Source organism: Mesorhizobium sp. PUT5 (genome assembly GCF_052216645.1).
Lineage (GTDB): Bacteria > Pseudomonadota > Alphaproteobacteria > Rhizobiales > Rhizobiaceae > Mesorhizobium.
The window spans coordinates 1,460,366-1,573,185 of sequence record NZ_JBQOSO010000003.1 but is presented as its reverse complement, the minus strand read 5'-3'; the positions used below and the strand labels follow the sequence as shown (position 1 = coordinate 1,573,185).

The following is a 112,820-nucleotide window of genomic DNA, read 5'->3' as shown; positions in this document are numbered from 1 at the left end:
TGTCCATCATCATGAACGGGTAGAGCGTGACCGAAAGGCCGCGCGCCTTGATCTCGGCGATGGCGTCGAGCACGCTGCGGTCGGAGGGGGTGCCTCCATAGGCCGCGCCGCCATCGTGAAAGGAGACCACCGGGGCCTCGGCGCGGGGCAGCCCGGAAACCACCCAGTCGCTGGAAAAGCCGGTCTCGCCGGCATCGGTCACTGCCGGCCGCACGCGGCAGGAACCGGCGCGCAGATCGTCGCCGAACCATGTCGAGATCAGCGCCACATGCTCCAGCTTCGGGCAGATGGCCTGCAATTCGTCCAGCGAGGCGGCGATGTCGGTGCCGGCGAACAGCACGTTGCGGTTGACGGCCTCCTCCTCGCCGGGGCGCCGCATGCGCGTGATGAGCGCAGGCGAAAGCCCGTATTCGATCGCGCCGGGCAGCAGGGAGACCGCCCGCACCTGCCGGCTCAGGCGGCCGATCGGGCGGATTACCTCGAATTGCAGTTGCGGGATGCGGTTGCCGTAGTCGGAAAGGTCGAAGCGGTCGAGCACGACATAGGCGACGCCGCGATAGGCGGGCGCGTTGCCGGCGCCCTGCTTGGCCTCGATCAGCGGGTCGGGCGGCTGGTCCTCGCTGCCCTGGTAGATGCGCAGCTCGACACCTTCCCGGTCGATCTCGCGTCCGTCGGCCCAGATGCGGCGGATGCCGGCTATCTCGCCCTCGCACAGCGCGAAGGCGACGTTGGCAAAGTAGCTGTATTGCGTGACGCGCGGCCCCAGCTTGCCCTGGCGCCGCGTCTCGCTGCTCTCCTCGAAGCGGGTGGCCCAGATCAGGATTCCGCCCATACGCGCAGTGCCGTAGATGCGCGGCAGCGACACGCCTTCTTCGGCGGTGAACGGCCGCGCACCGGTAAGCCGCGGCCCTTCGATGCGCCTGGTGGCGTTGATGAGCGCGGTGTCGACCGCATAGCCGGCAAGCGCCCCGGCGGCAGTGCCGATCGCGCTACCCACGGGGCCGAGCATGCCGCCCAGATAGGCGCCGGCCGCCTGTAGCAGAATTGTCGCCATGAACCGCTCCGGCTCTATCGGTGAATGTCGGGGAAGGTGAAGCGCGCCGCGATGCGGGCACGCCATTGCGGCACCAGCGCCGAGGCGACCACGGCGCCCGCGCCCTCATAGGCATGCACGAAGCGGCCGTCCGTCACCACGATGCCGAGATGCTTGGCCGGCAGGCCGGGCCTCCAGCGGAACAGCAAAAGGTCGCCCGGATCGACGGGATGAGGTCGTCCACGCGGCGTGAAATGGCGGCGCGCGCCCTCCAGCAGCCGCTCCCTGCCCCCGGTCTCGGCCCAGTCCGGCGCATAAGCGCCGGGCTTCTCCAGTTCGACGCCGTAGAGAGCCCGCCACACCCCGCGAACCAGGCCGAGGCAGTCGCAGCCGACGCCCTTGCGTGCGGCCTGGTGGCGGTAGGGCGTGCCGATCCACGATAGTGCCTCGGCCACGACGGCGGCCGCCGTGCCGGCACCCATTTCAGGGGACGACCGGACCGCCATCGAACTGGCCGCCGTCGACGGCATAGGAATAGGCCGTGTCATTGCCCGGCAAATGGGGGAAGCCGCGAAAATTCAGCGCGTTGGCGAATTTCTTCCTGCAGGTGGCGAAGCTCTTGTCGCAGCCTGCCGCAACGGAAAAGGCATCGCCCTGCGCGATGACCGGCCCGACGGAAGGCAGCAGCGTCAAGAGCACCGTGCCGTCCTCGATGCGGTGCGCCACGATGCGCTCGCTGCGCCCCTGCCGGGCGCTGCCGGTCCACAGCAGCGTGCCGTGCGCGAACCAGCCGCCGGCGAAATCGCCCAGACCGGAAACCGCGATCGTGTCCGCACTGCCGGCCAGCGCCACCACGCCCTCGCCGGCAAAGCCGGACGCGCCGAGATCCACGCCGCAGCGTACATCGCCCAGCTCCGCGTCGCAGGCGCGGGTCACGTAGCGGCCGTTGGGCTGGTCGAGCGCATGGACGAGGCTTTCCAGCTCGGCGACGAAATGTTCGCCGCCGCGCGTCAGCTTGCCGATGGTGGAGGTGCGGATGAGGGCAAAGACGGCGGGATCGCGCCAGTTGACCAGGAACGCCTCCACCCTGGCGCCGTCGTATAGGCCGGCAGCGATGTCCTCGGCACGGATACGCTCGGAGCAAAGCGCGCCCTCCACATCGACCGTGTCGACGGCGAGCCCGAGCGAATCCCGCGCCTCGCTGGCGGCCAGCCCGGTGCCGGGCTCATAATCCACGCCCGCGACGGTCAGCCTCCGGTCATGATCGGTGAAGCCGCTCACCTGGCCGTCGCGGCGGGTCAGCCGCCAGCATTGGCAGACCGTGGTGACGTCGCGCGCCAGATGCGCGGCAAGAGCCTGCGGAAATGCGCTCACAGCAGCACCTCGACCAGCGGGATGCTGGGGATCTGCCCGGCCTTGAAACTGGTGATGCTGATCTCGATGCGCTCGGTGTCGAAGCGCACCGGCACGTCGAACTCGTAGCCGGCGGTGATGGGAATTCCCACGCCCGGGGCGCTGGCCAGCACGATCTCGGCTTTCTCTTCGTCGAAGCTGAAGCCGGCGTCCACCCCGCCCACGGCAACGCGCAGGCTTTCCGGTCGCGGTCGGGCGATAGGCCGGCTGTAGGCGTCCGCACCCTCGCCATAGACCTTCACCAGCGCAAAGCGCATTGTCGTGCCGTCGCCCGTCCCCAGCCTCTGGTCCTGCGGCGAAGGTGTGGCCTGCGGCCGGCACGACTTCATGTCGAACGGGTCGCGGAAGCGGAAGGCGTGCAGCGAGCCGCGCCGCGCCTCGAAGAACGCCACCACGTCGTGCAGGTCCTCCAGCGAGCGGATTCCGGTGCCGGCGTCGTAGCGCCGCCGCGACTGCGCGAGGCGCGCGTTGCGCTTCTCGCGGCCAGAGGTCAGCGCGACGATCTCGTTGCGGCGCTCCGGCCCGCCGGTGGCGCCGAAGGAGACGGCCGGCGGGAACAGGACGTCGTGAAAACTGGCAAGCTCGCTCAACGCCGCCTCCTTCAAAGGGTCCTGCTGCCGCGCGAGACGGCGCGCGCCAGCATGCCGGTGATCTGCGCCTCCGACTTGCGGAAGGAGGCGGCGTCCTGCGCGGTGACGTTGAAGACGACATTGACGGATGCGCCCCCGCCGCCGGCGGCCACACCCAGGCTGCCGTCAGCGCCGCGCCGCAGCGGCAGGATGGCCTCCGGGCCCGCCTCGCCCATCAGCCCGACGCCGCCCGCGACCGGGAAATAGGTTGGCGCCGACACCACGCCGCCGGAAGCGAACGGCACGACACCGCCCTTGGCGAAGGGCAGCAGGCCGCCCAGCAGGCCGGAAAACAGCGACCCCGCCAGCGACTGCAGCGGCTTCAGGCCTTGCTCCAGCGCTATGCCGGCAAGGTTGAGCCCGATGCGGCGCAGAACGTCGTCGAACTCGCGGCCGCTGACGGCAGCCCCCTTCAGCGCCCCGGCGATCTGGCTGCCGAAGCTCTCGGAAAGCTTTTCCAGATTGGCGAGCGCGGTCTCGAAGGGCGCGGTGTCGGCGCGGATGGAAACGGTGACGTCCTCGGCCAAGTCGGTTCTCCTCGGGATTGAAAACTATGCGGCCGCGTCCGGAAACGCCCGCATCAGCGCGGCCAGGTCGCGCCGGCCGGGCGGCGCGGCGCGGGCCGGGACAAGCACGCTTGCCGCGCGCTCGAATTCCCGCGGCGTCATGGCCCAGAACGCGCCCGGCTGAAGCCGCAGCAGGCCGAGCCCGATCGCCATGACCTCGTCCCAGGGGAAGGCCGGCCTCGAACCCGCCGCGGCATTCAAGGGTTTGGGTCGGCGGCCTCCCCAGCCTTGCCGAAGGTCACGGTCAGCAGTTCCGACACGATCGCGGCGAAGCCGGCCACACCGTCCTCGCACTGCATGGCGCCGACCGCCTCATCCGTCACCGCCTCGCCGCCGCCGCGCAGGCCGGCGCCGACCACGCGGATCAGGTCGAGCGCGGACAGGCGCCCGCCCGAGAAGCGGGCGACCAGCGCGCCGAGATCGTCGGCCTCGTAGGCGCTCTCCAGCTCGGCCAGCGCGCCTAGCGTCAGGCACAGCCGATGCGGCCTGCCGTCGAGGGTTGCCACGATCTCGCCGCGGCGGCGGTTGGCGTTCATGGCGCCACCGCAAAGGAGATGGCGCCGGCCGATTCCAGCGCCATCTCGAAGGCCACCTCGCCGTCATGCGCGCCGGTATATTCCAGCGAGGTGATCTGGAACGGGCCGGAAACGATGCCGAAATCCGGCACCGCGAGCTGCCAGCCCACGATCTCGCCGGCAAAGAAGCGGGCGCGGATCGCGGCGTCAGAGGCGGCGTCCTTGAAGATGCCGGAGCCGCTGATGGCGGCGCGCTGCACGCCGGAGCCGGCCAGCAGCTCGCGCCAGCGCCCGGCCGAATCGGCATCGGTGACGTCTACCGTCTCGCTGTTGAAGGCGATGCGCTTGGAACGCAGCCCGGCCACGGTGACGAAGGCGCCGGAGCCGTCGGAATCGATCTTGAGAAGAAGGTCCTTGCCCTTCTGTGCGACCATGTCGGGGTCTCCTGATTGTCGGATATTGCGCGGACGGCCGTCAGGCGTCCTCCATCACCGCCCGGTACCGCAGCAGGCCGTGATAAACGGACAGGTCCTCGTCGAAGCGGGCCTCGGCGAACTCGAAGGTGAGGTTGACGAGGTGGCGGTCGTCCAGCGCGAGCGCTCCGGCGTCCAGCCGCCAGCGCACGATCTCCATGACGGCGAGCGCTTCGGCCTTGCCCTTGGCCTTGGACCAGACATGCAGCGTGAAGAGCTGCTCGGTGCCGCTCTCGGTGCTCGTGCTCCAGTCGTAGACGCTGGTGCGGCCGAAGGTGATGTAGGGAAAGGCGACATTGGCGGGCGCGTGGTCGAGCACCTTGGCTCCGCCCAGTGCGGCAACCAGCGCGGCGTCGCCGTTCAGGGCCTCGAACAGGGCCTTCTGAAGATCAGCGGCGGCTGCGGTCATCGTCTGCCTCCCCGGACTGCGCCTGCATATGCCTGCGCTGCGACAGCCTCTCGGCGCGCGCCGGATCGCGGGCGCCGGCAGCGTAGCCGCCTTCCATGCTCTCGGCCAGATCGTGCGCCCGCCAGCGCAGGGCACGCATCAGCCCGTCGAGCGTCATCGCCATGGCAAGCTTCATAGGCCAACCTCCCGCACCCGGCACACGAAATAACGGCCGCTCTCGTCCGGGTCGTGGACGGTGAGGATGTCGAACACGCGACCGGCCTTGGCAAAGCGCATTCCGCTTGCCAGCCCGGCGCGGCGGCGCAGCGTGATGCGGTGGGTCATCGCCTCCAGCGTCTGGCCGGCGCCGAAGCGGCTTTCGGCCGCCACCGGCTCGATGCGGGCGAAGACGGTGGCGACCTCCGCCCACTGCTCGACAAAACCGCCGAGGCCGTCCGGCTGCATGGTGCAGGCCTGCAACGAAAGCTCGCTGCGCAGCGCGCCGGAGTCGACGAACATCACCATCATAGCCTCCGGGCGCGATAGCCGGCAATCAGCCGGTCGTAGCCACCGGGAAAGGAAACCGGCTGATCGCCCGGCCCGAAGCCGGCGCGGAACTCGTACCAGTGCGCGACCAGGAGCAGGATCGCGCGGCGCAGCAGGTCCGGCACGTCCGTGCTCGCCTCGCCGAAGCCGGCGGTGAAATCGATCTCGACGCCGTTCATGATGCGCCCCGGCTTCGGCATCTCGCTGAAATGGACGCGCGCCGGCCGGGACAACAGGTCGGCCTCGTAGCTTGCGGGCGCAAGCAGGGATGCCTCGCCCTCGCTGCCGAAGACGGTGACGGAAAGCACCTCGCGCACCGGGTGGACGGCGAGCGCCGCCCGCCCGGAACGCGGCCAGCGGTCGAGGGCCAGCCGCCAGTGCTGTTCCAGCAGCGCCAGGCCGGTGCTGCGTTCCACCTCCTGCCAGGCGGCGCGGATCAGGCCTGAAAGCAGCTCGTCGTCGCCCTGGTGATCGAGGCGCAGATGAGCCCGGGCTTCGGCCAGCGTGACCGGCTCGGCGGAGGGTTCGGCGGTTCGGAAAAGCGTCATGCGTCCACCTCGTCTGGAAAGAAAAAGCGGCTCCGGCGGGAGGGGCCGGAGCCGCAGCGGGCACGGTGTGCGGCGGCGCGAGGTTGGACGCCGCCGCAGCGATCAGGCCGTGCCGAACTTGACCAGCTTGATGGCGTCGAAGTCCTGGACGCCGCCGCCGACGCGCTTGGTGGTGTAGAACAGCACGTAGGGTTTGGCCGAATACGGGTCGCGCAGCACCCGCACGCCGGTCCGGTCCACCACCAGATAGCCGCGGCCGAAATCGCCGAAGGCGATCGGTGTGGCGTCGGCGGCCGCATTGGGCATGTCCTCGGCCTCGACCACGGGGAAGCCCATGAAAAGGGCGCGCTGGCCGGGAGCGGCCGGCGGCTGCCACATATAGTTGCCGTCGGCGTCCTTCAGCTTGCGGATCGTCGCCTGCGTCTTGCGGTTCATCACCCAGTTGGCGTTCTGGCGGTAGCCGGCCTTGAGCGAATAGATCGTGTCGATCAGCAGGTCGGACGGGTCGTCCTCCGGCAATTCGCCCGCCGCGCCAGTGAGCTTGTAGCCGATCTTGCCCCATTGCCAGGCGCTTTCGGCGACCTGCGGATAGTCGAGGAAGCCCCTGGGCTTGTTGGTGCCGTCGCCGGAGACGAAGGCCGTTCCCTCCTGCTCGGCGAAGGCCACCTCCACCTCGCCGGAGATCCACTGGTCGAGGTCGACCACCGCGTCGTCCAGCAGCGTCGCGGTTGCGGCCGGCATGGCGTAGAGTTCCATGGTCGGGAACTGCAGTTCGGCCAGCGTGGCCGTGCTGGTCTGGGGGCGCGCCGCAGTCTCGGCCACCCAGCCCACCGCCGGCCCGGTCACCGAAAACGGCTTCTTCAGAACGGCGGACGAGACCTGCCGCACCGAAGCGATGGAGCGGATCGGCGAAAGCGCGGCAAGCCGGCGGCCGATTTCCGTCTCGGTCTCGGTCGGCACCAGATAGCCGCCGTCCTGGCCGGAGCCATAGGACGACATGGCCTTGGTGTCCAGCGCGCGCAGCAGCCTGTCGTCGCCGCTGCGCAGATAGGCGTGGAAGGCGTTCTTGTGCTCGGACGGCGCAGGCCGCTCCTCACGGCCGAGCGCCGGGCGCATGCCCTTCAGCGTCAGCCTGTCGAGCGCCCGCTTGTGCTCGTCCAGCGCCTGGGAGATGCGCTCGACCTTTTCCGTGGTGACGACATCGGCGCCGAGGCGGGTCTCGAGCTGCTCCAGCCGCTCGTCATTGCTTTCGCGGAACGCCGAAAAGGCGGACATGAACTCGCCGAAGGCGTCCTTCAGGTCGAGAGGGTCGCCGGCTGCCGATTTGGTCTCGACCGGCATGTGGGGGGATGCTGCGTTCATATGGCATTTCCTTTCCTGTTGATGATGCGCGTGGCGGCGCGGATCGAGGCCGCAAGGCCGGGATCGAGCGTCAGAAGGCGGCGCGTCCGCCGGCCCTTGACGGCTTCGACGCGCGCCCCGGGCAGCATGGGGAAGGTGACGACCGAGATTTCCCACAGGTCGGCCTCCAGGATGCGGCGCACGCCGCCTGCCGCGTCGCGCGTTGCCCGCACGGCGCGGAAGCCGATGGAAAGCCCATCGAGTGCGCCGGCCCGCATAAGGCTCAGCACCTCACGGGCGCGGGCCACCTCCCGTGTCAGCCGCCCGCGCACGAACAGGCCGCGCGCGTCCTCGCGGATTTCGGTCCAGGCGCCGATCGGCTGGTTCGGGTCATGCTGGTAGAGCATGCGGATGCCGGCCGCGCCGCGCGCCCGCAGCGAGGCGGAGAAGGCGCCGCGCTCGACCACGTCCTTGCCGAGATCGACCTTGCCGAACAGGCTGGCGTAGCCGCAGAACGAGCCGTCCGGCTCCACAGCGCTCACGGCCAGGTCGAGGCGCTTTCTTTCGCACAGCCGCGCCAATGTCTCAGCGTCCATCGGCATTCTCCTGATCTTTTTTGCGGAACATGCCCACGATGCGGTTCTGCTCGAAGGCGCGCATGACGAAGCCCAGCGCCCACCAGGCGCACAGGCTGGCGGCGGCCGAGCCCATCAGCATCATCTCGATCGGCCCGATGATGGCCTCGACGCCCAGTTCGGAGGCGATCTTCAGCCCCGCCGTGCCGCCGAAGACGAGGCCGCAGACCACCCCGACCGCGAAGCGCGACGCCGCCTCGCGGCGGCCGTGCGGCAGGATGTAGGCCAGCGAGATCGCCGAGCCGCCGACGGCGCCGGCGAGCTTCGCCAGCCACAGCCAGTTGGTGTCGTTCATGGGTTCGTCCGGTTTTCGATGGTAAGAAACAAGCGAAGGCAAACGGCCGGCCCGCACGCAGGCGCGGCTGGCGAATGCCTCGCTATATCGAGATGCCGGGCAGCCGGCCTTTCCACATGCAGCCTGCGCGGCAACGGTCGCGCAGCTTGCGTCCATCATCCTCTACAGGGGCGCCCTCGGCCAGGAAACTTTCCGCCTCGATCCTGGCGCGGCCTCAGGCGATCATTTGCCGGGCGCGCCTGAATAGCATGCGCACCTCCTCGCCATCGCCGAACCATACGTCGGCGGGCGAGCTGTTCCATAACTTCACGAGATCGTCGGCGCTGTAACGCGAACTCGTGATGTCGTCGAGAACGAGCGCCAGTTCCTTTTTCTCTTCCTCGTTCAACCCGCGAATGCCGAGCGCCGCCACTTCGTCCAGCGTGGTATAGATTTCGTAAAAGCGAACGAAGTATTGGCCACAGATCTCTTGAGCAAAGGATGCATGTCGCGTCACCTCGATCACATTTCAGCATCCCATGGTCGTCCCCGGAAAAACTCTTCGGATCTTGCCCCACAATCGCTCAGCAATATGGCTCCAAGATCGTCACAAATCTCCAAATACTCGCTAGAGCGGATTTCGACCGTTATGAATCGAGAGTGGATTCCCTCGGAGCGTAATTTCTGATTCAGGATCCGTGCTGGTGATGGAGGCCGGCATGGATGGGCCAACCTCTTTCGATGGATTTGCGTTCGCGGCTTCTGGCGGCGGTTGATGATGGTATGAGCTGCCGTGCGGCAGCCGCTCGCTTTGGCGTTGCACCATCGACGGCGATCCGCTGGCAGGCGCAGCGCCGGGAAACTGGCGACTTTTCTCCCAAACCACAGGGCGGCGATATGCGGTCACGCCGGATCGAGGAGCGTGGGGCGGACATCCTGGCGATTTGGGAAGCGCGCAGGGACACCTCGCTTGAGGAACTGCGCCTGGCGCTGATCGAGATCGGCTTGCACGTCTCGATCGCCGGGCTCCACCGCTTCTTCGCGCGCCGTGGCATGACGCGCAAAAAAAGACTGGCCATGCCGTCGAGCAAGACCGTCCCGATATCCTGAAGCAGCGCCGGGCCTGGTTCGACGGCCAGATCGATCTGGAACCGGAGCGTCTTGTGTTCATCGACGAAACATGGACCACCACCAACATGACCCGCAGCCATGGACGCTGCCCAAAAGGCGAGCGGCTGCGGATGGGCTTCCCGCATGGCCACCGCAAGACCACCACGCTCGTGGCCGGGCTGCGCATGAGTGGCATGGTCGCACCGATGGTGCTGGATCGGCCGATCAACGGCGACTGGTTTGAAGCCTATGTCACTCAGGTTCTCGTGCCGGAACTGCGCCCCGGTGACGTTGTCGTCATGGATAATCTGTCGAGCCACAAGCGGGCCTCGGTGCGCGAACACATCCAGGCAGCGGGCGCGACACTGCGCTTCCTTCCGCCCTACAGCCCGGACTTCAACCCCATTGAGAAAGCCTTCTCCCGCCTCAAGGCCATGCTGCGCAAGGCGGGAGAGCGAACCGTCGGCGGCCTCTGGAGCCTGATCGGCAAGCTCGTCGATATCTTCCAGCCTAACGAATGCGCCAACTACTTCACTTCATGTGGTTATGAGCCAGACTGATCGAAAACCGCTCTAGTCAGCGCGGCAATCCGAGCCAACGCCAAAACAAAGCCGTAAGTGACTGGACGACAAAAACCAAAAGTGCAACAGGTAAAAACCATGACAGGAACAACGGTATCGCAGCCAATAAAATCACGGCGTGACTGTCGTAGTCATAGAACTCTCCTTGCGGATTGTGCTGAACCGCAATGTACAGATTCACGCCCCCCACGATTGAGCCTAGGAGAATTCCGTCAACCAATGGAGGTAACATGAACGACAACGCGCGGGACCATTGCTTAGACATTTATCGTCGTTCCCACAGCCTGAATCGAAATACTGTTTCAACCCGAGCCCCATAATCGTTCACCAGTATGGCTCCAAGATCGTTATAAAGTGCCTATCCCTCTTTACGAGAACCGGCGCCATCTTTCCGGTGCGCTTATTCATGGCCATTTCCATCCTTGTCCGCCGCGCTTGTTGTCCTTTACATGCGGGGAGACATCGCTTTCTTCAGGATCGCCGCAATCGGTCGCGCAGAAGTGTCAGAAAGCGGGGAATTCCAGGCTCGGAAACGAACCAATCCGAACCCGCCTTAATCCACAGGTCGGCCAAATCCTTGTCGGTCAAATCAGAAGACAAGAGTGAGTCGATGAAATCACTCGTTGCCGTCGCGTCTTCGGCGCTTTCGCCCTCAACCAGATATTCGATCAGTTCGCTTTCCTCCGCCATCGACACAAAGAGCGGTACGTCCTGATGCATCATCCGCGCCATTTCGCGAAGCCGAGGCAGGATTTCCATATTCTTGTCCTTAGTCATTTCTTGGGTACGCCGTAACGATCCTGAAGCCTCGGGCGCTGTCAGGATCGTGGACGATGACAACGCCTACACCATAAGTATCGAGCAAATAAGGCTGCTCATATTCTCCGCCTCGAAAAGCCTCAACTCCGGTCTTCGAGGAGAATGTTGCGGTAACAAGCGTCTTTTTCATAATAAGTCCGCTTGCCACAGCGTCAACGGTAGATCTGTCTTGCGATAGAGTTGCATTCACGAGCTTATTCGCGGCTTGGATTGAAGGAAAAGATCCGTCGCGATATCGATCTACCGTGCTAAAAATACTAATATACCTCTCTCCACGAACTCTCGCCAATAGAGCTTCTGGACTCCTTCCTACATGATCGTGAATGGTGTGGCCGCCAGCCGCTTCTTCCCCCAAGAGATCGACCCTATATCCTGGTCGAAGTTCATTCCGGTCATCGGACCCGACCGGCTGATATTGCAACCAGCCGCCCTGTGCGCCACCTCCGCCCGTCCATTGCCCACCATCGGGATTACCGGCCGGCACGCGCGGCTGGTCGGGGCGGAAGCCGTCCTTGGTTCAGAGGCCGCCGGGCGCATAGCCCACCGCCTCGCGTTTCTCGTCCTCGGTCAGGAAGCCGGCCGCCTCGAGCCGCGCCCACAGCGCGTCGCGCTCGCCAGAAAGCGCGTCGATGCGGTCGGCGTCGTACCAGAGCCTGAGGCCCTCGCCGAAGGCCGCGGCCAGCCAGGCCGACAGCTCCTTGGCGATGCGCGCCACCAGCGGCAGCACGGTGAGCCGGTAGAAGGCGCGGTTGGCCTCCTGGTAGTTGGCATAGGTGTTGTCGCCCGGAATGCCGAGCAGCATGGGCGGCACGCCGAAGGCCAGCGCGATGTCGCGGCTGGCCGAGTGCTTGGCCTCGATGAAGTCCATGTCCTTCGGCGACAGCGCCATGGCCTTCCAGTCCAGCCCGCCTTCCAGCAGCAGCGGCCGGCCGGCGCGGGTGGCGCCGGAATAGTCGTCCTCCAGTTCGCTCTTCAGCCGCTCGAACTGCTCGTCGGTGAGGTTGCCGCCCTCCTTCGGCGCATAGACCAGCGCGCCGGAGGGCCGCGCCGAATTGTCGAGCAGCGCCTTGTTCCAGCGGCCGGCGGCATTGTGGGTGTCGAGCGCCATCAGCGCCGCCTCCAGCGGCGGAAAGCCGTAATGGTCGTCAAGCGGATGGAACAGCGTCAGGTGCGCGGCGCCGCCGCCCTCGGCGCTGCCGAGCGGCACGCTGCGCCGGGCGCTGCCCTCGCGGTGCTGCAAGGCACACGGCCAGCCGGCGGCGTCCGTCTCCACAGCGACCCGGTCGGGTCGCAGCAGGTGCAGTTCGCGCGATCCGGCACCGGCGTCGATCAGTTCGACATAGGCGTTGCCGGCCAGAAGCAGATGGCCGTAGAGCGCCTCGAAGAAGGTGGCGCCGGCCTGGCGCGGGTTGGGCCGTTCGAGCAGGTCGAGAAGCAGGTGCGCCTCGATCTCGGCCGCGCCCTCATAGAGCAGCCAGGGAATGGCCGAGGCGGTCTCGGCGATCAGCCGCACCGAGCGGTGCACGATCGGGTTGCGCATGAAGCCCTCGCGCGCGAGCGTGGCGTAGTCGCGGCGCGTCCAGTTCGCCTCGCCCTGCGCGTGGAAGGCGATGAAGCCGGAAGGGGCGGTCTTGCGCTCCGGCGGGCGCGCGCCGGCCTTCCCGCCAAAGCGGGGCCATGTCCAAGCCATGTGGGATGTCCTATCGAATGTCGCGGATACGCGGGTTGGCCGCCCTGTCGGGCATCAGTTCGGCGATCGCCCACACCAGCGCGTCGAGCCGGTCAGGCGAGTGCCCGCCGGAGAGGCCGTCGGGGCCGAAATCGCACATCTCGTCCTCCAATTCGGGAAAGCGGCCGGCATGGCGCACCCTGCCCTGCTGGTAGAGGGCCGCGACCGGCTCGGCGCGCAGCCATTTTCCGCGGCGCGCGCGGACGGGCTTCACCGGCACGGACGCATCGACGGTGCGGATCACGGCGCCCGCCATCTCGCCGCCCTGGTTGACCTCCACCACGAGGCAATCCGCCTCCAGGCCGTGGAACAGCGCAACGGCCCGCTCGGCCCATGCCTGCGGCTTGGCAGAGCGCAGCGTGGCATCCGCCAGCACCACCGCCCGCCCCTCCTCGTCGAGACCGGCGGCGACGATGCCGCAGGCGTCCGACGTGCCGTTCGAACTGGCCGGCGGGTCAACCGCCACGACGATGCGGCGCAGCGGCCCGGCTGCGGCGTCCACCGCGCCCTCGATCATCTGCCGCGACCACAGCGCGTCCTCGCGGTCCTCGATCAGTTCGCCGTCGAGTTCCTGCCGGCCAAGCGTGGTGGCGCCATAGCGGCGCTGCACGGCATCCAGGAAGCCGGCCGCCAGATTGGCCCGGTTCTCCTCGGTGCGCATGCGCGTCATCAGCACGGACGGGTCGGCCAACAGGCGCTTCATCAACCGTGTCGGGCGCGGCGTCGTCGTGACGATCTGGCGCGGGCTTTCGCCCAGCCGCAGGCCGAATTGCAGCATGTCGAAACAAGCCTCGGCGTGGCGCCATTTGGCGGCCTCGTCGCACCAGGCCGCCTCGAACTGGTGGCCGCGCAGGCTTTCGGGGTCCTCGGAGGAGAACATGTAGGCCACCGCCCCGTTCTGCCACACCAGCCGGCGGCGGCTGGCCTCGAAGCGCGGCCGGTCGCGGCGCGTGATCGTGGCGATGCCGGATGGCCCCTCGATCATCACGTCGCGCACGTCGGCCAGGGTCTCGCCGACCAAGGCGAAGCGACCGTATCTGCGACGGGTAAAGGGAGACAGCCCGTGCACCAGCGCATTGACCCATTCCGCGCCGAGCCGGGTCTTGCCGGCGCCGCGGCCGCCGGTCACCAGCCAGATGGCCGGCTGCAGCGGCAGCAGCGGATACTGCGCCAGCCGCGCCTCATGCACCCACTCGCCCTTGGTCAGGCCCGCCCCCCGGAAGCCCAGATTCTGCCGCAGCCATTTGAGCTGCGAGTTCACGGGCCAGTTCGACGATCCGGGCATCGAGACGTTCGAGCATGGCGGCCAAGTCTTCATCCTGTCTGGTCTGGCTTTCTCTGGCCGCTTCTTGCGGCCGCATGATTTCGTCGATTTTCTCGAGACCGCGGATCATCGCGATCAGACCGTCGATCTCCGCCCTGCTGATCTGGCCTCCTTCCTCGCCCACCGCCAGCGCCTCCACCCGTTCCAGCAACGCCAATGCCAACGTGCGAACGCGGCCGGCCACGTCGCCGCGCGGTTCTGCCCGCAGCACCCATCCTTCTTTCCTGGCTTGGTCCCGCAAGGTCGAAAGCGAACGCCCGCTGACATCCGCCAGAAGGTCGAGCGTTGCCGGCACGCCTTCGGCAAGCGCGCGCAAGGCGTGCTGCCGCGCACCGTTTCTGGCAGCGGACATCGGAACCTTCCCCGGCTGATGAAATGAGAAACCCGCCATGACGGCGGGAGGACACTGCGAAGCCACGCGCCGCAGCGGCGGCATGACTGTCTCCGGCGAGGCGCCGGTCACACTTTCTTGACGATAGCCGGACACTATCAAAGCACCGTCACGCTGTCAAGAAAATATTCCTATGCGCCCTCGATTTCTTATCCAGGGACTCCCGTAGCGGGATTTTCCTTGAGAGGTGCCGCAAAATGACACACAAGGGTCATTCCGCGCCCAAAGCAGCGGGATGGCGTTCACGTCGGGCCTCGCGCCGCAGTCGGACAGTTTCGCATGGTCAAGCCATCCGAGCCACGCAAGAAGAGAGGTCCGATCGCCGCGTGGTTCCTGGCGCTCGACGCCTGGATCGATTCGTCCCTCTACGAACTGGGGTTCAGGGCCGGCCGGTTCTGGGAAGCCGCCACGATCTTCTCGCGCAAGTTCCGGGTCAAGGGCTGGCGCCGCGGCATCTTCGAGGTGCTGAGCGAAGGCTTCACCATGGGCGCGGCCGGCTCCGTGGTGATGCTGGCGCTGGCGCTGCCGGCCTTCCAGGACACGGCCGGCGACTGGCGCGCGCAGGACGATTTCGCCGTTACCTTCCTCGACCGCTACGGCAACGAGATCGGCCAGCGCGGCATCATCCAGCGCGATTCGGTGCCTGTCGACCAGATGCCGGACCATGTCATCAAGGCCGTTCTGGCCACCGAGGACCGCCGCTTCTTCGATCATTACGGCATAGACGTGTTCGGCCTGGCGCGGGCGCTGACCCAGAACGTGCGGGCCAACACCGTCGTGCAGGGCGGTTCCAGCATCACCCAGCAGCTCGCCAAGAACCTGTTCCTCAACAATGAGCGCACGCTGGAGCGCAAGATCAAGGAGGCCTTCCTGTCCCTGTGGCTGGAGGCCAATCTGTCCAAGAAGGAGATTCTCCAGCTCTACCTCGACCGCTCCTACATGGGAGGCGGCACCTTCGGCATCGAGGCGGCGGCCGATTTCTATTTCGGCAAGAGCGTCAAGGACCTCGACCTGGCTGAGGCGGCCATGCTGGCGGGCCTGTTCAAGGCACCCACCAAATACGCCCCGCATATCAACCTGCCGGCCGCCCGCGCCCGCGCCAATGTCGTGCTGAACAACCTGGTCGACAGCGGCTTCATGACCGAAGGACAGGTGCTGGAGGCAAGGCTCCACCCGGCCGACGTGGTCGACCGCGGCGAGCGCAAGAGCCCGGACTATTTCCTCGACTGGGCCTTCGACGAGGTCAAGCGCATCGCGCCGCCCGGCACCCATTCGCTGGTGGCGCACACCACCTTCGACGCCAACATCCAGAAGGCGGCCGAGGAATCGCTCGAATTCCACCTTCGCCAGTTCGGCAAGGAATACAATGTCAGCGAAGGCGCGCTGGTGGTGATCGAAACCAATGGCTCGGTGCGCGCCATCGTCGGCGGGCGCGACTATGGCGCCAGCCAGTTCAACCGCGCCACCAAGGCGCTGCGCCAGACCGGATCGTCCTTCAAGCCATATGTCTACGCCACCGCCATGGAGCACGGCTTCACGCCCGACTCCGTGGTTTCGGGCGGCGCGATCAACTGGGGCGGCTGGGCGCCGAAGAACTACAGCGGGGGCTTCGGCGGCAAGATCACGCTGCTCAACGCCTTCGTGAGGTCGATCAACACCGTGCCGGTGCGGCTGGCCAAGGACTATCTGTCGATCCCGCCGATCAAGGCCATGGCCGAGGCGATGGGCGTGGAATCGCCGCTGGAATCCCACAAGACCATGGTGCTGGGCACCTCCGGCATGACGGTGATGGACCAGGCGACCGGCTACAGCGTGTTCGCCCAGGACGGCTTCGTGGGCAGCCGCCACGGCATCACCCAGTTGGTCACCCATACCGGGAAGGTGGTATACGACTGGGCCAAGGACGCACCCCCGCCGCACCGGGTGCTTTCGGAGCAGGCGCTGCGTTCCATGAATGCCATGCTGACCCAGGTGCCGGTGATCGGCACGGCGCGCCGCGCCGCGCTGCCCGGCATCGTCTCCGGCGGCAAGACCGGCACCACGCAATCCTATCGGGACGCCTGGTATGTCGGCTTCACCGGCAACTACACGGCGGCTGTCTGGCTGGGAAACGACGATTTCAGCCCCACCCGCAACATGACCGGCGGCTCGCTGCCGGCCATGGTGTGGCAGCGGCTGATGGCCTATGCCCACCAGAACATCGACCTGAAGCCCATTCCGGGCATCGACCGTCCTTTCGTGGACGACCAGGTGGCGGCCAAGGCGCGGGAAGCGGAGAAGAAGAAAGCCGAGGACGAGGCCGCCAAGGCTGCGGCCGAACGGCCGCCGGTGCTCTCGGCCCGCACCACGCAGGTGCTGCGCGATCTGACGAAGCTGTTGCAGGATGCGCCGGCTCTGGAGCCGCCGCCCGAACCGCAGACGCTGTCGGCCCTTTGAGGCGCGCGCTTGCCATGCTTGCAACGCCGGCCTGCCCCGCGATATGTGCGCGGGGACAGTTCCGTCGGCGGTGGCCATGCTGAGAAACGCATTCTTCACGCTCGTCGCGCTCGCCATCGCCATCGGCGCGGGCGGCGGCAGCGTCTGGTATGCGCTCGACGCACAGAGCGGCATCGGCGCGATCCGTATCGGCCAATGGACGGCCTTCCCCGACATCGGCACGCCGGATGCGGACCCCTACTCCCAGGCGCGCGTGGCGCGCGAGGGCGTGCTGGCGCTGGGGCGCGCCGAAGGCCTCGCCTTCGTGGCCGAGCGCGATTCCGATGGCGAACCGCTGCGGCGCGAATGCGCCTACACTATCGAGGGACAATTCCCCACGGCCCGGTTCTGGACGCTTTATGCCGCCGACCAGTCGCTCGACGCGATCGAGACCGGCAGGCCGCGCCCTGCCGCGCTGCATTCCTACGAGATTCTGCGCCGGCCCGACAATTCCGCCCAGATCTCGACCGGCCGCCACCCGGCGGCCGGCAACTGGCTGCTCGTTCCCGGCACCGGCACGCTCTATTTCGTGCTCACCTTCTACGACACGCCGATCGCCAGCAGCACCGGCCTGTCCGACGTCAGGCTGCCGCGGATCGCGAGGGGAAGCTGCGATGCGTAGGCTGCTGCACGCCGTGCTGCTTGGGCTGGTCGGTGCTGGCATCGTGCACATAGCTGTGCTGCTGATGGTGCCGGAATTTTCCGAGCGCGACGCCTGGTCCCGGCTGGCCATGGCCTCCGACCTCTATCGGGTCACGCCGCTCGTTCCCGAGCCGGGCGGGGCACCGGTGGTCAAGTCGGTGGATCCGCTGTTCCAGGCCGTGGCCTGCCGCTTCGACCTCGAGGACGGCCCCGTGCAGATCACGGCGGCCGCCAACGTCCCGTTCTGGTCGGTCTCGGTCTACGACCGCAACGGCCATAATTTCTATTCCTTCAACGACCGCAGCGCCGCCAATGGGGCGCTGGACGCGATCGTGCTGACCCCTGCCCAGATGATCGAGGTGCGCAAGGAGCTTCCGGAAGGCCTGGAGGGCTCGGTCTTCGTCGAGGCGGACATCGGCGAAGGCATCGTCGTCATCCGCGGCTTCGTGCCGGACCAGAGCTGGAAACCGGCGGTCGAGCGCTTCCTGCGCCAAAGCGCCTGCAAGCTGCGGCAATTCTGACGCCAATGCTCAGTGGCGCGGTGCCGGTCGCGGAAAGGTCGGCTTCGGACTGCCGGGCGTGTCGCCGTCGTCGCAGCCCGCCGCGTCCTTCGGCGGTTCGTAGCGGATGCCGGGAAAGATGATGATCCGGCCGCCGCACCCGGCGCGCGCGGTGGTCGAACGCCTGCCGCGGTTCGCGGCGTGAAAGACAGGACCCTGCCCATTTTCGCGTACTCCTCTCGGTTGCCCGGAGCACAACGCAACGCCTCCATGAAAGATAAGGCCACCAGAGGGTTAACGGAGCGCTAACGGATCAGCGCTAATTTGATCCATACCGTATCGCGCCGGTCCGACAAGGGCCGGCCCCGAAACGGCCCATGTGCAAGGTGTAAGGCGTATCCTGTCGTGTCTTCCTCGGATTTTCGGCACATCGCGATCGGGACCGAAACCGGCAAGAACGACCGGCTGTTCCGCGCCGCCGTCTCGGCCTTCTGTTCGCTGCCGCGCCCCTCGCGCCGCGAGATCGCCCAACTGGAAGACCTTGCGCTGCCGCTCTTCGACAGCGTCTCCGTCGAATCGCTGCGCTTCGTTGCCGCCGCCCTTTCCGAATGCGAGCACGCGCCTGCCGCCCTGGTACGGCGGCTGTGCGAGCAGCCGGTCGAAATCGCGGCTCCCCTGCTGATACGCTCCCGGGCCCTCACCGACGTGGACCTGATCGCGCTGATCGGGCGGCACGGCCTGCCGCATGCGCGCGCGATCGCGCGGCGAAGGGAACTGAACCAGGCGATCGCGAATCTGATCCGGATTCTGGACAAGCCGGCGCTGGTGCATGTGACCGAGAAGGCCGGGGACATCGTCGTGCCCCTGCCGGAAGTGCGGCCGGCGCCCGGTGCGGCCGCCGAAAAGACGCGGGAGGAGCTGCGGGCCATGATGCGCATGCGGCAGAAGCCCGAGGCGGCGACGGTCGAGCCGCCCGGCGCCTCCGGCACCTATACCAGGCTGCGCGAAACCGCGCTTGCCGGCAACACGGCCCTGTTCCATACGGCGTTGGCCGACGCGCTCGGCATCGATTTCACCACGGCCCGGACCATTGCCACCAGCCCCGACTATGCGCAGTTGCTGACAGCGCTGCGCGCGCTGGACCTCAACGAGGACGAGGCTTTTCTGATCGTCGTGGCGGCCCTGCCCGCACGCTTCCCGCATCCGCAGGCGATCCGCGTCTTCCTCGACCGCTACCGGCAGACGGCGCGCGAGGAGGCACGCAGGCAGGTGCGTCAATGGAAGGAAGACGGCGCAGCGGCGAACGTCAGGGTGTCCTGAGCGCCAGAAGCTCCGCCACCGGCACGGAGCCAGCCTCGATCTCCACCACCCATATGTCAGGGTCGAAGCGCCTTTCCTTCTCCAGCCGGGCATCGACCGCCACGCCATCGGCATCGGCCATGATCGGACTGAAGAAGCGCTCGTCGGGGCGGGCCTCGCCATAGCTCGTCTGTGGCGCCGGCCCGTAGAGCGAGATCCCGCCCATGCGGTCCCGCGCCAGCACGAACACGGCGCCGGCCTCCGTTGCCCCGCGCTGGACGACGGCGGCGAAGCCCGACGACGCGAACACGCGGCGCAGCAAGGCCGAGACCCACAGATCGGTGGTAACGCGCATGACAGACTCCGTTGAACCGGGCTCCGAATAGCGCCGATCGGGCCAGAGCGCGAGAAGGATCAGTTGGTGAGGCCGATCTCGCGCATCTTGGCGTAGACGGCCGCGTCCGGCTCGCCCGTCTCGGGCAGTCCGAACAGGGATTGGAACTCGCGGATCGCGGCGCGCGTGCGCGCGCCCATGACCCCGTCCAGCGTGATATCCTCGTTGCCGAACGCCTTCAGGCCGGCCTGGATCCTGACGATGCGCGCGTCCGTGGACGGGGATGCCGTGGCGGATGCTGCCGCACCCGTGCCGTTGGGGCGCGGCGCCGGCCGCGGCGGCACCGAGGCGGTCATGGGCGAAGCGCCCAATTGCTCCAGCAGCGCGTCGTCGATGGTCCCGCTGGGGTCAAGCCCGACCTTGCGCTGGTAGGCGGCGATGGCGCTTTGCGTGTTCGGGCCCGTAAGGCCGTCCACCGCGTCGGAATAGAAGCCGAGATCCTTCAATATGCCCTGCACCTGCTCCACCACAGGGTCGCGCGCGGCAGCGGGCTTCGCCGCCGCTGCGGGCGCCGGCACGGATGCTGCAGGGGAGGCAGGCGCAGGCGCCGGCTTCGGCCGCACGATGTTGATCGTGGTTTCAGGCTCCGCGGTGCCGGCCGGGAAGTGCGCCACGCTGCGCGTTGCGAAGAAGGCGCCGGTGTGCGGAAAGGGCTGGTACCACAACGCATTGGCCGAAACGTAGAACAGCGTGACCAGGAAAGCGGTCGAGCCGCCAACCAGCACGGGATTTTCGGCGATCAGCCCGCCCAGCGCCATCGCACCGTTGCGAAACGCGCTGGGGCGCTTGCGGGCCGCTGCTTTAGGCCGTCTTGCGGAACGGGCCATGGCCGGGCTCCTTCTTTACCTCCGCAACGCCTGCCTGCGCCGGAGCGGACTGCACCGGCTGCATCGGCAGGACCACGGGTTTGTCATGCAGCTTCTTCGGTCCTCCCACCGGCAGGCTGATCGTCACCTTCGTGCCCTGCCCGGGCGCGCTCTCCATCGTCATCGTGCCTTCGTGCAGCCCCACCAGCCCCTTGACCAGCGAAAGCCCGAGGCCTGCGCCCTGGAAGCGGCGCGTATAGTCGTTCTGGATTTGCATGAAAGGCTTGCCGAGCTTGTCCAGATCCTCCTCGGCGATGCCGATACCGGTATCGCTGACCCAGAAATGCAGCCGCGAGCCGACCTTTTGGGCGCCAATCGCCACCTTGCCGCCGTCGGGCGTGAACTTGATGGCGTTGGAGGCCAGATTGATGAGGATCTGCTGCACGGCGCGGCGGTCGGCGTTGATCTCGCCGCAATCGGGCGCCACATGAGCGGCAAGTTCCACCCTTTTCGCCTCGGCCTGGCCGGCCATCATGGCACGGCACATCTCCACGGCGTCGACGAAGCGGAACGGCTCCGGCTCGGCCGAATAGGTGCCCGCCTCCATGCGCGACACGTCCAGGATGGACGTGACCACCTCCAGCAGATGCTGGCCCGAATCACGCACCAGGCCGACATATTCCTTCTGGCGCGGATTGCCGAAGGGACCGCACATCTCGTTTAGCAGCATGTCGGAAAAGCCGATGATGGCGTTGAGCGGCGTGCGCAGCTCATGGCTGACGGCGGCAAGGAAGCGGCCCTTGGCGACCTCAGCGCTGGCCGCGGCCTCCCGGGCGGCAACCAGGGCCTCGCGCATGTCCACCATCTCGTCGTTCTCGCGCAGAACCGCGACGAACCCACCGGCCTCCGCCTCGACGCCCGCCGCCAGGAATTCCAGCGAGAACGGCCGATAATTGTCGCCGGCGGCGTGGGCCTGCGTGCGGGGCAGCCGGACACGCAGTTCCAGACTGCGCGACGCCGCGCCCTCGCGCATGTCGGCCAGCGCGGTCAGATAGGCCAGCCGGTCGGCCAGATGCACGCGGTCGAAAAGGCCGCTGCCGGCCAGCAGCTCGGGCGCGAGATTGAGGATCGGCCGCGCCTTGCCGCTGGTTTCCACCACCTCGCCATTGCGGGCCATGCGGAAGACGACCGCTTCGATGACATCTTCCAGCCGCGCCTCTACCGGCGCCTCGCTCTCGCCCGCGGCCCGGCGGAACCCGCCGAGGCGCGGCACGAGGGTGACGGCCCAGGCTGCCGGGACCAGCCAATGCCAGGCGGCCGCAGCCGCGCCAGGCCAGGCGGGGAACAGGAACTGGCAAAGCACGGCCACGCCCGAGGCCGCAAGGCCCCGCAGCGCCCAGCGGCGCGAGCCGCCGATCCAATAGGCTTCGAGCGGCAGGGCCAGCGCCAGCACCGCGACGGGAGAGGCAAGGCCACCCGCGGCGGAAAGCAGGCCCGCCAGCCCGATGCCGCTCGCAGCCAGAGCGAGCGGGCCGCCGACCGCCAGCCGGCCGGTCGAGCTTGCCAGCAGGGCCACGAACCAGAACAGGCCGAATGTGCAGAAAATGGTGGCCAGCATCATGTCGGCGCCCAGGCGCGCCGCGGCAAGCGAGACGGCGCCTCCGACCAGAAGGAAGGGCGCGGCTAGCATGGCGCCGATGAAACGCCGCTGCCGGCGGCGCCCCGCTGCTTCCATGACGCCGGGATGGACGAGGCGTTCGCAGCCAGCGGCCATCGCGTCGGGCAGATCAACGTATCCGGTCGCACTCAAATTCAACGCAACGCACTCGCACAGGCCTGCTTCGCAGATCGCTTTTGTTGGCTTCGAAACTCGCATCGAGCCTTTAAGGAAAGAATAAAGGCGCCCCACTGAACCGCCTTTCCACGGCCAATTCCGGTACCCTGGAAGGGCGGAACCGTGGCAATTGCCGCCATAGTAAACGGCCCGTTAGCCGCAGGCGCAGGCCGTCTTAGGCCCCCATTCGCGCAGCAGGCCTGGGCTGCCACATAAATATGCAATGAAAACAGATGTTTAGATGGTTAAAAATGCATCAGGAAATCCATCGGCATTTGAATCGAATGCGACATGAACGAAGCCTCGCCGTTTCGTCTAAAATTTGAGGAAAATCAGCCCGAATCGCGAAAGCCGTCCTTCGTGCGGGCAAGGCAAGGTGACGGCCATCGAAAAGGCGGCCGCATGAAGCCGTCACTCCCGACGAGAGGACAGACAAATGGGTTTCCTCATCAAAACCGCCTTCTGGTTCTCGCTGGTGCTTTTGGCGCTGCCGTTCGGCCCGAACGAGCCCGGCCAGGAGAGTGTCGGCCCCCTGCAGGCTCTGGTGGCGGCGCGCGAGGCTGCGGGCGACCTGGCGGGCATGTGCGCGCGCAAGCCGGACGTGTGCGAGACCGGCCGCACGGCCATGCACACCATTGCCGTGCGCGCCCGCGAGACCGCCCGGATCGCCGCCGAGATGCTGGACAGCGGCGACGGGGCCGCGCTGCCCGACGCCACCACCACCGGAAGCGTTTCCACGAAGGACTGAAGACGAACATTCTGCCGCAACGGCGGCACCACCGCAGACGATTCGTCCTCTCGGCGCCTGCGGTGTTTTCTTTTTCCGTGACGGAACGGCTGGACGCGACTATATCCGCGGCATGAGCGAGACGATCCAGACCATACGCGACGATTTCTCCCTGCTCGACGAGTGGGAGGACCGCTATCGCTACCTGATCGAACTCGGCGAGGCGCTGCCGCCCTTCCCCGACGCCGAGCGCACGCCGGCCAACAAGGTGCCGGGCTGCGTCAGCCAGGTATGGCTCACCACCGCGACCGGAACGGGGCTCGACCCCATCCTCACCTTCCAGGGCGATTCCGACGCGCATATCGTGCGCGGGCTGGTGGCCGTCGTTCTGGCCCTCTTCTCGGGCCGCCCCGCCAGCGAGATCATGCGCACGGACGCCGAGGCGACGCTGAAGACGCTCGGACTCGACGAGCACCTTTCGCCGCAGCGCGCCAATGGCCTGCGCTTCATGGTCAAGCGTATCCTTCGCGACGCGGAAGCCGCGGCAGCAAGGCAAACGGCCTGAACAACGGAAGCGGTCAGGAAATGCTCGGGCGGTAGTCGTCTGCGCCCCAATGCAGCGGCCGTTTTCGCTGGCCTGCGTCCGCTTGCGGGAAATAGTGCCGTGCCAGCACGCCCAAAGCCGTCTTCAGCACGATCTTGGCCGAGCGCACCGGCCAGCCGCGCTCCGTCTCGACGCGCTCCAGTCCCTTGAGGAAGCAGCAGACGTCGATCAGCACGCCCGAAAGCTCGGGACCGACGGCCTCGATGGCCTTGTCCACGCGCCGGCGCGCGCCGAGCGCGGCGTCGGTCAGTTCGGCCATGCCGCCGCCGTCGGCGCGCCGGCCTGAGGCCACGCTGGCGATCCAGTTGGCGCCGAGGCGCGGCATGATCTGGCCGCGCGTGTAGTCGGCGCGCAACCTTTCACCCGCCTCATATTCCCGCATGGCAAGGAACGGCTTGCCGTCCCTGCCCTTGCGCCGCACCAACTGCGCCAGCGGCGATTCCGCCAGGTTGGCCAACGCGGCCGAAGGGCCAGCCTCGCCCGGAACCGTCACCAGGTCGATGTCGCGTATGGCTTCGCCCGTGGCATGGGCCGGCGCGAGCCGCCGGGCGAGCGCGGCTCCGGCAGCGGAAAGGGCGACGCTGTGCGAGGCCCTGACCACGACCCCCTGCCGCGCCAGCAATTCCATGGTGCGCTCTTCGACCGCGATCGTTCCGCGCTCCTGCGCTTCGAGCAGAAGCCTGCCGGGGGCAGCCGCCGGCCGCAGCGAAGCCGGCCCGGCAGACAGGAAGCGCAGCAGACGCCGCCCCGTATCGGGAAGAACCGTTTCCTTCCGCATCTTCAAAGCCCCGGCCTGGCGCGGAAAGCGGCATCCGCCACGCGCTCCACGACCGCAACGACGCGGTCGAATTCCGGATCGTCGCGCATGTCCTCGATTACCTTGCAGGCATGTACGACCGTCGTACGATCGCGCCCGAATCCCCGGCCAACCTCGCCCTGGGTCAGACGCAGGACGACATGGGCCACATACATGGCGATCTGCCGCACGCGCGACACCGGCTCGACGGTGCGGCCGGCCTTGCGCAGTTCCTTGCTGGAAACCGCAAACAGCGCCGCCACGATGTCGATCAGGCATTCGCACAGTTCCAGGGCGATCTCGTCGCGGCGCTTGGGCGTCGGCCGGAAGCGATCGGGCGGATGCACGGCGCGGCCGGCGACATCTTCCGGCTGGTCAAGGCGGGCTGTGTTCGAATGCACGGAACGTCCTCCACGATAGGAATATGTTCCTGATTATATACTTGACGTACCAAGGAATGAAATCCTATGATTCGGGAGCGTGACAGGCCGGAAACTATTGAGGTTCTTCGTCGGGAGACGGCGGCATGGTGGCAAGAAAATCTAGGAGACCGAATCCCTCCAGATTGGCCGCTGATGTCGTACCTAGCTGAAAAATATCTTTCGGAGGTGTTGGGAGTGGAGCCGGGTGAAACTCTGGAAGACGCATAATTTCGGACGCGATCTCCAAGAGCGCTGATGCTGCTTGCAGCGACCTCATGGCGACTTGATGGACCGACGAGATTAGTTCACTGCCGCTCTTGTCTTTGATGTGACCGCGTCCATGAAATAGGCTTGCGGTTTTCGGGTCATCAGTTGCAGCGAATACGACGTGGAGGATGTCATTGCGCTTTCCGGCCAGCCCATTCACATCCCCGAGCGCGGCCATTGCGCGTTTGGCCAGTTTCGGGTTGATGGGCTTTAGCTTTTGCTCGATCAACGCTTGCGTCATGTCGCGCTGAGAACGATCTGAACTAACCGCAAAGAACGCCGCCTTTGCTGCGTCGTGGTCTAGCCCCGTAAGGGTCTGAAAGATGTAGTATACTGATTGGGACACATTGTTCCACGCGATGGTAGCCCGCCCTATAGTGGCTGGAACCACGTCTTTCATGACCATGCCGGCCAGTTCGTCATATGAAAGTTCTTCCATGCCAGAAACCTCAAGTGAAAAAGACCAGGAAAAGGGCGACGAGGTTCTACGCCGCCTGTTGAAGACCCCGCCACACCCCAAGGCGAAGCCTCAAACAAAGGAACGGCGGGCCGAAGCCCGCCGTTCCCCGTCAGAACAGCCACCTCGCAAGAAGGGCCAGTAGTGAGACCACGAGCCCGGCCTTGGGAGCCGAAAGCTCCAACTGCAGTCTTATCGAAAGCCTAAACATTGGCTTTTGCCTTTGTGTCAGGCCTACGGCGCCGTAGGCTGTGAAACCTACGAAGTATTTTGTTCGCGCCCTTGCTGGCGCTATCCCTTCTGCTGATCAGGCATTGGGGAATTCGGCAGTGATCGAAAGACGTCCTGTCAATCTCTGCTGCCTTAGCCTGTCAATGACCGTGGAATCGGGACCCTGTATTTTCGTGCAAAAGGGACCCCGGTTTTGGGGTTGATGAAGGGCACGGCGGTTAGCGCCCGATCAGGCGAAGCTGGTCGGGGTTGCACAGCCTGATCGGGTGCGGTTCGTTGGTTTTTGGCTTTAGCTTTGAGAGCGGCTCTTGAAGCGCCAGGATTCGTTTCCGGTCTCGACGATCTCGCAGTGATGCGTCAGGCGATCGAGCAGCGCAGTGGTCATCTTGGCGTCGCCGAAGACGGTGGGCCATTCGCCGAACGCCAGATTGGTGGTGATGATGACGCTGGTGCGCTCGTAGAGTTTCGAGACGAGATGGAAGAGCAACTGCCCGCCGGCCTGGGCGAAGGGCAGATAGCCCAGTTCATCGAGCACGACGAAGTCGAGCCGGGTCAGGTGATCGGCAATGCGCCCCTGGCGGCCGGCACGGGTCTCGGTCTCCAGCCTGTTGACCAGGTCGACGACATTGAAGAAGCGGCCGCGCGCGCCGTTGCGGATAAGCGCCCGGGCAATGGCGATGGCTAGATGGGATTTGCCCGTGCCGGTGCCGCCGACCAGGACGACGTTACGCTGATCGGCGACAAAGGCTCCGCCGGCAAGATCGCGGATCAGGCTCTCGTTGACGGGCGTGCCGGTGAAGTCGAAGTCATCGACGTCCTTGGCCAATGGCAGCTTGGCGACGGTGAGCTGGTATTTGATGGAGCGGGCCTGCTTCTCCGATATCTCGGCCTGCAGCAGATCGCCGACGATCTTCGGAGGTTCGTGCTGCCGCTTGATGGCGACGCCCATGATCTCGTCATAGGCTGATCGCATCCCGTAGAGCTTCAGCGTGCCCATCAGTTCCAGAACCTCGGTGCGTTCCATGATTATCTGCTCTCCTTAGACGGTCATAGCGGGCGCAGTCGGCGATCGGCTCGTGAGCCAGCTTCAGCGCCTGGGGAATGGAAAGGATCGTGCCCGGCGCCGGGTCGCGGCGGCGGGCCAGGATGTTGAGGATCACCGCCGCCGACGAGACGCCGTGATCGAGCGCCTCCTGACAGGCCGCCTCGACCGCGTTCAATCCGTCGCTCAGCACACAGGTGAGGATCGACACCATCTGCCGGTCGCCGTCATCGGCGGCCTTGAGCTTGCGGCGCACCTTCTCCATGGCCGACGGCAGAACCCAATTCTTGAACGGTGCGCCGTTGCGCAGTCCACCGGGCTTGCGGGCCAGCACCGGGACGTAATGCCAAGGGTCGTAGATCACCTCGTTGCGGCCGAAGCAGCGGGCATGTTCGCCCACGACCACGCCGTCCTGGCGGATGACGATCCGATCGGCATAGGCATGGATCTCGACCGGCCGGCCGACGGCGCTCGACAGCACCGAGTATTTGTTGTTGTCGAAGCGCACCGTGCAGGTCTTCGACACCGAGGCGGGAATGCAGTGGAAGCCGTCGAAGCGCCCGGCATAGGGGATGAAGCTGCCGCGCTCCTCCTCGAACACCTCCCAGATCGTGCGGCCGTCCTGTTCGGGGTGCCGGTGCGCCTTGGCGTAGGAGACGCATTTGTCGGCCAGCCAGCCGTCCAGGTCCTCCAGCGTCTTGAAGCGCAGCCGCGGCGTGAAGAAGCGCTCGCGCACCAGCCCGACCTGGTTCTCGACCTGGCCCTTCTCCCAACCCGACGCCGGCGTGCAAGCTTCCGGTTCGACAAGGTAATGTCCGCACATCTGCGCGAAGCGGCGGTTGTAGCGGCGATCCTTGCCGATGAAGATCGCGTCCACCGCCGTCTTCATGTTGTCGTAGATGCCGCGCGTGCAGGTTCCGCGGAAGAAGGCGAAGGCCCGATCATGGGCGTCGAACACCATCTCCTGCGTCTCGCGCGGATACGCCCGAACAAAGAACATGCGGCTATGACAGAGCCGCATGTGCGCCACCTTCACCGTAACCGTCACGCCGTCCAGCAGGACGACCTCGTGACTCCAGTCGAACTGATAGGCTTCGCCGGGCGCAAAGCTCAGCGGGATATAGGCCTCGGCCGCGGCGCTGCCGCGTTGCTCTTCCCAATCCTGCGCATGCCGCCACACTGAGCTGTAGCTGCCGTCATAGCCGAGGCCGCGAAGCTCCTCGAAGATCCGGATCAGCGTCAGCCGTTCCCGCTGCGGCTTCGCTGCATTCGCCGACAGGAGCCCGTCCAGCTTCTCGCGCCAGGCCCCCATGCGAGGATAGGACTGATGCTTGCGCTCGTACCGGAACTCCGTCTCGTCCGAGCGCAGCACCTTGCGGACCACTTTCCGCGAGATCTTCAGCTCCCGGCAGATCGCCTTGATCGACTTCCCCTGCACCAGCGACAGCCGGCGTATCTTTGCAATCGTCTCCACAACCAACATCCAAAACACAAATGCCTCCGATCAAACCGGAGGCACTTTGATGACCCCACGTTAAGGGGTCCCGTTTGGACGAAAATTACCCCTCAAACAGGGTCCTCATTCCACGAAAAATCACACCTTAGCCGCCCGTGGCGTCGGGCGACACAGACCCCGCCAAGGGTCTAGCTGGCGTGAGTACCTTGGTCGTTGGTCCGGTCGCACCGGTGCCAATGACTGGCTCGCGTCAGCCAGTTTCAGAATAGCGATTTGCTACCCAGAGTCGAATCGCTGTTTCCTGCGCTTGAGGAGAAATTTGCGCGCCTTTTGCTTAGGCGATACCGGCTTCACCAATCCGCCGATAGGTGAGGCGCTTGTCACGAGCCATACGAAGCAGGTCTTCGGCGCGTTCTGCATCACTGATCTTTAGCGCGGTACGGCGATTGTAACGGAAATCGAATTCGGCAAGGTAGCGGTGAAGATGGGCTTCGCCGCAATGCTGGTAAACGCCGATCATGCCGCGCTTGAACACCGAGAACACGTTTTCAATCGTGTTGGTGTGGACGATACCGCGCGCGTATTCCTTGCGGGAATGATTGACAGTTTCGTGCTTGGCATATTCCTCGCCAGTCGTGGTGTAGAGGCGGCTTTCGTCGGTGTAGAGCGTTGACGAGCGGTCAGCGTTGCGAACCAGAATGTCGCGCACAACGTCTTTGGTGGCGTGCTGGACGTGGAAGGAGCGAACCTTGCCGCCGCGCTCGACCAGCGAAACAACGGTGCGCTTCTGTGCGCCGCCGCTCTTGCCTTTCTTGGTGAAGGGGCGACCCTTGCGCTGCGGTGAGACATAGGGAGTGTCGCGCTTGCCGATGTAGGTTTCGTCGGCTTCCACGGTCTTGCCTTCGCCGCCAAGAGGACCAGCAGACTTAACGTCTTCCTTCATGGCTTCGCGGATGCGATGCGCCATGAACCAGGCGGTCTTGTAGGTAACGCCCAACATGCGGTGAAGCTGGTGCGCGCTGATGCCCTTCTTGGAGGCGGCCATCAGGTGCGAAGCCATCACCCACTTGTTTAGTGGAATTTTGGAACGCTCGAACACGGTGCCAACAGTCACGGAAAAGGGCTGGCGGCATTCGTTGCACTTATAGACGCCGGGGCGAGTGGATTTGCCCTCAAGCTTGGTGATGCGACCAGGGTTCGCATTGCCGCAATGTGGGCAGATCGGACCATGCGGCCAATGGATGGCCTCCAGATGGGCGCGGGCCTTGTCGGCATCGTGGTAAATCGCGTTGGTGAGATCGAGCATTTCCGTAACTCCTTGACTCCCTTATCGCATTTAGCGTCTGGTACGTCAAGTATATAATAAGGAATATGTTCCTTATATTCACAGCTCGACGGCATGTGAACAAACAATGAACATATCGGCAAGGCGAGTGCAGACAACCTATTGAAATACTTGCCTTCTATATTTTCCTCAAAAAGATCCTCCGTCGCTTACTCCCCATCCTCTCACGAGCCTCGATAGTGGCGTCGAGAACCCGCATGGGAGGCAGCATGAGACAGTTCGAAGCGGAGGCGCGCATCTTCGCCACCCAAAGGCAGGAGGCGGTGGAACAGGCGGGGCAACTCGCCGCGGCAAAACTCATCTGCGGGATCGACCTGCCGGTTGCCCTGGCGGCCCCGCCTGCCCAGAAGAACCAGTTCGCCGGCCGTCTGCGGCGGGCGATCGAGCGGGAGCGGCTGAAGGGCATGAGCCGGCACTGGAGCTACGACCTCAACCGCCACATCGCGCTCAAGCAGGTACTGGACAGGCTGCTCGGCACCGAGGCGGCCCCGCTGCCCTGCACGCGCCCGAGGCGCCCTCGACCGACCGATGCAAACAAAAACGGCGCCCGAAAGCGCCGCTGATTTCCAAAGGTCCGGAAGGCGTGGTCACCGGGTCTTGCGCTTGCGCCCCAAACCCATCTTCTTGGCAAGCTGCGAGCGGGCGGCCGCATAGCTTGGCGCCACCATCGGGTAGTTCGCGTCGAGGCCCCACTTTTCGCGATACTGGTCCGGCGTCATGTTGTAGTGCGTCATGAGGTGGCGCTTGAGCGACTTGAACTTCTTGCCGTCTTCCAGGCAGACGATGTAGTCGTCGTGCACCGAGCGCTTGGGATTGACGGCCGGCTTCTGCTTGTCGACCTGAGGCTGTTCCGTGGTGCCCCCCACCCTGCCGAGTGCCGAATGGACATCGGCTATCAGGTTCGGCAGTTCTCCTACGGGAACCGGATTGTTGCTGACATAGGCGGCAACCACATCGGCGGTAAGTTCGATCAGCATATCGCTGTTTCTGGACGGCGTTTCGGCAAGTTCCATGGTTTTCGGGCCTCAGTGATGTTTTTTGATTTTCATGCCCATTCTCGGCAGCCTGGACACGGCGCGACATTTCTGCGGGAAGGAGAACCCGCGATTCGCATCACGCGGCTTTAATGAACCCCACCACCAATCAAGTCAATTCACTTCTTCGGTCTAATCATTTCAGATCGAGAAATATTGATAACTCAACTCTCTTAATTGCGTTCTCATCAAGTTCCTCATCGCTAACGGCAAGCGACAGTCAAGAATCCCGCCCGTTACGAGGGACTATACCTATCCGAAACCGCCTTTCGCGTCGCAAACTACCTGCCGGCGGGATGTGTATTGTTGCCGTGCCCGAGCCGGCCATTGCAACGGGCCGGCGCCTTTGGCTCTTGAAACGAAGACGGCTGCGTGTTCTCACAGCCCCTCCGCACCACTTCAGGGACGACCGATGACCAGACCTGCGCCCATGCCTTTTCTCGCCCCGCCGCCCACGGAAAAGCGGCCCGTGTCCGATACGCATCACGGCATCACCCGCACGGACGACTATGCCTGGCTGAGGGCCGGCAACTGGCAGGAGGTGTTTCGCGACCCGTCGCTGCTCGATCCGGAAATCCGCGCCCATCTGGACGCCGAAAACGCCTATCAGGCGGCGCTGATGGCCGACACCGCAGACCTGCGCAAGGCGCTGTTTGCCGAGATGAAGGGCCGCATCAAGGAAGACGATTCCTCCGTGCCCATGAAAGACGGCGACTATGCCTACGGCTCGTCCTTCCGGCTGGGTGGCGAGCAGCCGCGCTATTTCCGCACCCCGCGCGACGGCGGCGAGGAGGTGATCCTGCTCGACGGCGATTCCGAAGCTGCCGGCAAGGCCTATTTCCGGCTCGGCGGCATCGACCATTCGCCGGACCACAAGCGTCTTTTATGGGCCTATGACGACAAGGGTTCCGAGTTCTACACGCTGCGCGTGCGCGACCTCGACAACGGGGCCGACCAGACCGAACAGGTTCCCGACACCGGCGGCTCGGGCACCTGGACCGCCGGCTCGGACGGCTTTTTCTATACCAGGCTCGACCCCAACCACCGCCCCTCGAAGCTGTTCTTCCATAAGCTCGGAACGGACCCGGCGCAGGACAGGCTCGTCTATGAGGAGACCGACCCCGGCTTCTTCATGGGCGTCGGCGGCACACGCTCCAATGAATGGATCATGATCGGCATCAACGATCACGAAACCTCGGAATATCGCATCCTGCCGGCGGACGATCCTTTGGCCGAACCCAAGCTGGTGGCGGCGCGCGAAGCCGGCCTGCAATACGACCTGGAGGAAGGCGGCGACATCTTCTTCGTGCTGACCAATGCCGACGGCGCCAAGGACTTCAAGATCATGACCGCCCCGGCCGCGGACCCGATGCGCGCCAACTGGAAGGAGTTGGTGCCGCACGAACCCGGGCGGCTCATCCTGTCGATCCTCGCCTTCAAGGATTTCCTCGTGCGCCTGGAGCGCAAGGACGGCCTGCCGCGCATCGTCGTGCGCGAGCGGGCGAGCGGCGAGGAGCATCTGATCTCCTTCCCTGAGGAGGCCTTCTCGCTCGGCCTTTCGGGTGCCTACGAGTACGACACCGAGGTGATGCGCTTCACCTATTCCTCCATGACCACGCCGGCGCAGGTCTTCGACTACGACATGCGCACGCGCCAGCGCACTCTGCTCAAGACGCAGGAGGTGCCGTCTGGCCACGACGCCGGCCGCTACGTCACCCGCCGGCTGATGGCGCCGTCGCATGACGGCGAACTGGTGCCGATCTCGCTGCTCTGCCGCGCCGACACGCCGCTGGACGGCTCGGCGCCCTGCCTGCTCTACGGCTACGGCTCCTACGGCATCACCATTCCCGCCGCCTTCAACACCAATTGCCTGTCGCTTGTCGATCGCGGCTTCGTCTATGCGATCGCCCATGTGCGCGGCGGCAAGGACAAGGGCTATGCCTGGTACGAAGACGGCAAGCGGGCGAAGAAGGAAAATACCTTCAAGGACTTTGTCGCCGCCGCCCGGCACCTGGTCGCGGAGGGCTACACCGCGCATGACCGCATCGTTGCCCAGGGCGGCTCGGCCGGCGGCATGCTGATGGGCGCGATCGCCAACATGGCGCCGGAAGCCTTCGGCGCCATCGTCGCGGAGGTGCCCTTCGTGGACGTGCTCACAACCATGCTGGACGCCACGCTGCCGCTCACCCCGCCGGAATGGCCTGAATGGGGCAACCCGATCGCGTCGGCGGACGACTATCGCACCATTGCCGCCTATTCGCCCTATGACAACGTCGCGGCACTCGACTATCCGCCCATCCTCGCCGTGGCCGGCCTGACGGATCCGCGCGTGACCTATTGGGAGCCGGCCAAATGGGTGGCGCGGCTGCGCGAGTTGAAGGCGGGAGACAATCCCGTGCTGTTCCGCATCAACATGGATGCCGGCCATGCCGGCGCCTCGGGACGTTTCTCGCGGCTGGAGGAAGTGGCCTACACCTACGCGTTTGCGCTGAAGATGACCGGCAAGACCGGAGCCTGACGACTGCCGCTGCCGGCCGGGCCACGGCTATTTCGTGGCCGGCTTGCGCGGCGGATAGCCGTTGGGGTGCCCGGGCACGGCCTTCAGATAGGCCGCGATCGCCGCGCGGTCGTCCGCCGTCAGTTCGGCCATGTTCTTCTGCACGTTGACCATGGCCCCGCCCACCGTGTCGAATTCGGGAGTGAAGCCGGTTTCCAGGTAGTTGGCGATGTCGTCGGCCGACCAGTCGCCGATGCCGCCCGGCCCCGGGGTGATGTTGGGCACGACGCCGCCGCCCTCGGCCGCCACGGCCCCGGCCAGCCATTGATCCTTCTTCGCACCGCCGGCGAAATCGCGCGGCGTGTGGCACTCGCCGCAATGGCCCGGCCCTTCCGCCAGATATCGGCCGGCCAGCACCAGGTCGGGTGCGCCGGTGGGAAAATCGACCACCGGCTGCGGATCGAGATAGAGCCGCTTCCACAGGCCGATGCCCCGGCGCACGCTGAAGGGGAACCCAAGCTGGTGGTCCGCAGCCTTGCCGGCCACCGCCGGCAGCGTCTTGAGGAAGGCGTACAGGTCGCCGACGTCCGACGGCTTCATGCGCGCATAGGAAGTGTAGGGAAAGGCCGGATAGAAATGCTCGCCGGACGGCGAGACCCCGGCCATCATTGCATCGGCCAGGTCCTCCACCGACCAGGTCCCGATGCCGTCCTTCTCGTCCTGCGAGATGTTGGGAGCAACGAAGGTGCCGAAGGCCGTCTTCAGTTCGACCCCGCCGCCGAGCCGGAAGCGGTCGTCGCCCTCGGCCTTGGGCGTGGCGTGGCAGGAGGCGCAACCGCCAGCGAAGAATATGCGCTTGCCGCGCGCAGCGTCGCCCGGCCCGAGCGCAGCCAGGGTGGCGGCATCCAGCCGCACCGGTGCCGACAGCACCCACCCGGCGGCGCCCGCCACCGCCAGCACCGCCACGGCGATGGCAACCTTTCGGCCCGGGCGCATACCGGCCCGTCAGCCCTTCTTCAGGCGGAAGGACTGGTGGCAGGCGCCGCAACTGGCGCCGATCGCGCCCACCTGCGCCTTCAGCGCATCGACGTCGGCCGGAGCGGCGGAGGACGCCGCCTTTGTGGCCTCCAGATATTTGTCCTCGGCGGCCTTGAAGCCGTCCATGTCCTCCCAGATCTTCGGCGAGGCCTCGGTGTCGCCCTTGTCGGTGCCCGCCGGAAAGAGCACTGCCACGTCCGTCTTCTCGGCATTGGCCTCGAGCGCCTTCAAGGCTGCTATCACGGCCGCGCCATCGAAGGGCTCCTGCCCCTTCACCACCTTGGAAAGCGCACCGACCAGTTTGCCGCGCTCCTTCATCAGCGCCTGACGGTCGGTGACCACATCCGCCTGGGCGACCGATGCGCCAAGCGCGAGCAGCGAGATGGCGAGTACGAGCTTTCTCATTCAACAGGCTCCATGGTTGTGGGGGGAATCGCTCCAGATATGAACGACCAAACGTAACGGGAACAATCAACGGGGAGTAAAAAGTCCACCGCTTCCGGTCACGCTTGCGTGAAGCGGCCGTGATTGCAAGGGGCACCGCAAGGGAAGCGCAGCGCCGCAAAGAAAAAACCCCGGCGGAACCGGGGTTTTCGTCAGGAACGTGCGCAGGCGGTCAGGCCGTGGCCTTTTCGTACATTTCCAGCACGTAGTCCCAGTTGATGAGGTTGTCGATGAAGGCTTCGAGATATTTCGGACGCGCGTTGCGGTAGTCGATGTAGTAGGAATGCTCCCACACGTCGACGCCGAGGATCGGGCTGCCGCCGTGGACCAGCGGGTTCTCGCCATTCGGCGTCTTGGAAATTTCCAGCTTGCCGTTCTTGACCGAAAGCCAGGCCCAGCCCGAGCCGAACTGCGTGGCGCCGGCGTTGGCGAAATCGGCCTTGAACTTGTCGTAGCCGCCGAGATCGCTGTCGATGGCCTTCTGCAGCTTTGCCGGAAGCTTGTTGCCGCCGCCGCCCTTCTTCATCCACTTCCAGAAATGGATGTGGTTGTAGTGCTGGGCCGCGTTGTTGAACAGGCCGGCATTCTTGCCGAACGACTGCTTGACCACTTCCTCGACCGAAAGGTTTTCCATGCCGGCCTCCGCGGCCAGCTTGTTGCCATTGTCGACATAGGCCTTGTGGTGCTTGTCGTGATGGTATTCGAGCGTCTCCTTCGACATGTAGGGCTGGAGCGCCTCGTAGTCATACGGCAATGCGGGCAATTCAAAAGCCATGGATCGTACTCCCTCATGGAAATCCGGTATCGTTACCGGTCTAAGATAGGTCGGTCGCGCCTCCGGACAACAACTCCGGGGGCGACGCGCGGGTTCCTTCTAGCCGCTCATCCGGCGGAAGTCGAATGCGCCCACTGCCAATAAAGCTCGCGCGCCTTGCGGGCGACGGGACCGGGCTGAAGCTCGCGGTCCTCGATGCGCGTGACGGGCACCACCTTGGAATGGTTGCCGGTGGAGAAGATCTCGTCGGCCTCCAGGAAATCGCGCGCCGACAGCGTCTTTTCGATGGTACGGAAGCCGTAGTCGCCCAGCAGCGCCATGGTCCTGGCCCGGGTGATGCCGGACAGGAAGGTGCCGTTGGCGGCGGGCGTGAAGACATGCCCGTCCTTGACCAGGAAGATGTTGGACGAGCCGGTTTCGGCCACGTTGCCGAGCATGTCGAGCACCAGCGCATTGTCGAAGCCGCGCGACTTGGCCTCCAGGATGGCACGGCCGTTGTTGGGATAGAGGCAGCCGGCCTTGGCGTTGGTCGGCATGGTCTCGATGGTGGGGCGGCGGAAGGGCGAGACGGTGATGGAAAAGCCTTCCGGCGCGATCATCGGCGATTCGTAGAGGCACAGGCAGAAGCGCGTGGAGGCCGGGTCGGCCGGCACGCCCATGTAGCCGCCATGCTCGGCCCAGTACATCGGCCGGATATAGACCGCCGTGTTGCCGTCGAACTTCTTCAGGCCCTCCCAGGTCAGGCCAACGATGTCCTGCGGCGCCATGGTGGGCGCAAGTCCGAGTGCAAGCGCGGACGCATTCACCCGCGCGCAATGGAGATCGAGATCGGGCGCCACGCCCTCGAACCAGCGTGCGCCGTCGAACACGGTCGATGCCAGCCACATGGCATGGCTGCGCGGCCCGATGACGGCCACGTTGCCCTCGTGCCAACCGCCATCCACATAGGTCCAGGTTGCCGATTGCGCGGCCGCCGCCAGTGTCATCGTTCGGGTCCATCCTGCTTTTTGTCGGTGCAACTGCGTTTATTGGACGACGCTTGGGCGCCCCGCGTCAATCACTACGTGGTGGAATTATTGGTCCAGCGCCCCATTGCCGCACAATCGCCGCTTGCACGCCGGCCGCTCCCGCTCCAAAACTTGCGGCATGCAACATGCAGCCTATGTATTCGACGCCTACGGCACGCTCTTCGACGTGCATGCGGCGGTGCGCCGCCATGCCGGAGCCATCGGCCCGGACGGGCCGCTTCTTTCGGAAATCTGGCGGGCCAAGCAGCTCGAATATTCCTGGGTCAGGTCGCTGATGGGCGCCTATGCCGATTTCTGGCAGCTGACCGAGCAGGCGCTCGACTTTGCGCTGGCCAAGGTACCGTCCGCCGATCCCGCGCTGCGCACGGCCCTGCTCGAAGCCTATTGGCGGCTGGACTGCTACCCGGAAGTGCCTTCGGTGCTGAAGGCGCTGAAAGCCTCCGGCGCGCGGCTCGCCATCCTTTCCAACGGCTCGCCTGCCATGCTCGAGCAGGCGGTCAAGTCGGCCGCCCTCGACCAGATACTCGACGACGTGTTTTCGGTGGATGCCGTGCGGCGCTTCAAGACCGACCCGTCGGTCTACGAGATCGTCACCACATCGTGGCGGCTCTATCCGGAGGCGGTTTCATTCCAGTCGTCCAACAGGTGGGACGTGGCGGGCGCCGCCAAGGCGGGATTCCGCACCGTCTGGATCAACCGGACGAACCAGCCGGACGAATATCGCGACCTGCCGCCGGACCTGATCCTGCCTTCGCTCGAAGGATTGCCGACCAGCGGCTGAGAGCGCCCAATCAGGCGTTGCATAACAGCAACAGTGGCGAATGCGTCACGGCCGCGCCTTGCTTTGTCCACTTTAAGAACAGAATCGGCAACGCCTATCGCGCTCGATCGTTATAGCGGGGCAGTTCCTGTCCCCGCCCCTTGCGTTTTGCCAGTTCGAGAAAACCACCAATGACAAAAAACCCGTCCTCCCCCGTGCTCCTATCACGCCGCGGCTTCCTGAACGTCGCAGCGCTCGGCGTCGCCTCCGCCGCCGTCTCGGCCTGCACCACGGTCAGCAGCCAGCCGCCGATCGACTACGGCCCGCCGCCGGCGCCGGAGCCGGAGATGATGGACTACGACACCATCTACGGGCCGCTCTCCGACGGGGGCTACGAGATCCCCGCCGTGCCGTGGCGCAAGATACCGAGTCAGTTCCTGCGCCAGTATGTGGCCGACCCCACCGGCGAGAAGCCGGGCACGGTCGTGGTCGATACCAGCGGCCATTTCCTCTATGTCGTGCAGCCGGGCGGCCAAGCGCTGCGCTACGGCGTCGGCCTCGGCCGAGCCGGCTTCGAATGGGCGGGCGACGCCGTGGTGCAATACAAGCGCAAATGGCCGAAATGGACGCCGCCGGACAGCATGATCGGCCGCCAGCCCGAGCTCGAGAAATACAGCGTCCGCAACGGCGGCATGTCGCCCGGCGTGGCCAATCCCCTCGGCGCGCGGGCGCTCTACCTGTTCCAGAACGGCGAGGATACGCTCTACCGGCTGCACGGCTCGCCGGAATGGAGTTCCATCGGTAAGTCGGTCTCGTCGGGCTGCGTGCGGCTGATGAACCAGGACGTCATCGACCTGTTCGAGCGCGTCCCGAACCGCAGCCCGGTTGTCGTGACCGCAAATGTCGGCGCGCCGATGGTGGCCATGGGCTACCACAAGGCAATCCCCATCGATGCCGGCGTGCCCGACAGCCAGGTGCTGGGAAAATCCTGGTTCTGAGCTAGGGTCAGGACCTGCCTTCCGGGAAGGGGCGGCTCAACGCCCCTTCGAAAAGCTGCCGAGGATGCCGCGTACGATGGCGCGGCCGAGCGAGGAGCCGACCGAGCGCACCACGGACTTGACCGCCGCCTCTGTCACCGACTGGCGGTTGGAGGGGCGCGGCGCGCGCCCGCCACCGGACTTGCCGCCGCCGAAATCCGGCAGGGTCCAGCCCGAGCCGCCAGCCTGCTCGCCGGCCGGCGCCTGTGTCTCGGCCGCCTTCTTCTGCAACAGCTCGAAGGCGGATTCGCGGTCGATCGGCTGGTCGTACTGGCCGGCCACGGGGCTTTCGAGGATGATCTTGCGGCGTTCTTCCGCCGTGATCGGCCCGATGCGCGAGAATGGCGGGCGCATCAGCGTGCGTTGCACCATCGACGGAATGCCCTTTTCCTCCAGCGTCGACACCAGCGCCTCGCCGGTGCCGAGCTGGGTGATCGTCCTGGCGCAATCGAAATCGGGATTGGGCCGGAAGGTCTCGGCCGCGGTCTTCACCGCCTTCTGCTCGCGCGGGGTGTAGGCGCGCAGCGCATGCTGCACGCGGTTGCCGAGTTGGGCCAGCACCTTCTCCGGCACGTCGAGCGGGCTCTGCGTGACGAAATAGACGCCAACGCCCTTGGAGCGGATCAGCCGCACCACCTGCTCCACCCGGTCCACCAGCGCCCTAGGCGCATCGTCGAACAGAAGATGCGCCTCGTCGAAGAAGAACACCAGCCGCGGCTTGTCGGGGTCGCCGACTTCGGGAAGCTGCTCGAACAGTTCCGACATCAGCCACAGCAGGAAAGTGGCATAGAGCCGCGGGCTGGCCATAAGCCTGTCGGCGGCCAGCACGTTGATGGCGCCGCGCCCGTCGCGGGACGTGCGCATCAGGTCCATGATTCGCAGCGCCGGCTCGCCGAAGAAATGCGCGCCGCCCTGCTGCTCCAGGATCAGCAGCGAGCGCTGGATGGCGCCCACCGACTGTTTCGTCACATTGCCGTAGCGCGCCGCGATCTCGGCCGCGCGCTCGGCGATGTTGGCCAGCAGCGCCTGCAGGTCCTTCATGTCGAGCAGCAGCAGCCCTTCCTCGTCGGCGATGCGGAAGGCGATGTTCATCACCCCTTCCTGCGCTTCGGTCAGGTTCATCAGCCGCGACAGAAGCAGCGGCCCCATCTCCGACACGGTGGCGCGGATCGGGTGGCCCTGCTCGCCGAACAGGTCCCAGAAGATCACCGGGAAATCCTCGAATTCGTAGGGCTCCAGCTTCACCTCGGCGGCGCGCTTGAGCAGAAAGTCCTGCGCCGTGCCCTTCATCGCTATGCCGGAGAGGTCGCCCTTGACGTCGGCGCAGAACACCGGAACGCCGGCGTCGGAAAAGCCCTCGGCCATGATCTGGAGCGAAACGGTCTTGCCCGTGCCCGTAGCGCCGGTGACGAGGCCGTGGCGGTTGCCGTATTTCAAAAGCAGCTGCTCGGCGTGCTGGTAACTGTCGTCCGGCTTGCGGCTGGCGCCCAGGAAGATGCTCGCGTCGTCGGCCATGTTCGTCGGATCTCCACTTTCGTGTCCTGCAACCGGGGTCGGTCGCACATATGCTATTGCAGACGTAGTAATGCAGGCGCAGGCTCAAGGCTGCAAGTTGGGGCGGCGATGCTTCTGCCGCTCTGACCCTTGTGTTGCATTGCGGCAGTGCCAAAGGGGCTCTACAGTTCCTCCAGGCCGGGATGGCCGGCAGGACATGCTTGCGACGAGGCCGGAAGCTTGAGCGAAGCCGTGGAAACCAGCAAATCGACCGAAGCCGGCGACCGGGCCCAGTGGCTGGCGCTTGCCGAAAGGGCGCTGGCAGGCGCTGCGTTCGAGGAGCGACTGGTCTCCCGCACCGACGACGGCATCCGCATCGAGCCGCTCTACCCGCGTGCGACCGGCCGCGAGCACAGCCTGCGCCTCAACCCGCAGCAGCCATGGATCGTCAGCCAGCGCGTGGACGACCCCGACGTGGAGCGCGCCGCCGCCCAGATCGCGGAAGATCTGGCCCAGGGCGCCACCGGCCTGTCCCTCGTGTTCCAAGGGGCGCCGAACGCCTTCGGCTACGGGCTGCCGACGGACGCCGACACATTGGAAAGCCTGCTGAAGCAGGTGCCGCTCAACCAGGTGCATCTGCGCATCGACGTGCATCCCTGGAGCCGGCCCATGGCCGACTGGCTGGTGGGCCTGCTGGGCAGCCGCCGCGTCGATCCAGCCCGGCTCAGCCTCTCCTTCGGCATCGACCCGGCCGCCATCTTCGCCGGCACCGGGCGGCTGCGCATTTCGATCGAGGCGCTGCAGGCCTCCATGCCGCAGTCGCTGGCGCATTTCTTCGCCATGGGCATTCCCGGCACGCTGCTGGAAGCGGACGGCCGCGTCTACCACAATGCGGGCGCCACCGAGGCGCAGGAACTGGGCATCATGCTGGCCTCGGCCGTCGCCTATCTGCGCATGTTCGAGGACGCGCGCCAGCCGCTGGTCTATGCCGCGCCGCATATCGGCTTCGCGCTCGCCGTGGACCAGGACCAGTTCGTCTCAATGGCCAAGGTCAGGGCGCTGCGCCGGCTGTGGGCGCGCATCGGCGAAGCCTGCGCCATCCCGCCCGCGCCAGCCTATGTGCATGCCGAAACCTCCTACCGCATGATGACGGCGAAGGACCCCGAGACCAACATATTGCGCACCACCATCGCCTGCTTTTCGGCGGCGGTGGGCGGCGCCGATTCCATCGCCATCCTGCCGCACACCATCGCGCACGGCCTGCCGGCGGGCTTTGCCCGGCGCGTGGCCCGCAACACGCAGCTCGTCATGGCGCGCGAAAGCCATCTCGACCATGTCGCCGACCCCGCCTTCGGCTCCGGCGGCATCGAGGCGCTGACCGACGCGCTGTGCGAGGCGGCCTGGCAGGAATTCACGCAGATCGAGACCGAGGGGGGCGTGCTGGCCAGCCTGCGGGACGGCCACATCCAGCGCCGCGTGATCGCGGCGCGGGACGCGCGCCTCCATGCCTACCGGGACGGCGCGCGCGCCATCGTCGGCACCACGCTGCATCCAGCCCGACGGGAAGAACCGGTCGAGACGCTCGCCGCCGAGCGGCGGCCCGACCCCAGCGAGGGCGTGGTCTTCTGCGAGGCGCTGCCGGCCTTGCGCATCGATGAGGCGATCGGAGAGGCACCATGATCCCCGACTTCAGCCGCATGGCCTGGGCCGCCCCCCATATCGCCCCCGCCACGGCCGAAGGGCTGTGGCAGACGCCGGAAGGCATCCCGGTCAAGCGGCTCTATGGCGGGCAGGACCTCGAGGGGCTTGCCGCGCTCGACACATGGCCCGGCCTGCCGCCCTTCGTGCGCGGCCCCTACCCCACCATGTATATCCAGCAGCCGTGGACGATCCGCCAATATGCCGGCTTCTCCACGGCAGAGGAATCCAACGCGTTCTATCGCCGCAACCTCGCCGCCGGCCAGAAGGGGCTTTCCATCGCCTTCGACCTGGCCACCCACCGCGGCTACGACAGCGATCATCCGCGCGTGGCCGGCGATGTCGGCATGGCGGGCGTGGCCATCGATTCCATCCTCGACATGCGCCAGCTCTTCGACGGCATCCCGCTCGGCGAGATGACCGTGTCGATGACCATGAACGGCGCGGTGCTGCCGGTGTTGGCACTCTACATCGTGGCGGCCGAGGAACAGGGCGTGGCGCAGAAGGACCTCGCCGGCACCATACAGAACGACATCCTCAAGGAATTCATGGTTCGCAACACCTACATCTATCCGCCGAAACCCTCGATGCGGATCGTGGCGGACATCTTCTCCTACACTTCGCGGCATATGCCGAAGTTCAACTCCATCTCCATCTCCGGCTACCACATGCAGGAGGCCGGGGCGACGGCGGACCTGGAGCTCGCCTACACGATTGCCGACGGCATCGAATATGCGCGCGCCGGCGTGGCGGCCGGGCTCGACATCGACAAGTTCGCGCCGCGGCTCTCCTTCTTCTGGGCCATCGGCATGAACTTCTTCATGGAGGTGGCCAAGCTGCGCGCCGCGCGGCTGATCTGGTCGCAGCTCATGCAGAAGAATTTTTCGCCGAAGGACCAGCGCTCGCTGTCGCTGCGCACGCATTGCCAGACCTCGGGCTGGTCGCTAACGGCGCAGGACCCGTACAACAACATCATACGCACCATGGTGGAAGCGATGGCCGCCACGCAAGGGCACACGCAGTCGCTGCACACCAATTCCTTCGACGAAGCGCTGGCGCTGCCCACCGACCATTCGGCGCGCATCGCCCGCAACACCCAGATCGTGCTGCAGAGAGAAAGCGGCACTACCCGCATCATCGACCCGTGGGGCGGCTCGGCCTATGTCGAGCGGCTCACCCACGATCTCGCCGCGCGCGCCATGGATCATATCGAGGAGGTGGAGAGGCTGGGCGGCATGGCGGCAGCGGTGGAAAAGGGCATCCCCAAGCTGCGCATCGAGGAGGCGGCCGCCCGCACGCAGGCGCGCATCGATGCCGGCGAGCAGGTGCTGGTGGGGGTCAACGCCTTCCGCCCGGACAAGGACATCGAGGTCGACGTGCTCAAGATCGACAATGCCGAGGTGCGCGCCCGGCAACTGTCCAAGCTCCAGCAATTGAAGGGCACCCGCGACGTGAGCGCGGTGGAAGGCGCGCTCGATGCGCTGACCGAGGCAGCGCGCGGCGACCTCAACCTGCTGGAATTCGCCATCCGCGCAGCGCGGGCCAAGGCGACGGTGGGCGAGATTTCGCTGGCGCTGGAAAAGGCGTTCGGCCGTCACGTCGCCTCGGTGCGCACCATTTCGGGCGTCTACCGCAAGGAGTTGGGCGAAAACAAGGGCGTCGACCGGCTGGAGCAGAAGCTCGCCGCCTTCGAGAAGAAGACCGGCACCCGGCCCCGCATCCTGGTGGCCAAGATGGGCCAGGACGGCCACGACCGCGGCCAGAAGGTCATCGCCACCGCCTTCGCGGATCTCGGCTTCGACGTGACCGTGGGCGCCATGTTCCAGACGCCGGAGGAGATCGCGAAGCTGGCCGCCGACAACGACGTACATGTCGTCGGCGCCTCCTCGCTGGCCGCCGGCCACCTGACGCTGATCCCCGAATTGCGCGACGCGCTGAAGAAGCTCGGCCGCGACGACATATTGATCGTGGCGGGCGGCGTCATCCCGCCGCAGGATTTCGAGGCGGTGCTGGCTGCGGGCGCGGCCGAGATCTTCCCGCCCGGCACGGTCATCCCCGAAGCGGCGGAACGGCTGCTGGACCGGCTGATGGCGTAAGGTTCCGTGTATCTGATAAAAGACCTTGTCGAACGCGAAATTGCATCATGCGAAAGCTTGGCTAGGGTCAGGGCCTGTTAATTTGGCTGGAATGGTCGGAGCGGATTTGTGCGGATGCGCGAAGGGCGACGCGTCTCCGTACATGACCGACGAGTTTCGAGAACAGATCGAAGTCGCGAAGAAACATCTCGCACCTTACACGACAGTGGAGGATGCAAAGCACAAGAGACAGTAGGTCTCAGCCGGCGGGCCGGATGGCTACCGCTCTATCCGTGCCCCGTAATCTCCCATTCCTTGCCGTTGACCGTCACCACGTCGCCGACCGAGCGGCCGAACAGCGCACGCGCCATGGGCGAGACGTGGCTGATCGAGCCCTTCCCCGGATCGGCCTCGTCCTCGCCGGCGATAAGCCAGGACGCCCTGGCTCCGTCCTCGGCCTCCAGCTCCACCGTCATGCCGAAGCGGACCACCTCGCTGTCCGGTTCCGGCACGGAAAGCTCCGCGCTCTCGCGGCGCGCGGTCCAGTAGCGCAGGTCGCGCGATATCATGGCGATGCGCTCCCGGTCGCCGTCGCCATCCGTCCCCGCCTTGGCCAGCGCCTCGCGCAAGGCTGCCAGTTCGGCGTCGATCATCGCCAGCCCCGTCTGCGTGACCAGGTTGCGGTGAGGGCTTATCGGCCGCTCGGCGATGCCGGCAACGGCGTTTTCGCTATCTTCTTCGCGGGTAAAGGCTCTGCTCATGGTTCAAGCTTAGGCTCCCTGCGGCAGCATCTCAAGCCGGGCCGCGCACGCGCTGCGTCCGGTATGCTTCCTGCTTGATCCTGCCAGGAAAAAAGGAGCCCGTGCCAATGCTGAACAGACGCAGGCTTGTCGCCGGAGCAGCCGCCTTCGCGGCCGCCGGTTTCCTGCACCAAGGGGCCGCCAGCGCCGCCAAGCGCGGCGGGATCGACGCCACCGGGCTCGGCCTGCGGCCGGACGCGGCCGACGACCAGGGCAAGGCCTTCGGCAGGATGCTGCGCGAGGCGGCCGCGCGCGACCAGCCCGTCTTCCTGCCGCCCGGGACCTATGTCGTCTCCGGCCTGACGCTGCCGCCGCGCGTGCGGCTTTCGGGCGTGCCGGGCGCCACCCGCATCGTCCTTGGCGGCGGCCATCTGATGCTGGCGCGAAACGCCGAGCATATCGAGCTTTCGGGCCTGACCTTCGACGGCGCGATGCGGCCGATCGAGGGCGAGGCGCAGGGCCTGCTGGACCTGCGCGGCGTCGCGCATCTGGCGGTCGACGAATGCCGCATCCTCGCCTGCGCGGGCAACGGGCTGGTGGTCGAGCGCACGGCGGGCCGTGTCGAGCGCTGCCTTTTCTCGGGCGCAACCGACGTCGGCCTATGGTCGGTCGATGCGGCGGGGCTGACGATTTCCGGCAACACCGTTTCCGACTGCGGCAATGGCGGCATCCTGGTGCACCGCCGGCAGGCGGGGGAGGACGGCACCATCGTCACCGGCAACCGCATCGCAGGCATAGCCGCGCGCGCCGGCGGCACCGGCCAGCATGGCAACGGCATCAATGCCTTCCGCGCCGGCAACGTCGTCATTTCCGGCAATGTGGTCGCCGACTGCGCCTTCTCGGCCATCCGCGCCAACGGTTGCGACAACGTGCAGATCGGCGGCAACACCTGCCTGCGCTCCGGCGAGACCGCGCTTTACTGCGAATTCGCCTTCGAGGGTGCCGCGATCGCCAACAACATCGTCGACGGCGCCGCCAACGGCATCGCCATCGTCAACTTCAACGAGGGCGGGCGCATGGCCACCTGTTCCGGCAATGTCGTCCGCAACCTTTCGGCCGCCGGCCCCTATCCGCCGGAAGGGCCGGGCTTCGGCACCGGCATCTGCGCGGAGGCCGACACCGCGGTCACCGGCAATGTGGTGGAGAACGCGCCGCTCTACGGCATCCAACTCGGCTGGGGCCCCTATCTGCGCAACGTGATCGTCACCGCCAACATCGTCCGCAAGGCCGGGACGGGCATCGCCGTCTCGGTGGTGGAGGGCGCAGGCGCGACGATCATTGCCGACAACGTCATCGACGGCACGCTGAAGGGCGCGATCCTGGGCCAGCGCTGGGCCGAGCCGGTCACTGCCGACCTCGCCCTGACCGGCAATGCCGGCTACGCCCACCTGACCATCGAGCGCAACCGCGCAAGCTGACGGTCAGGCCAGCGGGGGCGAAGGTCGCAGTGCGCCAACTTTTGCGCCGACGCGGTTGCCGATGGGCGGATTGGCCAGCCCAGCCAGCCGCGCCGCCACCGCCTCGTCCTTGGAAAGCAGCTTCGCCAGCACCGAGGCGACCATGACCTCGGCGCCGCGGCCGGCACCGTCGTCGCATTTCAGCGCGATGCCGAACCCAAGCTCGGGAAGGGCTGCGCAATAGACGCCCTCGGCGCCGGTCTTGGCGAAGATACGGCCCGGCGCGGCCTGCATCAGCGCCACATCGGCCTTGCCGGTGCCGGAAACCAGAAACGGCTCGGCCATGCAGGCGGCAAGCAGCCTTTTCGCCGCTTTCGCGCGCTCCGGGCCGAGGCCCACGCCCGTCGCCATCCTGGCGAAGCCTCGCGCCAGGCTTTTCAGCGGCACGGCATAGGTGGGAATGGAGCAGCCGTCGATGCCGCGGTTTTCCTCGCCATGCGCCGCGCCGGTCACGGAAGCGAGCGCCTCTCGCACGCGCTCCTGCGCGGCATGGGCGGGCCTGACGTAGCCGGCATGGGCTTCGCCGGCATGGCCGCAGGTGCACAGGAAGCCGGAATGCTTGCCAGAGCAATTGTTGTGGAGCTGGTTCGGGCTTCCGCCGCCGCGCGCCAGCGCGATCGTCGCGTCATGGTTGGAAGGCCAGTGCGTGCCGCATTCCAGTGCGGCCTCGTCGAGCCCGGCCTTGGCCAGCATGGCGCGCGCCAGTTCCACATGCGCCGGCTCGCCCGAATGCGAGGCGCAGGCCAGCGCCAGCTCACGTTCGCCGAAGCCGTAGGCATCAGCCGCGCAGGTCTCAACCAGCGGCAACGCCTGGATAGCCTTCACCGCCGAGCGCGGGAAGACCGGACGGTCGGTGTCGCCGATCTCCCAGACCGGATTGCCGTCGGCGTCACAGACAGCCACCGCACCCCGATGCGCGCTTTCCACCGAGGCACCTCGCAGCACCTCCACGAGAACCGGATTGGCCATGTGCCCGTGCCCCTCTACCGCGTCCCGTCTACCTTATCCGATCGAGGATCGACACGTAATTGGCGACCGCGGCACCGCCCATGTTGAAGATGCCGCCGAGCTTGGCGCCGGGCACCTGGATGCCGCCGGCCTCGCCAACGAGCTGCATGGCGGTGAGTACATGCATGGAAACGCCGGTGGCGCCAATGGGATGGCCCTTGGACTTCAGCCCGCCGGAGGGGTTGACCGGCAGCTTGCCGTCCTTGGCGGTGTAGCCTTCCAGCGCGAGCTTTGCGCCCTGCCCGGGCCTTGCCAGGCCCATGGCCTCGTATTCGATCAGCTCGGCGATGGTGAAGCAGTCATGCGTCTCGACGAAGGACAGGTCGTCCAGCGTCACGCCCGCCTTCTTCAGCGCCCGCGCCCAGGCCTGCTCGCAACCCTCGAACAGAAGAATGTCGCGTTTCGACATCGGCAGGAAGTCCTGCACATGCTCGTTGGCGCGGAAAGCAACCGCGCGACGCATGGACAGCGCCGTGTCGGCATCGGTGAGCACCAGCGCGGCGGCGCCGTCGGAAACCAGCGAGCAGTCCGTGCGCTTCAGCGGCCCGGCGACGAAGGGGTTCTTCTCGCTCTCTTGGCGGCAGAAATCGAAGCCGAAATCCTTGCGCATCTGGGCGTAGGGGTTGTCGACGCCGTTCTTGTGGTTCTTGGCCGCGATCATCGCCAGCGCGTCCGACTGGTCGCCATGGCGCTGGAAATAGGCCTGCGCGATCTTGCCGAACACGCCGGCGAAGCCGGCCGGCGTGTCGCCGTCCTCCGGCAGGTAGGACGCCTTCAAGAGGTTCTTGCCGATCTCGGGGCCTGGCGTGGTCGTCATCTGCTCGGCACCCACCACCAGAACGACACGCGAGCCGGCGCCCACGGCGCGGATGCCCTGCCGCACGGCAGCGGAACCGGTCGCGCAGGCGTTCTCCACCCGCGTCGCCGGCTTGAAGCGCAGGCGGTCGTCGGTCTGCAGCACCAGGCTGGCAGTGAAGTCCTGCGGCGAGAAGCCGGCATTGAAATGGCCGAGCACGATCTCGTCCACGTCGTCCGGGCCGATGCCGGCATGCTCCAGCGCTTCCGCCGCCACCTTGGTGATCATGCCTTCCAGCGTCTCGCCTTCCAGCTTGCCGAAGCGCGAATGCGCCCAGCCGACGATGCATGCGGTCATAGATTTTCCTCCAGGTGAATTGGCCCGCCGCGCGGGCGTCATCCCCAAGATGGACATCCGAGCCGGCGCAGTAAAGGGAAGTTTTTGCATTGCAGCATAACTGGCGCCGGTTTTTTATTGATTGACGGGTCAATAAAAAATAATCTCAGCCGCGAAGGAGCCGGAAAAATGCCGAAAGTCGGAATGGAACCGCTGCGCCGCAAGGCACTCATCGACGCCACGATCTCGGCAATCGGCGAGCGCGGCTCGCTCGACGTCACCATGTCGGAGATCGCCGGCCGCGCCGGCGTGTCGTCGGCGCTGGCGCATCACTATTTCGGCGCCAAGGACGATCTGCTGCAGGCCACCATGCGCCACCTGCTCTCCGAATTGGGCGCGGACGCGCGCGCCGCTCTGCGCGCAGCGGCTACGCCGCATCAACGCGTGCTCGCGCTGATTGCCGTGAACTTTTCCGACAAGCAGTTCCAGGCGGAGACCATCGCCGCATGGCTGGCCTTTTATGTCGAGGCGCAGAAGTCGCCGGCAATGCGCCGGCTGCTGCGCATCTATGCACGCCGCCTGCATTCGAACCTGATGAGCGGCCTTGTCCGCCTGATGCCTCGCAGGCAGGCCGACCAGGTCGCCGATGGCATCGCGGCCCTGATCGACGGCTTCTACATCCGCCGGGCACTGAAGGACGGCGCGCCGAACGCGGCAAGCGCCGTCGCCGTGATCGAGGACTATCTCGAAATCAAGCTTGTCCAGCAGAAAGCCGACAGATGAGCCTTCGCCCCAACATTCTCATCATCATGGTCGACCAGTTGAACGGCAAGCTGTTCCCCGACGGCCCGGCCGAATTCCTGCATGCGCCGAACCTGAAGGCGCTGGCCGCCCGCTCAGCGCGCTTTTCCAGCAACTACACCGCCTCGCCACTTTGCGCGCCCGGCCGCGCCTCCTTCATGAGCGGGCAGTTGCCGTCGCGCACCGGCGTCTACGACAACGCCGCCGAGTTCGCCTCCTCGATCCCCACCTTCGCACACCATCTGCGCGCGGCCGGCTATCACACCGCCCTTTCGGGCAAGATGCATTTCGTCGGCCCCGACCAGTTGCACGGCTTCGAGGAGCGGCTGACCACCGACATCTACCCGGCGGATTTCGGCTGGACGCCCGACTACCGCAAGCCGGGCGAGCGCATCGACTGGTGGTACCACAATCTCGGCTCGGTCACCGGCGCGGGCGTGGCCGAGATCACCAACCAGATGGAATACGACGACGAGGTCGCCTTCCTCGCCGCCCAGAAGCTCTACGATTTTTCGCGGGCCTCGGACGATCCCGGCCGCCGCCCCTGGTGCCTGACCGTCTCCTTCACCCATCCGCACGATCCTTACGTGGCGCGCCGTCAATATTGGGACCTCTACGAGGACTGTGCCGAACTGGAGCCCGAGGTCGGCTTCATCCAAGGGGACAAACAGGACCCGCACTCGCAGCGGCTCTATCTGGCCAGCGACTATGACAGCTTCGACATCCGGCCCGAGCAGGTGCTTCGCTCACGCCGCGGCTATTTCGCCAACGTCTCCTATCTCGACGACAAGGTCGGCGAATTGCTTTCGGTGCTCGAACGCACCCGCATGCTCGATGACACGCTCGTCCTGTTCTGCTCCGACCACGGCGACATGCTGGGCGAGCGCGGGTTGTGGTTCAAGATGAGCTTCTTCGAGGGCTCGGCGCGCGTGCCGCTGATGATGGCGGGCAAAGGCATCGCGCCCGGCCTGATTGCGGCGCCGACCTCCAACCTCGACATCTGCCCGACGCTCTGCGACCTGGCCGGCATCGACATCGCCGCCATCATGCCGTGGACCGACGGCCAGTCGCTGAAGCCCCTGATGGACGGCAAGCCGCGCGGCGAGCCGGTGCTGATGGAATATGCGGCGGAAGGTTCCTATGCGCCGCTGGTGGCGATCCGCGACGGCAGACACAAGTTCGTGCATTGCGAGATCGATCCGCCGCAACTGTTTGATCTGGAATCCGATCCGCTGGAGCTGACCAACCTCGCCGCCGACCCCGCCCATGAAGCGCTGGTCGCGGACTTCATGGAAAAGGTGCGGGCGCGCTGGGACATGGCCGCCTTCGACGCCGCCGTGCGCCAGAGCCAGGCCCGGCGCTGGGTGGTCTACCCGGCGCTGCGCAACGGCGCCTACTTTCCCTGGGACTTCCAGCCGCTCCGGCAGGCTTCCGAGCGCTACATGCGCAACCACATGGACCTCAATGTGCTGGAAGAGCAGAAGCGCTTTCCGAGGGGGGAATAGGCATGGCGGAAGCCGATTTCGTCATCATCGGGTCCGGCTCGGCGGGTGCGGCCATGGCCTACCGGCTGTCGGAAGACGGCAAGCACTCGGTCATCGTCATCGAATATGGCGGCACCGACATCGGCCCGCTGATCCAGATGCCATCGGCGCTGTCCATCCCGCTCAACATGGCGCGCTACGACTGGGGCTTTTCCAGCGAGCCAGAGCCGCATCTGGGCGGGCGCGTGCTGGCTACGCCGCGCGGCAAAGTGCTGGGCGGCTCGTCCTCGATCAACGGCATGGTCTATGTGCGCGGCCACGCGCATGATTTCGACCACTGGGCCGAGGAAGGCGCTGCCGGCTGGAGCTATGCCGACGTGCTGCCCTACTTCAAGCGCATGGAGCATTCGCATGGCGGCGAGGACGGCTGGCGCGGCACCAAGGGGCCGCTGCATGTGCAGCGCGGCAGGCGCGCCAATCCGCTCTACGCCGCCTTCATCGAGGCCGGGCTGCAGGCCGGCTTCGAGACGACCGACGATTATAACGGCTCCAAGCAGGAAGGTTTCGGGCCGATGGAGCAGACCATCCATCTCGGCCGCCGCTGGTCGACCGCAAACGCCTATCTGCGCCCCGCGCTGAAGCGGCAAAACGTGCGCCTGGTCAACGGCTTCGCGCGGAAAATCGTCATCGAGAATCAACGCGCCACCGGCGTCGAGATCGAGGCGCGCGGCAAGATCGAGGTGGTGAAGGCGCGGCGCGAGGTGATCGTGGCCGCCTCCTCGATCAATTCGCCCAAGCTGCTGATGCTGTCGGGCATCGGTGCCGCGCAGCATCTGAGGGACAACGGGATCGCCGTGGTCGCGGACCGGCCCGGCGTCGGCGCCAATTTGCAGGACCATCTGGAACTCTACATCCAGCAGGAATCCACCCAGCCGATCACGCTGAATTCCGTGCTCAACCCCTTCTCCAAGGCGCTGATCGGCGCGCAATGGCTGTTCTTCAAGAGCGGACTGGGCGCCACCAATCATTTCGAGGCCGCCGCCTTCGTGCGGTCGGCGGCCGGCATTGACTATCCCGATATCCAGTACCACTTCATCCCCGCAGCCGTGCGCTATGACGGCAAGGCGGCAGCGAAGTCGCACGGCTTCCAGGCCCATGTCGGCCCGATGCGCTCGAAGTCGCGCGGCGCGGTCACGCTGCGCTCGCCCGACCCGAACGAAAAGCCGCTCATCCGCTTCAACTACATGTCTCACCCGGACGATTGGGCCGAGTTCCGCCACTGCATCCGCCTCACCCGCGAGATATTCGGCCAGGCCGCCTTCGATCCCTATCGCGGCGAGGAGATTTCGCCCGGCCGCCATGTGCAGACCGATGCTGAGTTGGACGCCTTCATCCGCGACCACGCCGAAAGCGCGCTGCATCCGTGCGGCACCTGCCGCATGGGCCGCAAGGACGACCGGACTGTGGTGGTGGACCCGGAATGCCGCGTCATCGGCGTGGAAGGATTGCGGGTGGCCGATTCCTCGATCTTCCCGCGCATCACCAACGGCAATCTGAACGCGCCCTCGATCATGACCGGCGAGAAGGCGTCCGATCACATTCTCGGCCGCGCACCGCTCGCGCCTTCCAACCAGGAGCCATGGATCAACCCGCGCTGGCAGGCGAGCGACCGGTGAAGTCGGAGTGCGGTATGCTACAATGCGCTGCCACACAATGCGCTGCCCCACAATGCGCTGCCAATGTGAAAGGAACCCGATGAAAGCCCAGCCCAAGGCATCGCACTATATCAACGGCCGCTTCGTGGAGGACGAGCAGGGCGCGCCGCTGCCCGTCATCTATCCGGCGACCGGCGAAACCATCGCCATGCTGCATTCGGCAACGCCCAACGTCGTGGAACTGGCGGTCGAGGCCGCGCGCGCGGCGCAGGGTGCCTGGGCACGGCTGAAGCCGGTGGAGCGCGGGCGCATCCTGCGCCGGGCCGCCGACCTGCTGCGCGCCCGCAACGCCGAACTGGCGCGGCTGGAGACGCTCGACACCGGCAAGGCACTGCAGGAAACGCTGGTGGCCGACGCACCCTCGGCTGCCGATTGCCTCGAATATTTCGCCGGCGCCATCGCCGCCTACAATGGCGACTTCATCGATCTCGGCGGCCCCTTCGCCTATACGCGGCGCGAGGCGCTGGGCGTGTGCGTCGGCATCGGCGCCTGGAACTATCCGATCCAGATCGCCGGCTGGAAGTCGGCGCCGGCGCTGGCCATGGGCAACTCCATGGTGTTCAAGCCCTCGGAAAACACCCCGCTTTCCGCGCTCGCCCTGGCCGAGATCTACACCGAGGCCGGCCTTCCGGACGGGCTGTTCAACGTCGTGCAGGGCTATGGCGACGTCGGTGCCGCGCTGGTCGAGCACGACGTCGTGGCCAAGGTTTCCGTCACCGGCTCGGTGCCGACCGGCCGCAGGGTTCTGTCCCTTGCCGGCTCGAAGATGAAGCACGCCACCATGGAGCTCGGCGGCAAGTCGCCGCTCATCGTCTTCGACGACGCCGACCTGGAAAACGCCGTCGGCGGCGCGATGCTCGGCAATTTCTACTCCACCGGCCAGGTGTGCTCCAACGGCACCCGCGTCTTCGTGCAGAAGGGCCTGCACGAGCGCTTTGTCGAGCGCCTGGTGGAGCGCACCAAGAAAATCCGGGTCGGCGATCCGCTCGATCCCGACACCCAGATGGGACCGCTGATCAGCAAGACCCAGCACGACAGGGTTGTCGACTATATCCGAATCGGCAGCGAGGAAGGGGCAACGCTTGCCTGCGGCGGCAACGTGCCCGCGTTGCAGGGCTTCGACGGCGGCTGCTTCGTCGAGCCCACCGTCTTCACCGGCGTGACCGACGACATGCGCATCGCGCGCGAGGAAATCTTCGGGCCGGTGATGAGCGTGCTGTCCTTCGATAGCGAGGACGAAGTGATCGAGCGCGCCAACGCCACCGAATTCGGGCTGGCGGCGGGCGTCTTCACCCGCGATCTGCCGCGCGCCCACCGGGTGATTTCCGAGTTGCAGGCCGGCACCTGCTGGATCAACGCCTACAATCTCACCCCGGTGGAGATGCCCTTCGGGGGCGTCAAGCAGTCGGGAATCGGGCGAGAGAACGCGCTTGCCGCGCTTTCCCACTATTCGCAGCTCAAGGCCGTCTATGTCGAGACGGGAGACGTCGACAGCCCCTATTGACGCAAAGCGGCAACCGACCGCCGCGTGCGGCGCTGCGGCATCGAGGCCATGGAGAAATTCCGGTTTCGCAGTGCCATTCCCGCTTGCAGGAACGAGGCGCGGCGGCTATAAGCCCGCCGTCTGGTCGCGGAGTGTAGCGCAGTCTGGTAGCGCACATCGTTCGGGACGATGGGGTCGCAGGTTCAAATCCTGCCACTCCGACCAGAAGACCCAACTTCCAGACAGACGCGCTTCAATAAGCCGGCACGGTTGTGCCTGCCTTGGCGTCGGTTGCCGCCGCGAGCCGCGCCTGCGCGCGCGCCCTCAGGCCGGCGGCGAACCCTGATGGATCGCGTTCCTTACCTCGGCGCGGAATTGCGGCGTGTCCTTTCCGCCATGCACCGCGACGGCGTGCTGCACCGCGGCGTTTATCAGTTCCTCCTCATTGTCGGCCGATATGGCGACGGTGCATTTCATCTCGCTCGGGAATTCCCGGCAGTCGATATATTTGCGTGCCATCTTCTTCCTCCCGCTGGTCAACGAAGTTGAAGGCCTCGATCGGCACCTGGCGAAACCGGCCAGGACAAAGCATTTGTCGGCGTGCGGCAGGCGTAACGGTCAAAATCCGCAACCGAAACTTTGGCGAACCGGGCCGCATCCCCGCCCCTGTTGGCACCGCCTCAATCCATGCCGATCAGCGCGGAAGCCTACGCCCAAGCGCCCGGCGCGACAAATGGCAAAAAGCGCATCCTCGCTGCCAAGCCATGCATATGCCGCTTGGCCCAAAAGCCACACCATGCACGCACATACACCTTTTGGTTGCATATTCCCTTGAGGATTTCTGCAGCAGTCCGGGCCAGACTGATGGCATGAAGAATGTCTTTGGATCAAGCCGAGAAGGGCAATCTTTCACTGCGGACGACGACGCCGCCACGGCGGTGGAATTTGCCATGTTGGTGCCGATCTTCATCCTTCTCATACTCGGAATGGTTGCATACGGCATCTATTTCGGCGCCAGCCACTCCGTCCAGCAGATTGCCGCCGACGCAGCACGCACCGCCATTGCCGGGGAGACGACGGCCGAACGCCGCACGTTGGTGGAGGCTTTCGTCGCCGCCAATGCCGGAACCTATCCGTTCGTGGATCCGAACAAGCTGACCGCGGATGCCCGCGACAGCGTCGCCGACCCCAACCAGTTCGACGTTTCGGTGCGCTACGACGCGCGCAATCTGCCGATCTGGAACCTGCTGGCCGGACTGCCGATGCCGGACGTCACCATTTCCCGAACGTCCACGATCCGCATGGGAGGTCTATGATGCAGCATCCCGTTCGTGCCGGCGATGGCTTGATGCGACGGCTTGCCGGCGACCGCCGGGGAAATTTCGCGGTCATGACGGCGCTGACCGCGCCTGTGGCGCTGCTTTTGACGGCCTTTGCCGTGGACGAGGGATCGCTGTTCACCGAACGGCGCGAGGCGCAGGCGCTGGCCGACCTGGCCGCGATCGCCGCAGCCGCCAATATCGGCAAGGCCGAGGCCGCGGCGCTGGCGACGCTGAAGGCCAACGGCATGGCCGCCCCGACGCTGCAGGGCTCCGGCGACCCCCTCGACGTGACCGGCGGCAAGGTGTCGGTGAAGGTCGTGCGCGGCCGCTATGTCACCGGCCCCGGCACCAGCGCCGGGCAACGGTTTTCCGCCACCGCCGACCCGCCATTCAACGCGGTCGAAGTGTCGATGCACAAGACCGGGACGCTGTTCTTCGGCGGCGCCTTCATGGACCCGCCCGTCATCGGCGTGAAGGCGGTGGCCGCCGCCACGCCGCAGGCCGCCTTCTCCATCGGCTCGCGGCTTGCCGATGTCGACACCAAGGAGAGCCCTCTTCTGAACAGCCTTCTCGGCGGCCTGCTGGGCACGAGCATCTCGCTGCAGGCGATGGACTACAAGGCGCTGCTCAACACCGATATCGAGGTCCTGTCTTTCCTCGACGTGCTGGCAACCCGCCTCAACCTCACCGCAGCCTCCTATTCCGACGTGCTCGCCACGCAGGCGACCGTCGGTCAGATCGCCGGCGCGATGGCTCATGTGCCGGGCCTGGATTCGACGAGCCGGCTGGCGCTCGAGACTCTGGCCGCGAACGCGTCGGCCACCGCCGCGCTCCCGCTGACCAAACTCATCGACCTCGGCAATGTCGGGAAACTGGCGCTCGGGCAAAAGCCGCCGGGCCTGGTCGTGGCGGCCGGCGCGCTCGACATGCTGATGGCGGCGGCCGTGGTGGCCAACGGGTCGCGGCAGATCGATCTTGGGGCCGGCATCGCCCTTCCCCCGCTGGCGAACATGCAGTTGAAGGTTGCCGTGGGCGAGCCGCCGCAGTCGTCCCCCTGGTTCAGGGTCGGCCAACAAGGCGCCCTCGTGCGCACCGCGCAGACCCGCATCAAGCTGACGGCGGACGTCGCGATCGGCAATTCCAACCCCGTGGCCGGACTGAACTTGGCGTCCGTCTCGCTGCCGATCAACGTCGAACTGGCCTATGGCGAGGCCGAGATCACCGACATTTCCTGCCCGACCGGGCGCCCCGAAAGCCGCAAGGTGACGATCGCGGCGCGGCCGGGACTCGCGTCCCTGAAGCTTGCACGCAACGACAGCGCGAACTTCGGCGACTTCACCAGGCCGCAATCGTTCGGCGATGCGCAGATCGCCAAGGCGGCGGTGGAACTGAAGCTGCTCGGCATCACCGTGCTCAAGCTTCCGCTGGTCGAGGTGTCCGGACGTTCGGAAGTGGACATCGGCAATACGGCGAAGCAGACGCTGGTCTTCAACGATGCCGATATTGCGGCCAAGAAGATCAAGACCGTGACGACCAGCGACTACACCCAGTCGCTGACCACTTCGCTGCTCGACAGGCTCGACCTGCATGTCAGCGCCGTCGGCTTGCCGCTGAGCTTCCTCGACGATGTGCTCAATCTGGTCAAGCCTCCCGTCATCGCCGTGCTGCGCACCGCAACGGCGCCGGTGGACAAGCTGCTCTACAACCTGCTCAAGACATTGGGGATCGGGCTCGGGCAGGCAGACGTGCGTGTCACCGGCGCCACCTGCGGCCGCTCCGTGCTGGTGCAGTAGAGGCTAGCCGAGCCGCGCGACAACGTGGCCGAGCGGGCCGAACGACAGTCGTTCTGCGCCGGAAACTGCGTGACTTGCGAAGAGCGCGGATTGAAGCGGCCGCACTCCCGAGGGCAGTGCCCATTCCACCGCCTCCCCGGAAAAATTGAACAGGCACAGCAGCCTTTGCCCGTCCGCCTCGCGCAGGAAGGCGAGAACGTCGCCTTGCGCTTCAAGGAAGCGGATCGATCCGGACACCAGAGCGGGATACGCCCTGCGCAGCATAAGCATGTCCCGGTAGCGCGCCAGCACCGAGTCCGGGGCGGCATTCTGCACGTCCACGGCGCGGGCGCGATGCTCGGCCGGGATCGGCAGCCACGGCTTTCCGGTCGAGAAACCGGCATTTTGCGCCTGCGCCTCCCACACCATCGGCGTGCGGCAGCCGTCGCGGCCCTTGAAGCCTGGCCAGAACCGGATGCCGTAGGGATCGCGCAGATCCTCGAAGGCAAGCTCTGCCTCGGTCAGGCCCAGTTCCTCGCCCTGGTAAAGGCAGATCGAACCGCGCAGGCAGCACATCAGCGCGATCGCGAACCCCGCCACGGCGTCGGTGTCGCCGCCGGGCGGCGTCCATCGGCTGACATGGCGCACCACGTCGTGATTGGAGAAGGCCCAGCATACCCAGCCGTCCGGCGCCGCCTGCTCGAACGCCTCCACGCAGCGCCGCACATGGGCGGCCGAAAATTGCGGACCCAGCAGGTCGAACGTGTAGCACATGTGGAGCTTGTCGCCGCCGGAGGTGTAGGCGGCCAGCGTTTCGAGCGAGCGCGTCTCGTCGCCCACCTCGCCGACGGCGGCGCGGCCTTCATATTCGTCCAGCAGCGCGCGGAACCGGCGCAGGAAAGCGAGGTTCTCCGGCCGCGTCTTGTCGAACAGGTGCTCCTGATAGAGGTAGGGATTTGTTTCGACATTGGTGCCGGCGACGCTCTCGGGCAGCGGCGGGTTGGAGCGCAGCCAGCGATCGTGGACGTAATAGTTCACCGTGTCGAGGCGGAAGCCGTCCACGCCGCGCTCCAGCCAGAATCGCACCGTGTCCAGCAAGGCGTCCTGAACGGCCGGGTTGTGGAAATTGAGGTCGGGCTGGGAGCCGAGGAAATTGTGCAGGTAGTATTGCCGGCGGGTCGAATCCCATTCCCAGGCGGGGCCGCCGAAAACGGAAAGCCAGTTGTTCGGCGCGGTGCCGTCCGGCCTGGCATCTGCCCAGACATACCAGCCGGCCTTTTCGTTGTCGCGGCTCGACCGGCTTTCCACGAACCAGGGGTGCCGGTCGGAGGAGTGCGACAGCACCTGGTCGATGATGACTTTCAGCCCGAGGCGATGGGCTTCCGCCACCAGCGCGTCGAAATCCGCAAGGGTTCCGAACATCGGGTCGACGGCGCAATAGTCCGACACGTCGTAGCCCATGTCGGCCATGGGCGAGGCGAAGAAGGGCGACAGCCATACCGCATCGACACCGAGCGAGGCGACATGGGCGAGGCGCCTGGTCGCGCCCGCGAGGTCGCCGATGCCGTCGCCGTCCGTATCCTGGAACGAGCGCGGATAGATCTGATAGATGACGCAGCCCCGCCACCAATTGCCGTCACCCGCTATCGCCATCGCTTTCCTCGATCATGAATGTCACGCTGCGGCCCGGCAGCGCCTGCGCAATATCCGGTGCGGGCTCCAGCGCCGGCATCCAGCGCCAGCCTGGCCTGGCCGGCAAGGAAAAGCGGCAGGCGCGGCGGTCGCCGTTGATCAGCACGGCGAGCCGGCCGCCTTCCGCCGTGCCCTGCCCCAGCAGCATCGTCAGCCGTCGCCGCGCCGGATCGTGCCAGGCTGCCTCGTCCATGGCCGCGCCGGTCTCCGTCAGCCAGGCCACGTCGGGCGCCTCGGCCGGACCTCCGGTGAGGAAATCCGTTTCGGCGAAGGCCGGAACCGAACGACGCAGCGCCGAAAGGGTGGCGACGAAATCCTCCAGCGTCCGGTCACGTCCGTCCCAGTCCAGCCAGGTGACGGCATTGTCCTGCGCATAGGCGTTGTTGTTTCCGCCCTGCGTGCGGCCGAACTCGTCGCCGGCCGTCAGCATGATCGCGCCGCGCGAGGCGAACAGGGTGGCCAGCAGGGCGCGCGCATCGTTCCTGCGCCGTTCGCCGATCTGCGGGTCGGCGCTGACGCCCTCTGCGCCGTTGTTCCACGACAGATTGTCGTCGTGGCCGTCGCGGTTTTCCTCGCCATTGGCCTCGTTGTGCTTGCGCCCATAGGCGACGAGATCGGCCAGCGTCATGCCGTCATGGGCGGCGATGAAATTCACGGTGCGCGTGGTGTTGCGGCCGTCACGGCCGAAAATGTCCGACGAACCTGCCAACCGCGTCGCCAGCGCGCCGACGGTGCCGGCGTCGCCGCGCCAGAAGCGGCGGCTGTCGTCGCGGAAACGGTCGTTCCATTCGAGGAAGGGCGGCGGGAAGCCGCCCAGCCGGTAGCCGCCGGGGCCGATGTCCCACGGCTCGGCGATCAGCACGAGGTCGCAAAGCAGGGGATCGGCCTGCATATCCCGCAACAGCGCGGCCTCGGGCGTGAACGCACCGCCTTCGCGCCCCAGCACCGTGGCAAGGTCGAAGCGGAAGCCGTCCACCCCGGCATGGCGCACGAAATGGCGCAGGGCGTCTAGGATCATCCGGCGCACCACGGGATGATCGCAGGCCAGCGTGTTGCCGGTGCCGGTGTCGTTGACCAGTCTTCCCGCCTCGTCGTGGCGATAATAGGCGCGCGCATCCAGGCCGCGCAGCGACAGCGTCGGGCCGAATTCGTCGCTCTCGCCGGTGTGATTGAATACGACGTCGAGGATGACGCCGATGCCGGCCGCGTGCAGCGCCTCCACCGCATGGCGCAGATCGGCGATGCCGCCGGGCGCAAGGCGCGGGTCCGGCGCCATGAAGGTGACCGGGTTGTAGCCCCACGCATTGGAAAGGCCGAGCGCCGGCAGATGCCGCTCGTCGATCCAGGCCGCCACCGGCATCAGCTCCACCGCCGAGACGCCGAGCTTCTTCAGATGCGCGACGATGGCCGGATGGGCCAGCGCACGCAGCGTGCCGCGCTCCGCCGGCGGCACGTCGGGGTGGCGCATGGTGAAGGCGCGCACGGAAAGCTCGTAGATCAGCCCGCCCGGAGAAAACAGCGGCTGCCGCGGGGCGACCGGCTCCGGCAGTGAAACAGCCAGCGATTTCGGCACCAGCGAAGCGGTGTCGCCGCCCTCGCCGCGTCGGGCGGCAAGGCGCGGGTCGCAGACGTAAGGCCGGTCGAGTGCGAGCGCATAGGGGTCGACCAGCAGCTTTTGCGGATCGAACCAAAGGCCGCGTTCGGGCGCGTACCGGCCATCGGCGCGGAAGCCGTATTTTGTCCCCGCACCGATGCCCGGCACGAAGAGTGCGTGCCCGCCCTCGCCTTCCCGCGCCAGTTCGAGCCGCTCCGTCTCGCGCTCGCCGTCGAACAGACACACCCACACACGCTCTGCCGCCCCGGACCAGGCGGCGAAGCGGACGCCTTCCGCGGTGACGACGGCGCCGAGCGGAGCGGCCCATCTCCCCCGCAAGGGGGAGATATCCCTCACGTGATCACGCTCGGCTTGTCGCGGCCGGTGTGCTTGCGGATGCCGGCGATGTCGTCGGCCGCCGCGATCAGGTCGGCCAGCGCTTCCTGCGTCTCGATGTCGTGCTTTGCCGGGTCCGCCTCATAGCGCTCGATATAAAGGCGCAGCGTCGCCCCCACCGTGCCGGTTCCCGACAGCCGCAACACCAGGCGCGAGCCGCCCTTGAACAGGATGCGGATGCCCTGATGCTCGCTCACCGAGCCGTCGACCGGGTCGTGATAGGAGAAGTCGTCGGCCTTTTCCACGGTCAGGCCGCGCACCGTCGTTGCGGGCAGCGAGGCGAGCTTGCCGCGCAATTCGTCGATCAGCGCATTGGCGCGCGAGGCCTCGACTTCCTCATAGTCGTGGCGCGAATAGTAGTTGCGCCCATAGGTGGCCCAGTGCTTCTCCACGATCTCCTTCACGCTCTCGCCGCGCGCGGCCAGGATGGAGAGCCACAGAAGCACGGCCCAAAGCCCGTCCTTCTCGCGGATGTGATTGGAGCCGGTGCCCGAGCTTTCCTCGCCGCAGATCGTGGCCATGCCGGCGTCGAGCAGGTTGCCGAAGAATTTCCACCCGGTCGGCGTCTCGTAGATGCCGATACCGAGCTTTTCCGCCACGCGGTCCGCCGCGCCGCTGGTCGGCATGGAGCGGGCGATGCCGGCAAGGCCCTTTTTGTAGGCGGGCGCCACCGTGGCGTTGGCGCAAAGCAGCGCCAGCGAATCAGAGGGCGTGACGAAGATGCCCTTGCCGATGATGAGATTGCGGTCGCCGTCGCCGTCGGAGGCGGCGCCGAAGTCGGGCGCAGCGGGGCTCATCATCTCGTCATAAAGATGCTTGGCATGGACCAGATTGGGGTCGGGGTGATGGCCGCCGAAATCCGGCAGCGGCCGGAAGTTGCGGCAGGTGCCGTCGGCTGCGCCCAGCCGGCGCTCGAATATCTCCTTGGCGTAGGGACCGGTGACGGCATGCATGGAATCGAAGCGCATGCGGAAACCCGATTCAAAAAGCCTCCGCAAGGCGTTGAAATCGAAAAGGCTTTCCATCAGCTCGGCATAATCCTTCACCGGATCGATGACCTCGATGGTCATGCCGCCGGCCTCGACGGTGCCGGGCTTGTCGATGTCGATCCCGCCGATATCGGCGATCCTGTACTGGCTGATGGTCTTCGACTTGGCGAAGATCGCGTTGGTGATCTTTTCCGGCGCCGGCCCGCCGTTCTCGACATTGTACTTGATGCCGAAATCCTCCTTCGGGCCGCCGGGATTGTGGCTGGCCGAAAGGATGATGCCGCCGAAGGCCTTGTATTTGCGGATCACGTTGGAGGCGGCGGGCGTGGACAGGATGCCGCCCTGCCCGACCATGACCTTGCCGAAGCCGTTGGCGGCGGCGATCGCCAGCACCTTCTGGATCACCTCGCGGTTGTAGAAGCGGCCGTCGCCGCCCAGCACCAGCGTCTTGCCGGCAAAACCGTCAAGCGCGTCGAAGATCGACTGGACGAAATTCTCCACATAGTTGGGCTGCTGGAACTCCGGCACCTTCTTGCGCAGGCCGGAGGTGCCGGGCTTCTGGTCGTCAAAGGGCTTGGTGGGGACTGTTCTGATCATGGCTGGGACACTCTTCTCGACAGGAGCCGGCGGTAGAGTTCAACGTATTTCGCCGCACTTCGATCCCAGGACAGGTCGGCTTTCATGCCCTGACTCTGGATCGAAGACCAGATCTTCGGCTCGGCATGCGCTTCCACCACGCGGCGCACGGCATGCAGCAGGGCATCGCCGCTGTCCGGCGCGAACTGGAAGCCGGTGGCCACGCCCGCCGCGACGGCGGCCTCGTTGGCGTCGATGATCGTGTCGGCCAGCCCGCCGGTGCGCGCGACCATGGGCACGCAGCCATAGCGCAGCCCGTAAAGCTGGGTGAGCCCGCAGGGCTCGAAGCGCGAGGGAATGACGATCGCGTCGCAGCCGCCCTGCATCAGGTGCGACAGCGCCTCGTCATAGCCGATCACGGCGCCCACACGGCCGCGATGGCGCGCGGCCGCCGCCAGCAGCGCACCTTCCAGTCCGGCATCGCCCGAACCCAGCACGGCCAGCCGCGCGCCGGCCGCCACGACCTGGTCGACGATGGAAACGAGGGTGTCTATGCCCTTCTGCCAGGTCAGCCGGCTGACCACGCACAGAAGCGGGCCGGCATCGCGTTCGAGGTCGAAGCGTCCTTCCACGGCGGCGCGGTTTTTGGCGCGCGCCTTGAGCGTCTTCGCGGAATAGGTGGCGGCCAGATGCCTGTCCGACGCCGGGTTCCACAGTTCCACATCGATGCCGTTGACGATGCCGTAGAGGTCGGCGGCGCGCAGGTTGATGAGCCCGTCCAGCCCCATGCCGAAAGCGGGCGTGCGGATTTCCTGCGCATAGGTGGGGCTGACGGTGGTGATTGCCCAGGCCGCCTGCAGGCCGGCTTTCAGGAAGCCGACGCCGCCATAATACTCGACGCCGTCCAGCGCCATCGCCGCCGCGGGCAGGCCAAGGTCGCCGAAGATGGAGGCCGCGAACCGCCCCTGGAAGGCGAGGTTGTGGACGGTGATGAGCGAGGGCACCGCGGCCGCCCTGCCGTAGCGCATATAGGCCAGCGTCATCGCCGCCTGCCAGTCGTGCGCATGCACGGCGTCGGGGGCGTAGCCGGCGACCGCGCCGGCGGCGATATCGGCGCCCGCCCGGCTCAACGCCGCGAAGCGTCGCCAGTTGTCGGGCCAGTCATGGCCGGCGGCATCGCCATAGGGTCCGCCGACGCGATCGAACAGATGCGGCGCCTCGAGCACCAGAAGATCGAGCCCCCCGGCCACGACGGCATGGACGGCCGCCTTGCCGCCAAACAGGTCCTTGTAGGCAAGCACCGCCTTCTTCCTGCCCAGGCCCTGCATGACCACCGGATAGCCGGGGAGCAGCGAGCGCACCGCCACACCCTTGGCCTTGAGCGCGAGCGGCAGCGCGCCCGCCACGTCGGCCAGGCCGCCGGTCTTGACGAGCGGGAATATCTCGGGCGTGACGGAGAGGACGTTCATTGCCGCGAGCGGAACCACCACCTCTCAGCTCCCCAGCCGGTCGATCATCGGCTGGGTGATGAGGCAGATGCCTTTTTCCGAAACGCGAAACCGCCTGGCGTCCAGTTCCGGGTCCTCGCCGACCACGAGGCCCTCGGGAATGTGCACGCCATGGTCGAGCACCGCCCGCTTCAGCCGCGCGTTGCGGCCGATATGGCAGTCCGGCAGCATCACCACCTCTTCCAGCCGGGAGTAGGAATTGACGCGCGCGCCGGTGAAGATCAGGCTGTGGCGCAGCGAGGCGCCCGAGATGATGCAGTCGCCGGCGATGAGCGAGGAGATCGCCTCGCCGCGGCGGTCTTCCTCGTCATGGACGAACTTGGCCGGCGGCGTCAGTTCGGAATAGGTCCAGATCGGCCAGTCGCGGTCGTAGAGATCGAGTTCGGGCGTGACGTCGGTGAGGTCGATATTGGCCTCCCAATAGGCGTCGATGGTGCCGACATCGCGCCAGTAGGGCAGGGTTTCCTGGGTCGAACGCACGCAGGACTTGGCGAAGCGGTGGGCCACCGCCTTGCCGCCCTTGACGATCTGCGGGATGATGTCCTTGCCGAAGTCGCGGCTGGAATTGGGGTCGGCCGCGTCCTGGCGCAGCAAGTCCATCAGGAACTTCGTGCGGAAGACATAGATGCCCATGGAGGCCAGCGCGAAATCCGGCTTGTCGGGAATGCCGGGCGGGTCGGCCGGCTTTTCGATGAAGGACAGGATGGTGTCCGCCTTGTCGACATGCATGACGCCGAAGCCGGTCGCCTCCATGCGCGGCACCTCCAGGCAACCGACGGTGACGTCCGCCCCGGCGTCGACGTGCTGGCGCAGCATCAGCTCGTAGTCCATCTTGTAGATGTGGTCGCCGGCCAGGATGATCATGTATTCGGGATTGTAGCTCTCGATAATGTCGATGTTCTGGTAGACGGCGTCGGCCGTGCCTTCATACCATTGCGTTTCGGACACACGCTGGCTGGCCGGCAGGATGTCGAAGCTCTCGTTGCGCTCGGGCCGCAGGAAATTCCAGCCGCGCTGGAGATGGCGGATCAGCGAATGCGCCTTGTACTGGGTGGCGACGCCGAGCCGCCGGATGCCGGAGTTCAGCGCGTTGGAGAGCGCGAAGTCGATGATGCGTGTCTTGCCGCCGAAATAGACGGCCGGCTTGGCGCGGCGGTCGGTCAGCTCCTTCAGGCGGCTGCCCCGCCCGCCCGCCAGCACATAGGCCATCGCTTCGCGGGCCAGCGGTTGGGGTCTCGTCGTTTGCACCATTTCAGCCTCCCTGATCCTGAAACGTCGCTCATTCAGGAACGAATTCAAGCATGATCGTGGCCAGCGGCGGAAGCAGCATCGTGGCGGCGATGTCGCCGCCCTGCCCGCGCGCCTCGACGAAGCCGCCATTGCCCTTGTCCGAGCCGCCATAGTCGGCGGCGTCGGTGTTCATGATCTCGCGCCAGCGGCCGGCCTGCGGCAGCGGAACGCGGTAGTCCTCGCGCGGCACCGGCGTGAAATTGGAGACGATCGCGATTGCGCTGGCGCCCGGCGCCCGGCGCAGCCATGCGAAGACGGAGTTCTGCTTGTCATCCACGATCAGCCAGGAAAAGCCTTCCGGCTCGCAGTCGCGCGCATGCAGCGCCGGGTGCGAGCGGTAAAGGAGGTTCAGGTCGCGCACCACCTGCCGCATGCCGCGGTGCGGGGCATGGTCGAGCAGGTTCCAGTCCAGCGAGCGCGCCTCGCTCCACTCGCGCCGCTGCGCGAACTCCTGCCCCATGAAAAGCAGCTTCTTGCCGGGATAGCCCCACATGAAGGCGTAGTAGGCACGCAGGGTCGCGAATTTCTGCCAGTCGTCGCCCGCCATCTTGGAGACCAGCGAGCCCTTGCCGTGCACCACCTCGTCATGGGAGAGCGGCAGGACGAAATTCTCGCTGAAGGCATACATCAGCCCGAAGGTCAGCTCGTCGTGGTGGAACCTGCGGTGAACCGGCTCGCGCGCCAGATAGGCCAGCGTGTCGTGCATGAAGCCCATGTTCCACTTGAAGCCGAAGCCGAGGCCGCCTTCATGGACGGGCTGCGAGACTTTTGGCCAGGATGTCGATTCCTCGGCGATGGTCACGACGCCGGGCTGGTGGCCGTACAGCTCCTTGTTCATCCGCTGCAGGAAGGCCACGGCCTCCAGGTTCTCGCGCCCGCCCTTCTCGTTGGGAAGCCATTCGCCGGCCTTGCGCGAATAGTCGAGGTAGAGCATGGAGGCCACCGCATCCACGCGCAGCCCGTCGACATGGTATTTCTCGGCCCAGTAAAGCGCGTTGTTGACGAGGAAGGACACCACCTCGCGCCGGCCGAAATTATAGATCAGCGTGTTCCAGTCAGGGTGGAAGCCCTTGCGCGGGTCGGCATGCTCATAGAGCGCCGTGCCGTCGAAACGCGCCAGCCCGTGCGCGTCCATCGGAAAATGCGCCGGCACCCAGTCGAGGATGACGCCGATGCCGGCCCTGTGGGCGCCGTCGACGAAGCGGGCAAGGCCCTCGGGCTCGCCGAAGCGCGCGGTGGGCGCGTAGAGGCCTGTCGTCTGATAGCCCCAGGACGGGTCGTAGGGGTGCTCGGAAATCGGCAGGAACTCGATATGGGTGAAGCCCATGTCGACCACATAGGGGATCAACCGGTCGGCCAGTTCGTCCCACGACAGGAAGGAGCCGTCGTCGCGGCGCTGCCACGAGCCGGCATGAACCTCGTAGATGGAGACCGGCTGGCGGCGCGGATCGGCGTTGCGCCAGAAGTCGCGATGGGCGGCGTCGCCCCATTGGTGCCGCAAGGGCGCGTCGGTGACGGAAGCGGTGGCCGGCCGCAGCTCCGAGCGGAAGGCAAAGGGATCGGCCTTGAGCGGCAGGCGGGTGCCCTGCGCGCCGATGATCTCGTATTTGTAGGGGCGGCCGGCACCGATGCCGGGCAGGAAGATTTCCCACACGCCGGTGTCCTGCCGCAAGCGCATGGGGTGCCGGCGGCCGTCCCAGCCGTTGAAGTCGCCCACCACCGACACGCGCCTGGCGTTCGGCGCCCAGACGGCGAAATGCGCGCCCGCCGCGCCTTCATGCTCGATGAGATGCGCGCCCAGCCTGTCGAAGAGCCGCAGATGCGACCCCTCTGCAATATAATAGTCGTCCATCGGGCCGAGCACCGGGCCGAAGGAGTAGGGATCGGCGACCCACCAGTCGCCACCGGCGTTCCTGGCATGGTAGCGCAGCGGCTGGCGCTTGCGGATGGAAAGCGGCCCCTCGAAGAAACCGGCATCGTCGCGCCGGGAAAGCTCGCCCGCCTCCTTGCCGGCCAGCGTCCAGGCGGTGACGGTCTCGGCGTTGGGGATGAAGCAGCGGGCGACCAGGCTGGCGCCGGCCTGCTGCACGCCCAGCACCGCGAAGGGATCGCCATGCGTGCCGGCCACGATCGCCGCCACGTCGCCGGCCGCGGCCTGCCCGGCCGGGCGGCTTTTCGCGGCGGTCACGCGTGGCCCTTTGGTCAAGCAGCGTTCCTCCCTCGACAACTGGTCGTTGCCGACCCCATGCAATCACATCAAACCGGCACGTGCCAGATGTCTTTCGCGTATTCGCGGATCGTGCGGTCAGAGGAAAACCAGCCGACGCGCGCGACATTGCGGATCGCCCTAGCCTGCCAGTCGGCGCCGTCGCGCCAGACGGCGTCCACGCCGCGCTGTGTGGCGGCATAGGCATCGAAATCGGCAGCCACCATGAACCAGTCGTGCTGGTAGAGCCCGTCCATGAGCTCGCGATAGCGCCCCGGATCGTCGGGCGAGAACACACCGGACGAGATGGCCGAAACAGCCTGCGACAGCTCGCGCGAGCCTGCGATGACCGCACGCGGATCGTAGCCGCCGGCGCGGCGCTCGGCCACCTCCTCGGCGGTCAGCCCGAAGATGAAGATGTTGTCCTGGCCGACACGCTCGCTGATCTCGACATTGGCGCCGTCCAGCGTGCCGATGGTCAGCGCCCCGTTCAGCGCGAACTTCATATTGCCGGTGCCCGACGCCTCCATGCCGGCGGTGGAGATCTGCTCGGACAAGTCCGCCGCGGGGATGAGAATCTCGGCGGCGCTGACATTGTAGTTGGGCACGAACACCACCTTGAGGAGGCCGCGCACGGCAGGATCGCGGTTCACCACCTTCGCCACGTCATTGGCCAGCTTTATGATGAGCTTGGCGTTGTGGTAGCTGGGGGCCGCCTTGCCGCCGAAGAACTTCACCCGCGGCGCCCAGTCGCGCTCGGGATGCGAACGGATCTGGTCGTAGAGCGCCACCGCGTCGAGAATGTTGAGAAGCTGGCGCTTGTATTCGTGGATGCGCTTGATCTGGATGTCGAACAGGGCCGACGGATCGACCTTGATGCCCAGCCGCTCTGCCACCAGATCAGCCAGCCGCGCCTTGTTCTGCCGCTTCACCGCCGCGAACTTCTCGCGGAAGGCGGCGTCGCCTGCCAGCGGATCGAGATCGCGGATCGCCTCGATGTCGTCGAGGAAGCGGTCGCCGATCGCCTCGCGCGCCAGCGCGGTGAGCCCCGGATTGCACTGGAACAACCAGCGCCGCGGCGTGATGCCGTTGGTCTTGTTGTTGATGCGGTCCGGATAGAGCGCATGCAAGTCGGCGAACACCGTTTCCTTCATCAGTTCCGTGTGCAGGGCCGACACGCCGTTGACGGAGTGTGACCCCACGAAGGCGAGGTTGCCCATGCGCAGGCGCCGCTCGCCGTTCTCCTCGATCAGCGAGATGCGGGCGATCTGCTCGTCGGAGAATTTTCCGGTCCGGCGCGCTTCCTTGAGCACGGCCGCGTTGATGGCGTAGGCAAGCTGCATGTGGCGCGGCAGAAGCCTCTCGAACAACGGCACGGGCCAGCTTTCCAGCGCCTCCGGCAGCAGGGTGTGGTTGGTGTAGGCAAAGGTGCGGCGGGTGATGTCCCAGGCCTGGTCGAAGCCCATGCCGTGCACGTCGATCAAAAGCCGCATGAGTTCGGGAACGGCGATTGCGGGGTGAGTGTCGTTGAGGTGAATCGCGGCCTTGTCCGGGAGCGAGGCGAGGTCGCCATAGGCGCTCAGATGCCGCTGCAATATGTCCTGCAGGGAGGCGGAGGAGAAGAAATATTCCTGCCGCAGCCGGAGTTCCTGCCCGGCCTGGTTGGAATCGGCCGGGTAGAGCACCCGCGACAGCGCATCTGCCTTGTTGCTCTCGGCCAGCGCGCCGATATGGTCGCCGGCGTTGAACCTGTCGAGCAGTATGGGGTCCACCGGCATGCCGGACCATAGCCTGAGCGTGTTGACCCGCTCCGCCCGCCAGCCGACGACCGGCGTGTCGTAGGCCACTGCCAGCACCCGCTCGCCGGGCTTCCAGACGTGGCGGTCCGGTGCCTCGTCCTCGCCGGGCAGCGATTCCACCGCGCCGCCGAAGCCGACCTCGAAGGAGCGCTCGCGGCGCTCGAATTCCCACGGATTGCCGTGGTCGAGCCAGGTTTCGGGCAGTTCCACCTGCCAGCCGTCATGGATTTCCTGCCGGAACATGCCGTTGGCGTAGCGGATGCCGTAGCCGTGGGCGGGAATGTCGACGGTGGCCATCGATTCCATGAAGCAGGCCGCCAGCCGCCCCAGCCCGCCATTGCCGAGTGCGGCGTCCGGCTCCAGCTTGGCGATCAGGTCGAGATCGACACCGAGCGAGGCGAGCGCGGCCCGCATCGTCTCCATGACGCCCATATTGGAGAAGGCGTCGCGCATCAGCCGGCCGATCAGGAACTCCAGCGACAGGTAGTAGACGCGCTTCTCGTGCTCCTCGTAGGCTTCCTTGGTCGCCTTGATCCAATGGTCGATGACGCGGTCGCGCACCACCTTGATGGAGGCCGTCAGCCAGTCATAGGGCGTGGCGACGGTGGCATCCTTGCCCACCCTGTATCTCAGGGCCTGCAGGATTTCCGCCGCGAGCACCTTTGGGTCGGGATTTTCCGGAAGCGGCTGAAGGGGTCGGATTTCCACGCGCGTATCTCTGAATCTGGCTGGGGGCCCGGCAGGCTGTCGAATCGGCTTCCATCTGGCCGTGCCCTACCATTTCGGCCCATCATGGGCGGGCGGCAAGGGCCGTTCGACCGAACGGGCCGCCCTGCGGCCTGCGATAGCGCAAAAATCCGGCGCTTTCATGCCGCGAGAGGAGCGGCCGGCGGCTTCTTGGCCCCGGTCATGAAGGCCACCGCATCCGACATGGTGTATTGCTTGGGGTCGATGACGGCGATGCGCCGGCCGAGCCGGTGGATGTGGACGCGGTCGGCCACCTCGAACACATGCGGCATGTTGTGCGAGATCAGCACGATGGGCAGGCCGCGCCGCTTGACGTCCAGCATCAGTTCCAGCACGCGGCGGCTTTCCTTGACGCCGAGGGCGGCGGTCGGTTCGTCCATGATGACGACGCGGCTGCCGAAGGCGGCGGCACGCGCCACCGCCACCCCCTGGCGCTGGCCGCCCGAAAGCGTCTCGACCGACTGGTTTATGTTCTGGATGGTCATCAGGCCCAGCTCGGAAAGCTTTTCGCGGGCGAGCCTGGCCATGCGCGCCCTGTCGAGCCGGCGCAGGAAGCGCCCCGCGAAGCCGGGCTTGCGCAATTCCCGGCCCAGAAACATGTTGTCGGCGATGGAGAGAGCCGGCGACAGCGCCAGGTTCTGGTAGACGGTCTCGATGCCGGCCAGACGCGCTTCCATGGGCGAGCGGAAATGCACCTGCCTGCCGTCCAGGAATATCTGGCCGCTGTCGGGCATCACCGCCCCGCACAGCGCCTTGATCAGCGTGGACTTGCCGGCGCCGTTGTCGCCGATCACCGCCAGGATCTCGTTGGGCATCAGGTCGAAATCGGCGTTGTCGAGCGCCACCACCCGGCCGTAGCGCTTGTTGAGGCCCCTTGCCTCCAGAACGGGCGTCGAGATGCTCATGCCGAAATCTTCCTGATCCACTGGTCAATGGTGACGGCCAGGATGATGAGAATGCCGACCGTGAATTCCTGCCACAGCGACTCGAATCCCGCCAGCGCCAGCCCGTTGCGGAACACGCCCACGATGAGCGCGCCGAACAGCGTGCCGAGCAGCGAGCCGCGCCCGCCGAACAGCGAGGTGCCGCCGATCACCACGGCGGTGATGGCGTCCAGGTTGGCGGTCTGGTTGCCGAGCGGGCTGGCGGCGCCGATGCGGCCGATCAGCACCCAGCTCGCGATCGCGCAGATGAGGCCGGCCAGCGTGTAGACGGCGATCAGCGTGCGGGCGGTGTTGATGCCGGCCAGCCGCGCGGCTTCCGGGTCGTCGCCGGTGGCGTAGACGTGGCGCCCGAAGGCGGTGCGGTTCAGCACGTACCATACGATGACGGCGATCAGGATCATGGCGATGGCGCCATAGGTCAGCACCGCGCCGCCGCCGAGCCGGATCGTGTGGCCCAGCCATTGCAGCAGCGGCGCAGTCGCCTCGATGTCCTGGGCGCGGATGGTTTCGGAATGGGAGACGTAGATGACCATGGAGCCATACACGCTCCAGGTGCCCAGCGTAACGATGAAGGGAGGCAGCTTGATGAGAGCCACCAGCACGCCGTTGATGAGGCCGCAGAGCAGGCCGGTGGCGAGGCCGGCCACGAAGGCGATCTCAGGCGGCCAGCCCCACACCACCGCCAGCCGGCCCATGACGATGGAGGACAGCACCATGATGGCGCCGACGGAAAGATCGATGCCGGCGGTCAGGATCACCAGCGTCTGGGCGATGCCGAGCACGGCGATGATGGTGACCTGCTGGAGCACCAGCGACAGGTTGAACAGCGCAAAGAAACGCCCGCCGACGATGACCGAGAAGATGGCGACGCCGACGATCAGCACGATGAAGGGGATGGCCGTCGGGTATTCGTGCAGGAAATGCTGCACCTGCCTCAGCCGCGAGTGGCGGTCCTCCTCGAAACTGGCCACGGCCTGCTCGTGGCCGGCAAGGCCGCGCTCCGCCGTCGCTGATCCGGTCGCGTCGTCGCTCATCGAACGCCCCTCCCAAGGAACCCGTTGCGCGGGAAGGACGTTGCCTGCGCCCTTCCCGCCTACTCTAGACCCGCGCGGCGAGCCGGAAAAGGATCACCCCCAGCAGAGCTTCAGCCCCTCCTCGCTGGTGATGGACGGCACGCCTTCGACAGGCTTGTCGGTCACCAGCGTGGCGCCGGTGTCGGTGAATTCCTGTCCTTCCGTGGGCTTCGGCTTCTCGCCGGTCTTGACGTATTTCTCGATCGCCTCCATGGCCATCGCCGCCATCTTCAGCGGATATTGCTGCGAGGTCGCGCCGATGATGCCGGCCTGGACGTTCTTCACGCCCGGGCAGCCGCCGTCGATGGACACGATCAGCACCGAGCCGTCGTCCTTGCCGGCCGCCTTCAGCGCCTGATAGCCGCCCGCCGCCGCCGGCTCGTTGATCGTATACATGACGTTCACGTCCGGGCACTTCTGCAGCAGCGTCTCCATCGCGGTACGGCCGCCGTCCTCGGCGCCGCCGGTCATCTCATGGCCGCAGATGCGCGGATCGTCCTCGTCGCCGTAGCGGTTGGGGTCCTTCACGTCGATGCCGAAGCCCTGCATGAAGCCCTGGTCGCGCAGATAGTCCACCGTGGGCTGGTTGGTGGCGAGGTCGAGGAAGGCGATCTTGGCGTCCTTGGCCTTGTCGCCCAGCGTGCCCTTGGCCCATTCGCCGATCAGCATGCCGGCCTTGCGGTTATCGGTGGCGAAGGTGGCGTCCACCGCGTCCATGGGCTCGGTCGGGGTGTCCAGATCGATGACCAGCAACCCGGCGTCGCGCGCCTTCTTGATGGTGGGCACGATCGCCGCCGAATCGCTCGGCACGATGGCGAAGCCCTTCGCGCCGGCCGAGATCAGGTTCTCGATGGCCGCAACCTGGCTGTCGTTGTCGCCGTCGAACTTGCCGGCGAAGGTGCGCAGTTCGAGGCCGAGTTCCTTGGCCTTGGCCTGAGCGCCCTCGCGCATCTTGACGAAGAACGGATTGCCCTCGGTCTTGGTGATGAGGCCGACGATGTCGGCGGCATGCGATGCCCCGGCCGACATGCCCCAGACCGCCAGGCCCACGGCCATCGCCTTCACAAATTTCAGCTTGCCCATGCTTCTCCTCCCTGTGGACGAACCCAGGACGCCTGCTGACGGGCGCCCTCCTTCGGGCGTGCCGACCCTTCCTCCGAAGGCCGCCGCCGTCTATGCAGGAGACATGAAGGCCGGGCGGCTGTCAATAATTAAATCACTCTTATTTATTATTGACAGCTTTCCGGACACCGAGCATTTTCGGCCCCGGTCGGGGCGCCCCGGTATGGGCGAGGGAGAACTGGTGGAAGACATCGTTTCGAGACAGGTTTCGTCCGAGGCCGCGGCCGGCCGCATCCGCCGCGGCACCAACCAGAGCGGCATGCGCGACCACAACGAGCGGCTCGTGCTTTCGCTCGTGCGCCAGCACGGCAGCCTTGCCAAGTCCGACATTGCGCGCATGACCGGGCTTTCGGCGCAGACCGTGTCGGTCATCATGCGCGCGCTGGAGGAGGACGGGCTGCTCGTGCGCCGCGCGCCGCAGCGCGGGCGCATCGGCCAGCCGTCCATCCCGATGGCGCTCGCGCCCGGCGGCGCCTTCTTCATCGGCCTCAAGATCGGGCGGCGCAGCGCCGAGCTCGTGCTGATCGACTTTCTCGGCAATGTGCGCGCCATGCTGCAGCATTCCTATCGCTATCCGGCGCCGCGCGAGGCCATCGCCTTCGTGGCCGAAGGCATCGCAACGCTGCGGTCCGAGCTGACGCCGGCCGAGGACAAGCGCATCGCAGGGCTGGGCATTGCCGTGCCCTTTGAGCTGTGGAGCTGGGCGGACGCCGCCGGTGCCCCCCGCGCGGTGATGGAGGAATGGCGCGACTGCGACATCCGCGCCGAGATCCAGCCGCTGTGCGATTTCCCCGTCTATCTGCAGAACGACGCGACCTCCGCCTGCGGCGCCGAACTGGTGTTCGGAAAGACGGGAGACCTGAGCGACTTCGTCTATTTCTACATCGGCGCCTTCGCCGGCGGCGGCATCGTGCTGAACGGCCGGCTGCATGGCGGCCCGAGCGGCAATGCCGGGGCGCTGGGCTCGATGCCGGTGCCCGGGGAGAACGGCCGGCCCACCCAGCTTATCGACGTGGCTTCCATCGCGGTGCTGGAAAAGATGCTGGCGGCCCGCGGCGCCGAAACCGCGCATCTGTGGTCTTCGCCGCAGGATTGGGGCGATCTCGGCCCCGAACTGGACATGTGGCTCGGACGGGCGGCCGACGCGCTCGCCTACGCCATCGTGTCCGCCTGCGCGGTCATCGATTTCGAGGCGGCGGTGATCGACGGCTGGATGCCGGCTTCCGTGCGGCGACGGCTGGTGGAGCGCGTCATCGACGCGATCGGCGGGATCGACGTCGAGGGGCTGCGCCTGCCCGCCGTGCGCGAGGGCACGGTCGGCATCCATGCGCGCGCGCTGGGCGCGGCCAGCCTGCCGCTTTCGGAGCGTTTCCTGATGGGTGCGGCGCATGTGCCCGGCAACGCCTGACGAAATGCCCGCACATTCGGCCGACACGGCAAGAAGGCGCCTCGGCGCCGCTCATCCAGGGGAAAGCAAGAGATCATGATCCTGTGCTGCGGCGACGCGCTGATCGACATGCTGCCGCGACAGACCGCGGCGGGCGAGGCCGCCTATGCGCCCTATGCGGGCGGCGCCCTGTTCAACACGGCGATCGCGCTCGGAAGGCTCGGGGCCCCGGCCGGTTTCTTCTGCGGCCTCTCGTCCGACATGTTCGGCGCCCAGCTTCGCGAGACGCTGGCGGCCAGCAAGGTCGGCTGCACCTACGCGCCCGTTTCGGCGCGGCCCACCACGCTGGCCTTCGTACGCCTGAAGGACGGGCAGGCCAGTTATCAGTTCTACGATGAGAACACTGCCGCACGCATGCTGACGGTGGACGATCTTCCGCAGCTCGGCGCTGAGGTGGAGGCGATGCTGTTCGGCGCCATAAGCCTGATCTCGGAGCCGGCCGGCAGCGCTTACGAGGAATTCATGCGGCGCGAGCGGCACCGCCGCGTCATGATGCTCGACCCCAACATCCGGCCGAATTTTATCCCCGACCGCGACAAGCACCTGACGCGCATCCGCGCCATGATGGCGATGGCCGACATCGTCAAGCTCTCGGACGAGGACCTCGACTGGTTCGGCGAGGCCGGCGCGCAGGAGGACGTGGTGCGCGGCTGGCTGGAGCGCGGCCCGAAGCTGATGATCGTCACCCATGGCGCGAAGGGCGCGGTGGCCTACACCAGGGCGCACCGGGTCGAGGTGGCGCCGGAGAAGGTGAAGGTGGTCGACACGGTCGGCGCCGGCGACACCTTCAACGGCGGCGTGCTCGCCTCGCTGCACGAGCAGGGACTGCTGGTCAAGGAAGCCATCGCCGATCTTTCCGAAGCTGCGATGCGTCAGGCGCTGACGCTCGGCACCAAGGCGGCCGCCGTCACCGTGGCGCGCGCCGGCGCCAATCCGCCCTGGCGGCACGAGATCGGCTGAGACGGACGAACGCCTATTCCCCGTAGGGCACCCAGATGTTCTTGACCTGGGTAGCGCGCGCCAAAAACTCCCTGCCCTCGCCCTGCGCGGCCGAGAACCAGTCGCGCTGCACCGTCTCGGCCCAGACCTGCTTGAGATTGCCGGCCGAGGCTTTTTCGATGGCGCCGGCGGCGGCACCGTCGCCGAACCACCAGATGCCGTCCACCTCCTCATGTTTTGCCAGCTCCACCGCAAGTTCGGCACGCTCGCCGGTGACGATGTTGACGACGCCGGCGGGAACGTCCGACGTTTCCAGCACCTGGTAGAAATCGGTCGCGGCCAGCGCCTGGCTGGCGGATGGCACCACCACCACGCGGTTGCCCATGGCGACGGCGGGCGCGAAGGCGGAGACGAAACCGAGCAGGCCGGGCGCCTCGGGGCAGGCGATGGCGAGGATGCCGACCGGCTCGTTCATGGCCAGCGCCACGCCGCGCAGCGGCGGCCTGTGCACCGCGCCCTCGAACTTGTCGGCCCAGGCGCCGTAGGAGAACAGGCGCGACACGCTTGCCGCAACCTCCCTGGCCGTGTCGGCCTTGCGCCTGCCGGTCATGGCGGCCAGCCGCTCGGCGAACTCGGCCGCCCGCGCCTCCAGGTTCTCCGCGATGTAATAGAGGATCTGCGCGCGGCCGTGCTCGCTGGCCGTGCTCCACGAGGCCGCCTTGCGGGCGGCTTCCACGGCGTTGCGGATATCCTTGCGGTTGCCCTCGCCCACCTCGCCGACCAGCGCGCCCGAGGGCGAGGCGACCGGGCGGGAATAGCCGCCATCCGGGCGTGCCTGCTTGCCCCCGATGTAGAGCTTGGCCGTGCGGTCGATGAAGCCGGCGGACAGCACCTCGCCGTTCGGCTGCGGCGCGGGCAGTTCGACCACCGGCTTGGCCCGGCCCAGCCATTTCGGCCTGCAATAGGCGGCCAGTCCCTCTCGCCCGCCCTCCCGGCCGAAGCCGGATTCCTTGTAGCCGCCGAAGCCGACGCCGGCATCGAACATGTTGGTGCCGTTCACCCACACCACGCCGCATTTCAGCTTCGGCGCGATGTCGAGCGCCAGCGACAGCGTCTCGCTCCAGATCGTGGCGGCAAGCCCGTATTCGGTGTTGTTGGCCAGTTCCACCGCCTCGGCCGGCGTGCGGAAGGTGGTGGAAACCAGCACCGGGCCGAAGATCTCCTCGCGCGAGACGGTGGCGGCCGGATGCACGCCGGTCAGCAGCGTCGGCGGATAGAAGCAGCCTTTTGCCGGCACCGCCGCCCGGGGCTGATGCAGGACGGCGCCTTCCCTCACCCCGGTCTCGACCAGCGCCCTGATGCGTTCGAGCTGCACCGGATGGACGATGGCGCCGATGTCGATGGCCTTGTCCAGCGGATCGCCGACGCGCAGGGTCTCCATGCGCGCGGTGAGCTTGGCGACAAAACGGTCGTGGGCGCTTTCCTGCACCAGGAGCCGCGAGCCGGCGCAGCACACCTGGCCCTGGTTGAACCAGATGGCGTCGACCACGCCCTCCACGGCCGCGTCGAGGTCGGCGTCGTCGAAGACGATGAAGGGCGACTTGCCGCCCAGTTCCAGCGTCAGGCTCTTGCCCGAGCCGGCGGTCGCCTCGCGGATTTTCCGCCCCACCTCGGTGGAGCCGGTGAAGGCGATCTTGGCGATGCCGGGATGATCGACGATCTCCTCGCCAGTCGCGCCGTCGCCGGTGACGATGTTGACCACGCCCTCCGGCAGGCCGGCCTTCTGGCACATCTCGGCAAACAGCAGCGCGGTCAGCGAGGTGTATTCGGCGGGCTTCAGCACCACCGTATTGCCGAGCGCGATGGCCGGCGCGATCTTCCACGCCAGCATCAGCAGCGGAAAGTTCCACGGGATGATCTGGCCGCAGACGCCGAGCGGTTCCTTGTCCGCCAGTTCCCCTTCCATCAGCTGCGCCCAGCCGGCATGGTGGTAGAAATGGCGGGCGACCAGCGGAATGTCGATGTCGCGGCTCTCGCGCACCGGCTTGCCGTTGTCGAGCGATTCCAGCACGGCAAACAGCCGGCTGTGGCACTGGACGAGGCGGGCGAGCGCATAGAGGTAGCGGGCGCGTTGGTGGCCCGGAAGCGCTGCCCAGGCCGGCTGTGCCCTGGTGGCAGCCTTCACCGCGGCATCGACGTCGGCGGCATTGGCCTGCGCGATGCGCGCCAGCACCTCGCCCGTGGCCGGGGCGGTGGTGTCGAAGCTTGCGCCGGACTTCGCCTTCCGCCACTGGCCGCCGATGAACAGCTTCGTCTCGCCGCCGAGCCCCTTGATCCAGGCGCGCGCTTCCTTGTCGCTTTCCGGGGCGGGGCCGTATTCCATCGTGTCAAGAATCTCTGCGATCGACATCTTTGTCCCTTCCCTCGCCCGGCTCAGGCCATGGCGTGGTGGCTGAAAGCCGCATAGCGGCCGGTCACGTAGTGCTCGAGCTGCCGTTCGATGTCGGCCAGCAGCGAGGAGGCGCCGAAGCGGAACAGGTTCGGCTGCAGCCAGTCGTTGCCCAGTTCCTCCTTGACCAGCGCCAGATAGGCCAGTGCGTCCTTGGCGGTGGAGATGCCGCCGGCCGGCTTGTAGCCGACCACATGGCCGGTCATGGCGCGATAGTCGCGGATGGCGCGCAGCATCACCAGCGTCACCGGCAGCGTGGCGTTGATGCTCTCCTTGCCGGTCGAGGTCTTGATGAAATCGGAGCCGGCCATCATCGCCACCCAGGAGGCACGCGCCACGTTGCGCAGCGTCTGCAGGTCGCCGGTGGCAAGGATGGTCTTCATATGCGCCGGCCCGCAAGCCTCCTTGCAGGCCCTGACCTCGTCGTAGAGCGCCTGCCAGTCGCCGGTCAGCGCGTGCTCGCGGGTGATGACGATGTCGATCTCCCGCGCGCCGTCGGCCACCGAGGCCTCGATCTCCCGCAGCCGCGTTTCAAACGGCGACAGGCCGGCCGGAAAGCCGGTGGAGACGGCCGCGACCGGAATGCCCGATCCCTTCAGCGCATCCACCGCCGTGGCGACGAAGCGGTGATAGACGCAGACCGCGCCGGTGGTGACGGTGCGGTCGGCAAGGCCGAGCGCTTGCTGCAGATCGTCCCGCAGCGGATGGCGCGCCTTGGCGCACAGCCGCCGCACGCGGCCTTGCGTGTCGTCGCCGTTCAGCGTGGTCAGGTCGATGCACTGGATGGCCCGCACCAGCCACGCCGCCTGCCACTGCTTCTTCACCGTCCGCCGCCCGGCCAGCGAAGCCGTGCGCCGCTCCGCCGCCGACAGGTTCACCCGCACCGCCTCGACCGGATCGAGCGAGAACGGCACCCCGGGATTATGCGGATGCGGCCGGTTGGCGGCGATGACCGGGGTCCATTCGGACCGCGCCTGGCTGGCGTTCATGACAAAGCTCCGGCTGGAAGGTTCGGCGGCCCGAGCATGACCACGAAGACCGCGCCATGTCCACCATGCGCTGAACGCCCTGATGCGACATCGGCCCGATCACAATATGTTTCGGCGCGTAGCCTGCGCAGCCCCGAGCCCCGATTTCCGATAGCCGAGGCCCGTTTGCGGCACAGTGCGGTAACGTGGCCCCACAGCCCGCGCCGATCGCGGCTTTTCCGCCTCCCGCATCTCTGCTACCAGCGGCAGCAAATATGGCCAAACAGTCTGGAAAGAACATGCAGTTCATCGATCTCGGCGCCCAGCGCGCGCGCATCCGCGACCGTCTGAAGGCAGCCATCGACGGCGTCGTCGAGGACGGCCGCTACATCCTCGGACCGCAGGTGGCCGAATTCGAGAAGAAGCTCGCCGCCTATGTCGGCACCAAGCATGTGGTGGCCTGCGCCAACGGCACCGATGCCCTGCTTCTGCCGCTCTATGCCTCCGGCGTCGGACCGGGCGATGCCGTGTTCGTGCCGAGCTTCACCTTCGCGGCCACGGCCGAGGTCGTGGCTCTGGCCAAGGCCGAGCCGGTCTTCGTGGACGTCGACGCCGAGACCTACAACATCGACATCGAAAGCCTCGAAGCCGCGATCGCCATGGTCAAGAAGGAAGGCCGCCTGAAGCCGAAGGCGATCATCCCGGTCGACCTGTTCGGGCTCACGGCCGACTACGGCGCCATCATGGAGATCGCCGACCGCGAAAACCTGCTGGTCATCGAGGACGCGGCGCAGTCCATCGGCGGCTCGGCGGACGGCACCATGTGCGGCGCCTTCGGCCATGTCGCGGGCACCAGCTTCTACCCGGCCAAGCCGCTCGGCTGCTACGGCGACGGCGGCGCCATGTTCACCAACGACGACGCGCTGGCCGAGAAGCTGCGCTCCTTCGCCTTCCACGGCAAGGGCGAGACCCAGTACGACAACGTCCATGTCGGCATCAATTCGCGCCTCGACACGCTGCAGGCGGCGATCCTGATCGAGAAGCTCGCCATCCTCGAAGACGAAATGGAGGCACGCCACAGGGTGGCGCAGCGCTATGCCGAGGGCCTGGGCGATGTCGTGAAAGCCGCGCGCAATCCCGGCCAGGGCCGTTCGGCCTGGGCGCAATATGCCATCGAGACGCCGAAGCGCGACGGGCTGAAGGCGCACCTGCAGGAAAAGGGCATCCCCTCGGTCATCTACTATGTCAAGCCGCTGCACCTCCAGGTCGCCTATCGCGACTTCCCGCGCACGCCGGCCGGGCTGACGGTTTCCGAAACCCTGCCCGAACGCATCCTGTGCCTGCCGATGCACCCCTATCTTTCGGAGGCCGACCAGGACCGCATCATCGAGACGATCCGCAACTATATCGGCTCCAATTCGGCCGCTGCAGCGGAGTAGCGCCTGCGCCTTTCAACGTCATCCCGGCCAGGCACGCGGCTCGCCGGGGATGACATGATCAAGTTGCGCCCCGCGCGATGAAATACGGATTGGCGAAGTCGGAATCGTGCGGCTGGTCGCGCTTGCCGTAGGCAAGCGGCGCGCCGTCCAGCGTGACGGTCGTGCCGCCGGCGGCGCGCAGCACGGCATCGCCGGCGGCCGTGTCCCATTCCATGGTGCGGCCGAAGCGCGGGTAGACGTCCGCCGCCGCCGCCGCCAGCAGGCAGAACTTCAGCGACGAGCCGACCGACACGATCTCGGTCTTGCCGAGGCCGGCGATGTAGGCGTCGGTCTCGGGCGTGTTGTGCGAGCGGCTGGCCACCACCGCCAGCGGCGGCTTGCCGGCCCGCACCGCGATCGGCCTGCGGCGGCCGGCATGGAAGCTGGAATCCACCTCGACCAGCCCCGCCCCCCCCGGCCGGCCTGCAAAGAGACGGCCCGTGCAGGGCGCGAAGACGACGCCCACTTCCGGCACGCCGGCGCGCACCAGCGCGATGTTGACGGTGAAGTCGGTGCGGCGGTTGACGAACTCCTTCGTCCCGTCCAGCGGGTCGACCAGGAAGAACGCCTCTCCCAACCCGGCGGGCACGATGCCGGCCGACACCTCCTCCTCGGCGACGCAGGGGATCGAGGGATACGCCGCGCGCAGGCCGGCCAGGATGATCCGTTCGGCACCGCGGTCGGCTTCCGTCACCGGCGAGGCGTCGGCCTTGTGCTCCACCGCGCCGCCCGCGCGGTAGACGCGCATGATCTCGCGGCCCGCCTCCAGCGCCAGCCGCTCGAACAGGTCCAGCATGGTTTGAGCCTCAGATGCCGCCGCCATCGTCGTAATTGTCCTCGGCAAGGTCGCGCTCGGCGAGCCACAGGTCCAGGATCTCCACCATCTCCTCCGGCGAACGGCCGAGCGTCTGGAGATGGATTTCCGGGTTTTCCGGCGGCTCGTAGGGCGAATCGACGCCGGTGAAGTTCTTTATCTCGCCCTTCAGCGCGCGCGCATAGAGGCCCTTGGGGTCGCGCCGGGCGCACTCCCCGAAGGGCGTGTCGACGAACACCTCCACGAACTCGCCGGCGGCCATCAGTTCGCGCGCCATGCGCCGCTCGGCAGCAAAGGGCGAGATGAAGGAAACGATGACGATGAGCCCCGCATCCGCCATCAGCCTGGCCACCTCGGCCACACGGCGGATGTTCTCCACACGGTCGGCGTCGGTGAAGCCGAGGTCGCGGTTCAGGCCGTGGCGCACATTGTCGCCGTCGAGCAGATAGGTGTGCCGGCCGGTGGCGTGCAGCTTCCTTTCCAGCAGGTTGGCAATGGTGGACTTGCCCGAGCCCGACAGGCCGGTGAACCAGAACACGGCCGGCCGCTGGTGCTTCATGGCGGCGCGGGCCCGCTTGTCCACGTCCAGCGACTGCCAGTGGATGTTCTCGGCGCGCCGCAAGCCGTGCAGGATCATGCCCGCGCCCACCGTGGCGTTGGTGAAACGGTCGATGAGGATGAAGGCGCCGGTGGCGCGGTTCTCGGCGAACGGGTCGAAAACGATCGGCGCGCGCGTGGAGATGTTGACGACGCCGACCTCGTTCAGCGCCAGCGATTTCGCCGCCTCATGCGCGAAATCGTTGACGTTGACGCGGTATTTCAGCTCGGTGACGGTGGCGCTGGCCTGGTCGGTTGCGGTGCGCAAAATGTAGGAGCGGCCGGGCAGCAGCGCCTGCTCGTCGAACCAGACGAGATTGGCGGCGAACTGGTCGGCCACCTGCGGGCGGGCCTGCGGTGCTGCCAGCATGTTGCCGCGCGAGACTTCCACCTCCGCGTCCAGCACCAGCGTCACCGCCTGGCCGGCGACGGCCTCCCTCAGATCGCCGTCATGGGTGACGATGCGCCTCACCCGCGCCACCTTGCCCGACTTGGCCACCGCCACTTCGTCGCCCTCGGCCACCGTGCCGGAGGCGATGGTGCCGGAAAAGCCGCGGAAGTCGAGATTGGGCCGGCTCACATATTGGACGGGAAAGCGGAACGGCAGGGCGACGGTCTCCTCGTCCACCTCGACCGTTTCGAGGTGGTCCACCAGCGTCGGCCCTGCATACCAGCCGATGCGCTCAGACCGCCGGCTGACATTGTCTCCATAGCGCGCCGAAAGCGGGACGGGCACGATCGATTTGAAGCCCAGCCCGTCGGCGAATGCGCCATATTCCGCCGCGATGTCGTCGAACACGGTCTGCTCGAAGCCGACCAGGTCGATCTTGTTCACCGCCAGCACGATGTGGCGGATGCCGAGCAGCGATGCGATGATGGTGTGGCGCCGCGTCTGGCGCAATATGCCCTGGCGGGCGTCGACCAGAACGATGGCGAGGTCGGCCGTGGAGGCGCCGGTGGCCATGTTGCGGGTGTACTGCTCGTGGCCGGGCGTGTCTGCCACGATGAACTTGCGCCTGGGTGTGGCGAAGAAGCGGTAGGCGACGTCGATGGTGATGCCCTGCTCGCGCTCGGCCTCCAGCCCGTCCACCAGCAAGGCGAAGTCGATGTCGTCGCCGGTGGTGCCGTGCTTGCGGGAATCGCGCTCGAGCGCGGCGAGCTGGTCCTCGAATATCTGGCGCGTATCGGCCAGCAGCCGGCCGATCAGCGTCGACTTGCCGTCGTCCACCGAGCCGCAGGTGAGGAAGCGCAGCAGCGACTTCTTCTCCTGCGCGGCCAGATAGGCGCGCACACTGTCGGCGGCGGCCAGGCTTTCGGCGGCGGCACCCCTCTCCACGGCGGTATCCATGCTCAAAAATACCCCTCGCGCTTCTTCTTTTCCATGGAGCCGGCCTCGTCGCGATCGATGAGGCGGCCCTGGCGCTCGGAGGTGCGCGCCGTCAGCATCTCGCCGACGATGGCTTCCAGCGTGTCGGCGCCGGACTCGATGGCGCCGGTAAGCGGATAGCAGCCCAGCGTGCGGAAGCGCACCAGCCGGTTCTCCACCACCTCGCCGGGGCGAAGCCGCATGCGCCCGTCGTCCTTCAGGATCAGCATGCCGTCGCGCTCGACCACCGGGCGCTGCCTGGCGAAATAGAGCGGCACGATGGGGATGTTTTCCTGCAGGATGTACTGCCAGATATCCAGCTCGGTCCAGTTGGACAGCGGAAACACCCGGATCGACTCGCCGGCGGAGATGCGGGTGTTGTAGATGTTCCACATTTCCGGCCGCTGGTTCTTCGGGTCCCAGGCGTGGCTGGCGTTGCGGAAGGAGAAGATGCGTTCCTTGGCACGCGACTTCTCCTCGTCGCGCCGCGCCCCGCCGAAGGCTGCGTCAAAGCCGTATTTGTCGAGCGCCTGGCGCAGCGCCACCGTCTTCATGACGTGGGTGTGGGTGTTCGAGCCGTGGTCGAAGGGATTTATCCCGTCCCGAACCCCCTCCTCGTTGACGTGGACCAGAAGCTCGAAGCCCAGTTCCTTCGCCATCCTGTCGCGGAAGGCGATCATCTCGCGGAACTTCCAGGTGGTATCGACATGGAGGAAGGGAAAGGGCGGGCGGGCCGGATAGAAGGCTTTCATCGCCAGGTGCATAAGGACGGAAGAGTCCTTGCCCACCGAATAGAGCATGACCGGCTTCGAGAAATTCGCCGCCACCTCCCGGAAGATATGGATGGACTCGGCCTCGAGCCTTTGCAGATGTGTGAGCCCGAGCGTCATCGACCTAATGCTTTCTTCCTCGCCTTGCCTGAACCGCCGGCGCACCGGAGCCCGCACTCTTGTAATTGCTGCGCCCAGGGCAGCCAACGCAGACTTCGCTCAATTGCGCTTCCGCACCGGAATGGTTTTTCCCCTTCTACGCCAAAGGCCGCAAAAAATCGCCACCCTCCTCGCCGCCGGCCCGAAGCCGGCAAAATGCGGCGTCAGCACTCCGCAGGCCGGCCGATGCCGTAGAGCTTCAAGCCGTGCCGCGCCACGATCGCGGGATCGTACATATTGCGCCCGTCGAAGATGACCGGCTCCTTCAGCGCAGCCCTGATCGCGGCGAAATCCGGCACGCGGAACCCCTTCCATTCGGTGGCCACGATCAGCGCGTCGGCGCCGTCGAGCGTGGCGTCCCGTGAGGGGCACAAGACGAGGTCCGGCCTTTCGCCATAGATGCGCCGGCATTCGCGGAACGCCTCCGGATCGTGTGCCCGCACCCTGGCGCCGGCCTGCCACAGCCCCTCCATGATGACGCGCGAAGGCGCTTCGCGCATGTCGTCGGTCTCCGGCTTGAAGGCCAGCCCCCATAGCGCGAAGGTGCGGCCTGCGATGTCGCCGCCGAAATGGCGCTCGATCTTGTCGAGCATGACGCGCTTCTGGCGCTCGTTGCGCGCCTCCACCGACTTCAGCACTGCGGCGTCGAAGCCCACCTCGTCGGCGGTGCGGATCAGCGCGCGGATGTCTTTGGGAAAGCAGGAGCCGCCATAGCCGATGCCGGGATAGATGAACTGGTAGCCGATGCGCGGGTCGGAGCCGATGCCGTGGCGCACACGCTCGATGTCGGCGCCCAGCATCTCGGCCAGGCCGGCGATCTCGTTCATGAAGCTGATGCGGGTGGCCAGCATGCAGTTGGCGGCATATTTGGTCAGTTCGGCGCTGCGCACGTCCATCACGATGATCTTCTCGCGATTGCGGTTGAACGGCGCGTAAAGCTCGCGCAGCGTGCGCTCCGTGTCGGGCTCCGACACCCCGATGATGATGCGGTCGGGCTTCTTGCAGTCCTCGACCGCCGAGCCTTCCTTCAGGAATTCCGGGTTGGAGGCCACGTCGAAGGTCAGGTCCTGCCTCCCCCTCTCCTTCAGGCGGTCGGCGATGCGATGCCGCACCCTGTCGCCCGTGCCGACCGGCACGGTGGACTTGATGACGACGACCTTGCGAGAGTCCATATGGGCGGCGATCGTGTCGGCCACGGCAAGCACGTGCTTGAGGTCCGCCGAGCCGTCCTCGCCGGAAGGGGTGCCCACGGCGATCATCTGGATCTCGCGGCCCGAGACGCCTTCCTGCGCGCTGGTGGTGAAATGCAGGCGCCCGGCCGCGCTGTTTTCCTGCACCAGCCGGTCCAGTCCCGGCTCGAACAGCGTGATCTCGCCGCGCTTCAGCCGCTCGATCCTGGCCGCGTCGATGTCCACGCACACCACGTCGTAGCCGGTCTCGGCCAGCACCGCGGCCTGCACCAGGCCGACATATCCCGTCCCAAATACCGTGATGCGCATCGGCTTTCCCGTTCAGACGTTGCGTGGAGGCCAGATAAAACCAGATTCAGTCGACGCGAACACTTCCGCCAAAGAAGGTAGCCCGCAATATCCGCAGATCGAGCATGGCGGACCGGTTCCTGAGATAGACCCAATCCGTGTGCGCGCAAAGCGCGGGGTCGGACATGTCGATGCCGCGCGCCTGCGCCAGGCCGGTGATGCCGGGCCGCAGGGCAAGCACGCCCTGGTGTTGACGATGCTCGATCAGTTCCGTCTGCGTGGGCAGGCAGGGGCGCGGGCCGACCAGGCTCATCTCGCCCTTCAGCACGTTCCACAATTGCGGGAATTCGTCGAGCTTGGAGCGGCGCAGCAGGCGGCCGACCGGCGTGACGGCTGCCGGCGGGGCCTCATGCGTCGGCAGCGAAGGCGTGCCGGCGGCCATGGTGCGCAGCTTGTGGCACCTGAAGGGCACGGCGTCGCGTCCCACCCGCAATTGCGAGAAGATCGCCGGCCCCGGCGAGGTCAGCCGGACGGCGAGCATGGCCACGAGCATCACCGGAGAGATCAGCACCAGCATGGGCAAGGCCACCGCAATGTCGAACGCGCGTTTCAGTCCTTGGCCCGCCGCCGGCGCCTGGAGGCCGACGCTGCTCACCATTGCCGCCTCCGCGCCATGCCGCGACCCGCGCTCATTCCTTCGCTCCCTTGCCCCGGTAGAGCGCGGCATAGGCGCTGCCGAGCGCCTCGGCCGAAAACAGGTCTTCATAGCGCTGCCGGGCAGCCGCGCCGAAGCGACGCGCCAGGCCCTCGTCTTGCAGCAGCCGGTTCATGGCGCCGGCCAGCGCGGCCGGATCGTCCGGAGGCACCACCAGCCCTGTCTCGTCGTCGGCGTTGACGAAGGAGGTGCCCGTGCCGATCTCGCAGCAGATCATCGGCCGGCCGTAGATCGCCGCCTCCACCAGCGCCATGCCGAACGCTTCCGAGCGCTGGTGCGACGGCAGCACGAAGGCGCGGCAGCCGGCCAGCAGGCGGAATTTCTCCGCCTCGCTCACCCGCCCGGCAAATTCGACGTTGTCGCAGCCCATTTCGCGCGCCATCCGCTTCAGCGCCGGCCCCTCCGGCCCCTCGCCGGCGACGACGATCCTGGCCTTCACCTGTCTTGCGGCCTCGATCAGCGTCGGCAGCCCCTTGTAATAGCGCAGCACCCCCACGAACAGGAAGTAGGGCGCGGCCTCCGGCGCCGGGGCTGGCTGCGGGTGCCGCAGGGCCAGGTCCTCGATGCCGAGCGGGATGGCGCGCACCCGCTCCTTCACGCGCGCATCCGAAAGGACGCGGCTGGTGGCGGCATAGGTGGGCGAGGTGGCCACGACCGCCTCCATCCTGTCCATCATGCGCCACATCAGCGGCGCGTAGAGCCCCGCGATCGCGGACTGGCGCACGATGTCGGAATGGTAGGTCATGACCGCGCGCGCCTTGGGCCGCACGGTCAGGTGGAGCAGGTCGGCGAAGGGCCAGGGGAAGTGATAGTTGATGACGTCGTGCTCGGCGCAGAGCCTGCCGAACAGGCGCCAGGCGTCCGGGCCTCCGAGATCGCAGGAGGCGGGAGCCGCGAAGGACCGGCTGCGCCAGGTGACGAAGCCGTCGCTTTCCAGCCGCTGCGGCTCGGGCTGCGGCGACAGGCAAAAGACGCTGCTTTCGATGCCGAAGGGCCGCGTGGCGCGGCAAATCTGGCGGATCGCCTCCTGCAATCCGCCTTCGGGATCGGGAAAATAGGTCCGGTAGACGTGAAGCACACGCATGTGGGTCAGGCGGCCGGCGTAGCGTGTGCCGGCTCAGGCATTCTTGACGGCGACGGAAGGGGCGCCCTTTTCGGCGCCGTCGTTCTCTCGGCCATAGACGTCCTCGACGCGCACGATGTCGTCCTCGCCCAGATAGCTCCCCGTCTGCACCTCGATGATCGCAACCGGCTCGGAATACGGATTGTGCAGGCGATGCACGGCGCCGAGGGGAATGAACGTGCTTTCGTTGCGCGAGAGGGTAAAGACTTCCTCCCCGCGCGTCACCTCGGCCCGGCCCTCCACCACGATCCAATGTTCGGCGCGGTGGTGATGGTACTGCAGGGAAAGCTTGCCGCCCGGCTTCACCACGATGCGCTTCATCTGGTAGCCCGGACCCTGCGAAAGCACCTCGTAGTTGCCCCACGGCCGCTCCACCTTGACCGGCGTGTCGGCTTCCGCGCGCTCCTTCTGTTTCAGCAGCGCCACCACGTCGCGCACCCCGTCGAGCCGGTCGTTGGCGGCGATCAGAACCGTATCCTTGGCGTCGATGACGGTGACGTTCTCCAGCCCCACCGTCACCGCCAGGCGATGCTCGCTCACGATCATGGTGTTGCGGCTGTCGAAGGCGATGGCGTCGCCGACGGTCCTGTTGCCCTGCCCATCCGGCTCGTAGAGGCTGCCGACCGCGTCCCAGGAGCCGAGGTCGCTCCACTCGCCGGCGAAGGGAACCACCACGCAGTGCCGATAGGCCTCCATGACCGCATAGTCGATGGACTGCGCCCGGGTGCCCTCATAGGCCTCGCGGTCGAGACGCAGGAAATCCTGGTCCTGCCTGGCGCCGGCAACGGCCGCCCGCGCGCCGGCGAGAATGTCGGGTGCATGCTGTTCGAACGCGGCGACCAGGGTGCCTGCGCGCGCCACGAAGACGCCGGCGTTCCACAGGAAGCCCTTTTCCACGAAGCCCTGCGCCCGCCCGGCATCCGGCTTCTCGTGGAAGGATGTGACGGCACGGGCGCCGCCTTCGCCCACCGATGCGCCGGGCTCGATATAGCCGTAGCCCGTGTGCGGACCGGTCGGACGGATGCCCAGCAGCGCTATGGCGTCCGAGGTGGCGGCGAGCGAGGCCGCCTGCGAAAGCGTCGCGGCGAAGGCGGCGGCATCCTTGATGAAATGATCGGAAGGCTGGACGACGAGCACGGCGCCGGCATCCTCGGCGGCGACCACGAGCGCGGCGGCGGCGATGGCCGCGGCTGTGTTGCGCGCCACCGGCTCCAGCAGAAGCTGCCCCGGGCAGCCGGCCTCCTCCAGCGCCGCGCGCGCGAAGAAGCGGTGATCCTCGCCGGCCACCAGCAGGGGCCGTTCCGAGCCCGGGATCAGCGCCGAGCGCTCGATCGCCTGGACCAGCAGGCTCCGGTCCGCGCCGAGCGCGAGGAACTGCTTGGGATGATCGCGCCGGCTGAGCGGCCACAGCCGCGTTCCGGAACCGCCGCACAGGATGACCGGCCTGATCTTTGTTCCGCTCATGTTTCCTCTTCGCTCGATGCACGCCCGCCAGCCGGCCCTCTTCTTACCGATTTCAAATTTGCAGGCAAGGCTCGGCAGTCAAGGCCGACCGGACAAGGCTGGACAGGCAGGACCGGCAGCGGAACACCGCCCGGGCGGAATCGGAAGTCGGGGTGCCAATCGGTCGCACAAGGGATGGCGGCAGTTTTGTCACTGCGCCACAAAATCGCCATCTCGCCATCGAGAACGGGGTTCCCTTGCGGGGGGCGCGATGGTATTCACAGCGCTATTGCAGCCTGGCAAGAAACGTTCGCCGTGAACGTGGCGCGCTATTTCGCAGAGCAGTTTTCGTTAGGTTGCTCTCACAACCGAAAGTATCCAGATGCAAGTTGAAAACCCGTTCGTTACAGCGCTCAGGACCTATCGATCGATCATCGCATCGACCATAGTCTTCAGCAGTGCGATCAACCTTCTGGTTTTCGTCTCTCCACTCTACATGTTGCAAGTCTATGACCGGGTGCTGCACAGCCGCTCGGAGATGACGCTTGTGATGGTCACGCTGATCGCGCTGGCGATGCTGGCCGTGTACGGCATCCTCGAATGGCTGCGCTCACGGGTGCTGGTGCGTTCGGGCCTGCGCTTCGACGACATGATCGCCAAGGGCCTGTTCAACCGCGTGGTCACCAACACGCTGCAGCAGCCCCAGGCCCGTTCCGAGTTCGCCCTGTCGGACATCGACAGGCTGCGCGAATTCTTCACCGGCTCCGGCCTGATCGCGCTGTGCGACGTGCCGTGGATGCCGATCATGCTGGTCGTGTGCTTCCTGTTCCACCCGCTGATCGGCTGGGTGACGCTGATCGGCGCCGTCATCATCTTCGCGCTGGCCATCGCCAACGAACTGATGACCAAGAAGGCGCTGCTGGAGGCCAACGGCCATTCCCAGTCGGCGCAGCACTTCGCCAACTCGACGCTCCAGAACGTGGAGGTGATCCGCGCGCTGGGCATGGAAACCAGCCTGCGCGCGCGCTGGCACGGCATGCATCGCAGCATGCTGGAAAAGCAGGCGCTCGCCAGCGACAAGGCCGGCGCGCTGCTGTCGACCTCGAAATTCGTGCGCATGTCGCTGCAGACCGTGGTGCTCGGCGCCGGCGCCTATCTGGCGCTCAAGGGCGAGATCTCGCCCGGCGCCATGATCGCCTGCTCCATCATCGCCGGCCGCGCCCTGCAGCCTGTCGACCAGGTGGTCGGGCAGTGGAAGCAGTTCGTGGGCGCCCGCCAGGCCTACAATCGCCTGAGCAAGCTGTTCCGCGAGACGCCCGAGGAGATCGAGCGCACGGAACTGCCCGCGCCCAAGGGCGTGCTGACGGCCGAACAGGTGACGGTGCTGCCCCCGGGTTCGCGCACGCCGGTGCTGCAGGGCGTGTCCTTCACCGTCCAGCCGGGCGAAGCGGTGGCTGTGGTCGGCCCGAGCGGGGCCGGCAAGTCGAGCCTGGTCCGCGCGCTGGTCGGCGTCTGGCAGCCCTTCTCCGGCGCCATCCGCCTGGACGGCTCGGAACTGCAGCACTGGAACAAGGACGATCTGGGCGTCCATATCGGCTACCTGCCGCAATCCATCGAACTGTTCTCCGGCACGATCGCCGAGAATATCTCGCGCTTCCGCGAAGGCGCCACGTCCGAGGACATCATCAAGGCCGCCACGCGCGCGCATGTCCACCAGTTGATCCAGAGCCTGCCCGACGGCTATGACACCCAGATCGGCGCCGGCGGCCGTTCGCTTTCGGGCGGCCAGCGCCAGCGCATCGGCCTGGCCCGCGCGCTGTTCGGCGATCCGTCGCTCATCATTCTCGACGAGCCCAACGCCAATCTCGACAGCGAGGGCGAGGAGGCGCTGTTCCGCGCCATCGACGAGCTGAAGCGCGAGGGCAAGTCGATCATGTTCGTCAGCCACAAGATGAGCCTCGTAGCCCTGTCGGACAAGGCTCTGCTTCTGACCGAGGGACGCATGCGCTCCTTCGGCCCGACGCGGGACCTGCTGCAGCCGAAGGCCGCTCCCGGCGCGATGGCGGCCAGCGCCCGTCCCGCAGGCCAGGGGGGCCTTGTCGCACCGGTAGCCGCCGCGCCGGCCCGCCAGGCGGTCTGAGCGCAGGCCGCCGAGCCGGCCACGCTCGATGAAACACCCGTCCCGAACCGGCCGGCCCCCACGGGCCCGCTCCGAACTGGATAGACCATGAACAAGAAAAACAACGACGCCGAGCAGAAGAAATTTTCGCCGGCGCCCTACATCACCGCCGGCTACATCACCTTGCTGCTCACCTTCGGCGTGTTCGGCACGTGGGCCGCGACGGCACCGCTGGCAAGCGCCGTGGTGGCGTCCGGCACCGTATCGGTGGAATCGAACCGCAAGACCGTCCAGCACCTGGAAGGCGGCATCGTCTCGGAGATCGTGGCCAAGGAAGGCGAGATCGTCAAGCCGGGCGACATCGTTCTCAAGCTCGACCCGACCCAGGCACAAGGCGCCTATTCTGTACTGCGCAACCGGCTCTCGGTGCTGCGGGTGACCGAGGCGCGGCTCAACGCCGAAAGCGCCAGCGCCTCGGCGATCGAGCTGCCGCAGGACCTGCAAGACGCCGACGACGCGACGGTAAAGCAGTCCATCAAGCTGCAGCAGACCATTTTCGACGACCGCAAGCGCACCCGCGACGGGCAGATCGCCATCCTCAACGACCGCATCAGCCAGCTCGGCGAGGCGGTGGACGGGCTGGATCAGCAGCGCGTGGCGATCGACAACCAGGTTTCTTCGCTGGACGAGGAGATCGAGCGGCTGACCAAGGGCAAGGCCAGTGGCGTGGTGGCCACCAACCAGCTCGCCTCGGTCACCCGCGCCCGGCTCGACATGCAAGGCAACCACGGCCAGATCGCCTCCGAGATAGCCAAGCTGCGCCAGACCATTTCGGAAACCAAGCTGCAGATCGTGCAGGTGAACCAGGAATATGTCGAGCGCGCCGGCAACGAGTTGCGAGACATCCGCGACCAGCTCAACGAAACCGGCGAGCGCACCGATGTGGCCCGCGACGTGCTGCAGCGCACCGTGGTGCGCGCGCCCGTCTACGGCATGCTGCAGAACATCCGCGTGCACACGATCGGCGGCGTCATCCGCGCGGCCGAGCCGGTGCTGGACATCATTCCCCTTGACGACGACCTCATCGTCACCGCCAAGATCCGGCCCATCGACATCGACAGCGTGCATGTGGGGCTGGACGCCGAAGTGCGTTTCTCCTCCTTCTCGGCGCGCACCACGCCGGCCATCTTCGGCAAGGTCACGGTGCTGTCGCAGGACGTGATCGAGCCCACCCAGGCCGGCCAGGAGCCCTACTACCAGGCGCGCATCCAGGTCGACACCAAGACCATCCCGCTCGACCTGCGCGGCCGGCTGCTGCCGGGCATGCCCGCGGACGTCATCGTGGCCACCGGCGAGCGCACGCTGGTGCAGTATCTGGTCAAACCGCTGACCGACACCTTCCACAAGAGCATGAAGGAAAAATAGGGGGAGTTCTCTCTCCCCCGGGCCTTGCCCGAAAATGGCGCGTCCCTCGAGGTCCGCGCCACCTGCCGGGGACGACGACGGCAAGGCCCCATTTCCCCTCCCCCTTTTCGGGAAGAGGAAGAAAGGCTCAATCGTCCAGCAGCTTCTTCCAGTCGATCATGCCGTGCCCGTCATCGGCCTTGAACAGTTTGGTCAGGTCGCCGTTTCCGTTGGGATGGGCAGCCTGGGCCTGGCTTGCAGCACCGGCATGGGCGGCGGCAAGCTGGCCGAGCAGCGAGACGTTGCCCATGGAAAGAAGCTGCGCATAGGCGAGCGCCAGCGCGCCGCCGCTCCGCAGCGCAAGCAGAGCGTCGGCGGAAAGCGTATTGAGCGCGGCCTCGTTGACGCGCAGCAGGCCGCCCACGGCGCGCTCGCGCTCGCCGTCACGCACCTTGAGCGGCCAGGGCTCCAGAAGCCCGTGCTGCGCCAGCAGCGCACAGGCGGCGTCTGCCGCATCCTGGCTGCGGCTGACCTGGCCGAGGAATTCCAGCATCTGCCTGATCGCCTCGCTGGGCTGGCCGTCGGGGCCGAAGAAGGCCTCGCCCTCGCCCGGCCCGGCCAGAAGGCCGCTCGCCTCGTCAAAGCAGAGCGTAGCCTGGCCGTCCGGTGCCTTCAGAAGCCGGAACGGCCAGCCGCGAAAGGCCGCCGGCACGTAGCGTCCGGCCCAGCGGCCGTTCGGTGCCACGAACAGGTTCTGGCCCTGCGCGAACCCCAGAAGGGCGGCGATGGCCGGCTTGCCTTCGCCCTGCGCAAAGGCCAGCGGCATGGCCAGAGCCGCATGCGAAATCTCGGCGCCGGCAAGGCGGATGAGGGTGACGGAGGCGGCGAAACGATAGTCGGAAAAGCGCAGCCACGACCTTGCGCCATAGGCTTCGCGGGTGACCGGGTTGATAGCCATGTCGGCTCCTGTTGCTCGGGAAAACGCAGCCTAGCGCAGGACGACGGCAGATGCACGGCCGGCAGCGCCAAATCCCCAATCCGCCCGCTGACAGGAAAACCCGCCGGCAGAACGCAGCCGTCCGATAACGCAGGCCTCTCATAACGGATCAGTTGCGGACGGAGCGGCGGGGAGCCAGGCCCACAACCTTCGATTGCGATTTTCTCCTCGCTTGACGTCGCAATGCGTGCACGCGAAAAAAGTAGAGTAAAAATCATACCATCGGAGATTGACGCACAGGCCACAGTTTGGCATTGGTTGCTGCGGCACCGCGATGTTGGGGTGTGCCCTGCCGGGCGACCCGAGCGGACAGGCGCCGGCGCCCTTTCGCGAACGGCGAGCGGGCGGCGGCCATGAAGGAGACTGCGTACCCATGCTGGCGAAGTCGAACCAGGTCCAACACAGCGAGACCAGCGAATTGCGGCAAGCCGCGGGCGCGTGGCTGAAGGAACAGCGGGAGGCCGCGGGCCTTTCCCAGCGCGAACTGGCGCGCATGCTGGAGCTGGAATACTACACCTTCATATCGCAGCTCGAGAACGGACGCGGACGCATTCCGGCGCAGCGCTATCGCGACTGGGCCGGCGCTCTGAAGCTGGACGAGAAAGCGTTCGTCAAAAAGCTTTTGATGTTCTACGATCCGATCTCCTACGAGATTCTCTTCGAGGACCGGGCCAGGGCTTCCTGAGCCCGGCGAGCGGACCCGCGCGATGGCCGATATATTGACGTTTGCCGGCTTCAGGAAACGCCAGGGCGCCAAGGCTGCGCCCGAGGATGCATTGGGCAGCGCACTGGACGGCGAAACGTTCTGCGCCGACCTTTACGCGTCCGAGCCGCACGAGGCGTTTTCAGCAGGTATTTTTTCAGGGGCGGCCCTGCCCGAGGAAGCGTTCTCGGGTGGAGCGCTTTCCGCCGGCCGGCCGGGGAGCCTGGCGGCTGGCGGGCTCCAGGGCGGACGCGACGCCCGCTTCGGCCCTCTGCCGGTAGGCGTCGGACGCGACTGGACCAATCAGGAACTGGCCGACCTCTACCGGGTCGAGGCACTGCTGGTGCAGGCCAACATCCGTATCGAGACGACGCGCGGGGTGAGCGACGAGGGCGATCCGTGGTTCGTGTTCTGCCACGCCGACGGCGAGGTGTTCGTGCACCTGGCGCGTATCGACGGGCTCTACATACTGGACGGGCCGGGGCTGGACACGGTGCTTTCTGGCCCCAGCTTCGCCGCCCTCATCGACCGTTTCGCCGGAGCGGTGGCATCGCGCACGCCCGCCGGCAACATCGTTCAGTTCCGGCCGGGGCGCACCGATTCGGTGGTGCGGCTGCACCCGGCGGTGATGCTGGCGGCGCTGGTATGGTCGCTCTATCTCGCCTCCGATCATCTGGTCGGCTCCGCCCAGGCCGGAGAACTGGACAGCAATGACGGCGCGGGGCATGCGGCGCTGTTCCCCTCGCTGGCGGGACCGGAAACCGACATGCCTCCCGAGGGCGGCTCTGCGCATGCGCAGGCCGATAAGGCACCGGCGCGGCTGGATGCCGATGCCGCCGGCCGCAACAAGGCGCCGACCGACGAGCTTCACCGGCTGGTCGCCCGCGAGGCCGAGCTTTCGCGCGCCGGCGCAGCAGCCGACGGCGCCTCGTGGAACATGGCCGGCACGGCCGCGAGCATAGCGGCGGGGCTGACGGCCATCGCCATTTCCTTCGGACTGTACGACGCCAAATTCGCCGAGAACGCCAGCCACGCCAAGCTGGCGTCGGGAGAGGCGCCGCTCACCGTTTCCGACCCCGTGCATGCGGCCTCCCTGCAGCAGGATTTCGCCTCGGCCGACAGGGGTCTGGCGGAAAGCAAGGATGCGATCGCCGCGCGCGAAGTGGCCGCTCACGCCGAGCCGACAGCCGTGACCCTTTCGGCGAGCGACCATGCGCAGGACGTGTCCGTGCAACTCACGGCCGAGGTCAAGATCGAGGAGACGGCGCAGTCGACCGCGGCCGGCAAGACCACCCTGCCCCACCCGATCGAGAAATCCGTCGTGGTGGCCGAAGCCCACGCCTCCGGTTCGCAGCAGGCGACCGTGGCCAAGGCGCCGGCCGCCGACGACGCCAAGGACCTGCAGGCGCTGCTTTCCTTCGCCAGCGAGCATCTGGGCCAGGTTTCCAGCTACAAGATGGCTGGGCTGAGCGTGGACGCCACCTTCGATGTCTCGACGCTGAACAAGCAGATGGCGCAGCTCGTGCTGGCCGACTTGGCCGGTACGCAGGCCGGCGCCGGCAAGGCGCCCGCAAGCGGCGGCGTGCAGATGCCGGACGGCATGCCGCATGCCGACGTGATCGCGCAGTATCTGCCCGGCGACGCCGCCGCAAAGACCTTCGTCTACCAGTTCCTGCTGAAGCTGTCGCATTCGGTCGAGATGATACAGTCCGGCAACACCGTCATCTTCGTCGACACCACGGCGATTGACGATCCCGACGACCATGCCTATTCGGTGAGCTGGGTGTGGGACGATCATACGATCGTCTCCACCATCGGCCACGCGCAGGACTTTGCCGGCCTGCCCCTGGCGTGAGGCCGGCTGCCCGCCCACCGGCGGCGGCGGACCTGACAGGACTTTCCGGAGCACGGATGACCCACAAGCCGATCTTGACGGGCCTCGGGCTCAAATCGTCCGGCATTGCCGGATTCGTGCTGTCGGTGGTGTTCGGCGCTATCTTCGCGATGGTGGTCACGCCCAAGGGCTTCATCGCCGGCACCTCCAGCTACTGGCACACCCAGGTCGAGGACATCGCCCAGTATCTGTCCGGCTACCTCGCCTTCATGCGCGCGCCCTGGTCGCTGCCGCTCTTGTCCATCCCCTCGCTCAACTGGCCGGCAGGCACCGTCGTCACCTTCGTGGACGCCATTCCGGCCTTTTCGCTGGCGCTGAAGCTGCTTTCGCCGGTAGTGGCGCTGCCGGCCAACCCGTTCGGCATATGGGTGCTGCTATGCTTCGCGCTGCAGGGGGCGGCGGCGTGGTTCGCGGCCTCGCAACTGCGCGACAACGACTGGTGGGTGTTGGGACTGACCGTGTTTCTGTGCGTTCTGATGCCTTCGCTGACGGCGCGCATGGGCCATCTCAGCCTGCAGGCGCATTTCATCCTGCTTTTCGCGCTGGGGCTCTACATCCGCACCCAGCGGCAGCAGAAAAGCTCGGCCGGCGCATGGACCCTGCTTCTGGTTCTCGCCTTCTACATAAACTTCTACCTGACCGCGATGGCGATCGCCATTCTGGCGGCATGCCAGATCGACCTCTATCGCAAGACGGCCAACCGCAGGGACCTGGCGGTCATCGCCGTGCCGCTGGCTGCGATCGCCGTCAGCGTGCCGCTCATGCTGGGCACGGCCTTCGGCAAGGCGGTGCCCGACACGGGCTTCGGCTACTATTCCATGAACCTGCTGGCTCCGGTCGCGCAGGGCAGCCTGATCTCGATGCCCTTCTTCGTCGACGCGACGGGGGGGCAGTATGAAGGCTACAACTATCTCGGACTCGGACTGATCGCGCTGGTCGCGCTGACCTTCACCAGGCTGGCGCGACCGGGAGCCGACTGGCAGCGGCCGGGCCGTTTCCTGGTGGTGGTGCTGGCCGCCTGCGCCGTCTATGCATTGTCCAACGAGATCTATCTCGGGCCGGTGCACCTGCTGCACTGGCGGGCGCCGGAATTCCTGATGCCGCTGTTCGAGGCATTCCGCTCCTCGGGCCGGTTCTTCTGGGTCGTTTCCTATGCGATCGTGCTCTACGTCGTGGTGCGCTTCACCAATCTCGGGGTGGTGGCGCGGGCCGGGCTCGCGGCGGCCGTGCTGCTGGTGCAGGCCGTGGACCTGCAGCCGACCTTCGCCGCAGTGAAGCAGGCGCTGAAGCGGGAGGCCAGCGAGCCGGCCGACATCGCGCAATGGAACGCCGCGCTTGCCGGGGTCAAGACGATCCATGCGTTCCCCAAGTTCAAGTGCAACGGCGCGCTGATCCGCGAGATCCTGCCCCTGCAGATGGTCGCGGCCAGGGGCGGCTACAATCTCACCACCGGCTTCATCTCGCGCTACGGCGCCGACTGCGACGCCATCGCGCCGGAGATCGCGGCATCCGATCCCGACAGCTCGGCCTATGTCTTCACCCGCGCCCAGTTCAGCGACGAGCAGATCGCCTCCTACGTGCCGGCAGGCACGCAGTGCCGACAGCTCGACATCTGGATCGTGTGCCGGAAGGGCCAGCCATGAGCGACGTGGAACTGTCCATCGTCGTTCCCTGCTACAACGAGGCGGCCGGAATGGAGGCGTTCTGGCAGCGGCTGACCAGGGCGGTGGCCCCGCTCGGCCTTGCCTGGGAAGCCGTCTTCGTCAACGACGGCAGCAGCGACGCCACGCTGGAGGCGATCTCGCGCCTGGACCCGGGCACTGGCGCAGTGCAGATGATCGACTTCAGCCGCAATTTCGGCAAGGAGGCCGCCATCACCGCCGGCCTCGACCACGCCCGCGGCGCCGCCGTGATCATCATCGACGCCGACCTGCAGCATCCGCCCGAAATCATTCCCGAAATGGTCCGGCTGTGGCGCCAGGGCACCGAAGTGGTGCTGTGCAAGCGCCAGAGCCGGGACTCCGATTCGCCGTTGCGCGCCTTCCTCAGCGGGCTGTTCTACAGGCTTTCCTCACGGCTGTTCGAGGTGAAAATCCCGCGCGACGTCGGCGACTTCCGGCTGCTGGACCGTGCCGTGGTGGATGCGCTTTCGCGTCTCAGGGAAAACCAGCGCTTCATGAAGGGCCTGTTCGCCTGGATCGGCTTCCGCACGGAGACCATCGAGTTCAAGGTGGAGCAGCGGGCGCATGGCAGCTCGAAGTTCCATTTCTGGAAATTGCTCAACTTCGCCGTCGACGGCATCACCTCCTTCACCACGGTGCCGCTGCGGCTATGGTTCTATGTCGGCATGGCGCTGTCGCTGCTGGCAATCGGCTACGGCTTCATCATCATGCTGGGCGCGCTTCTGTTCGGCAACCGCGTGCCGGGCTATCCCTCAATCGTGGCGCTGGTCACTTTCCTGGGCGGCCTGCAACTGATCGGCATCGGCATTCTCGGCGAGTATGTCGGCCGCACCTACAAGGAGGTGAAGTTCCGGCCCCTCTACGTCATCCGCAAAGCATCCCTGAAAGAGCCGAGCCATGCGCGCCCTGGTGCAGACGGCCAAGAATTATCGTGAATTCCTGACCTTCTGCGTCATCGGCGGCGTCAACACGCTGGTCCATGCCGCGATCGTCGTCCTGCTGGCCGGGCATCTCGCCGTGAACCAGGTGTATGCGAATGTCTGCGGCTTCCTGGCCGCAAACTTCGTCTCCTTCGTGCTCAACTCGATGCTGACCTTCCGGGTGCCGGTCGTTTTCGCGAACTATTTCAAGTTCCTGTCCTCGTCACTGGTCACGCTGGGCATCATCGTCGTGCTGTCTTCGGCGGCCGAGTATTTTTCCGTCAATTACCTCTACGCCCTGGTCGGACTGGTCGCCCTGTCGCCGGTTCTGAACTTCCTGATCCTGAAATATTTTGCCTTCCGCTAACGCGAGCAGCCGCTACGTTCGCGCGACGCCCTACGCCCGTTGCCCGCGCCGCGCAAAAAGCTCCAGCAACTGCTGCGCGCCATGGTCCCAGTCGAAGCGCGCCACGCTTGCCTGCGCCGCCTGCGAAAGACGCGCCCGCAGTTCCGGCAGACAAATCATGCGTTGCAGGCCGTCCGTGATCGCGCCCGTGTCGAGCGGATCGACCAGCAGGGCAGCCTCGCCCACCACTTCGGGCATGGAGGAGAGGTTGGCGGTCAGCGACGGCAGGCCGTAGCGCATCGCTTCCACCAGCGGCAGGCCGAAGCCCTCGTAGAGCGAGGGCATGGCCAGGAACAGCGCATTCTCGTAGAGCGTGGACAGTTCCCGCTCGTCGACATAGCCGGTGAGGTGGACGCTGCCGCGCAGGCCGAGCGACGCGACCGCCTTTTCGAGGTTGACATCGCCCCAGCCCGCGCCGCCGGCCACGACGAGGTCGGCCTTCTGCCTCGCTTCGGCAGGCAGAGCGGCATAGGCCTGCAGCAGGCGGGCGAGGTTTTTGCGCGGCTCCAGCGTGCCGACGAACAGGATATAGGGGCGCGCGATTCCCCATCTGGCCAGGTGGGAGGCGGCGTGGCCCGGTGGCCGTTCCGCGACGCCGGGATAGATGACCGACATGTCGGCCTTGAGCCCCGGAAAGCTGCGCTCGATGTCGGTCCTGGTGTGCTGCGAGACAGCCACGATGCTGTCGGCCCGCTTCAGGGCGGGCGGCATCAGCACCTTCTCCATCAGCCGGCTCGCCGGCCGCATGGTCTCGCCCGCGAAGCGCCAGACCAGGTCGTGGATGGTGAGGCAGCCGAAGATCGACCGCGGCAGGGCGGCCGGCAGCCGGTGTGCCGGCCCCCAGAAGATATCAGGGCGGTCGCGCCGCACCAGAAGCGGCAGCACCGCCTGCCCCCACAGCACGCGTCCGGCGCCGCCGCCCTTCATGGCCACGATGCGCTGCAGGGCGCGGCCGGCGCCCTGATGCAGCGGATGGATCAGGGGGCCGGGCGCGTAGAGGATGAGATCGGCATCCGCCCGCAGCAGGGCGTTGACCATCTCGTGCGTGTAGCGGCCGATGCCGGTCAGCGGCCGGGCCAGCAGACGGGCGTCGACACCGATCCGCATCGCCTCAGCCTGCCGGGCCGGAAGGCTTCGTCCTGTCGCGGGCGAGGCCCTTCAGCATGCCGGCCAGCCGGCGGCCAAGCACCGGATAGGCATGGCTGTCGCGCCAGTTCCGCGCCCGCGCAAGCCGCTCCACGAAGTCGGGCGCGCCGGCAGCGGCATCGGACGCCAGCGCCTCCAGGCCCTGCGCGATCTGCGCCGGCGAGGTGCCCGGCAGCTTGAAGACGCAGTCGTCGAGGTCCTGGAAGATCGGCAGCGGCGTGACCACGACCGGCTTGCCCGCCGCGAGACCGTAGCGTACCGCCCCGCTCGCCGATTCGGCCGTCTCCTGATAGGTGTAGGCGACCAGATCGGCGCTGGAGAGCAGCGCCAGGCTGTCCTCGTCGCTGAGGAAATCGGTGCGCAGGTCGACATAGGACCACAGCCGGTGCCTGGCGATAAGCGCCTTGGCCTGCTGGATCAGACGATAGGACACTTCGGCCGGGAACTCGGCATTGACCAGCCGCAGACGGAAGTCGAGCCCCCTGCCCCGCAGCAGATGGACGGCCTCGATCAGTTCCAGCAGCCCCTTGTTGGGCAGGAAGAAGCCGTAGCTGGCCACCGTGACCGGGCGGTTGCGGCCCTTGGCCGAGCGCGTGGCGGCGGCCGGCGCCTTCGGGGCCAGCACCCCGTGCGGGAACAGCGATACGTTCTCCACCAGTCCGTGGCGCTTGAGGCGGTTCATGTCGTTGACCGAATGCACAAGCAGGCGACCGCAGCGGGCAAGCGCGGGAACCAGCATCTCCAGCTTGCGGTGCGGCTCGTGCGCGGGGTCGATGGTGGCGTGCAGCGTCACCACCACCGTCTTGCCGGCGTCGACGAGGCGGTGGAGGAAGGCGGCGAGACGCTCGAAATCGTAGAAGCCGTAGTTGAACTGCACCACGACCACGTCGAGCTTCCAGTGCTCGACGGCGGCCAGCACGGCGGCGAAGTCGTCCACCTTGCCCTCGTGCCAGCAGCGCACGACGTTGTCGCCGTCCTTGCCCAGCTTCTCGTCGGCGTGGCCGGCCAGGATCACCGTGGGCAGGCCCAGCACGTCGATGAGGTGCTGGGAATAGGTGGCGATGCCGCAGCGCTTGTTGTGGGTCGACATCCAGCCGACCCTGGGATCGGCGAGATAAGGCGCCTCCGCAGCCCGCGCCGCCGCCGCCACGTTGCGCCGCGCCACCTCGGCCCAGCCGTAGTCCGCAAGCAGGCCGTGCGGCACCGGCAAGCGCGGGATGCCCGCCTTGCGGCGGAAAGCCTGTGCCATCAGCGCGGCCAGGTGCTCCGCATCGGGCTCGGCCCAGACGCTGTCGGGCTTGTCCGGCTCATGCGTGTCGGCGCGCGCGAAGCTGAAGTCGATCAGGTCGGCATTGGCCGAATTGCAGAAATCCATCTGCCCGCTCCAGCCGGTGGCGATCACATGCAGGCCGCTCAGCATGGCCTCGGCGATCGGCAGGCCGAAACCCTCCGCGCGGCTCGGCGCCACCAGCGCGTCGCACTGGCCGTAAAGCGCCTTGAGCTGGGCCTCGCCGACGTCATCCATGAGGAGCAGCACGTCGGGATAGGCCGGGTTGGCGGCGCGGTGCTGCGCCAGCATCTCCTCGATGCGGTTGTGCGGGTTGCGGAAGGTCTTGATGACCAGCAGCACGTCGTCCTTGTTCGTGAACGCCCTGCCGTAGCTTTCCAGCAGCACGTCCGCGCCCTTGCGCGGAAAGCAGGAGGAGACGTGCAGGAAGGTATAGCCGGCCGTGCGGACGCGGTAGGCCGGGTCCGGCTCGATGCGCATCCAGTGGTCGACACCGTTGCCCACGACCGAAATCGGCACCGACACGCCGCCGTCGACCAGCACGCGCTCGACGTGCCGGGACGTGGCGGTGATGAACTGCAGGCTCTCGTTGAACGCCTCGGCGTAGTCGGAGGGGAAGCCAGTCTCCTCCCATGCGTAGTTGTGCAGGCCGTTGACGCGGGCCTGCATATCGACGACGCGGGGCGGATACATGTTGCGCGAGACCACCTCGGCCTCGATCGCCTCAGGCGTGGAGGAGCGCGCATGCAGCCGGGCAAGGTCGGGATTGGCAGCGAGGAACGCCTCGTTCGGCGCGAATTCGCCCGGTCCCTCGGCCGACAGCAGCGACACCCTCTCGCCTTCGGCGGCGAGCGCGCGGGCCAGCGCGCGATTGACCACGGCCAGGCTGTAGCTGGAGTCGAACGGCCCTTCGAGCCGCCATTCCACCGGCCGCGCGAGACTTGCCGGGCGCAGCCGGGCCTCGGCCGCCGTGCGGTTGCGCACCATGGCCTGCGCCACCTGCATCAGGTCCTGCTCGTCGGGCTTGGCCGGCTGCGGCGGCATCTTGGCCAGCGCCTCCACCAGCCGCTGCTGGCAGGTCTCGATGCGCGCGCGGGTCGCGGCCCAGTTCTCCGGCGCCTTCGGTGCGGCGGCCGCCTTGCGGATCGCGGCCAGCGCCAGCCGGCCGCTGCGTTCCCACGAAAACCGCGCCGCCTGCTCGGCGCCTTCCGCGGCCAGCCGGGCGCGCAGGCCGGCGTCGGCGAGCACTGCCTGCATTTTGGCGGCCATATCGCCGGCGGAAAGCGGGTCGAACAGCGCCTGAGGATTGCCGATCACCTCCGGCAGGCTGGAGGCATTGGCCCCCAGCACCGGCGTGCCGCACTGGAACGCCTCCAGGCAGGGCAGCCCAAAACCCTCATGCAGGGAGGGGAAGACGAAAAGCTCGGCCAGGTTGTAGAGCCGGATGAGGTCGTCGTCGTTCACATAGCCGAGGAACTTCAGCGCATCGCGCGGCAGCGCCCTACGGCGCGCCTCCTCCTGGAGCTCGGTGCGGTCGAGTTCCGGCATCGAGCCGGCAAGAACGAGCTGGTGGCGCTCGCGCAGCTCAACCGGAAGGCGCGCGAACGCCTCCACCAGGCGCGGCAGGTTTTTACGCGGGTCGGAGCCGCCTGTGTAGAACGCGAACGGCTTTTCCAGCCCGAACCGGCGCCTCACGGCTTCCCTGTCGGCCGTCGAAAGCTCCAGCCGGCGGAATTTCGGGTCGCCGGCCTCGGAAGCGTTGACCAGGATGTCCGGCGAAATGCCGAGCAGGTCCACCGCCTCGGAGAAGGAGGATTCGGAAATGGTGATGATGCCGGCGCTCTTCTTCAGCTCCTCCAGCTTGGCCAGGTAGTGGCGCTTGAAGTCGGCATTGTTGTCCAGATAGTCCTGCCGGTAGATCAGCGGGATGAAGTCGTGCACGGTGGTGACCACCGGCACCGACGACAGCCGGCCGATGCTGAGCACGGCCGAATCGATGTAGCCCTCGAAGAAGGACGGGCAGAACACCACGTCCGGCGCGATCATCTCGATATAGGCTTCGCGCATCAGCGCCGAGGCGTGGTGGCGCCAGCGAAGGCGCGGCGAGCGGTCCTCGCACAGGTCCAGCAATTCCACGACATGGATATTTTGCGGCCGCACGAGACCGTCGAACGTGCGCCGGATCGCCGCCAGCGTTTCGGGAAAGGACGAGTTGAGCAGCAGGTGGATCTCGTCCTGCCCGGCCTGCGCGGCGATCGCCTGCGCCAGCGCGTCGGTATAGCGCCCGAGGCCGCGAAAGCGGCTCTCGGTCTGGCAGGCCTGCATGTCGATGAGTATGTCAGCCATTCTTGCCCAGACGCTCGCTCAGATCCTTGTAGAGAAGCCGCCCCTTCGGCGAGAGCTGCGAGGCGCTCAGGCCATGCTGGAAATGCTGGTTGCCAATGGCGGCGCCGGACGAAAGCAGCAGGGAGCGGATGCGCGCCGCCGCCCCGGGGAAACGGCCCAGCACACGCTTGCCGGTCTCGCGCACCAGCCGCTGGGAAACGGCCAGCATGGCGAGCCGCCTCAGCGTCTTCCTGACCGAGGCCTTGAGCGTGCCGCGCGCACCGGCAAGCCGCATTTTGGTGTCGGCGGCGAGCCGGCTCGCCACGCGCAGCGGCTTCGTCACCCGCCAAGACGTACTTTCATAGACTGCCGCCAGCCGCTGCTGGTAGTCGGAAAACTCGCGCAACTGCTCTTCGAGCGATCGGATCTGCTGCTGGATGCCGCGCTCGAAGCGCTCGGACAGCGTATCGAGCGTCAGCCCGTAGTCGGCCGCGAAGAGCGCGTCGAACCGCGCCAGGAAGTCGGCCTCGCCCGGCTTCTGGGCGATCACCGCATAGTCGGGGCTGACGCCGCGGAACACGTCGATCAGGCGCACCGTCTCGGCTTCGGCCAGCGGTTGCTTTTCCTGCAGGCGCAGCACCTTGGCGCGCGCAAAGCCATGATAGCGCGGCAGGAAGGAAAGCAGGCCCGGCGGCAGCGGCTTGTTGTGCGTGGGGTCCATGTGGAAAGCCAGCGTGCCGACGTCGAGGTTCTCGGCATTGGGCGTTTCCAGGATCAGCAGCCCGCCAGGCCGGAGCACGCGATGCGCCTCCGAAATCAGCGTCTGCAGCACCTCGAAGGGCAGGTGCTCGGCGATGTGGAAGCCCGAAACGACCGCCCGGCTGGCGTCGGGCAGCGAGCGCAGGAAGGCGATGGCGTCCATCTTGCGCGCCGAAAGGCCGCGCGCGAAGCAATCCTGCAGCATGCCGTCGTCGAGGTCGACGCCCTCGGCCTGCATGCCGTTTTCGCCGGCCAGTTCCAGCCACTCGCCGCGGCCGCAGCCGAGATCGACCAGGCCCGGCCGTTCGGCCGTCCCGGCGGCGGGCTCGGTGAACGGATAGAGGAAAGGCAAATAGACGCGCAGGCGGCCGACAATCTCCTCGCGCCCGCCGCGGAAATGCGCCTCGAACTCGTGATAGAAGGAACGGTCCGTCATCGCACCAGCTCCAGCTCGGGCGGAGCCCATGAGATGCCGACAAAGCGGGATTTGTCGGTGTTGACGACGGAAAAGGTCAAGGCAAGGTCCTGCCAGCAGTAGTTGCGGCCCAGATGCGTGTCGCCCTCATGCAGGGCGACGGCGACGGAATAGCTTCCTTCACCGAAATTCACGTCGAAAGTGAAGCGCAGGGAGAGTTTTTCCCCCGCTTCCAGCTCTCTCAGCGGCTTTCCGAGATGGTAGGTGTTGGTGCCGAAGACCGGCTGGCCCAGCCTGTCCTTTATCATGTAGCCGACCACGAAGCCGGGGATGTCCGCCAGCAGGCTGGTGTCGACCTGCAGGGTCACGCGCGCGCCGACCTTCAGGATGTCGGTCTCGGCGCCGGTCTCGTCCAGCAGCACCACCTTGTCGATCGCCGCCTCGCCGGTTCCGGAAGTGGTGCGCGCGCGCCCGTCCTCGCCGATGGTCTGGCGCACCGTGTAGCCTTCCTTCTCCGCGACGATGGCGTTGTAGAGGTCGAGCACGCTTTCGGGATGCCCGTCCATGCGGATGGTGCCCTTGTCGATCAGGATGGCGCGGTCGCACAGCGACACGATCGCGGCCCTGTCGTGCGAGACGAGCAGCAACGTGGTGCCGGCGGCGCGGAACTGGCGGATGCGGTCGAAGCTCTTGTGCTGGAAATAGGCGTCGCCCACCGACAGCGCCTCGTCGACGATGAGGATTTCGGGGCGGAAGGCTGTCGCCACCGAAAAGGCCAGCCGCACCTGCATGCCGCTGGAATAGATGCGGATGGGCTGGTCGAAATAATCGCCGATCTCGGCGAAATCCTCGATGCCGGGCAAGGCCGCTTCCGCCTGCTCGCGGGAAAAGCCCATCAGGCCGGCCGTGTTGAGCGCATTGGCGCGGCCGGTCATGTCCGGATTGAAGCCCATGCCGAGTTCCAGCAGCGCCGCCACCCTGCCATCGACATGGACCTTGCCGACGGTCGGCTGCATCGTGCCGGCCAGGATCTTCAGCAGCGTCGACTTGCCGGCGCCGTTCTGGCCGACGATGCCGACCGCCTCGCCCGCGTTCACCTGGAAGTCGATGTCGTGCAGGATCTGCTTTTCGTGCCTGAACCGCTGGCTCGGGAGGAACCACGACAGGACGCGGCGCCACTCGGACCGGTGGACCCGGAAGCTCTTGGCGATGCCTTCGGCGCGCAGCACGCTCATAGCACGTCCACCATGTCGGCATTGGCGCGCCGGAACATGAAGATGGCCAGGGCGCAGGCGAAAAGCGCCAGAACGAACAGGATGGCGATGGGCGCCAGCGGCGGGAAGCGGTGAAAGACGATCGCCTCGTGATAGGCGCTGACGATCTGGAAGATCGGGCTGAGCCGCAGATATTGAAGATATTGCTCGGGGATGGCGCCGGCCGGGTAGACGATCGGCGTGAACCAGAACATCAGTTGCAGGATGATGGGCATGACCTGCTCGACGTCGCGGATGAAGACATTGAGCACGCCCAGCGTGATGCCGATGCCGGCAGCCAGCAGCGCCACCACGGGCGCAAGGAGGAACACCGTCAGGATGCTCCAGTCGATGCCATGGCCCAGCAGGAAGAAGATGATCACCATGACCGCCAGCAACACCATGTTGTTGAGCAGCGCCGAGCCGATCTCGATGATGGGAAGCGTGATGCGCGGGAAACTCATCTTCTTGATGATGTTGGCGTTCTTGACGAACACCTTCATGCAGCGGTCCAGGACCTCGGAAAACAGATTCCAGCCGAGCAGGCCGGCCATGAGGTAGATGGCATAGCCGTAGGAGCCGGAGATGCCGGGTATCCTGGAGGCCAGAAGATTCGACAGGATGAAGGCGTAGATCATCACCTGCGACAGCGGATGCAGGATCAGCCACGCGCCGCCCAGCTTGCTGCGGACGAAGCGCATGTAGAAGTCGTTCCAGATCGACGTCAGGACGAAGAAGCGATATTCCCAAAGACTTCGGAGCATGCGTTCCTGACAATGAAACCGCCGCCGCTGCCGCGGGGCGCTGAAGCGCGAACGCAGCCTTTTAAGCTGGCCGCCCGGCATTGTCACCTGCCGCGCGGGACCAGACCCTAGAAGGTCTGGTTGTAAGGCCCCACTTCCGGGCTGCGGCGCAGCACCTCGTCCACGGCCTCGAACATCTCGCGGCGGCGCTCGGACGAGACCGGGCTTTCCACCACCACCACCAGTTCCGGCTTGTTGGAGGAGGCACGCACAAGCCCCCAGGTGCCGTCCTCGGCCACCACGCGCACGCCGTTGACGGTGACGAGGTCGACGATCCTCTGCCCCGCGAAGATGGCGCCCTTCGCCTTCATCGCCTCGAAATCCGCCGTCACGCGCGCCACCACGCCGTATTTCTTGTCGTCGTCGCAATGGGGCGACATGGTGGGGGTGCCGTAGGTGAGCGGCAGGTCGCGATAGAGGTCGGCCATGGACTTTTGCGGATTGCGGTCCAACATGGCGCAGACCGCGATCGCCGTCACCAGCCCGTCGTCGTAGCCGCGGCCGAAGGGCGGATTGAAGAAGAAATGGCCGGATTTCTCGAAGCCGGCGGCAGCCTTCAGTTCCGCCACCCGCCGCTTGATGTAGGAATGGCCGGTCTTCCAGTAGTCGGTGACGGCGCCGTTGGCCTTCAGCACCGCGTCGGTGTCGAACAGGCCGGTGGACTTCACGTCCACCACGAACCTGGCGCCCGGATGCAGGCCGGAAATGTCGCGCGCCAGCATGACGCCCACCTTGTCGGCGAAAATCTCGTTGCCCTCATTGTCCACGACACCGCAGCGGTCGCCGTCGCCGTCGAAGCCGAGGCCGACATCGGCGCCGGTCTCCAGAACCTTGTCGCGGATGGCATGAAGCATGTTCATGTCCTCCGGGTTCGGATTGTAGCGCGGGAAGGTGTGATCGAGGTCGACGTCCAGCGGCACCACCTCGCAGCCGATGCGCGCCAGCGCTTCCGGCGCGAAGGCGCCCGCCGTGCCGTTGCCGCAGGCGGCCACCACCTTGAGCTTGCGGGTGATCGACCTGCCCTGAGTCAGATCGTCGAGGTAGCGGGCGCGGAAATCCGGCACGAATTCGTAGGAGCCGCCGCCGGCGAGGTCGAAATCGCCTTCGAGCACGATCTTCTTCAGCGCGCTCATCTCCTCCGGGCCGAAGGTGAGCGGGCGCGCAGCCCCCATCTTCACGCCGGTCCAGCCATTCTCGTTGTGCGAGGCGGTGACCATGGCCACCGACGGCGCGTCGAGCGCGAACTGCGCGAAATAGGCCATGGGCGACAGGGCAAGCCCGATGTCCTTTACCCTGGCGCCCGCCGCCATCAGGCCGGAGGCCAGGGCGAGCTTGATCGACAGCGAATAGGAGCGGAAATCGTGCCCGGTGACGATGTCGGGGCCAACGCCCATGCGGCGGATCAGCGTGCCGAGGCCCATGCCGAGCGCCTGCACACCCACGAGGTTCAACTCCGGCTGCTTGGAGGAGCCGGGATGGCCGAACCACCAGCGCGCGTCATATTCGCGGAAGCCGGAAGGCGCGACGAGCGCCGAAGTCTCGAACTCGAAGGTATTGGGCCGGGCATCGTGGACGATCTTGAAGGTCAAGGCTAGGCTACTCCGGTGACGGGAGGGAACGGGCCGGCCCGCGCCGCGTTGGGCACGAACCGACCGCCTTTTAGAACATGGGGGCATCGTATCAAACCGGAAAAGCCTTGAGCACGCCACAAGGAGGCAGTAGGCACGGCGAAAGCGGGGCGGTTGCTGGGGAACGTTGCCGGAACGCCAGATCGCGTTTCGGCAGCGAGCAAGCTAGGCGGCGGCGAGAGCCCGCCCACGGAGAGGCAGTGCGATGGCAGAAAAACAGGCGCTTGGCGTACCCAGGTTCGCGTCGTGGCGGGAGCCGCTCCAGTCCGTGCGCCAGCGTGCGGTAGACGTTCCGCGCCCCGCCAAGAAGGCGCTGCTGGTGATGCTCGACTTCGCCGTGCTCGTCGGCCTCGGCTGGGTCTCCTTCCTGCTGCGCTTCGACCGCTCCTTCGTGCCCAATCTCAATCAGTGGGCGCTGATGCTGGCGCTGCCGATCATCGCGGTGCCCGTCTTCGTACGCTCCGGCGTCTACCGCTCGGTGTTGCGCTATCTGCCGGAACGGGCGATCTGGGTGATCCTGCGCTCTGTCACCGTCACCATGCTGTTGTGGGTGGCGCTGGCGTTCCTGACCCAGCTCACGGGTATCGAAGGCACGCCGCGCAGCATTCCCGTCATCCTGTGGCTGCTGGTCAGCGCCTACATGATCTGCAGCCGGTTCGGGGCCAAGTGGCTGCTGTGGGGCGAATCGCCCACCACGCGCCACCCGCGCCCGACGCTGATCTACGGAACCGGCGAACCCGCCATACAGCTCGCGCACGCCCTCAACTCGGCCAAGGAAAGCGTGGTCGCCGGCTTCATCACCGAAGACCGCGCGCTGGTCGGCATGGACGTGCTGGGGCTGCGCGTCTACCAGCCGGGCGACATCGAGGGGCTGGTGACCAATATGGGCATCCGCGAGATCGTCATCACCACCCCCACCCCGATGACCAAGGAGCGGCGCGACCAGGTGGCGCGGCTGAGCCAGCTTCCGGCCAAGATCAGGATATTGCCGCCGCTGGCCGACATCGCGGCCGGGCACTATCTGGTCAGTTCCGTCCGCGACATCGACATAGATGATCTGCTCGGGCGCTCGGAAGTGGCGCCGGACCCGGAACTGCTGCGCGCCGCCGTTTCCGGCCGCACGATCCTGGTCACCGGCGCGGCCGGCTCGATCGGGCAGGCCGTGTGCCGCATCGTCACGCAGTTCCGGCCGTCCAGGCTGGTGCTGCTCGACCTCAACGAGCACGGCCTCTACCAGATCAACCGCGAACTCGCCCAGCAGGGGCCCGTGCCGGTGGTGCCGGTGCTGGGCTCGGCTGCGAACCGCAAGCTGCTCGACCGGGTGCTGAAGGAAAACAAGGTCGACGTCATCTTCCATTGCGCGGCCTACAAGCATGTGCGCCTGGTGGAGGAGAACATGCTGGAAGGCATTTCCAACAACATCAACGGCACATGGGAACTGGCCGAGGCCGCCTATGACGCCGGGGTGGACCGTTTCGTGCTGATCTCGTCGGACAAGGCGGTGCGGCCGGCCAGCGTCATGGGCGCCACCAAGCGCTGGTCGGAACTCATCCTGCACCACTTCAGCGCCAGGCCGGCGCCGCGCGAAGGCCGCTCCACCGTGTTCTGTTCGGTTCGTTTCGGCAACGTGGTCGGCTCCAGCGGCTCGGTGATCCCGCTGTTCAAGGAGCAGATCGCCAAGGGCGGGCCGGTGACGGTGACCCATGACGACATGACGCGCTACTTCATGTCGGTGCGCGAGGCGGCCGAACTGATCGTGCAGGCCAGCGCCCTTTCGACAAGCGGCGACATCCTGCTGCTGGAGATGGGCGAGCCGGTCCGCATCCGCGAACTGGCGGAAGACATGATCCGGTTGGCCGGACTGACGATCCGCGACGAGGCAAACCCCGACGGCGCGATCGAGATCGTCTGCATCGGCCCCGCCAAGGGCGAGAAGATCGCCGAGGACCTGTTCTACGATCCGTCGCGGGTGCAGACCACCGCGCATTCGAAGATCCTGCGGGCCATGTATATGCACGGGCGCAGCAAGGACCTGCCCGGCAAGCTGCAGGCGCTGCGCGCCGCGCTGGAGGGACAGGAAGCCGAAGAGGTCAGGCGCATCCTGTTCGATGCGGTTGCGGAAGGCTAGACAGAACTAGCTACCGGTCTTCCGGACGGACAATTGCATTCGGGTTTTAGACGAGTGCCCTTCAATTCGGCGCCGCCAGCCGCCGCGCCAGCGCGGAAAGGGCGGTGCGGCTGTCCGTTTCGGGCGTCCAGCCGAGCGCGGCCAGCGCCGAAGGATCGCACACCTGCCCGCCGGAGATACGCGCCCACGCCGCCTGCCGGCCCGCCAGGCGCGCCGCGGTCGCAAACACAAAGGGCGGCACCGGAACCATGCGACGCGGCCGCGACAGGCCCGCGCGGTAGGCCGCGACGATGTCGGCGAGGGAAACCGGATCCGCATCGCTCGCGACATAGTCGGTGCGCGTGAGCTTTTCCCGCGTCAGCGCCAGGATGATGGCGCGCACCGCCCCCACCAGCGACAGCAGCGAACGCGGCGCGGCGAGCGATGCGAATGGCAGCGGCCAGGGCGAATCGGCCAGCCGCAGCAAGGTATGCAGCCCGCTGCGCATGCCCACGCCATAGATCGGCGCGGGGCGCAGGATGACGAAGTGGCCGCGCCGGTCGCGAAAGGCTTCCCGCACGGCCTGCTCGCCGGCAAGCTTGGAGGCGCCGTAGGCGCAGGTGGGCGCGGGCGCCGTCGTCTCGTTCACGAACGCCCGGCTTTCCGCCCCCGCCACGGCGCGGATGGACGACAGATGCACGAACCGGCCCGGAACGACGGAAGCAGCGGCCTGCGCCAGCTTACCGGCCAGCCTCGTATTGGCCTCGAACAGCGCCTCGGAGGTGGCGCCCGCATCGTTGTTGAGGGCCGCGCAGTGGATAATGCTGCTCGCACCACGCAACGCTTCCTCGAAATCGGAGACATCGGCGCCGGCCGGCGGCAGCCTTCTTGCCTCGACGCCCGTCCCGGGCGCAGGCTCCCGATACGTCAACAGGCGGACCTTGCGGCCCGCCTGCGTCAATTCGGCGAAGACCGCCGATCCAACCATGCCTGAAGCGCCTGTGAGAGCGATCGTCATCAGGGCGCCTCGTGTTGCCGGCGCTTCCGAATACGGGGCAGCCTTGCCGGCCGCCCCTGCCGGAACCGCCCCGGAACCGCCGGGTGCGTTACTGCCGCTTCGGCAGCAGCGCCCACACCGCCGGCACCAGGGCCGCGGCGAGCGCCACCTTGATGAGGTCCGGCACGATGAACGGCACGACGCCGAACTGCCAGGCCTTGTCGGCGCCGATCAGAACCGCCAGCCAGGCGAAACCCATGGCCATCATGACCGCTTCGGCCGCCAGCAGGGCGCCGGTGAACTTGACCAGGCTGCGGTCCCAGCCGCGATCGGCCGCCCAGCCGACGATGGCCGCCATGGCCACGAAGCCGGCCAGATAGCCGCCGGTGGTGCCGAGCATGTAGGCAAGGCCGATGCCCTTCTCGGGCGTGCTCTGGAAGACCGGCAGGCCCATGGCGCCCTGGGCCATGTAAAGCATCAGCGTGGCAAGGCCCAGCCGCAGGCCGAAGGAGGCGGCGATCAGCATGACGGCCAGCGTCTGCAGCGACATGTCGACGGGGCCGAACACCACCTTGGTCTTGGCCGACAGGGTCAGAAGCAGGGTTCCGCCGAGCGCGAGCCCGAACTGCGCCGCAAGGCGTGCCGCGCCTTTCTGCGGCAAGGCAAAGGAAACAAGCGGACGCATCGTGATAGCATTTGCCATGGTCTTCCCCAATTCCGATTCGTGACCGTCGCGTCGATGACGCGTCGCGTTTCCCTATATTGGCTTCCGTGCTAAGCGGCAATCGCTTTCGCCACCCTTCCCACGCCCGCGAGGTTTTCCATGGCGCTGAAATTCGACGCCCGGTTCGATCCGGCCTATGGCAGCGCCGTCCCCGCAGGCGGCAAGGTGAAGGACGTGGCGCGCCTTACCGCGCCGAACCCCTCGCCCTTCACCTTCCACGGCACCAACACCTATCTGGTCGGCAGGGACACGCTGGCGGTGATCGACCCGGGTCCGGACGACGAGGCGCACTTCAAGGCCCTGCTCGGCGCCATCGCCGGACGGCCGGTAAGCCACATCTTCGTCAGCCATACGCACCGGGACCATTCGCCGCTTGCCGCGCGGCTCAAGGCCGAGACCGGCGCCCCGGTGCTGGCCGAGGGGCCGCACAGGCCGGCGCGGCCGCTGCGCATCGGCGAGGAAAACCCGCTCGACGCCAGCGCCGACATGGATTTCCGGCCGGACGTCGCGCTCGCCGACGGCGCGTTGACCGAGGGCGACGGCTGGGCGATCCGCACCGTTCTGACGCCGGGACACGCCGCCAACCACGCCGCCTTCGCGCTGGAGGGCACCGGCATCCTGTTTTCGGCCGACCATGTCATGGCCTGGTCCACCAGCATCGTGGCGCCGCCCGACGGGGCCATGAGCGACTACATGGCCTCGCTGGACCGCCTGATCGAGCGCGACGACCGGCTGCTGCTGCCGGGCCATGGCGGGCCGGTGACGGCGCCTCGCAGCTTCATGCGCGGGCTGAAGACCCACCGCCGCATGCGCGAGCGCGCCATATTGGAGCGGCTCAGGGCGGGCGACCGCACCATCAAGGCGATCGTGGAGGCGATCTACCGCGACACCGACCCGCGCCTGCACGGCGCGGCCGGCCTTTCCGTGCTGGCGCATCTGGAGGACCTGGTGGCGCGCGGCGCCGCCCGCAGCGAGGGCGATCCGTCGCTGGAGGGGATTTTCTTCCCTTCCTACTGATCCGGCGCCGTGCCGATCCGGCCGGCCACTTCCCGGTCGAGGGCGTCGAAGAAGGCGACGATGCGCGCGGCGTTGTCGCCGAGGT

At 66.7% G+C, this 112,820-nt stretch carries 102 protein-coding genes and 1 tRNA gene (2 of these 103 running past the window's edge); 33 read left to right on the top strand and 70 right to left on the bottom strand.

What is annotated here, in order from left to right:
- From ACTDI4_RS09065 to ACTDI4_RS08990, 16 genes are all read right to left on the bottom strand, one after another.
- Positions 1-1,054: the beginning of a baseplate multidomain protein megatron gene (locus ACTDI4_RS09065; protein ID WP_442840840.1), read on the bottom strand. 2,843 nt of this gene lie to the left of the window's left edge; the window shows 1,054 of its 3,897 coding nt (coding positions 1-1,054); the start codon lies at positions 1,052-1,054; its stop codon lies beyond the left edge, outside the window.
- Positions 1,055-1,068: 14 nt separating this feature from the next.
- Positions 1,069-1,539 carry an NlpC/P60 family protein gene (locus tag ACTDI4_RS09060; RefSeq protein ID WP_442840839.1) on the bottom strand — a complete coding sequence of 157 codons (471 nt, stop codon included), beginning with the start codon at positions 1,537-1,539 and terminating at the stop codon, positions 1,069-1,071.
- On the bottom strand, positions 1,517-2,407 hold the full coding sequence (locus ACTDI4_RS09055; RefSeq protein WP_442840838.1) for a DUF2163 domain-containing protein: 891 nt from the start codon (positions 2,405-2,407) through the stop codon (positions 1,517-1,519). Before ACTDI4_RS09055 ends, ACTDI4_RS09060 begins: the two co-directional genes overlap by 23 nt.
- The gene (locus ACTDI4_RS09050) at positions 2,404-3,036 is read right to left on the bottom strand and encodes a phage distal tail protein, Rcc01695 family (protein ID WP_442840837.1); all 633 of its coding nucleotides are present in this window, start codon (positions 3,034-3,036) and stop codon (positions 2,404-2,406) included. Before ACTDI4_RS09050 ends, ACTDI4_RS09055 begins: the two co-directional genes overlap by 4 nt.
- Before the next feature lie 11 nt (positions 3,037-3,047).
- Positions 3,048-3,602, bottom strand: coding sequence for a phage tail tape measure protein (locus tag ACTDI4_RS09045; RefSeq protein ID WP_442840836.1), 555 nt, complete (start codon positions 3,600-3,602; stop codon positions 3,048-3,050).
- Positions 3,603-3,626: 24 nt separating this feature from the next.
- Positions 3,627-3,842, bottom strand: a complete 216-nt coding sequence (locus tag ACTDI4_RS09040; protein WP_442840835.1) for a rcc01693 family protein — start codon at positions 3,840-3,842, stop codon at positions 3,627-3,629.
- Entirely contained in the window at positions 3,839-4,177 is a 339-nt protein-coding gene (locus ACTDI4_RS09035; protein ID WP_442840834.1) for a gene transfer agent family protein, read from the bottom strand. Before ACTDI4_RS09035 ends, ACTDI4_RS09040 begins: the two co-directional genes overlap by 4 nt.
- A complete protein-coding gene (locus ACTDI4_RS09030) occupies positions 4,174-4,590 on the bottom strand; it encodes a phage major tail protein, TP901-1 family (protein ID WP_442840833.1) in 417 nt (138 codons plus the stop codon). Before ACTDI4_RS09030 ends, ACTDI4_RS09035 begins: the two co-directional genes overlap by 4 nt.
- Before the next feature lie 40 nt (positions 4,591-4,630).
- On the bottom strand, positions 4,631-5,038 hold the full coding sequence (locus ACTDI4_RS09025; RefSeq protein ID WP_442840832.1) for a DUF3168 domain-containing protein: 408 nt from the start codon (positions 5,036-5,038) through the stop codon (positions 4,631-4,633).
- On the bottom strand, positions 5,019-5,213 hold the full coding sequence (locus tag ACTDI4_RS09020; RefSeq protein ID WP_442840831.1) for a hypothetical protein: 195 nt from the start codon (positions 5,211-5,213) through the stop codon (positions 5,019-5,021). Before ACTDI4_RS09020 ends, ACTDI4_RS09025 begins: the two co-directional genes overlap by 20 nt.
- On the bottom strand, positions 5,210-5,536 hold the full coding sequence (locus tag ACTDI4_RS09015) for a phage head closure protein (RefSeq protein WP_442840830.1): 327 nt from the start codon (positions 5,534-5,536) through the stop codon (positions 5,210-5,212). The genes ACTDI4_RS09020 and ACTDI4_RS09015 overlap by 4 nt, the downstream gene beginning before the upstream one ends.
- Positions 5,537-5,541: 5 nt before the next feature.
- Positions 5,542-6,111 (bottom strand): head-tail connector protein, encoded by a 570-nt coding sequence (locus tag ACTDI4_RS09010; protein ID WP_442840829.1) that lies wholly within the window; start codon positions 6,109-6,111, stop codon positions 5,542-5,544.
- 102 nt (positions 6,112-6,213) lie between these two features.
- The gene (locus ACTDI4_RS09005; protein WP_442840828.1) at positions 6,214-7,473 is read right to left on the bottom strand and encodes a phage major capsid protein; all 1,260 of its coding nucleotides are present in this window, start codon (positions 7,471-7,473) and stop codon (positions 6,214-6,216) included.
- Positions 7,470-8,048 (bottom strand): HK97 family phage prohead protease, encoded by a 579-nt coding sequence (locus ACTDI4_RS09000; protein WP_442840827.1) that lies wholly within the window; start codon positions 8,046-8,048, stop codon positions 7,470-7,472. The genes ACTDI4_RS09005 and ACTDI4_RS09000 overlap by 4 nt, the downstream gene beginning before the upstream one ends.
- Complete coding sequence (locus ACTDI4_RS08995) at positions 8,038-8,382, bottom strand: DUF6107 family protein (RefSeq protein WP_442840826.1); 345 nt, start codon at positions 8,380-8,382, stop codon at positions 8,038-8,040. The genes ACTDI4_RS09000 and ACTDI4_RS08995 overlap by 11 nt, the downstream gene beginning before the upstream one ends.
- A 214-nt stretch (positions 8,383-8,596) precedes the next feature.
- Complete coding sequence (locus tag ACTDI4_RS08990; RefSeq protein ID WP_442840825.1) at positions 8,597-8,887, bottom strand: hypothetical protein; 291 nt, start codon at positions 8,885-8,887, stop codon at positions 8,597-8,599.
- A gap of 197 nt (positions 8,888-9,084) precedes the next feature.
- Here ACTDI4_RS08990 and ACTDI4_RS08985 point away from each other — a divergent pair.
- A protein-coding gene (locus ACTDI4_RS08985; protein WP_442839650.1) for an IS630 family transposase occupies positions 9,085-10,031 on the top strand; the annotation gives its coding sequence in 2 pieces (ribosomal slippage) (positions 9,085-9,421 and positions 9,421-10,031; 948 coding nt in all).
- Between the two features lie 16 nt (positions 10,032-10,047).
- Here ACTDI4_RS08985 and ACTDI4_RS08980 read toward each other — a convergent pair.
- From ACTDI4_RS08980 to ACTDI4_RS08955, 6 genes are all read right to left on the bottom strand, one after another.
- Positions 10,048-10,317, bottom strand: coding sequence for a hypothetical protein (locus tag ACTDI4_RS08980; protein WP_442840824.1), 270 nt, complete (start codon positions 10,315-10,317; stop codon positions 10,048-10,050).
- 206 nt (positions 10,318-10,523) lie between these two features.
- A complete protein-coding gene (locus ACTDI4_RS08975) occupies positions 10,524-10,811 on the bottom strand; it encodes a hypothetical protein (protein ID WP_442840823.1) in 288 nt (95 codons plus the stop codon).
- A gap of 10 nt (positions 10,812-10,821) precedes the next feature.
- On the bottom strand, positions 10,822-11,355 hold the full coding sequence (locus tag ACTDI4_RS08970) for an RNase A-like domain-containing protein (RefSeq protein ID WP_442840822.1): 534 nt from the start codon (positions 11,353-11,355) through the stop codon (positions 10,822-10,824).
- 33 nt (positions 11,356-11,388) lie between these two features.
- Entirely contained in the window at positions 11,389-12,561 is a 1,173-nt protein-coding gene (locus ACTDI4_RS08965) for a phage portal protein (RefSeq protein WP_442840821.1), read from the bottom strand.
- A 10-nt stretch (positions 12,562-12,571) separates the two neighbouring features.
- Positions 12,572-13,885 carry a DNA-packaging protein gene (locus tag ACTDI4_RS08960; RefSeq protein WP_442840820.1) on the bottom strand — a complete coding sequence of 438 codons (1,314 nt, stop codon included), beginning with the start codon at positions 13,883-13,885 and terminating at the stop codon, positions 12,572-12,574.
- Positions 13,782-14,276: a hypothetical protein gene (locus tag ACTDI4_RS08955; RefSeq protein ID WP_442840819.1), complete on the bottom strand. Its 495-nt coding sequence runs from the start codon at positions 14,274-14,276 to the stop codon at positions 13,782-13,784. Before ACTDI4_RS08955 ends, ACTDI4_RS08960 begins: the two co-directional genes overlap by 104 nt.
- Before the next feature lie 318 nt (positions 14,277-14,594).
- On the opposite strand from ACTDI4_RS08955, the gene ACTDI4_RS08950 reads away from it, so the two are divergent.
- From ACTDI4_RS08950 to ACTDI4_RS08935, 4 genes are all read left to right on the top strand, one after another.
- The gene (locus ACTDI4_RS08950) at positions 14,595-16,751 is read left to right on the top strand and encodes a transglycosylase domain-containing protein (protein WP_442840818.1); all 2,157 of its coding nucleotides are present in this window, start codon (positions 14,595-14,597) and stop codon (positions 16,749-16,751) included.
- 76 nt (positions 16,752-16,827) lie between these two features.
- Positions 16,828-17,412, top strand: a complete 585-nt coding sequence (locus ACTDI4_RS08945) for a DUF1214 domain-containing protein (RefSeq protein WP_442840817.1) — start codon at positions 16,828-16,830, stop codon at positions 17,410-17,412.
- Positions 17,405-17,953, top strand: coding sequence for a DUF1254 domain-containing protein (locus ACTDI4_RS08940; RefSeq protein WP_442840816.1), 549 nt, complete (start codon positions 17,405-17,407; stop codon positions 17,951-17,953). The genes ACTDI4_RS08945 and ACTDI4_RS08940 overlap by 8 nt, the downstream gene beginning before the upstream one ends.
- 384 nt (positions 17,954-18,337) lie before the next feature.
- On the top strand, positions 18,338-19,252 hold the full coding sequence (locus tag ACTDI4_RS08935; protein ID WP_442840815.1) for a DUF2336 domain-containing protein: 915 nt from the start codon (positions 18,338-18,340) through the stop codon (positions 19,250-19,252).
- On the opposite strand, the gene ACTDI4_RS08930 is transcribed toward ACTDI4_RS08935, so the two are convergent.
- The 3 genes from ACTDI4_RS08930 to ACTDI4_RS08920 are packed head-to-tail and all read right to left on the bottom strand — an operon-like array spanning position 19,239 to position 22,205.
- Positions 19,239-19,586: a DUF1491 family protein gene (locus ACTDI4_RS08930; protein WP_442840814.1), complete on the bottom strand. Its 348-nt coding sequence runs from the start codon at positions 19,584-19,586 to the stop codon at positions 19,239-19,241. The two genes, ACTDI4_RS08935 and ACTDI4_RS08930, sit on opposite strands and share 14 nt — an antisense overlap.
- A 59-nt stretch (positions 19,587-19,645) precedes the next feature.
- Positions 19,646-20,452, bottom strand: a complete 807-nt coding sequence (locus ACTDI4_RS08925) for a peptidoglycan-binding domain-containing protein (protein ID WP_442840813.1) — start codon at positions 20,450-20,452, stop codon at positions 19,646-19,648.
- On the bottom strand, positions 20,427-22,205 hold the full coding sequence (locus tag ACTDI4_RS08920; protein WP_442840812.1) for a sensor histidine kinase: 1,779 nt from the start codon (positions 22,203-22,205) through the stop codon (positions 20,427-20,429). Before ACTDI4_RS08920 ends, ACTDI4_RS08925 begins: the two co-directional genes overlap by 26 nt.
- Positions 22,206-22,701: 496 nt before the next feature.
- Here ACTDI4_RS08920 and ACTDI4_RS08915 point away from each other — a divergent pair, with 496 nt between their 5' ends.
- Both ACTDI4_RS08915 and ACTDI4_RS08910 read left to right on the top strand, forming a co-directional pair.
- A complete protein-coding gene (locus ACTDI4_RS08915; RefSeq protein ID WP_442840811.1) occupies positions 22,702-23,013 on the top strand; it encodes a DUF5330 domain-containing protein in 312 nt (103 codons plus the stop codon).
- Between the two features lie 112 nt (positions 23,014-23,125).
- On the top strand, positions 23,126-23,557 hold the full coding sequence (locus ACTDI4_RS08910; protein WP_442840810.1) for a SufE family protein: 432 nt from the start codon (positions 23,126-23,128) through the stop codon (positions 23,555-23,557).
- 13 nt (positions 23,558-23,570) lie between these two features.
- Here ACTDI4_RS08910 and ACTDI4_RS08905 read toward each other — a convergent pair whose 3' ends face one another.
- From ACTDI4_RS08905 to ACTDI4_RS08880, 6 genes are all read right to left on the bottom strand, one after another.
- Positions 23,571-24,374, bottom strand: a complete 804-nt coding sequence (locus ACTDI4_RS08905) for a DUF6456 domain-containing protein (RefSeq protein ID WP_442840809.1) — start codon at positions 24,372-24,374, stop codon at positions 23,571-23,573.
- 2 nt (positions 24,375-24,376) lie between these two features.
- Positions 24,377-24,793 (bottom strand): helix-turn-helix domain-containing protein, encoded by a 417-nt coding sequence (locus ACTDI4_RS08900; protein WP_442840808.1) that lies wholly within the window; start codon positions 24,791-24,793, stop codon positions 24,377-24,379.
- Between the two features lie 94 nt (positions 24,794-24,887).
- Positions 24,888-25,520, bottom strand: coding sequence for a hypothetical protein (locus ACTDI4_RS08895; RefSeq protein WP_442840807.1), 633 nt, complete (start codon positions 25,518-25,520; stop codon positions 24,888-24,890).
- A 538-nt stretch (positions 25,521-26,058) separates the two neighbouring features.
- Positions 26,059-26,793 (bottom strand): IS21-like element helper ATPase IstB, encoded by a 735-nt coding sequence (gene istB, locus ACTDI4_RS08890; protein ID WP_442839287.1) that lies wholly within the window; start codon positions 26,791-26,793, stop codon positions 26,059-26,061.
- The gene (istA, locus tag ACTDI4_RS08885) at positions 26,726-28,294 is read right to left on the bottom strand and encodes an IS21 family transposase (protein WP_442840806.1); all 1,569 of its coding nucleotides are present in this window, start codon (positions 28,292-28,294) and stop codon (positions 26,726-26,728) included. The genes istB and istA overlap by 68 nt, the downstream gene beginning before the upstream one ends.
- Before the next feature lie 307 nt (positions 28,295-28,601).
- The gene (locus tag ACTDI4_RS08880) at positions 28,602-29,573 is read right to left on the bottom strand and encodes an IS1595 family transposase (protein WP_442840805.1); all 972 of its coding nucleotides are present in this window, start codon (positions 29,571-29,573) and stop codon (positions 28,602-28,604) included.
- A 248-nt stretch (positions 29,574-29,821) separates the two neighbouring features.
- Between ACTDI4_RS08880 and ACTDI4_RS08875 the strand changes: the two genes are divergently transcribed.
- A complete protein-coding gene (locus ACTDI4_RS08875) occupies positions 29,822-30,175 on the top strand; it encodes a cytoplasmic protein (protein ID WP_442840804.1) in 354 nt (117 codons plus the stop codon).
- 24 nt (positions 30,176-30,199) lie between these two features.
- On the opposite strand, the gene ACTDI4_RS08870 is transcribed toward ACTDI4_RS08875, so the two are convergent.
- Positions 30,200-30,625, bottom strand: coding sequence for a MucR family transcriptional regulator (locus tag ACTDI4_RS08870; protein WP_442840803.1), 426 nt, complete (start codon positions 30,623-30,625; stop codon positions 30,200-30,202).
- 433 nt (positions 30,626-31,058) lie between these two features.
- Here ACTDI4_RS08870 and ACTDI4_RS08865 point away from each other — a divergent pair, with 433 nt between their 5' ends.
- Complete coding sequence (locus ACTDI4_RS08865; protein ID WP_442840802.1) at positions 31,059-33,164, top strand: S9 family peptidase; 2,106 nt, start codon at positions 31,059-31,061, stop codon at positions 33,162-33,164.
- A 27-nt stretch (positions 33,165-33,191) separates the two neighbouring features.
- Here ACTDI4_RS08865 and ACTDI4_RS08860 read toward each other — a convergent pair whose 3' ends face one another.
- From ACTDI4_RS08860 to ACTDI4_RS08845, 4 genes are all read right to left on the bottom strand, one after another.
- Positions 33,192-34,139 (bottom strand): c-type cytochrome, encoded by a 948-nt coding sequence (locus ACTDI4_RS08860; protein ID WP_442840801.1) that lies wholly within the window; start codon positions 34,137-34,139, stop codon positions 33,192-33,194.
- A gap of 9 nt (positions 34,140-34,148) precedes the next feature.
- Positions 34,149-34,586, bottom strand: a complete 438-nt coding sequence (locus ACTDI4_RS08855) for a c-type cytochrome (RefSeq protein WP_442840800.1) — start codon at positions 34,584-34,586, stop codon at positions 34,149-34,151.
- A gap of 211 nt (positions 34,587-34,797) precedes the next feature.
- Positions 34,798-35,400, bottom strand: coding sequence for a superoxide dismutase (locus tag ACTDI4_RS08850; protein WP_442840799.1), 603 nt, complete (start codon positions 35,398-35,400; stop codon positions 34,798-34,800).
- Between the two features lie 107 nt (positions 35,401-35,507).
- Positions 35,508-36,386, bottom strand: a complete 879-nt coding sequence (locus ACTDI4_RS08845; protein ID WP_442840798.1) for a branched-chain amino acid aminotransferase — start codon at positions 36,384-36,386, stop codon at positions 35,508-35,510.
- Positions 36,387-36,546: 160 nt separating this feature from the next.
- On the opposite strand from ACTDI4_RS08845, the gene ACTDI4_RS08840 reads away from it, so the two are divergent.
- Together ACTDI4_RS08840 and ACTDI4_RS08835 are read left to right on the top strand one after the other, a co-directional pair.
- Entirely contained in the window at positions 36,547-37,209 is a 663-nt protein-coding gene (locus tag ACTDI4_RS08840; RefSeq protein WP_442840797.1) for a haloacid dehalogenase type II, read from the top strand.
- Between the two features lie 170 nt (positions 37,210-37,379).
- On the top strand, positions 37,380-38,186 hold the full coding sequence (locus tag ACTDI4_RS08835) for a L,D-transpeptidase (RefSeq protein ID WP_442840796.1): 807 nt from the start codon (positions 37,380-37,382) through the stop codon (positions 38,184-38,186).
- A 36-nt stretch (positions 38,187-38,222) separates the two neighbouring features.
- Here ACTDI4_RS08835 and ACTDI4_RS08830 read toward each other — a convergent pair whose 3' ends face one another.
- Complete coding sequence (locus tag ACTDI4_RS08830) at positions 38,223-39,740, bottom strand: helicase HerA-like C-terminal domain-containing protein (protein WP_442840795.1); 1,518 nt, start codon at positions 39,738-39,740, stop codon at positions 38,223-38,225.
- Between the two features lie 219 nt (positions 39,741-39,959).
- Between ACTDI4_RS08830 and ACTDI4_RS08825 the strand changes: the two genes are divergently transcribed.
- Together ACTDI4_RS08825 and scpA are read left to right on the top strand one after the other, a co-directional pair.
- Positions 39,960-41,399, top strand: a complete 1,440-nt coding sequence (locus tag ACTDI4_RS08825; protein WP_442840794.1) for a methylmalonyl-CoA mutase subunit beta — start codon at positions 39,960-39,962, stop codon at positions 41,397-41,399.
- Positions 41,396-43,513: a methylmalonyl-CoA mutase gene (gene scpA / locus ACTDI4_RS08820; RefSeq protein WP_442840793.1), complete on the top strand. Its 2,118-nt coding sequence runs from the start codon at positions 41,396-41,398 to the stop codon at positions 43,511-43,513. Before ACTDI4_RS08825 ends, scpA begins: the two co-directional genes overlap by 4 nt.
- A 266-nt stretch (positions 43,514-43,779) precedes the next feature.
- Here scpA and greA read toward each other — a convergent pair whose 3' ends face one another.
- Positions 43,780-44,253 carry a transcription elongation factor GreA gene (gene greA / locus ACTDI4_RS08815; RefSeq protein WP_442840792.1) on the bottom strand — a complete coding sequence of 158 codons (474 nt, stop codon included), beginning with the start codon at positions 44,251-44,253 and terminating at the stop codon, positions 43,780-43,782.
- 107 nt (positions 44,254-44,360) lie between these two features.
- Here greA and ACTDI4_RS08810 point away from each other — a divergent pair, with 107 nt between their 5' ends.
- Positions 44,361-45,710 carry a TIGR03808 family TAT-translocated repetitive protein gene (locus tag ACTDI4_RS08810; protein WP_442840791.1) on the top strand — a complete coding sequence of 450 codons (1,350 nt, stop codon included), beginning with the start codon at positions 44,361-44,363 and terminating at the stop codon, positions 45,708-45,710.
- Between the two features lie 3 nt (positions 45,711-45,713).
- Here ACTDI4_RS08810 and ACTDI4_RS08805 read toward each other — a convergent pair whose 3' ends face one another.
- Both ACTDI4_RS08805 and ACTDI4_RS08800 read right to left on the bottom strand, forming a co-directional pair.
- Positions 45,714-46,718, bottom strand: coding sequence for an asparaginase (locus ACTDI4_RS08805; protein ID WP_442840790.1), 1,005 nt, complete (start codon positions 46,716-46,718; stop codon positions 45,714-45,716).
- Between the two features lie 28 nt (positions 46,719-46,746).
- The gene (locus ACTDI4_RS08800; RefSeq protein WP_442840789.1) at positions 46,747-47,910 is read right to left on the bottom strand and encodes an acetyl-CoA acetyltransferase; all 1,164 of its coding nucleotides are present in this window, start codon (positions 47,908-47,910) and stop codon (positions 46,747-46,749) included.
- 168 nt (positions 47,911-48,078) lie between these two features.
- Between ACTDI4_RS08800 and betI the strand changes: the two genes are divergently transcribed.
- From betI to ACTDI4_RS08775, 5 genes are all read left to right on the top strand, one after another.
- A complete protein-coding gene (gene betI, locus ACTDI4_RS08795; RefSeq protein ID WP_442840788.1) occupies positions 48,079-48,672 on the top strand; it encodes a transcriptional regulator BetI in 594 nt (197 codons plus the stop codon).
- The gene (gene betC, locus ACTDI4_RS08790) at positions 48,669-50,195 is read left to right on the top strand and encodes a choline-sulfatase (RefSeq protein WP_442840787.1); all 1,527 of its coding nucleotides are present in this window, start codon (positions 48,669-48,671) and stop codon (positions 50,193-50,195) included. Before betI ends, betC begins: the two co-directional genes overlap by 4 nt.
- 2 nt (positions 50,196-50,197) lie before the next feature.
- Positions 50,198-51,850: a choline dehydrogenase gene (betA, locus tag ACTDI4_RS08785; RefSeq protein ID WP_442840786.1), complete on the top strand. Its 1,653-nt coding sequence runs from the start codon at positions 50,198-50,200 to the stop codon at positions 51,848-51,850.
- 79 nt (positions 51,851-51,929) lie between these two features.
- Positions 51,930-53,393 (top strand): betaine-aldehyde dehydrogenase, encoded by a 1,464-nt coding sequence (gene betB / locus ACTDI4_RS08780; protein WP_442840785.1) that lies wholly within the window; start codon positions 51,930-51,932, stop codon positions 53,391-53,393.
- Between the two features lie 127 nt (positions 53,394-53,520).
- Positions 53,521-53,597, top strand: a tRNA-Pro gene (locus ACTDI4_RS08775).
- Between the two features lie 99 nt (positions 53,598-53,696).
- Here ACTDI4_RS08775 and ACTDI4_RS08770 read toward each other — a convergent pair.
- A complete protein-coding gene (locus ACTDI4_RS08770) occupies positions 53,697-53,891 on the bottom strand; it encodes a DUF1059 domain-containing protein (RefSeq protein ID WP_442840784.1) in 195 nt (64 codons plus the stop codon).
- Positions 53,892-54,241: 350 nt separating this feature from the next.
- Here ACTDI4_RS08770 and ACTDI4_RS08765 point away from each other — a divergent pair, with 350 nt between their 5' ends.
- Together ACTDI4_RS08765 and ACTDI4_RS08760 are read left to right on the top strand one after the other, a co-directional pair.
- Positions 54,242-54,688 carry a TadE/TadG family type IV pilus assembly protein gene (locus tag ACTDI4_RS08765; RefSeq protein WP_442840783.1) on the top strand — a complete coding sequence of 149 codons (447 nt, stop codon included), beginning with the start codon at positions 54,242-54,244 and terminating at the stop codon, positions 54,686-54,688.
- On the top strand, positions 54,685-56,487 hold the full coding sequence (locus tag ACTDI4_RS08760) for a TadG family pilus assembly protein (protein ID WP_442840782.1): 1,803 nt from the start codon (positions 54,685-54,687) through the stop codon (positions 56,485-56,487). Before ACTDI4_RS08765 ends, ACTDI4_RS08760 begins: the two co-directional genes overlap by 4 nt.
- Positions 56,488-56,490: 3 nt before the next feature.
- On the opposite strand, the gene bglA is transcribed toward ACTDI4_RS08760, so the two are convergent.
- The 10 genes from bglA to ACTDI4_RS08710 all read right to left on the bottom strand — a co-directional run bounded on the left by bglA (position 56,491) and on the right by ACTDI4_RS08710 (position 72,336).
- Complete coding sequence (gene bglA / locus ACTDI4_RS08755; RefSeq protein WP_442840781.1) at positions 56,491-58,119, bottom strand: beta-galactosidase BglA; 1,629 nt, start codon at positions 58,117-58,119, stop codon at positions 56,491-56,493.
- Positions 58,103-60,091, bottom strand: a complete 1,989-nt coding sequence (gene glgX, locus ACTDI4_RS08750; RefSeq protein WP_442840780.1) for a glycogen debranching protein GlgX — start codon at positions 60,089-60,091, stop codon at positions 58,103-58,105. The genes bglA and glgX overlap by 17 nt, the downstream gene beginning before the upstream one ends.
- 14 nt (positions 60,092-60,105) lie before the next feature.
- Complete coding sequence (locus ACTDI4_RS08745; RefSeq protein ID WP_442840779.1) at positions 60,106-61,734, bottom strand: alpha-D-glucose phosphate-specific phosphoglucomutase; 1,629 nt, start codon at positions 61,732-61,734, stop codon at positions 60,106-60,108.
- The gene (gene glgA / locus ACTDI4_RS08740; RefSeq protein WP_442843308.1) at positions 61,731-63,182 is read right to left on the bottom strand and encodes a glycogen synthase GlgA; all 1,452 of its coding nucleotides are present in this window, start codon (positions 63,180-63,182) and stop codon (positions 61,731-61,733) included. The genes ACTDI4_RS08745 and glgA overlap by 4 nt, the downstream gene beginning before the upstream one ends.
- A 24-nt stretch (positions 63,183-63,206) precedes the next feature.
- Positions 63,207-64,472, bottom strand: a complete 1,266-nt coding sequence (gene glgC / locus ACTDI4_RS08735; protein WP_442840778.1) for a glucose-1-phosphate adenylyltransferase — start codon at positions 64,470-64,472, stop codon at positions 63,207-63,209.
- Positions 64,473-64,500: 28 nt separating this feature from the next.
- The gene (glgB, locus tag ACTDI4_RS08730; protein ID WP_442843307.1) at positions 64,501-66,699 is read right to left on the bottom strand and encodes a 1,4-alpha-glucan branching protein GlgB; all 2,199 of its coding nucleotides are present in this window, start codon (positions 66,697-66,699) and stop codon (positions 64,501-64,503) included.
- Between the two features lie 68 nt (positions 66,700-66,767).
- Positions 66,768-69,224, bottom strand: a complete 2,457-nt coding sequence (locus ACTDI4_RS08725; RefSeq protein WP_442840777.1) for a glycogen/starch/alpha-glucan phosphorylase — start codon at positions 69,222-69,224, stop codon at positions 66,768-66,770.
- A gap of 158 nt (positions 69,225-69,382) precedes the next feature.
- Positions 69,383-70,168 (bottom strand): ATP-binding cassette domain-containing protein, encoded by a 786-nt coding sequence (locus ACTDI4_RS08720; protein WP_442840776.1) that lies wholly within the window; start codon positions 70,166-70,168, stop codon positions 69,383-69,385.
- Entirely contained in the window at positions 70,165-71,241 is a 1,077-nt protein-coding gene (locus tag ACTDI4_RS08715; protein ID WP_442840775.1) for an ABC transporter permease, read from the bottom strand. The genes ACTDI4_RS08720 and ACTDI4_RS08715 overlap by 4 nt, the downstream gene beginning before the upstream one ends.
- Positions 71,242-71,334: 93 nt before the next feature.
- Entirely contained in the window at positions 71,335-72,336 is a 1,002-nt protein-coding gene (locus ACTDI4_RS08710; RefSeq protein ID WP_442843306.1) for a sugar ABC transporter substrate-binding protein, read from the bottom strand.
- A gap of 325 nt (positions 72,337-72,661) precedes the next feature.
- Between ACTDI4_RS08710 and ACTDI4_RS08705 the strand changes: the two genes are divergently transcribed.
- Positions 72,662-73,810 (top strand): ROK family transcriptional regulator, encoded by a 1,149-nt coding sequence (locus ACTDI4_RS08705; protein WP_442843305.1) that lies wholly within the window; start codon positions 72,662-72,664, stop codon positions 73,808-73,810.
- Between the two features lie 75 nt (positions 73,811-73,885).
- Entirely contained in the window at positions 73,886-74,809 is a 924-nt protein-coding gene (locus ACTDI4_RS08700) for a carbohydrate kinase family protein (protein WP_442840774.1), read from the top strand.
- Positions 74,810-74,822: 13 nt separating this feature from the next.
- Here ACTDI4_RS08700 and ACTDI4_RS08695 read toward each other — a convergent pair whose 3' ends face one another.
- Positions 74,823-77,198, bottom strand: a complete 2,376-nt coding sequence (locus ACTDI4_RS08695) for an aldehyde dehydrogenase family protein (RefSeq protein ID WP_442840773.1) — start codon at positions 77,196-77,198, stop codon at positions 74,823-74,825.
- 23 nt (positions 77,199-77,221) lie between these two features.
- Positions 77,222-78,226, bottom strand: coding sequence for a deoxyribose-phosphate aldolase (gene deoC, locus ACTDI4_RS08690; protein WP_442840772.1), 1,005 nt, complete (start codon positions 78,224-78,226; stop codon positions 77,222-77,224).
- Positions 78,227-78,504: 278 nt separating this feature from the next.
- On the opposite strand from deoC, the gene ACTDI4_RS08685 reads away from it, so the two are divergent.
- On the top strand, positions 78,505-79,644 hold the full coding sequence (locus ACTDI4_RS08685; RefSeq protein WP_442840771.1) for a DegT/DnrJ/EryC1/StrS family aminotransferase: 1,140 nt from the start codon (positions 78,505-78,507) through the stop codon (positions 79,642-79,644).
- A gap of 58 nt (positions 79,645-79,702) precedes the next feature.
- Here ACTDI4_RS08685 and cysQ read toward each other — a convergent pair whose 3' ends face one another.
- From cysQ to ACTDI4_RS08650, 7 genes are all read right to left on the bottom strand, one after another.
- Positions 79,703-80,479: a 3'(2'),5'-bisphosphate nucleotidase CysQ gene (gene cysQ, locus ACTDI4_RS08680; RefSeq protein ID WP_442843304.1), complete on the bottom strand. Its 777-nt coding sequence runs from the start codon at positions 80,477-80,479 to the stop codon at positions 79,703-79,705.
- A gap of 10 nt (positions 80,480-80,489) precedes the next feature.
- Positions 80,490-82,442, bottom strand: coding sequence for a sulfate adenylyltransferase subunit CysN (gene cysN, locus ACTDI4_RS08675; protein ID WP_442843303.1), 1,953 nt, complete (start codon positions 82,440-82,442; stop codon positions 80,490-80,492).
- Between the two features lie 2 nt (positions 82,443-82,444).
- Positions 82,445-83,350 (bottom strand): sulfate adenylyltransferase subunit CysD, encoded by a 906-nt coding sequence (gene cysD, locus ACTDI4_RS08670; RefSeq protein ID WP_442840770.1) that lies wholly within the window; start codon positions 83,348-83,350, stop codon positions 82,445-82,447.
- A 203-nt stretch (positions 83,351-83,553) separates the two neighbouring features.
- Positions 83,554-84,888, bottom strand: coding sequence for a UDP-glucose dehydrogenase family protein (locus ACTDI4_RS08665; protein ID WP_442840769.1), 1,335 nt, complete (start codon positions 84,886-84,888; stop codon positions 83,554-83,556).
- Between the two features lie 46 nt (positions 84,889-84,934).
- Positions 84,935-85,525, bottom strand: a complete 591-nt coding sequence (locus ACTDI4_RS08660) for a sugar transferase (protein WP_442840768.1) — start codon at positions 85,523-85,525, stop codon at positions 84,935-84,937.
- Between the two features lie 31 nt (positions 85,526-85,556).
- The gene (locus ACTDI4_RS08655) at positions 85,557-86,666 is read right to left on the bottom strand and encodes a glycosyltransferase (protein ID WP_442840767.1); all 1,110 of its coding nucleotides are present in this window, start codon (positions 86,664-86,666) and stop codon (positions 85,557-85,559) included.
- A gap of 33 nt (positions 86,667-86,699) precedes the next feature.
- Positions 86,700-88,169: a mannose-1-phosphate guanylyltransferase/mannose-6-phosphate isomerase gene (locus ACTDI4_RS08650; RefSeq protein WP_442840766.1), complete on the bottom strand. Its 1,470-nt coding sequence runs from the start codon at positions 88,167-88,169 to the stop codon at positions 86,700-86,702.
- Between the two features lie 361 nt (positions 88,170-88,530).
- Here ACTDI4_RS08650 and ACTDI4_RS08645 point away from each other — a divergent pair, with 361 nt between their 5' ends.
- Positions 88,531-90,288, top strand: coding sequence for a type I secretion system permease/ATPase (locus ACTDI4_RS08645; RefSeq protein ID WP_442840765.1), 1,758 nt, complete (start codon positions 88,531-88,533; stop codon positions 90,286-90,288).
- Positions 90,289-90,375: 87 nt separating this feature from the next.
- Positions 90,376-91,692, top strand: a complete 1,317-nt coding sequence (locus ACTDI4_RS08640) for an HlyD family type I secretion periplasmic adaptor subunit (protein ID WP_442840764.1) — start codon at positions 90,376-90,378, stop codon at positions 91,690-91,692.
- 127 nt (positions 91,693-91,819) lie between these two features.
- Here the strand turns inward: ACTDI4_RS08640 and ACTDI4_RS08635 are convergent, their stop codons facing one another.
- On the bottom strand, positions 91,820-92,629 hold the full coding sequence (locus ACTDI4_RS08635; RefSeq protein WP_442840763.1) for a SapC family protein: 810 nt from the start codon (positions 92,627-92,629) through the stop codon (positions 91,820-91,822).
- Between the two features lie 412 nt (positions 92,630-93,041).
- Here ACTDI4_RS08635 and ACTDI4_RS08630 point away from each other — a divergent pair, with 412 nt between their 5' ends.
- The 5 genes from ACTDI4_RS08630 to ACTDI4_RS08610 are packed head-to-tail and all read left to right on the top strand — an operon-like array spanning position 93,042 to position 98,234.
- Positions 93,042-93,353, top strand: coding sequence for a helix-turn-helix domain-containing protein (locus tag ACTDI4_RS08630; protein ID WP_442840762.1), 312 nt, complete (start codon positions 93,042-93,044; stop codon positions 93,351-93,353).
- Positions 93,354-93,375: 22 nt separating this feature from the next.
- Positions 93,376-95,226: a hypothetical protein gene (locus tag ACTDI4_RS08625; protein WP_442840761.1), complete on the top strand. Its 1,851-nt coding sequence runs from the start codon at positions 93,376-93,378 to the stop codon at positions 95,224-95,226.
- A gap of 56 nt (positions 95,227-95,282) precedes the next feature.
- Positions 95,283-96,908 (top strand): DUF6311 domain-containing protein, encoded by a 1,626-nt coding sequence (locus ACTDI4_RS08620; RefSeq protein ID WP_442840760.1) that lies wholly within the window; start codon positions 95,283-95,285, stop codon positions 96,906-96,908.
- Complete coding sequence (locus tag ACTDI4_RS08615; protein ID WP_442840759.1) at positions 96,905-97,882, top strand: glycosyltransferase family 2 protein; 978 nt, start codon at positions 96,905-96,907, stop codon at positions 97,880-97,882. The genes ACTDI4_RS08620 and ACTDI4_RS08615 overlap by 4 nt, the downstream gene beginning before the upstream one ends.
- Entirely contained in the window at positions 97,845-98,234 is a 390-nt protein-coding gene (locus ACTDI4_RS08610) for a GtrA family protein (RefSeq protein ID WP_442840758.1), read from the top strand. Before ACTDI4_RS08615 ends, ACTDI4_RS08610 begins: the two co-directional genes overlap by 38 nt.
- Positions 98,235-98,264: 30 nt before the next feature.
- Here the strand turns inward: ACTDI4_RS08610 and ACTDI4_RS08605 are convergent, their stop codons facing one another.
- The 6 genes from ACTDI4_RS08605 to ACTDI4_RS08580 all read right to left on the bottom strand — a co-directional run bounded on the left by ACTDI4_RS08605 (position 98,265) and on the right by ACTDI4_RS08580 (position 107,851).
- A complete protein-coding gene (locus tag ACTDI4_RS08605) occupies positions 98,265-99,380 on the bottom strand; it encodes a glycosyltransferase family 4 protein (RefSeq protein WP_442840757.1) in 1,116 nt (371 codons plus the stop codon).
- Positions 99,381-99,384: 4 nt separating this feature from the next.
- Positions 99,385-103,053 (bottom strand): glycosyltransferase, encoded by a 3,669-nt coding sequence (locus tag ACTDI4_RS08600; protein ID WP_442840756.1) that lies wholly within the window; start codon positions 103,051-103,053, stop codon positions 99,385-99,387.
- Positions 103,046-104,227 (bottom strand): class I SAM-dependent methyltransferase, encoded by a 1,182-nt coding sequence (locus tag ACTDI4_RS08595; RefSeq protein WP_442840755.1) that lies wholly within the window; start codon positions 104,225-104,227, stop codon positions 103,046-103,048. The genes ACTDI4_RS08600 and ACTDI4_RS08595 overlap by 8 nt, the downstream gene beginning before the upstream one ends.
- Entirely contained in the window at positions 104,224-105,441 is a 1,218-nt protein-coding gene (locus ACTDI4_RS08590; protein WP_442840754.1) for an ABC transporter ATP-binding protein, read from the bottom strand. The genes ACTDI4_RS08595 and ACTDI4_RS08590 overlap by 4 nt, the downstream gene beginning before the upstream one ends.
- Positions 105,438-106,223, bottom strand: a complete 786-nt coding sequence (locus ACTDI4_RS08585) for an ABC transporter permease (RefSeq protein ID WP_442840753.1) — start codon at positions 106,221-106,223, stop codon at positions 105,438-105,440. The genes ACTDI4_RS08590 and ACTDI4_RS08585 overlap by 4 nt, the downstream gene beginning before the upstream one ends.
- Before the next feature lie 107 nt (positions 106,224-106,330).
- Complete coding sequence (locus ACTDI4_RS08580; RefSeq protein WP_442840752.1) at positions 106,331-107,851, bottom strand: phosphomannomutase/phosphoglucomutase; 1,521 nt, start codon at positions 107,849-107,851, stop codon at positions 106,331-106,333.
- Positions 107,852-108,212: 361 nt separating this feature from the next.
- Here ACTDI4_RS08580 and ACTDI4_RS08575 point away from each other — a divergent pair, with 361 nt between their 5' ends.
- Complete coding sequence (locus ACTDI4_RS08575; protein WP_442843302.1) at positions 108,213-110,018, top strand: polysaccharide biosynthesis protein; 1,806 nt, start codon at positions 108,213-108,215, stop codon at positions 110,016-110,018.
- Positions 110,019-110,079: 61 nt separating this feature from the next.
- On the opposite strand, the gene ACTDI4_RS08570 is transcribed toward ACTDI4_RS08575, so the two are convergent.
- Positions 110,080-111,015: an NAD-dependent epimerase/dehydratase family protein gene (locus ACTDI4_RS08570; RefSeq protein WP_442840751.1), complete on the bottom strand. Its 936-nt coding sequence runs from the start codon at positions 111,013-111,015 to the stop codon at positions 110,080-110,082.
- An 88-nt stretch (positions 111,016-111,103) separates the two neighbouring features.
- Positions 111,104-111,697 (bottom strand): biotin transporter BioY, encoded by a 594-nt coding sequence (locus ACTDI4_RS08565; RefSeq protein WP_442840750.1) that lies wholly within the window; start codon positions 111,695-111,697, stop codon positions 111,104-111,106.
- Positions 111,698-111,817: 120 nt separating this feature from the next.
- Here ACTDI4_RS08565 and ACTDI4_RS08560 point away from each other — a divergent pair, with 120 nt between their 5' ends.
- The gene (locus ACTDI4_RS08560) at positions 111,818-112,735 is read left to right on the top strand and encodes an MBL fold metallo-hydrolase (RefSeq protein ID WP_442840749.1); all 918 of its coding nucleotides are present in this window, start codon (positions 111,818-111,820) and stop codon (positions 112,733-112,735) included.
- Here ACTDI4_RS08560 and ACTDI4_RS08555 read toward each other — a convergent pair.
- Positions 112,729-112,820: the end of a DUF1499 domain-containing protein gene (locus ACTDI4_RS08555; RefSeq protein ID WP_442840748.1), read on the bottom strand. It continues 697 nt past the right edge of the window; the window shows 92 of its 789 coding nt (coding positions 698-789); its start codon lies beyond the right edge, outside the window — the gene reads right to left on this strand; its stop codon occupies positions 112,729-112,731. The genes ACTDI4_RS08560 and ACTDI4_RS08555 overlap by 7 nt on opposite strands.

Coding starts and splice junctions, on each gene's coding strand:
- ACTDI4_RS08965 (WP_442840821.1), bottom strand. CDS start 12,561: ATGGCTTGGACATGGCCCCGCTTTGGCGGGAAGGCCGGCGCGCGCCCG.
- ACTDI4_RS08995 (WP_442840826.1), bottom strand. CDS start 8,382: ATGAACGACACCAACTGGCTGTGGCTGGCGAAGCTCGCCGGCGCCGTC.
- ACTDI4_RS08610 (WP_442840758.1), top strand. CDS start 97,845: ATGCGCGCCCTGGTGCAGACGGCCAAGAATTATCGTGAATTCCTGACC.
- ACTDI4_RS09010 (WP_442840829.1), bottom strand. CDS start 6,111: ATGACGCTTTTCCGAACCGCCGAACCCTCCGCCGAGCCGGTCACGCTG.
- ACTDI4_RS08705 (WP_442843305.1), top strand. CDS start 72,662: ATGCGCGACCACAACGAGCGGCTCGTGCTTTCGCTCGTGCGCCAGCAC.
- ACTDI4_RS09005 (WP_442840828.1), bottom strand. CDS start 7,473: ATGAACGCAGCATCCCCCCACATGCCGGTCGAGACCAAATCGGCAGCC.
- cysQ (WP_442843304.1), bottom strand. CDS start 80,479: ATGCTGGACCTGTTCGAGCGGCTGGCGCTGGAGGCGGGCCGCGAGATC.
- ACTDI4_RS08710 (WP_442843306.1), bottom strand. CDS start 72,336: ATGGCCGTGGGCCTGGCGGTCTGGGGCATGTCGGCCGGGGCATCGCAT.
- ACTDI4_RS09025 (WP_442840832.1), bottom strand. CDS start 5,038: ATGACCGCAGCCGCCGCTGATCTTCAGAAGGCCCTGTTCGAGGCCCTG.
- ACTDI4_RS08600 (WP_442840756.1), bottom strand. CDS start 103,053: ATGGCTGACATACTCATCGACATGCAGGCCTGCCAGACCGAGAGCCGC.
- ACTDI4_RS08800 (WP_442840789.1), bottom strand. CDS start 47,910: ATGACCGCATGCATCGTCGGCTGGGCGCATTCGCGCTTCGGCAAGCTG.
- ACTDI4_RS08930 (WP_442840814.1), bottom strand. CDS start 19,586: ATGCGCGTTACCACCGATCTGTGGGTCTCGGCCTTGCTGCGCCGCGTG.
- ACTDI4_RS08940 (WP_442840816.1), top strand. CDS start 17,405: ATGCGTAGGCTGCTGCACGCCGTGCTGCTTGGGCTGGTCGGTGCTGGC.
- ACTDI4_RS08955 (WP_442840819.1), bottom strand. CDS start 14,276: ATGTCCGCTGCCAGAAACGGTGCGCGGCAGCACGCCTTGCGCGCGCTT.
- ACTDI4_RS08575 (WP_442843302.1), top strand. CDS start 108,213: ATGCTCGACTTCGCCGTGCTCGTCGGCCTCGGCTGGGTCTCCTTCCTG.
- ACTDI4_RS08645 (WP_442840765.1), top strand. CDS start 88,531: ATGCAAGTTGAAAACCCGTTCGTTACAGCGCTCAGGACCTATCGATCG.
- ACTDI4_RS08805 (WP_442840790.1), bottom strand. CDS start 46,718: ATGGCCAATCCGGTTCTCGTGGAGGTGCTGCGAGGTGCCTCGGTGGAA.
- cysD (WP_442840770.1), bottom strand. CDS start 83,350: ATGACGCTCGGGCTCACACATCTGCAAAGGCTCGAGGCCGAGTCCATC.
- ACTDI4_RS08620 (WP_442840760.1), top strand. CDS start 95,283: ATGACCCACAAGCCGATCTTGACGGGCCTCGGGCTCAAATCGTCCGGC.
- ACTDI4_RS08835 (WP_442840796.1), top strand. CDS start 37,380: ATGACAAAAAACCCGTCCTCCCCCGTGCTCCTATCACGCCGCGGCTTC.
- ACTDI4_RS08655 (WP_442840767.1), bottom strand. CDS start 86,666: ATGCGTGTGCTTCACGTCTACCGGACCTATTTTCCCGATCCCGAAGGC.
- ACTDI4_RS08945 (WP_442840817.1), top strand. CDS start 16,828: ATGCTGAGAAACGCATTCTTCACGCTCGTCGCGCTCGCCATCGCCATC.
- ACTDI4_RS08875 (WP_442840804.1), top strand. CDS start 29,822: ATGAGACAGTTCGAAGCGGAGGCGCGCATCTTCGCCACCCAAAGGCAG.
- ACTDI4_RS08920 (WP_442840812.1), bottom strand. CDS start 22,205: ATGGCCGCTGGCTGCGAACGCCTCGTCCATCCCGGCGTCATGGAAGCA.
- glgC (WP_442840778.1), bottom strand. CDS start 64,472: ATGGTGCAAACGACGAGACCCCAACCGCTGGCCCGCGAAGCGATGGCC.
- istB (WP_442839287.1), bottom strand. CDS start 26,793: ATGGAACGCACCGAGGTTCTGGAACTGATGGGCACGCTGAAGCTCTAC.
- ACTDI4_RS08760 (WP_442840782.1), top strand. CDS start 54,685: ATGATGCAGCATCCCGTTCGTGCCGGCGATGGCTTGATGCGACGGCTT.
- ACTDI4_RS08765 (WP_442840783.1), top strand. CDS start 54,242: ATGAAGAATGTCTTTGGATCAAGCCGAGAAGGGCAATCTTTCACTGCG.
- ACTDI4_RS08595 (WP_442840755.1), bottom strand. CDS start 104,227: ATGACGGACCGTTCCTTCTATCACGAGTTCGAGGCGCATTTCCGCGGC.
- ACTDI4_RS08845 (WP_442840798.1), bottom strand. CDS start 36,386: ATGACACTGGCGGCGGCCGCGCAATCGGCAACCTGGACCTATGTGGAT.
- ACTDI4_RS08560 (WP_442840749.1), top strand. CDS start 111,818: ATGGCGCTGAAATTCGACGCCCGGTTCGATCCGGCCTATGGCAGCGCC.
- ACTDI4_RS08865 (WP_442840802.1), top strand. CDS start 31,059: ATGACCAGACCTGCGCCCATGCCTTTTCTCGCCCCGCCGCCCACGGAA.
- ACTDI4_RS08860 (WP_442840801.1), bottom strand. CDS start 34,139: ATGCGCCCGGGCCGAAAGGTTGCCATCGCCGTGGCGGTGCTGGCGGTG.
- betC (WP_442840787.1), top strand. CDS start 48,669: ATGAGCCTTCGCCCCAACATTCTCATCATCATGGTCGACCAGTTGAAC.
- ACTDI4_RS08615 (WP_442840759.1), top strand. CDS start 96,905: ATGAGCGACGTGGAACTGTCCATCGTCGTTCCCTGCTACAACGAGGCG.
- ACTDI4_RS08695 (WP_442840773.1), bottom strand. CDS start 77,198: ATGTCGATCGCAGAGATTCTTGACACGATGGAATACGGCCCCGCCCCG.
- ACTDI4_RS08980 (WP_442840824.1), bottom strand. CDS start 10,317: ATGTCTAAGCAATGGTCCCGCGCGTTGTCGTTCATGTTACCTCCATTG.
- ACTDI4_RS08880 (WP_442840805.1), bottom strand. CDS start 29,573: ATGCTCGATCTCACCAACGCGATTTACCACGATGCCGACAAGGCCCGC.
- betA (WP_442840786.1), top strand. CDS start 50,198: ATGGCGGAAGCCGATTTCGTCATCATCGGGTCCGGCTCGGCGGGTGCG.
- ACTDI4_RS08685 (WP_442840771.1), top strand. CDS start 78,505: ATGCAGTTCATCGATCTCGGCGCCCAGCGCGCGCGCATCCGCGACCGT.
- glgA (WP_442843308.1), bottom strand. CDS start 63,182: ATGAACGTCCTCTCCGTCACGCCCGAGATATTCCCGCTCGTCAAGACC.
- ACTDI4_RS09020 (WP_442840831.1), bottom strand. CDS start 5,213: ATGAAGCTTGCCATGGCGATGACGCTCGACGGGCTGATGCGTGCCCTG.
- ACTDI4_RS09060 (WP_442840839.1), bottom strand. CDS start 1,539: ATGGCGGTCCGGTCGTCCCCTGAAATGGGTGCCGGCACGGCGGCCGCC.
- ACTDI4_RS09030 (WP_442840833.1), bottom strand. CDS start 4,590: ATGGTCGCACAGAAGGGCAAGGACCTTCTTCTCAAGATCGATTCCGAC.
- betB (WP_442840785.1), top strand. CDS start 51,930: ATGAAAGCCCAGCCCAAGGCATCGCACTATATCAACGGCCGCTTCGTG.
- ACTDI4_RS08640 (WP_442840764.1), top strand. CDS start 90,376: ATGAACAAGAAAAACAACGACGCCGAGCAGAAGAAATTTTCGCCGGCG.
- ACTDI4_RS08905 (WP_442840809.1), bottom strand. CDS start 24,374: ATGCGGAAGGAAACGGTTCTTCCCGATACGGGGCGGCGTCTGCTGCGC.
- ACTDI4_RS08590 (WP_442840754.1), bottom strand. CDS start 105,441: ATGAGCGTGCTGCGCGCCGAAGGCATCGCCAAGAGCTTCCGGGTCCAC.
- ACTDI4_RS08660 (WP_442840768.1), bottom strand. CDS start 85,525: ATGGTGAGCAGCGTCGGCCTCCAGGCGCCGGCGGCGGGCCAAGGACTG.
- ACTDI4_RS08870 (WP_442840803.1), bottom strand. CDS start 30,625: ATGGAACTTGCCGAAACGCCGTCCAGAAACAGCGATATGCTGATCGAA.
- ACTDI4_RS08625 (WP_442840761.1), top strand. CDS start 93,376: ATGGCCGATATATTGACGTTTGCCGGCTTCAGGAAACGCCAGGGCGCC.
- ACTDI4_RS08840 (WP_442840797.1), top strand. CDS start 36,547: ATGCAACATGCAGCCTATGTATTCGACGCCTACGGCACGCTCTTCGAC.
- ACTDI4_RS08975 (WP_442840823.1), bottom strand. CDS start 10,811: ATGGAAATCCTGCCTCGGCTTCGCGAAATGGCGCGGATGATGCATCAG.
- ACTDI4_RS09015 (WP_442840830.1), bottom strand. CDS start 5,536: ATGTTCGTCGACTCCGGCGCGCTGCGCAGCGAGCTTTCGTTGCAGGCC.
- ACTDI4_RS08850 (WP_442840799.1), bottom strand. CDS start 35,400: ATGGCTTTTGAATTGCCCGCATTGCCGTATGACTACGAGGCGCTCCAG.
- ACTDI4_RS08605 (WP_442840757.1), bottom strand. CDS start 99,380: ATGCGGATCGGTGTCGACGCCCGTCTGCTGGCCCGGCCGCTGACCGGC.
- scpA (WP_442840793.1), top strand. CDS start 41,396: ATGATCCCCGACTTCAGCCGCATGGCCTGGGCCGCCCCCCATATCGCC.
- ACTDI4_RS09000 (WP_442840827.1), bottom strand. CDS start 8,048: ATGGACGCTGAGACATTGGCGCGGCTGTGCGAAAGAAAGCGCCTCGAC.
- ACTDI4_RS08925 (WP_442840813.1), bottom strand. CDS start 20,452: ATGGCCCGTTCCGCAAGACGGCCTAAAGCAGCGGCCCGCAAGCGCCCC.
- ACTDI4_RS08950 (WP_442840818.1), top strand. CDS start 14,595: ATGGTCAAGCCATCCGAGCCACGCAAGAAGAGAGGTCCGATCGCCGCG.
- ACTDI4_RS08830 (WP_442840795.1), bottom strand. CDS start 39,740: ATGGCCGACGACGCGAGCATCTTCCTGGGCGCCAGCCGCAAGCCGGAC.
- ACTDI4_RS08745 (WP_442840779.1), bottom strand. CDS start 61,734: ATGATCAGAACAGTCCCCACCAAGCCCTTTGACGACCAGAAGCCCGGC.
- ACTDI4_RS08630 (WP_442840762.1), top strand. CDS start 93,042: ATGCTGGCGAAGTCGAACCAGGTCCAACACAGCGAGACCAGCGAATTG.
- betI (WP_442840788.1), top strand. CDS start 48,079: ATGCCGAAAGTCGGAATGGAACCGCTGCGCCGCAAGGCACTCATCGAC.
- ACTDI4_RS08810 (WP_442840791.1), top strand. CDS start 44,361: ATGCTGAACAGACGCAGGCTTGTCGCCGGAGCAGCCGCCTTCGCGGCC.
- ACTDI4_RS08570 (WP_442840751.1), bottom strand. CDS start 111,015: ATGACGATCGCTCTCACAGGCGCTTCAGGCATGGTTGGATCGGCGGTC.
- deoC (WP_442840772.1), bottom strand. CDS start 78,226: ATGAACGCCAGCCAGGCGCGGTCCGAATGGACCCCGGTCATCGCCGCC.
- ACTDI4_RS08565 (WP_442840750.1), bottom strand. CDS start 111,697: ATGGCAAATGCTATCACGATGCGTCCGCTTGTTTCCTTTGCCTTGCCG.
- ACTDI4_RS08720 (WP_442840776.1), bottom strand. CDS start 70,168: ATGAGCATCTCGACGCCCGTTCTGGAGGCAAGGGGCCTCAACAAGCGC.
- ACTDI4_RS08895 (WP_442840807.1), bottom strand. CDS start 25,520: ATGGAAGAACTTTCATATGACGAACTGGCCGGCATGGTCATGAAAGAC.
- ACTDI4_RS08650 (WP_442840766.1), bottom strand. CDS start 88,169: ATGAGCGGAACAAAGATCAGGCCGGTCATCCTGTGCGGCGGTTCCGGA.
- ACTDI4_RS08910 (WP_442840810.1), top strand. CDS start 23,126: ATGAGCGAGACGATCCAGACCATACGCGACGATTTCTCCCTGCTCGAC.
- ACTDI4_RS08700 (WP_442840774.1), top strand. CDS start 73,886: ATGATCCTGTGCTGCGGCGACGCGCTGATCGACATGCTGCCGCGACAG.
- greA (WP_442840792.1), bottom strand. CDS start 44,253: ATGAGCAGAGCCTTTACCCGCGAAGAAGATAGCGAAAACGCCGTTGCC.
- istA (WP_442840806.1), bottom strand. CDS start 28,294: ATGTTGGTTGTGGAGACGATTGCAAAGATACGCCGGCTGTCGCTGGTG.
- ACTDI4_RS08915 (WP_442840811.1), top strand. CDS start 22,702: ATGGGTTTCCTCATCAAAACCGCCTTCTGGTTCTCGCTGGTGCTTTTG.
- bglA (WP_442840781.1), bottom strand. CDS start 58,119: ATGGCGATAGCGGGTGACGGCAATTGGTGGCGGGGCTGCGTCATCTAT.
- ACTDI4_RS08960 (WP_442840820.1), bottom strand. CDS start 13,885: ATGCCCGGATCGTCGAACTGGCCCGTGAACTCGCAGCTCAAATGGCTG.
- ACTDI4_RS09035 (WP_442840834.1), bottom strand. CDS start 4,177: ATGAACGCCAACCGCCGCCGCGGCGAGATCGTGGCAACCCTCGACGGC.
- ACTDI4_RS08635 (WP_442840763.1), bottom strand. CDS start 92,629: ATGGCTATCAACCCGGTCACCCGCGAAGCCTATGGCGCAAGGTCGTGG.
- ACTDI4_RS08770 (WP_442840784.1), bottom strand. CDS start 53,891: ATGGCACGCAAATATATCGACTGCCGGGAATTCCCGAGCGAGATGAAA.
- ACTDI4_RS08665 (WP_442840769.1), bottom strand. CDS start 84,888: ATGCGCATCACGGTATTTGGGACGGGATATGTCGGCCTGGTGCAGGCC.
- ACTDI4_RS08715 (WP_442840775.1), bottom strand. CDS start 71,241: ATGAGCGACGACGCGACCGGATCAGCGACGGCGGAGCGCGGCCTTGCC.
- ACTDI4_RS08585 (WP_442840753.1), bottom strand. CDS start 106,223: ATGCTCCGAAGTCTTTGGGAATATCGCTTCTTCGTCCTGACGTCGATC.
- cysN (WP_442843303.1), bottom strand. CDS start 82,442: ATGGATACCGCCGTGGAGAGGGGTGCCGCCGCCGAAAGCCTGGCCGCC.
- ACTDI4_RS08855 (WP_442840800.1), bottom strand. CDS start 34,586: ATGAGAAAGCTCGTACTCGCCATCTCGCTGCTCGCGCTTGGCGCATCG.